General features: G+C 51.3%; 114 protein-coding genes, 1 other RNA gene, 3 pseudogenes and 1 other annotated feature (2 of these 119 running past the window's edge). Of the genes and pseudogenes, 66 read left to right on the top strand and 52 right to left on the bottom strand.

Annotated features, from left to right (window positions below; genetic code table 11):
- Positions 1-252: the 3' end of a Vmh family MBL fold metallo-hydrolase gene (locus OGV65_RS05420; protein ID WP_286454697.1), read on the top strand. Its footprint begins 600 nt before the window's first position; the window shows 252 of its 852 coding nt (coding positions 601-852); the start codon falls outside the window, past its left edge; the stop codon is at positions 250-252.
- Between the two features lie 67 nt (positions 253-319).
- Here the strand turns inward: OGV65_RS05420 and OGV65_RS05425 are convergent, their stop codons facing one another.
- The 3 genes from OGV65_RS05425 to ydiJ all read right to left on the bottom strand — a co-directional run bounded on the left by OGV65_RS05425 (position 320) and on the right by ydiJ (position 4,049).
- Positions 320-508 (bottom strand): YdiH family protein, encoded by a 189-nt coding sequence (locus OGV65_RS05425; RefSeq protein WP_286454698.1) that lies wholly within the window; start codon positions 506-508, stop codon positions 320-322.
- A 77-nt stretch (positions 509-585) separates the two neighbouring features.
- Positions 586-996 carry a 1,4-dihydroxy-2-naphthoyl-CoA hydrolase gene (menI, locus tag OGV65_RS05430; RefSeq protein WP_016152900.1) on the bottom strand — a complete coding sequence of 137 codons (411 nt, stop codon included), beginning with the start codon at positions 994-996 and terminating at the stop codon, positions 586-588.
- The gene (gene ydiJ / locus OGV65_RS05435; protein ID WP_049281888.1) at positions 993-4,049 is read right to left on the bottom strand and encodes a D-2-hydroxyglutarate dehydrogenase YdiJ; all 3,057 of its coding nucleotides are present in this window, start codon (positions 4,047-4,049) and stop codon (positions 993-995) included. Before ydiJ ends, menI begins: the two co-directional genes overlap by 4 nt.
- Before the next feature lie 213 nt (positions 4,050-4,262).
- On the opposite strand from ydiJ, the gene ydiK reads away from it, so the two are divergent.
- From ydiK to OGV65_RS05480, 9 genes are all read left to right on the top strand, one after another.
- A complete protein-coding gene (ydiK, locus tag OGV65_RS05440; protein ID WP_016156362.1) occupies positions 4,263-5,372 on the top strand; it encodes an AI-2E family transporter YdiK in 1,110 nt (369 codons plus the stop codon).
- Positions 5,373-5,556: 184 nt separating this feature from the next.
- Positions 5,557-5,664: antisense sRNA RprA (gene rprA, locus OGV65_RS05445), an RNA gene on the top strand.
- Between the two features lie 158 nt (positions 5,665-5,822).
- Positions 5,823-6,179: a YdiL family protein gene (locus tag OGV65_RS05450; protein WP_019076677.1), complete on the top strand. Its 357-nt coding sequence runs from the start codon at positions 5,823-5,825 to the stop codon at positions 6,177-6,179.
- 48 nt (positions 6,180-6,227) lie between these two features.
- The gene (locus tag OGV65_RS05455) at positions 6,228-7,448 is read left to right on the top strand and encodes an MFS transporter (protein WP_094168895.1); all 1,221 of its coding nucleotides are present in this window, start codon (positions 6,228-6,230) and stop codon (positions 7,446-7,448) included.
- Between the two features lie 240 nt (positions 7,449-7,688).
- Positions 7,689-8,924, top strand: a complete 1,236-nt coding sequence (locus OGV65_RS05460; protein WP_137380454.1) for an MFS transporter — start codon at positions 7,689-7,691, stop codon at positions 8,922-8,924.
- A 21-nt stretch (positions 8,925-8,945) separates the two neighbouring features.
- On the top strand, positions 8,946-9,812 hold the full coding sequence (ydiB, locus tag OGV65_RS05465) for a quinate/shikimate dehydrogenase (protein ID WP_016156358.1): 867 nt from the start codon (positions 8,946-8,948) through the stop codon (positions 9,810-9,812).
- Between the two features lie 36 nt (positions 9,813-9,848).
- Entirely contained in the window at positions 9,849-10,607 is a 759-nt protein-coding gene (gene aroD / locus OGV65_RS05470; protein ID WP_047500321.1) for a type I 3-dehydroquinate dehydratase, read from the top strand.
- A gap of 156 nt (positions 10,608-10,763) precedes the next feature.
- Positions 10,764-12,359, top strand: coding sequence for an acyl CoA:acetate/3-ketoacid CoA transferase (locus OGV65_RS05475; protein ID WP_286454699.1), 1,596 nt, complete (start codon positions 10,764-10,766; stop codon positions 12,357-12,359).
- 13 nt (positions 12,360-12,372) lie between these two features.
- Complete coding sequence (locus tag OGV65_RS05480; protein WP_003836610.1) at positions 12,373-13,524, top strand: acyl-CoA dehydrogenase; 1,152 nt, start codon at positions 12,373-12,375, stop codon at positions 13,522-13,524.
- A 54-nt stretch (positions 13,525-13,578) separates the two neighbouring features.
- Here OGV65_RS05480 and OGV65_RS05485 read toward each other — a convergent pair whose 3' ends face one another.
- A complete protein-coding gene (locus OGV65_RS05485; protein ID WP_286454700.1) occupies positions 13,579-14,469 on the bottom strand; it encodes an AraC family transcriptional regulator in 891 nt (296 codons plus the stop codon).
- 505 nt (positions 14,470-14,974) lie between these two features.
- Between OGV65_RS05485 and OGV65_RS05490 the strand changes: the two genes are divergently transcribed.
- The 5 genes from OGV65_RS05490 (at position 14,975) to fadK (ending at position 20,059) form a co-directional block, all read left to right on the top strand.
- On the top strand, positions 14,975-15,739 hold the full coding sequence (locus OGV65_RS05490) for an electron transfer flavoprotein (protein ID WP_047500317.1): 765 nt from the start codon (positions 14,975-14,977) through the stop codon (positions 15,737-15,739).
- A 21-nt stretch (positions 15,740-15,760) separates the two neighbouring features.
- Complete coding sequence (locus OGV65_RS05495; protein WP_286454701.1) at positions 15,761-16,696, top strand: electron transfer flavoprotein subunit alpha; 936 nt, start codon at positions 15,761-15,763, stop codon at positions 16,694-16,696.
- Positions 16,697-16,749: 53 nt separating this feature from the next.
- Positions 16,750-18,039, top strand: a complete 1,290-nt coding sequence (locus OGV65_RS05500; RefSeq protein ID WP_286454702.1) for an FAD-dependent oxidoreductase — start codon at positions 16,750-16,752, stop codon at positions 18,037-18,039.
- Entirely contained in the window at positions 18,036-18,329 is a 294-nt protein-coding gene (locus OGV65_RS05505) for a ferredoxin family protein (RefSeq protein WP_016152887.1), read from the top strand. The genes OGV65_RS05500 and OGV65_RS05505 overlap by 4 nt, the downstream gene beginning before the upstream one ends.
- A gap of 83 nt (positions 18,330-18,412) precedes the next feature.
- A complete protein-coding gene (gene fadK, locus OGV65_RS05510; protein WP_286454703.1) occupies positions 18,413-20,059 on the top strand; it encodes a medium-chain fatty-acid--CoA ligase in 1,647 nt (548 codons plus the stop codon).
- Between the two features lie 95 nt (positions 20,060-20,154).
- Here fadK and ppsA read toward each other — a convergent pair whose 3' ends face one another.
- Positions 20,155-22,533: a phosphoenolpyruvate synthase gene (gene ppsA / locus OGV65_RS05515; RefSeq protein ID WP_200046525.1), complete on the bottom strand. Its 2,379-nt coding sequence runs from the start codon at positions 22,531-22,533 to the stop codon at positions 20,155-20,157.
- A gap of 328 nt (positions 22,534-22,861) precedes the next feature.
- Between ppsA and ppsR the strand changes: the two genes are divergently transcribed.
- The 8 genes from ppsR to OGV65_RS05555 all read left to right on the top strand — a co-directional run bounded on the left by ppsR (position 22,862) and on the right by OGV65_RS05555 (position 30,944).
- Positions 22,862-23,695: a posphoenolpyruvate synthetase regulatory kinase/phosphorylase PpsR gene (gene ppsR, locus OGV65_RS05520; RefSeq protein ID WP_016152884.1), complete on the top strand. Its 834-nt coding sequence runs from the start codon at positions 22,862-22,864 to the stop codon at positions 23,693-23,695.
- A gap of 126 nt (positions 23,696-23,821) precedes the next feature.
- Complete coding sequence (gene aroH, locus OGV65_RS05525) at positions 23,822-24,868, top strand: 3-deoxy-7-phosphoheptulonate synthase AroH (protein WP_016152883.1); 1,047 nt, start codon at positions 23,822-23,824, stop codon at positions 24,866-24,868.
- 124 nt (positions 24,869-24,992) lie between these two features.
- Positions 24,993-25,223 carry a hemin uptake protein HemP gene (gene hemP / locus OGV65_RS05530; RefSeq protein ID WP_016156349.1) on the top strand — a complete coding sequence of 77 codons (231 nt, stop codon included), beginning with the start codon at positions 24,993-24,995 and terminating at the stop codon, positions 25,221-25,223.
- A 74-nt stretch (positions 25,224-25,297) separates the two neighbouring features.
- Positions 25,298-27,283, top strand: a complete 1,986-nt coding sequence (locus OGV65_RS05535; RefSeq protein ID WP_286454704.1) for a TonB-dependent hemoglobin/transferrin/lactoferrin family receptor — start codon at positions 25,298-25,300, stop codon at positions 27,281-27,283.
- 47 nt (positions 27,284-27,330) lie between these two features.
- Positions 27,331-28,362, top strand: a complete 1,032-nt coding sequence (gene chuS, locus OGV65_RS05540) for a hematinate-forming heme oxygenase ChuS (RefSeq protein WP_049040466.1) — start codon at positions 27,331-27,333, stop codon at positions 28,360-28,362.
- Positions 28,359-29,180, top strand: a complete 822-nt coding sequence (locus tag OGV65_RS05545; RefSeq protein WP_286454705.1) for a heme/hemin ABC transporter substrate-binding protein — start codon at positions 28,359-28,361, stop codon at positions 29,178-29,180. The genes chuS and OGV65_RS05545 overlap by 4 nt, the downstream gene beginning before the upstream one ends.
- Positions 29,180-30,172, top strand: a complete 993-nt coding sequence (locus OGV65_RS05550) for a FecCD family ABC transporter permease (protein WP_032947022.1) — start codon at positions 29,180-29,182, stop codon at positions 30,170-30,172. The genes OGV65_RS05545 and OGV65_RS05550 overlap by 1 nt, the downstream gene beginning before the upstream one ends.
- Positions 30,165-30,944 (top strand): heme ABC transporter ATP-binding protein, encoded by a 780-nt coding sequence (locus OGV65_RS05555; RefSeq protein WP_181220500.1) that lies wholly within the window; start codon positions 30,165-30,167, stop codon positions 30,942-30,944. Before OGV65_RS05550 ends, OGV65_RS05555 begins: the two co-directional genes overlap by 8 nt.
- On the opposite strand, the gene selO is transcribed toward OGV65_RS05555, so the two are convergent.
- The 6 genes from selO to btuC form a co-directional block, all read right to left on the bottom strand.
- Positions 30,941-32,383, bottom strand: coding sequence for a protein adenylyltransferase SelO (selO, locus tag OGV65_RS05560; RefSeq protein WP_286454706.1), 1,443 nt, complete (start codon positions 32,381-32,383; stop codon positions 30,941-30,943). The genes OGV65_RS05555 and selO overlap by 4 nt on opposite strands.
- Positions 32,384-32,444: 61 nt before the next feature.
- Positions 32,445-33,158, bottom strand: a complete 714-nt coding sequence (locus tag OGV65_RS05565) for an EAL domain-containing protein (protein WP_049281901.1) — start codon at positions 33,156-33,158, stop codon at positions 32,445-32,447.
- Between the two features lie 319 nt (positions 33,159-33,477).
- A complete protein-coding gene (locus OGV65_RS05570; RefSeq protein WP_047500302.1) occupies positions 33,478-33,942 on the bottom strand; it encodes an NlpC/P60 family protein in 465 nt (154 codons plus the stop codon).
- Between the two features lie 77 nt (positions 33,943-34,019).
- Positions 34,020-34,769, bottom strand: a complete 750-nt coding sequence (gene btuD / locus OGV65_RS05575) for a vitamin B12 ABC transporter ATP-binding protein BtuD (RefSeq protein ID WP_047500298.1) — start codon at positions 34,767-34,769, stop codon at positions 34,020-34,022.
- Complete coding sequence (locus OGV65_RS05580) at positions 34,769-35,320, bottom strand: glutathione peroxidase (protein ID WP_016156341.1); 552 nt, start codon at positions 35,318-35,320, stop codon at positions 34,769-34,771. Before OGV65_RS05580 ends, btuD begins: the two co-directional genes overlap by 1 nt.
- 59 nt (positions 35,321-35,379) lie before the next feature.
- Complete coding sequence (btuC, locus tag OGV65_RS05585) at positions 35,380-36,360, bottom strand: vitamin B12 ABC transporter permease BtuC (protein ID WP_032931198.1); 981 nt, start codon at positions 36,358-36,360, stop codon at positions 35,380-35,382.
- Between the two features lie 304 nt (positions 36,361-36,664).
- On the opposite strand from btuC, the gene OGV65_RS05590 reads away from it, so the two are divergent.
- The 5 genes from OGV65_RS05590 (at position 36,665) to OGV65_RS05610 (ending at position 41,103) form a co-directional block, all read left to right on the top strand.
- A complete protein-coding gene (locus OGV65_RS05590; RefSeq protein WP_049268801.1) occupies positions 36,665-36,823 on the top strand; it encodes a DUF1427 family protein in 159 nt (52 codons plus the stop codon).
- Between the two features lie 86 nt (positions 36,824-36,909).
- A complete protein-coding gene (locus OGV65_RS05595) occupies positions 36,910-38,124 on the top strand; it encodes a PfkB family carbohydrate kinase (RefSeq protein WP_286454707.1) in 1,215 nt (404 codons plus the stop codon).
- Between the two features lie 31 nt (positions 38,125-38,155).
- Positions 38,156-38,890: an outer membrane protein OmpK gene (locus OGV65_RS05600; protein WP_016152869.1), complete on the top strand. Its 735-nt coding sequence runs from the start codon at positions 38,156-38,158 to the stop codon at positions 38,888-38,890.
- 17 nt (positions 38,891-38,907) lie between these two features.
- Complete coding sequence (locus OGV65_RS05605; protein ID WP_286454708.1) at positions 38,908-39,870, top strand: nucleoside hydrolase; 963 nt, start codon at positions 38,908-38,910, stop codon at positions 39,868-39,870.
- 3 nt (positions 39,871-39,873) lie between these two features.
- The gene (locus tag OGV65_RS05610) at positions 39,874-41,103 is read left to right on the top strand and encodes a NupC/NupG family nucleoside CNT transporter (RefSeq protein WP_016152867.1); all 1,230 of its coding nucleotides are present in this window, start codon (positions 39,874-39,876) and stop codon (positions 41,101-41,103) included.
- Between the two features lie 40 nt (positions 41,104-41,143).
- Here OGV65_RS05610 and ihfA read toward each other — a convergent pair whose 3' ends face one another.
- From ihfA to thrS, 8 genes are all read right to left on the bottom strand, one after another.
- Positions 41,144-41,443 (bottom strand): integration host factor subunit alpha, encoded by a 300-nt coding sequence (ihfA, locus tag OGV65_RS05615; protein ID WP_003030571.1) that lies wholly within the window; start codon positions 41,441-41,443, stop codon positions 41,144-41,146.
- Between the two features lie 4 nt (positions 41,444-41,447).
- Positions 41,448-43,835: a phenylalanine--tRNA ligase subunit beta gene (gene pheT / locus OGV65_RS05620; RefSeq protein WP_286454709.1), complete on the bottom strand. Its 2,388-nt coding sequence runs from the start codon at positions 43,833-43,835 to the stop codon at positions 41,448-41,450.
- A 15-nt stretch (positions 43,836-43,850) separates the two neighbouring features.
- Entirely contained in the window at positions 43,851-44,834 is a 984-nt protein-coding gene (gene pheS, locus OGV65_RS05625; RefSeq protein WP_016152865.1) for a phenylalanine--tRNA ligase subunit alpha, read from the bottom strand.
- 167 nt (positions 44,835-45,001) lie between these two features.
- Positions 45,002-45,126, bottom strand: a sequence feature (Phe leader region).
- Positions 45,077-45,121 (bottom strand): pheST operon leader peptide PheM, encoded by a 45-nt coding sequence (gene pheM / locus OGV65_RS05630; protein WP_001386830.1) that lies wholly within the window; start codon positions 45,119-45,121, stop codon positions 45,077-45,079. Its footprint overlaps the feature before it by 45 nt.
- A 120-nt stretch (positions 45,127-45,246) precedes the next feature.
- Positions 45,247-45,603: a 50S ribosomal protein L20 gene (rplT, locus tag OGV65_RS05635; RefSeq protein WP_003030578.1), complete on the bottom strand. Its 357-nt coding sequence runs from the start codon at positions 45,601-45,603 to the stop codon at positions 45,247-45,249.
- Positions 45,604-45,658: 55 nt separating this feature from the next.
- Positions 45,659-45,856, bottom strand: a complete 198-nt coding sequence (gene rpmI, locus OGV65_RS05640) for a 50S ribosomal protein L35 (RefSeq protein WP_003030583.1) — start codon at positions 45,854-45,856, stop codon at positions 45,659-45,661.
- Positions 45,857-45,952: 96 nt separating this feature from the next.
- On the bottom strand, positions 45,953-46,495 hold the full coding sequence (gene infC / locus OGV65_RS05645; protein WP_048997935.1) for a translation initiation factor IF-3: 543 nt from the start codon (positions 46,493-46,495) through the stop codon (positions 45,953-45,955).
- Positions 46,496-46,498: 3 nt separating this feature from the next.
- A complete protein-coding gene (thrS, locus tag OGV65_RS05650; RefSeq protein WP_047500283.1) occupies positions 46,499-48,427 on the bottom strand; it encodes a threonine--tRNA ligase in 1,929 nt (642 codons plus the stop codon).
- Between the two features lie 448 nt (positions 48,428-48,875).
- Here thrS and OGV65_RS05655 point away from each other — a divergent pair, with 448 nt between their 5' ends.
- The 5 genes from OGV65_RS05655 (at position 48,876) to OGV65_RS05675 (ending at position 54,076) form a co-directional block, all read left to right on the top strand.
- Entirely contained in the window at positions 48,876-50,858 is a 1,983-nt protein-coding gene (locus tag OGV65_RS05655) for an acyltransferase family protein (RefSeq protein WP_286454710.1), read from the top strand.
- A 293-nt stretch (positions 50,859-51,151) separates the two neighbouring features.
- On the top strand, positions 51,152-51,514 hold the full coding sequence (locus tag OGV65_RS05660) for a GtrA family protein (RefSeq protein WP_286454711.1): 363 nt from the start codon (positions 51,152-51,154) through the stop codon (positions 51,512-51,514).
- Positions 51,511-52,431: a glycosyltransferase family 2 protein gene (locus tag OGV65_RS05665; protein WP_286454712.1), complete on the top strand. Its 921-nt coding sequence runs from the start codon at positions 51,511-51,513 to the stop codon at positions 52,429-52,431. Before OGV65_RS05660 ends, OGV65_RS05665 begins: the two co-directional genes overlap by 4 nt.
- Positions 52,428-52,886, top strand: a complete 459-nt coding sequence (locus OGV65_RS05670) for a hypothetical protein (RefSeq protein ID WP_286454713.1) — start codon at positions 52,428-52,430, stop codon at positions 52,884-52,886. The genes OGV65_RS05665 and OGV65_RS05670 overlap by 4 nt, the downstream gene beginning before the upstream one ends.
- A 2-nt stretch (positions 52,887-52,888) precedes the next feature.
- Complete coding sequence (locus OGV65_RS05675; protein WP_286454714.1) at positions 52,889-54,076, top strand: DUF6056 family protein; 1,188 nt, start codon at positions 52,889-52,891, stop codon at positions 54,074-54,076.
- Between the two features lie 26 nt (positions 54,077-54,102).
- On the opposite strand, the gene OGV65_RS05680 is transcribed toward OGV65_RS05675, so the two are convergent.
- The 4 genes and pseudogenes from OGV65_RS05680 to OGV65_RS05695 form a co-directional block, all read right to left on the bottom strand.
- Complete coding sequence (locus tag OGV65_RS05680) at positions 54,103-56,571, bottom strand: tail fiber/spike domain-containing protein (protein WP_286454715.1); 2,469 nt, start codon at positions 56,569-56,571, stop codon at positions 54,103-54,105.
- A 56-nt stretch (positions 56,572-56,627) separates the two neighbouring features.
- Positions 56,628-59,105, bottom strand: a complete 2,478-nt coding sequence (locus tag OGV65_RS05685) for a host specificity factor TipJ family phage tail protein (protein WP_286454716.1) — start codon at positions 59,103-59,105, stop codon at positions 56,628-56,630.
- Positions 59,092-59,247, bottom strand: a pseudogene (locus OGV65_RS05690) (NlpC/P60 family protein); the annotation flags it as partial. The gene OGV65_RS05685 and the pseudogene OGV65_RS05690, both read right to left, overlap by 14 nt.
- A gap of 137 nt (positions 59,248-59,384) precedes the next feature.
- Positions 59,385-60,038: pseudogene (locus OGV65_RS05695) on the bottom strand (terminase); the annotation flags it as partial.
- Positions 60,039-60,249: 211 nt separating this feature from the next.
- Here OGV65_RS05695 and OGV65_RS05700 point away from each other — a divergent pair.
- The 11 genes from OGV65_RS05700 (at position 60,250) to OGV65_RS05750 (ending at position 64,680) form a co-directional block, all read left to right on the top strand.
- Entirely contained in the window at positions 60,250-60,666 is a 417-nt protein-coding gene (locus OGV65_RS05700; protein ID WP_286454717.1) for an ATP-binding protein, read from the top strand.
- An 11-nt stretch (positions 60,667-60,677) separates the two neighbouring features.
- Complete coding sequence (locus OGV65_RS05705; RefSeq protein WP_275377423.1) at positions 60,678-61,391, top strand: hypothetical protein; 714 nt, start codon at positions 60,678-60,680, stop codon at positions 61,389-61,391.
- A 12-nt stretch (positions 61,392-61,403) separates the two neighbouring features.
- Positions 61,404-61,556, top strand: coding sequence for a DUF1317 family protein (locus OGV65_RS05710; RefSeq protein WP_006809793.1), 153 nt, complete (start codon positions 61,404-61,406; stop codon positions 61,554-61,556).
- Complete coding sequence (locus OGV65_RS05715) at positions 61,553-62,314, top strand: phosphoadenosine phosphosulfate reductase domain-containing protein (protein ID WP_286454720.1); 762 nt, start codon at positions 61,553-61,555, stop codon at positions 62,312-62,314. Before OGV65_RS05710 ends, OGV65_RS05715 begins: the two co-directional genes overlap by 4 nt.
- Entirely contained in the window at positions 62,311-62,970 is a 660-nt protein-coding gene (locus tag OGV65_RS05720; RefSeq protein ID WP_286454721.1) for an MT-A70 family methyltransferase, read from the top strand. Before OGV65_RS05715 ends, OGV65_RS05720 begins: the two co-directional genes overlap by 4 nt.
- Before the next feature lie 94 nt (positions 62,971-63,064).
- Positions 63,065-63,247 carry a hypothetical protein gene (locus tag OGV65_RS05725; protein WP_097290177.1) on the top strand — a complete coding sequence of 61 codons (183 nt, stop codon included), beginning with the start codon at positions 63,065-63,067 and terminating at the stop codon, positions 63,245-63,247.
- The gene (locus tag OGV65_RS05730) at positions 63,244-63,465 is read left to right on the top strand and encodes a TraR/DksA C4-type zinc finger protein (protein ID WP_286454722.1); all 222 of its coding nucleotides are present in this window, start codon (positions 63,244-63,246) and stop codon (positions 63,463-63,465) included. Before OGV65_RS05725 ends, OGV65_RS05730 begins: the two co-directional genes overlap by 4 nt.
- A 78-nt stretch (positions 63,466-63,543) precedes the next feature.
- Entirely contained in the window at positions 63,544-63,960 is a 417-nt protein-coding gene (locus tag OGV65_RS05735; protein WP_286454724.1) for a phage protein NinX family protein, read from the top strand.
- Positions 63,923-64,162, top strand: a complete 240-nt coding sequence (locus tag OGV65_RS05740) for a DUF4222 domain-containing protein (protein WP_101700001.1) — start codon at positions 63,923-63,925, stop codon at positions 64,160-64,162. The genes OGV65_RS05735 and OGV65_RS05740 overlap by 38 nt, the downstream gene beginning before the upstream one ends.
- Positions 64,163-64,171: 9 nt before the next feature.
- Positions 64,172-64,336 carry a hypothetical protein gene (locus OGV65_RS05745; RefSeq protein WP_286454725.1) on the top strand — a complete coding sequence of 55 codons (165 nt, stop codon included), beginning with the start codon at positions 64,172-64,174 and terminating at the stop codon, positions 64,334-64,336.
- A 107-nt stretch (positions 64,337-64,443) separates the two neighbouring features.
- Positions 64,444-64,680, top strand: coding sequence for a hypothetical protein (locus OGV65_RS05750; RefSeq protein WP_032936075.1), 237 nt, complete (start codon positions 64,444-64,446; stop codon positions 64,678-64,680).
- Here OGV65_RS05750 and OGV65_RS05755 read toward each other — a convergent pair.
- Positions 64,638-65,846 carry a tyrosine-type recombinase/integrase gene (locus tag OGV65_RS05755; RefSeq protein ID WP_286454727.1) on the bottom strand — a complete coding sequence of 403 codons (1,209 nt, stop codon included), beginning with the start codon at positions 65,844-65,846 and terminating at the stop codon, positions 64,638-64,640. The genes OGV65_RS05750 and OGV65_RS05755 overlap by 43 nt on opposite strands.
- Positions 65,847-66,302: 456 nt before the next feature.
- On the opposite strand from OGV65_RS05755, the gene yniD reads away from it, so the two are divergent.
- Positions 66,303-66,410, top strand: coding sequence for a small membrane protein YniD (gene yniD / locus OGV65_RS05760; RefSeq protein ID WP_003030590.1), 108 nt, complete (start codon positions 66,303-66,305; stop codon positions 66,408-66,410).
- 167 nt (positions 66,411-66,577) lie between these two features.
- Here the strand turns inward: yniD and OGV65_RS05765 are convergent, their stop codons facing one another.
- A complete protein-coding gene (locus OGV65_RS05765) occupies positions 66,578-67,336 on the bottom strand; it encodes a DUF481 domain-containing protein (protein WP_016152863.1) in 759 nt (252 codons plus the stop codon).
- Between the two features lie 287 nt (positions 67,337-67,623).
- On the opposite strand from OGV65_RS05765, the gene pfkB reads away from it, so the two are divergent.
- Together pfkB and OGV65_RS05775 are read left to right on the top strand one after the other, a co-directional pair.
- A complete protein-coding gene (gene pfkB / locus OGV65_RS05770; RefSeq protein WP_016156336.1) occupies positions 67,624-68,553 on the top strand; it encodes a 6-phosphofructokinase II in 930 nt (309 codons plus the stop codon).
- A gap of 269 nt (positions 68,554-68,822) precedes the next feature.
- A complete protein-coding gene (locus OGV65_RS05775; RefSeq protein ID WP_286454728.1) occupies positions 68,823-69,683 on the top strand; it encodes a fructosamine kinase family protein in 861 nt (286 codons plus the stop codon).
- Positions 69,684-69,747: 64 nt separating this feature from the next.
- Here the strand turns inward: OGV65_RS05775 and OGV65_RS05780 are convergent, their stop codons facing one another.
- Complete coding sequence (locus tag OGV65_RS05780) at positions 69,748-70,284, bottom strand: YniB family protein (RefSeq protein ID WP_019076635.1); 537 nt, start codon at positions 70,282-70,284, stop codon at positions 69,748-69,750.
- 168 nt (positions 70,285-70,452) lie between these two features.
- Here OGV65_RS05780 and hxpB point away from each other — a divergent pair, with 168 nt between their 5' ends.
- The 4 genes and pseudogenes from hxpB to tcyP all read left to right on the top strand — a co-directional run bounded on the left by hxpB (position 70,453) and on the right by tcyP (position 73,484).
- Positions 70,453-71,121: a hexitol phosphatase HxpB gene (gene hxpB, locus OGV65_RS05785; protein ID WP_016156335.1), complete on the top strand. Its 669-nt coding sequence runs from the start codon at positions 70,453-70,455 to the stop codon at positions 71,119-71,121.
- Between the two features lie 30 nt (positions 71,122-71,151).
- Positions 71,152-71,274, top strand: a pseudogene (locus tag OGV65_RS05790) (SDR family oxidoreductase); the annotation flags it as partial.
- An 83-nt stretch (positions 71,275-71,357) separates the two neighbouring features.
- On the top strand, positions 71,358-71,957 hold the full coding sequence (locus OGV65_RS05795) for a metal-dependent hydrolase (protein ID WP_087121839.1): 600 nt from the start codon (positions 71,358-71,360) through the stop codon (positions 71,955-71,957).
- Positions 71,958-72,092: 135 nt separating this feature from the next.
- On the top strand, positions 72,093-73,484 hold the full coding sequence (gene tcyP / locus OGV65_RS05800) for a cystine/sulfocysteine:cation symporter (RefSeq protein WP_019078417.1): 1,392 nt from the start codon (positions 72,093-72,095) through the stop codon (positions 73,482-73,484).
- 65 nt (positions 73,485-73,549) lie between these two features.
- Here tcyP and cedA read toward each other — a convergent pair whose 3' ends face one another.
- Positions 73,550-73,795, bottom strand: a complete 246-nt coding sequence (gene cedA / locus OGV65_RS05805) for a cell division activator CedA (protein WP_369707928.1) — start codon at positions 73,793-73,795, stop codon at positions 73,550-73,552.
- Positions 73,796-74,004: 209 nt separating this feature from the next.
- Between cedA and katE the strand changes: the two genes are divergently transcribed.
- Positions 74,005-76,263: a catalase HPII gene (gene katE / locus OGV65_RS05810; RefSeq protein WP_286454729.1), complete on the top strand. Its 2,259-nt coding sequence runs from the start codon at positions 74,005-74,007 to the stop codon at positions 76,261-76,263.
- 36 nt (positions 76,264-76,299) lie between these two features.
- Here the strand turns inward: katE and chbG are convergent, their stop codons facing one another.
- From chbG to osmE, 7 genes are all read right to left on the bottom strand, one after another.
- Positions 76,300-77,058 (bottom strand): chitin disaccharide deacetylase, encoded by a 759-nt coding sequence (chbG, locus tag OGV65_RS05815; RefSeq protein ID WP_019076632.1) that lies wholly within the window; start codon positions 77,056-77,058, stop codon positions 76,300-76,302.
- A gap of 12 nt (positions 77,059-77,070) precedes the next feature.
- Positions 77,071-78,426, bottom strand: coding sequence for a 6-phospho-beta-glucosidase (locus tag OGV65_RS05820; RefSeq protein ID WP_016152854.1), 1,356 nt, complete (start codon positions 78,424-78,426; stop codon positions 77,071-77,073).
- 124 nt (positions 78,427-78,550) lie between these two features.
- On the bottom strand, positions 78,551-79,393 hold the full coding sequence (chbR, locus tag OGV65_RS05825; protein WP_085951046.1) for a transcriptional regulator ChbR: 843 nt from the start codon (positions 79,391-79,393) through the stop codon (positions 78,551-78,553).
- Positions 79,394-79,403: 10 nt separating this feature from the next.
- A complete protein-coding gene (gene chbA, locus OGV65_RS05830) occupies positions 79,404-79,751 on the bottom strand; it encodes a PTS N,N'-diacetylchitobiose transporter subunit IIA (RefSeq protein ID WP_003030618.1) in 348 nt (115 codons plus the stop codon).
- 54 nt (positions 79,752-79,805) lie between these two features.
- Positions 79,806-81,164, bottom strand: a complete 1,359-nt coding sequence (gene chbC / locus OGV65_RS05835; RefSeq protein ID WP_286454731.1) for a PTS N,N'-diacetylchitobiose transporter subunit IIC — start codon at positions 81,162-81,164, stop codon at positions 79,806-79,808.
- 87 nt (positions 81,165-81,251) lie between these two features.
- Positions 81,252-81,572 carry a PTS N,N'-diacetylchitobiose transporter subunit IIB gene (gene chbB / locus OGV65_RS05840; protein WP_003832547.1) on the bottom strand — a complete coding sequence of 107 codons (321 nt, stop codon included), beginning with the start codon at positions 81,570-81,572 and terminating at the stop codon, positions 81,252-81,254.
- 297 nt (positions 81,573-81,869) lie between these two features.
- Positions 81,870-82,211 carry an osmotically-inducible lipoprotein OsmE gene (gene osmE / locus OGV65_RS05845; protein WP_003030621.1) on the bottom strand — a complete coding sequence of 114 codons (342 nt, stop codon included), beginning with the start codon at positions 82,209-82,211 and terminating at the stop codon, positions 81,870-81,872.
- 210 nt (positions 82,212-82,421) lie between these two features.
- Between osmE and nadE the strand changes: the two genes are divergently transcribed.
- Both nadE and cho read left to right on the top strand, forming a co-directional pair.
- Positions 82,422-83,252 (top strand): NAD(+) synthase, encoded by an 831-nt coding sequence (gene nadE / locus OGV65_RS05850; protein WP_047498859.1) that lies wholly within the window; start codon positions 82,422-82,424, stop codon positions 83,250-83,252.
- A 106-nt stretch (positions 83,253-83,358) separates the two neighbouring features.
- The gene (gene cho / locus OGV65_RS05855; protein ID WP_131348439.1) at positions 83,359-84,273 is read left to right on the top strand and encodes an excinuclease Cho; all 915 of its coding nucleotides are present in this window, start codon (positions 83,359-83,361) and stop codon (positions 84,271-84,273) included.
- Here the strand turns inward: cho and ves are convergent.
- From ves to astC, 7 genes are all read right to left on the bottom strand, one after another.
- Positions 84,233-84,808, bottom strand: coding sequence for an environmental stress-induced protein Ves (gene ves / locus OGV65_RS05860; RefSeq protein WP_016152850.1), 576 nt, complete (start codon positions 84,806-84,808; stop codon positions 84,233-84,235). The genes cho and ves overlap by 41 nt on opposite strands.
- Positions 84,809-85,159: 351 nt before the next feature.
- Positions 85,160-85,645, bottom strand: coding sequence for an ATP-independent periplasmic protein-refolding chaperone Spy (gene spy, locus OGV65_RS05865; protein WP_003030629.1), 486 nt, complete (start codon positions 85,643-85,645; stop codon positions 85,160-85,162).
- 349 nt (positions 85,646-85,994) lie between these two features.
- A complete protein-coding gene (gene astE / locus OGV65_RS05870; protein ID WP_141875105.1) occupies positions 85,995-86,960 on the bottom strand; it encodes a succinylglutamate desuccinylase in 966 nt (321 codons plus the stop codon).
- Complete coding sequence (astB, locus tag OGV65_RS05875) at positions 86,953-88,296, bottom strand: N-succinylarginine dihydrolase (RefSeq protein ID WP_286454732.1); 1,344 nt, start codon at positions 88,294-88,296, stop codon at positions 86,953-86,955. Before astB ends, astE begins: the two co-directional genes overlap by 8 nt.
- A complete protein-coding gene (gene astD / locus OGV65_RS05880) occupies positions 88,293-89,771 on the bottom strand; it encodes a succinylglutamate-semialdehyde dehydrogenase (protein WP_286454733.1) in 1,479 nt (492 codons plus the stop codon). Before astD ends, astB begins: the two co-directional genes overlap by 4 nt.
- A complete protein-coding gene (astA, locus tag OGV65_RS05885; protein ID WP_016152846.1) occupies positions 89,768-90,802 on the bottom strand; it encodes an arginine N-succinyltransferase in 1,035 nt (344 codons plus the stop codon). Before astA ends, astD begins: the two co-directional genes overlap by 4 nt.
- Positions 90,799-92,019, bottom strand: coding sequence for a succinylornithine/acetylornithine transaminase (gene astC, locus OGV65_RS05890; protein ID WP_169330182.1), 1,221 nt, complete (start codon positions 92,017-92,019; stop codon positions 90,799-90,801). The genes astA and astC overlap by 4 nt, the downstream gene beginning before the upstream one ends.
- Before the next feature lie 444 nt (positions 92,020-92,463).
- Between astC and xthA the strand changes: the two genes are divergently transcribed.
- From xthA to OGV65_RS05925, 7 genes are all read left to right on the top strand, one after another.
- Entirely contained in the window at positions 92,464-93,270 is an 807-nt protein-coding gene (gene xthA / locus OGV65_RS05895; protein WP_016156323.1) for an exodeoxyribonuclease III, read from the top strand.
- A 223-nt stretch (positions 93,271-93,493) separates the two neighbouring features.
- Positions 93,494-94,150: a TVP38/TMEM64 family protein gene (locus tag OGV65_RS05900; RefSeq protein WP_286454734.1), complete on the top strand. Its 657-nt coding sequence runs from the start codon at positions 93,494-93,496 to the stop codon at positions 94,148-94,150.
- Positions 94,147-94,857: a TVP38/TMEM64 family protein gene (locus OGV65_RS05905; RefSeq protein WP_191220085.1), complete on the top strand. Its 711-nt coding sequence runs from the start codon at positions 94,147-94,149 to the stop codon at positions 94,855-94,857. Before OGV65_RS05900 ends, OGV65_RS05905 begins: the two co-directional genes overlap by 4 nt.
- A 32-nt stretch (positions 94,858-94,889) precedes the next feature.
- Positions 94,890-96,059, top strand: a complete 1,170-nt coding sequence (locus OGV65_RS05910; protein WP_286454735.1) for an ABC transporter substrate-binding protein — start codon at positions 94,890-94,892, stop codon at positions 96,057-96,059.
- Complete coding sequence (locus OGV65_RS05915; RefSeq protein ID WP_181628764.1) at positions 96,032-97,567, top strand: ABC transporter permease family protein; 1,536 nt, start codon at positions 96,032-96,034, stop codon at positions 97,565-97,567. The genes OGV65_RS05910 and OGV65_RS05915 overlap by 28 nt, the downstream gene beginning before the upstream one ends.
- Complete coding sequence (locus tag OGV65_RS05920) at positions 97,567-98,199, top strand: ATP-binding cassette domain-containing protein (RefSeq protein WP_279265040.1); 633 nt, start codon at positions 97,567-97,569, stop codon at positions 98,197-98,199. Before OGV65_RS05915 ends, OGV65_RS05920 begins: the two co-directional genes overlap by 1 nt.
- Before the next feature lie 86 nt (positions 98,200-98,285).
- Positions 98,286-99,593 carry a sulfurtransferase gene (locus OGV65_RS05925; RefSeq protein ID WP_094761843.1) on the top strand — a complete coding sequence of 436 codons (1,308 nt, stop codon included), beginning with the start codon at positions 98,286-98,288 and terminating at the stop codon, positions 99,591-99,593.
- Positions 99,594-99,693: 100 nt separating this feature from the next.
- Here OGV65_RS05925 and OGV65_RS05930 read toward each other — a convergent pair whose 3' ends face one another.
- Both OGV65_RS05930 and OGV65_RS05935 read right to left on the bottom strand, forming a co-directional pair.
- Positions 99,694-100,317 carry a CDP-alcohol phosphatidyltransferase family protein gene (locus tag OGV65_RS05930; protein WP_279265041.1) on the bottom strand — a complete coding sequence of 208 codons (624 nt, stop codon included), beginning with the start codon at positions 100,315-100,317 and terminating at the stop codon, positions 99,694-99,696.
- A complete protein-coding gene (locus OGV65_RS05935; protein ID WP_181626070.1) occupies positions 100,310-100,879 on the bottom strand; it encodes a carboxymuconolactone decarboxylase family protein in 570 nt (189 codons plus the stop codon). Before OGV65_RS05935 ends, OGV65_RS05930 begins: the two co-directional genes overlap by 8 nt.
- A 79-nt stretch (positions 100,880-100,958) precedes the next feature.
- On the opposite strand from OGV65_RS05935, the gene OGV65_RS05940 reads away from it, so the two are divergent.
- The gene (locus tag OGV65_RS05940; protein ID WP_181220522.1) at positions 100,959-101,372 is read left to right on the top strand and encodes a pyrimidine (deoxy)nucleoside triphosphate diphosphatase; all 414 of its coding nucleotides are present in this window, start codon (positions 100,959-100,961) and stop codon (positions 101,370-101,372) included.
- Here the strand turns inward: OGV65_RS05940 and OGV65_RS05945 are convergent.
- A complete protein-coding gene (locus OGV65_RS05945) occupies positions 101,332-101,607 on the bottom strand; it encodes a YnjH family protein (RefSeq protein ID WP_016152834.1) in 276 nt (91 codons plus the stop codon). The two genes, OGV65_RS05940 and OGV65_RS05945, sit on opposite strands and share 41 nt — an antisense overlap.
- Before the next feature lie 237 nt (positions 101,608-101,844).
- Here OGV65_RS05945 and gdhA point away from each other — a divergent pair, with 237 nt between their 5' ends.
- On the top strand, positions 101,845-103,188 hold the full coding sequence (gdhA, locus tag OGV65_RS05950; RefSeq protein ID WP_047498892.1) for an NADP-specific glutamate dehydrogenase: 1,344 nt from the start codon (positions 101,845-101,847) through the stop codon (positions 103,186-103,188).
- 63 nt (positions 103,189-103,251) lie between these two features.
- Here the strand turns inward: gdhA and topB are convergent, their stop codons facing one another.
- The 3 genes from topB to OGV65_RS05965 form a co-directional block, all read right to left on the bottom strand.
- Complete coding sequence (gene topB, locus OGV65_RS05955; RefSeq protein WP_019076618.1) at positions 103,252-105,198, bottom strand: DNA topoisomerase III; 1,947 nt, start codon at positions 105,196-105,198, stop codon at positions 103,252-103,254.
- 4 nt (positions 105,199-105,202) lie between these two features.
- Positions 105,203-106,246 carry a selenide, water dikinase SelD gene (gene selD, locus OGV65_RS05960; RefSeq protein WP_103766207.1) on the bottom strand — a complete coding sequence of 348 codons (1,044 nt, stop codon included), beginning with the start codon at positions 106,244-106,246 and terminating at the stop codon, positions 105,203-105,205.
- 116 nt (positions 106,247-106,362) lie between these two features.
- The gene (locus OGV65_RS05965; RefSeq protein WP_016152830.1) at positions 106,363-106,914 is read right to left on the bottom strand and encodes an NAD(P)H nitroreductase; all 552 of its coding nucleotides are present in this window, start codon (positions 106,912-106,914) and stop codon (positions 106,363-106,365) included.
- Positions 106,915-107,089: 175 nt separating this feature from the next.
- Here OGV65_RS05965 and sppA point away from each other — a divergent pair, with 175 nt between their 5' ends.
- From sppA to pncA, 3 genes are read left to right on the top strand one after another with little or no spacing between them, the layout of a single operon-like run.
- Positions 107,090-108,946, top strand: coding sequence for a signal peptide peptidase SppA (sppA, locus tag OGV65_RS05970; RefSeq protein ID WP_016156312.1), 1,857 nt, complete (start codon positions 107,090-107,092; stop codon positions 108,944-108,946).
- Between the two features lie 55 nt (positions 108,947-109,001).
- Positions 109,002-110,018, top strand: a complete 1,017-nt coding sequence (gene ansA, locus OGV65_RS05975; protein WP_047498899.1) for an asparaginase — start codon at positions 109,002-109,004, stop codon at positions 110,016-110,018.
- A gap of 14 nt (positions 110,019-110,032) precedes the next feature.
- Positions 110,033-110,671, top strand: coding sequence for a bifunctional nicotinamidase/pyrazinamidase (gene pncA / locus OGV65_RS05980; protein WP_016152827.1), 639 nt, complete (start codon positions 110,033-110,035; stop codon positions 110,669-110,671).
- 37 nt (positions 110,672-110,708) lie between these two features.
- On the opposite strand, the gene OGV65_RS05985 is transcribed toward pncA, so the two are convergent.
- From OGV65_RS05985 to OGV65_RS06005, 5 genes are all read right to left on the bottom strand, one after another.
- Positions 110,709-112,067, bottom strand: coding sequence for an MFS transporter (locus OGV65_RS05985; RefSeq protein WP_047498903.1), 1,359 nt, complete (start codon positions 112,065-112,067; stop codon positions 110,709-110,711).
- 140 nt (positions 112,068-112,207) lie between these two features.
- Entirely contained in the window at positions 112,208-112,966 is a 759-nt protein-coding gene (locus tag OGV65_RS05990; protein WP_016152825.1) for a DeoR/GlpR family DNA-binding transcription regulator, read from the bottom strand.
- Positions 112,967-113,102: 136 nt separating this feature from the next.
- Positions 113,103-114,086, bottom strand: a complete 984-nt coding sequence (gene ydjG, locus OGV65_RS05995; RefSeq protein ID WP_016152824.1) for an NADH-dependent methylglyoxal reductase — start codon at positions 114,084-114,086, stop codon at positions 113,103-113,105.
- 9 nt (positions 114,087-114,095) lie between these two features.
- Positions 114,096-115,043, bottom strand: a complete 948-nt coding sequence (locus OGV65_RS06000) for a carbohydrate kinase family protein (protein ID WP_047358601.1) — start codon at positions 115,041-115,043, stop codon at positions 114,096-114,098.
- 4 nt (positions 115,044-115,047) lie between these two features.
- A protein-coding gene (locus tag OGV65_RS06005; protein WP_016152822.1) for a ketose-bisphosphate aldolase crosses the window boundary here: on the bottom strand, positions 115,048-115,095 show its 3' portion. Its footprint extends 789 nt past the window's final position; 48 of the gene's 837 nt are visible here — the last part of the coding sequence; the start codon falls outside the window, past its right edge; it ends in the stop codon at positions 115,048-115,050.

Below are 115,095 nucleotides of genomic sequence, written 5' to 3' on the forward strand. Positions count from 1 at the left end.
AGCGTACTGAGCGAAATGCAGAAGTTACAACCCACCCAGGTGGTCCCGGGGCATTACATCGGCGAACGCCCTGCGGGCGATAAAGCGATTCGCTTCACACAGGACTATCTGCAATCGTTTGAGCAGGCGTTAGGGGCGAAGAAAGGTTCGGATTATGTGATTAAAACCATCACCGCGGCATGGCCAGGTCTTGCAGACGCAAGTTCTCTGGAGCTAAGTGCAAAGGTTAATACTGGTGAGATGAAGTGGTGATTGAGATTTAACGCAAAAAATAACCCCGAACGCGTGTCGGGGTTTCATTACGATAAGCATACCGGAATCAATGAACGCCCATGCGCCAGGCAAAATAGATCTCTTCTTTTAGTTCAGTCGAAGAAAGCGTCAATAAATCCGCGAACTCCAGCTCTAACTGCTTCAGTCTTTTCAGGTACTGAGCTGGTGAAAGATCGGTTTTATCACGACGTAAAAACTCTATTGCCAGTTGGGCCGAGTCTAATTGGGTAGACATATCATCCTCGCTTGTGTTCAAAACCTGCACAGTATAACACCATTCCCTGTGCAGATAATGACCAAAAGCAATATGCATCACAAAATTGCTGTCGTCAGACGCGACGTGCAGCACAATCGTCCCTGCTCATCGAAGATTTCGATTTGCCATACCTGATGACGAGAGCCGGTATGCACCGCGCGACATACCCCTCTGACGCGCCCTTCCCGCGCCGAGCGAATATGGTTGGCGTTAACCTCCAGGCCCACCACTTTCTGCTCACCCTGAGTACACAGGTAGCCAGCCACCGAACCAATGCTCTCAGCCAGCACTACGGACGCGCCGCCGTGCAGCAAACCAAAAGGTTGTTTAGTACGGTGGTCTACCGGCATTGTGGCTTCCAGCGTGTCATCGCCAATGTGCACAAAACGAATATCAAGCAGCCCAACCATATTTCCTTCCCCCATGGCGTTGAGCGCTTCGAGTGTGACTTCACGTTTCCAGATCATCCTATAATCTCCAGCAGTGCCTGTAATGGATGGCGAACGCCCGTGCCTTCAACGCGTTTAACCTGACTGCGACAGGAGTATCCGGTAGCCAGACAACGGTTACGCGGCAATCGTTGCATTGCCTGGTGCCATGATAGCTCATAGATCCCCAGTGAGTTCTGATGATTCTTCACTTCGTGGCCATAGGTGCCCGCCATGCCACAGCACCCTACGCTGATGTTCTCCAGCTTTGCACCAAAGCGGGCAAAAATAGCCGCCCACTGAGCAGGCGCGCCCGGCAGGGCCGTCACTTCGGTACAGTGTCCAAAGAAGTACCACGGTTCACCGCCCACAGCGACTGGCGGCTGTGACTCCACAACTGTCGATAACCATTCGTTGGCGAGTAACACATGGAAATCGCCCCGCTGTTCCCCGAGCGCCAGTTTGTATTCATCGCGATAGCAAAGCACCAGCGCCGGATCGACACCCACCATCGGAATATTCAGCTTCGCCACCCGATTGAGAAACTCAGATGTTTTCTTTGCGGTTTTAGCAAAACGGTTTAAAAAGCCCTTAATATGCTGGGCCTTGCCGTTTGGCGAGAACGGCAGCAGTACCGGCTGCAAACCCAGCTTTTCAACCAGACGTATAAAATCAGCCACCACCTGTGCATCGTAATAGCTGGTGAACGGATCCTGCACCACCAGCACCGTACGGGCTTTTTGCTCAAGGCTGAGTAATTCGAGCTGTTCCAGCGTCATATTGGCGGAACGATGGCCAACCAACTGACGTTGAAGCGACGGCGCAGACAGCAGCGGTAAGTCGACCATGCCGATGTGCTTTTTAGCCAGATTACGCACCAGCGGCTGGTTGATGAAGAAGTTAAACGCGTTGGGCGCCCGCGCCATTAACGGCGCATAACTCTCAACGGTCGCCACCATGTGATCGCGCAACGGCCGCAGATAACGCGTGTGATACAACTGCAGGAAGCGTGAGCGGAACTCCGGCACATCGATTTTAATCGGGCACTGTGTGGAACAGGCTTTACACGCCAGACAACCCGACATTGCCTCTTTCACTTCGTGCGAGAAATCGTATTCGCCTTTGCGCGCATGCCAGCTATTGCGGGTACGGGCAATCAGCGTACGTAAACTGGCACGTTTTTCCGGTAGCTCTTTTTCCAGCTGTAGCGGGTCAATCCCGCGATCTGCCAACAGACGCAGCCATTCACGCACCAGTGTAGCTCGCCCTTTCGGTGAATGGATGCGGTTGAGGCTGATTTTCATCGACGGACACATCGGGCTTTTCGCATCAAAGTTAAAGCATAACCCGTTGCCGTTACACTCCATCGCCCCACGCCACTCCTGGCGGACGGCCAGCGGGATCTGACGGTCATACGTTCCGCGCTTCACCGCGTCCACTTTCATCATCGGCGCATCAACATCTTCCGGTGGACAGATTTTGCCAGGATTGAGCCGGTTTTGCGGATCAAACACCGATTTCACTTTACGCAGTTCACGATACAGTTCCTCACCGAAGAACGCCGGGCTATATTCTGCACGAAAACCTTTCCCGTGCTCGCCCCACAGCAGACCGCCATATTTTGCCGTCAGCGCGACAACATCGTCAGAAATGCGTTTCATCAGCACTTCCTGCTGCGGGTCGCACATATCCAGCGCCGGTCTGACGTGCAGCACGCCTGCATCCACGTGACCAAACATGCCGTAACTCAGGCCGTGGCTATCGAGCAGCGCACGGAACTCGGCAATATAGTCAGCCAGATGTTCCGGCGGAACGCAGGTATCTTCAGCAAACGGAATCGGCTTCGCGGCCCCTTTTGCATTCCCCAGCAGACCGACGGCTTTTTTACGCATCGCGTAAATGCGTTCGACGCCTGCCAGCTCGGTACATAGCTGCCAGCCTATAACGCCCGCTTCCTGACGCGCAATTAAGCCATCCAGCCGTTCGCACAGTGCGCTGACTTGCGAATCAATCAATGCTTCATCGTCACCGGCAAACTCCACAATATTCAGACCCAGCATCTCTTTATCCGCCACATCGGTAATCAATTCACTTACCGAGTGCCAGACAATATCTTCCCGTGCCAGGTTAAGCACTTTGGAGTCGACGGTTTCTACCGACAGCGCGCGCGCTTCCACCATCACCGGGGCATTACGCAATGCCGAGTCGAAAGAGTCGTACTTAACGTTAACCAGTTGTCTGACTTTGGGTAGCGGCGTGATATCGAGACGGGCTTCGGTGATAAACGCCAGCGTACCTTCAGAGCCAGTAAGAATGCGGGTTAAATCAAATTCGGTCATCTCATCGTTAAAGACGTGCCGCAGATCGTAACCGGTCAGGAAGCGATTAAGTTTCGGGAATTTATCAATGATCAGCTGTCGGTTGTCGCGGCAACGCTCATAAACCGTCTTGTAAATGCGGCCAATAGTGGTGTTGCTATTACCCAGCGTTTGGGCAAGTTCGACCGGCATTGGCTGGGTATCAAGAATATCGCCGCCCATCAGCACCGCACGGATACCCAGCACGTGATCGGAGGTTTTACCGTAAACCAACGAGCCTTGTCCGGATGCGTCGGTATTGATCATCCCACCCAGCGTTGCCCGGTTACTGGTGGATAACTCGGGGGCAAAGAAATAGCCGTAAGGCTTCAGAAACTGGTTGAGCTGGTCTTTTATCACCCCGGCTTCGACCCGCACCCAACCTTCCTGCGCATTGATTTCAATGATGCGGCTCATATAGCGGGACATATCAACAATAATGCCCTGATTCAGCGCCTGACCGTTGGTCCCGGTGCCGCCGCCGCGTGGGGTAAAAATCAACGAAGAGAAAAGAGGTTCCGCCGCCAGACGAGCAATGAGCGCCACATCTGCGGTTGAACGAGGGAATACGACAGCATCAGGAAGCAGCTGATAAATACTGTTATCCGTCGACATTGTCAGACGATCGGCATAGCTCGTTGCCGTATCGCCCGTAAATCCTTGCTGCTCCAGTGCCTGCAAAAAATTGAGCACCAGTTGAACGACACCTGGCGCCTGAGAAATTTGTGGAATCATTATAGTGACCCTTTCCTGCGGTCTGTGTTGTGAATTTAATCGTTTGCGTGTTGCTTTGTTTGTTGTATCACATTTTTTTCTAATACGCTCAGCAGATTTACAGGCAGAATCCGCCTGTTAAAAACCGCTGAAATTGCTCATCATTACAGGGTGTCATTTAAGTGTTCACGTCGCGTCAACGTTCTGGCGCAAAGACAAAGGTGAAAAGTATTTATGGTAAATTTCCGCCAGCCCAAGGATATTGCACAAGTGCTGCTATCGGCGCTGTTTTTAGCCGTCATGATTGTGGCCTGTCTTTGGATTGTTCAGCCCTTTATCCTCGGTTTTGCATGGGCGGGGACGGTGGTCATTGCGACCTGGCCGATCCTGCTACGCTTACAAAAATTGCTCTGGGGCCGTCGCTCGCTGGCCGTGCTGGTGATGACCCTGCTGCTGGTGCTGTTGTTCATCATTCCTATCGCGCTACTGGTCAATAGCATTGTTGATGGCAGCGGGCCATTGATCCATGCCGTAACCGCAGGCGATATGACCCTGCCGGATCTGGCGTGGCTGAACAGTATTCCGTTGGTCGGCGCAAAATTGTATGCCGCGTGGCACAGTCTGCTGGATATGGGCGGCGCGGCCATCATGGCCAAGGTTCGTCCTTATATCGGCACGACGACGACCTGGTTTGTTGGCCAGGCTGCACATCTTGGCCGCTTTATGATGCACTGTGGTCTGATGCTGCTGTTCAGCGCCCTGCTGTACTGGCGCGGTGAACAGGTGGCGTTAGGTATTCGCCACTTCGCTTGTCGCCTGGCATCCAAACGTGGCGATGCCGCCATTCTGCTGGCAGCACAAGCCATTCGCGCCGTCGCATTAGGCGTTGTGGTCACCGCGCTGGTGCAGGCAGTGCTCGGTGGCATTGGTCTGGCGGTAACCGGCGTGCCGTACGCCACGCTGCTGGCGGTATTGATGATCCTGTCTTGTCTGGTGCAACTGGGGCCATTGCCGGTGCTGGTCCCGGCCATTATCTGGCTGTACTGGACGGGCGATTCAACCTGGGGCACGGTGCTGCTGGTGTGGAGCGGCGTGGTCGGAACGCTGGATAACGTTATTCGCCCGATGCTGATTCGCATGGGGGCCGATTTGCCGCTGATCCTGATTCTCTCAGGGGTCATCGGCGGACTGATTGCCTTCGGCATGATTGGTCTGTTTATCGGCCCGGTGGTACTGGCCGTGTCCTGGCGTCTGTTCTCCGCCTGGGTAAACGAAGCCCCTGCGCCAGGTAGCGATCCCGACGAAATCCTCGAAGAAATTGCTGAAATCGAACGCAATAAGTAATCCCACGTCAGGCGGCACCGCCGCCTGATTGTTTAACATTGCTAATCAATTCCGCCCACTTACTGAATAAGACCCAACGTTATCCTTCTTTAAATACTCATTTTCTTCGCAAATTATTTACAGTTTTTAAACTATTGAGATGAATCTGATCGACGTAAAAAATCAGTATGCCTACTATTAGCCCATGGCTTTAGATCAACACATTGATTTATAAGCATGGAAATCCCCTGAGTGAAACAACGAATTGCTGTGTGTAGTCTTTGCCCATCTCCCACGATGGGCTTTTTTTTGTCCTTCGCGCGCCTCGCCACCAGCCTTACCGCACCACAGCTCCGCTCTTCCCCGTTGATAAACAAATAATATTGCACAAGATACTGTGACTCTCTTCAAGCCGAAATATCCACAGCAATGTTATTACTATTCCACCGTCTTTTATGAGGTGATCAAATAATGAACGCATTAGAACTCCAGGCTATCCGCCATATTTTTGCTATGACGGTAGAAGAAAGCGCTATGTATATCTCGCGGGATCACAATGTTGCCGCCTGGCAACAATGGGAGAATGGCGAAAGGGAAATCCCGGAAGACATCACGCGCATTTGTGCAGAAATGAAAGCCAGACGAAAGTTAAGAATTAACGCCATTATCGAAAAAATAAATAACCGTATCGGTAATAACACCATGCGTTTCTTTCCCGATCTGAACTCTTTTCAGGCGGTTTATCAGCACGATGATTTTCTCGACTGGAAAATCTATCAATCGGCCGCTGTTGAACTGTATGCCCACGATCTTGAGCGTTTGTGTTAAGAGACCGCAGCGCCACACTCATTTAGCCTCTTCGCTGAGTAACATATTATGAAAAACACCTATTTCTCCACTGCGATAGGGCTGTACTTTAATTACCTGGTACACGGCATGGGGGTCATTCTGATGAGCCTCAATATGTCTTCACTGGAACAACAGTGGCACACCGATGCCGCAGGCGTCTCAATTGTTATTTCCTCACTCGGCATTGGCCGTTTAAGCGTGTTATTGGTGGCGGGCATGCTTTCCGATCGCTATGGCCGCAGACCGTTTATTATTTTCGGTATGGTCTGCTACCTGCTGTTCTTTGTAGGCATCATCAATACTCACAGCATTTATATTGCCTATGCTTTTGGATTTTTAGCCGGAATGGCAAACAGTTTTCTTGACGCCGGAACCTACCCCAGCCTGATGGAGGCGTTTCCCCGCTCTCCCGGCACGGCTAATATCTTAATTAAAGCGTTTGTTTCCATCGGTCAGTTTCTGCTGCCGATGATTATCAGTCTGCTGGTGTGGGCAGAACTTTGGTTTGGCTGGTCCTTCCTTGTGGCGGCCGCGGTAATGCTAATTAATGGCGTATTTTTGTTTCGCTGTCGATTCCCGGCCCATCCTGGGCATCAAGCCCCCCTCAAGGCATTACCCGTTGAACAGAAAAGCATACAATCTGAACATCGTTGTTCTCTTCTCGATCTCACCAGTTACACTCTGTACGGCTACATCGCCATGGCGACATTTTATCTGATAAGCCAGTGGTTGGCACAGTACGGACAGTTTGTCGCCGGGATGTCCTACACCTTATCGATCAAGCTGTTAAGCATATATACCTGCGGTTCTCTACTGTGTGTGTTGATCACCGCGCCACTGGCACGAAAGACGGGGCGCGCAACCTCTCTGTTAATGCTGTACACCTTTATCTCATTTATCGCCTTGCTGATGGTTTGCCTGCATCCGTCGATCTACATGGTGATCGTCTTCGCGTTTGTCATCGGTTTCTCTTCAGCCGGAGGCGTTGTACAAATCGGTTTAACGCTGATGGCCGCACGCTTTCCCGATGCGAAGGGCAAAGCTACCGGGATTTACTACAGCGCGGGCAGCATTGCGACCTTCACCATCCCACTGATAACGGCAAGACTCTCGCAGACCAGCATTGCTCACATCATGTGGTTTGATACCGGCATAGCCGCGGTAGGCTTCCTGTTAGCATTGTTTATTGGCTATCGCAGCCGTATCGCGACAAAGCAGCAACTAAACATGGCGACGGTCGTAAAATAATGCGGATGCAATATTGTTCTCCCCCGCTGCAAAATAATTGGTCGCGGTTTTAAAACTTCAGCAAAATGTTGGTTGAAAGAATTAAGTTTCACAGTTGAGCATGCAACATACCTGGTAACTTAAACGCCATGCTATGTAGGCACAATATCAGCGCCCCGGTATATTAATCACAAGGTCGCCGCAATTTAAACAAAATCGACGAGCACAGAACAATTTTAAAATCCGCAAGGAGTTGTGAACATGTCTCAAAATAAGACCTTTAATACGCCATTTCTTTTGGCGATAACCTGTATTTATTTAAGTTATTTTTTACACGGCATTAGCGTCATTACACTGGCGCAAAATATGAGCTCTCTCGCAGAAAAATTCTCCACTGACAATGCTGGGATAGCCTATTTAATTTCCGGCATTGGTCTTGGTCGCCTGGTGAGTATTTTATTCTTTGGCGTGCTCTCAGATAAATTTGGTAGACGGGCTATCATTCTGTTAGGGGCAATTCTGTACATGCTGTTTTTCTTCGGCATTCCCGCCAGCCCGAATCTGATGATTGCCTTTATTCTCGCTGTTTGTGTCGGCGTCGCTAACTCGGCCCTGGATACAGGTGGCTATCCGGCTTTGATGGAATGCTTCCCTAAGGCATCTGGGTCAGCTGTTATCCTGGTTAAAGCGATGGTCTCATTCGGGCAGATGATCTACCCCATCGTCGTCAGCACCATGCTGCTCAACCATATCTGGTATGGCTATGCGGTCATTATCCCGGGGGTACTGTTCGTCGTCATAACGTTGATGCTGCTCAAAAGCCGTTTCCCCAGCCAGATGGTGGATGCGGGCATTGCAAAAGAGCTACCGCAGATGAACAGTAAACCGCTGGTCTGGCTGGAAGGCGTAGCCTCCGTTATGTTTGGGGTGGCCGCATTCTCGACCTTTTACGTCATCGTAGTCTGGATGCCGAAATACGCGATGGCATTTGCCGGCATGGCAGAAGCCGACGCGCTGAAAACCATCTCTTACTACAGTATGGGATCGCTGGTCTGCGTGTTTATTTTTGCTGTACTGCTCAAGAAAATGGTTCGACCCATTTGGGCGAATGTGTTTAACGCCGGGCTGGCAACCCTCACCGCAGCGGTTATCTATTTATATCCATCCCCATTGGTGTGTAACGCCGGTTCATTTCTTATCGGGTTTTCTGCCGCAGGCGGTATTTTACAGCTCGGCGTTTCGGTGATGTCAGAGTTTTTCCCCAGGAGCAAAGCCAAGGTCACCAGTATTTATATGATGATGGGGGGCGTAGCCAACTTTATTATCCCATTAATCACCGGATACCTTTCAAACATTGGCCTGCAGTACATCATTTTGCTGGACCTCGCATTTGCTTTGCTGGCCTTCATCACCGCCATCATCGTCTTTATTCGTTACTACCGCGTATTTGATATTCCCAAAAATGATGTGCGGTTGGGCGAACGTTATTTTCAATAAATTGCTTAGAAGGAGTATCAAATGGACGTAACTGCAAAATATGAACTGATTGGTCTGATGGCCTATCCTATCAGACACAGCTTGTCGCCTGAAATGCAAAATAAGGCATTAGAAAAAGCGGGATTACCTTTTACCTACATGGCATTTGAAGTCGATAACTCCACGTTTGCTAATGCGATTGCCGGGCTGAAGGCCTTAAAAATGCGCGGTACCGGAGTCTCAATGCCCAACAAGCAACTGGCATGTGAATATGTTGATGAATTAACGCCTGCAGCCAAACTGGTCGGCGCGATTAATACTATCGTCAATGATGATGGTTACCTGCGCGGCTACAATACTGATGGCACGGGGCATATTCGCGCCATCAAGGAAAGCGGTTTCGATATCAGGGGTAAAACCATGGTACTGTTGGGCGCAGGCGGCGCGTCAACGGCCATTGGCGCCCAGGCGGCGATTGAAGGCATCAAAGAAATCAAACTCTTTAACCGTCAAGATGAGTTCTTTGCCAAAGCGCAAGAATTCGCCAAACGTGTTAATGAAAATACCGACTGCGTGGTCACCGTTATCGATCTCGACGATCGACAGGCTTTTGCGGACGCACTGGCCAGCGCGGATATTCTGACCAACGGTACGAAAGTGGGAATGAAGCCGCTGGAGAACGAATCTCTGGTGACCGACGTTTCCCTGCTACGCCCGGACCTGCTGGTGACTGAATGCGTCTACAACCCGCATATGACCAAATTATTGCAACAGGCACAACTTGCCGGTTGCAAAACGATTGATGGTTACGGCATGTTGTTATGGCAAGGGGCTGAACAGTTCAAACTCTGGACCGGGAAAGATTTCCCTCTTGAGTATGTGAAACAGGTTATGGGTTTTGCAGCCTGATGGGCAAGCATTTGTAAAATATTTAAAGGGTAATCGATGAAAACCGTAACCGTAAAAAACCTCGTCATTGGCGAGGGTGCGCCGAAGATCATTGTCTCACTGATGGGTAAAGACATCGCAACGGTAAAAAGCGAAGCGCTGGCCTATCGCGAGGCGGATTTCGACATTCTGGAATGGCGCGTTGACCATTTCACCGAGGTGTCCTCCGTTGATGCCGTACTGGAAGCTGCACGCGCCATCCGCGATGTGATGGCTGACAAACCGCTGCTGTTCACCTTCCGTAGTGCCAAAGAAGGTGGTGAACAGGCGCTGGCTGTCGAAAACTATATTGCGCTAAACCGTGCGGCGGTAGATAGCGGTCTGGTCGATATGATTGACCTGGAGCTTTTCACCGGAGACGAACTGATTAAAGCCACCGTCGAATATGCACATGCAAAAAATGTCGCCGTCATTATGTCGAATCATGATTTCCATAAGACGCCAGCGGCACAAGAGATTGTCCTGCGCCTGCGTAAAATGCAGGAGCTTGGCGCTGATATCCCGAAAATCGCCCTGATGCCGCAAAACAAAACGGATGTATTGACCCTGCTTGGCGCCACGCTGGAAATGCAGGAACGCTATGCCGATCGCCCGATCATTACTATGTCGATGGCCAAAACAGGGGTGATTTCACGTCTGTCCGGTGAGGTTTTCGGTTCAGCGGCAACCTTTGGTGCGGTGAAAAAAGCCTCTGCCCCTGGGCAAATTTCGGTCACCGACCTACGTACCGTTTTGACCATATTGCATCAGGCGTAATAGTACCGTTTATCCATATTAATATCAGTAATGCCCTGCCCCAGATATTCGCTTAATCACGAATATCGGGCAGATGGCCGGACATTATTAAATAACTCACATTATTATTGTCGAATATAGCGACAGGTAGTCGCACGCATATAATCTGGAGTTCACATGAAATTATCAAGACCAAAACGCATTGATGGTCGGGTCCCCGTATTATCCGCAGCGGATGCCATTAATTATATTCCTGATGAGGCAACGCTCTGTGTATTAGGCGCAGGTGGCGGTATTCTCGAAGCAACAACATTAATTAATGCGCTGGCTGAAAAATATAAAAACGCACATTCACCCCGAAACTTATCATTGATTAGCCCAACGGGATTAGGTGACCGTGCTGACCGTGGAATTAGCCCGTTAGCACAAGAAGGTTTAGTCAAATGGGCATTATGCGGCCACTGGGGACAATCACCACGAATTTCCGACCTCGCTGAGCAGAATAAAATTGCCGCCTATAACTATCCTCAGGGCGTATTAACCCAGACCCTGCGTGCCTCGGCAGCCCACCAGCCGGGTATTCTGAGTGAGATCGGTATCGGAACATTTGTCGATCCCCGCCAACAGGGCGGAAAGCTGAATGAAGTGACCACCGAAGATCTGATCAAGCTGGTGGAAATTGATAACAAAGAGTACCTCTACTACAAAGCCATTGCGCCAAACATCGCCTTTATTCGCGCCACCACCTGCGACAGCGAAGGTTACGCCACGTTTGAAGATGAAGTTATGTATCTTGACGCGCTGGTGATTGCTCAGGCCGTTCACAACAACGGCGGTATCGTCATGATGCAGGTGCAAAAAATGGTGAAGAAAGCCACACTGCACCCAAAAGCCGTGCGTATTCCGGGCTATCTGGTCGATATTGTGGTCATCGATCCCGATCAAACTCAATTGTACGGCGGCGCGCCGGTTAACCGCTTTATCTCGGGCGATTTTGTCCTTGATGACAGCCAGCAGACTGCCCTGCCGCTCAATCAGCGTAAACTGGTGGCCCGACGCGCCCTGTTCGAAATGCGTAAAGGCGCGGTCGGCAACGTTGGCGTGGGTATCGCCGATGGTATTGGTCTCGTTGCACGCGAAGAAGGCTGCGCTGACGACTTTATTCTGACGGTCGAGACCGGCCCGATTGGCGGAATTACCTCCCAGGGCATCGCTTTTGGCGCCAACGTCAACACCCGCGCGATTCTGGATATGACCTCCCAGTTTGACTTCTACCACGGCGGTGGGCTGGATGTATGCTATTTAAGCTTCGCCGAAGTGGATCGCCACGGCAACGTCGGCGTACATAAATTCAATGGCAAAATTATGGGGACCGGCGGTTTTATCGATATTAGCGCCACCTCGAAGAAAATAATATTTTGCGGCACCTTAACTGCCGGAAGCCTGAAAACGGAAGTTGCCAATGGCAAATTAAATATCGTGCAGGAAGGCCGGGTGAAAAAATTCGTCAACGAATTACCTGAAGTCACTTTCAGCGGAAAAATTGCACTCGAGCGCGGACTGGATGTGCGTTACATCACCGAGCGTGCTGTATTTACGTTAAAAGAAGATGGTCTTCATTTAGTCGAAATTGCGCCAGGAGTCTCTTTACAGGAAGACATTCTGGACAAAATGGATTTCCCTCCGGTTATTTCTTCGGAACTGAAACTGATGGACGAAAGATTATTTATCGATGCTTCGATGGGTTTTATATTGCCCGATGCCGCCAATTAAAAGGAGTACCCTGATGGATTTTTCATTAACTGAAGAACAAGAGCTGCTGCTTGCCAGCATTCGCGAACTGATTACCAGCAATTTCCCGGAGGAATATTTCCGTACCTGCGATCAGACGGCTACCTATCCGAAAGAGTTTATGCGCGCCCTTGCGGACAACGGTATTTCAATGCTGGGCGTTCCGGAAGAGTTCGGCGGTATCCCGGCAGATTACGTCACGCAGATGCTGGCACTGATGGAAGTTTCCAAATGCGGCGCACCCGCTTTTTTAATCACGAACGGTCAGTGCATTCACAGTATGCGTCGTTTTGGCTCCGCCGAGCAGTTACGTAAAACAGCAGAAAGCACCATGGAAACGGGCGATCCGGCTTATGCGCTGGCATTAACCGAACCGGGAGCAGGTTCAGACAATAACAGCGCCACCACCAGCTACACCCGCAAAAACGGCAAGGTATATCTCAACGGGCAAAAAACCTTTATCACTGGCGCTAAAGAGTATCCTTATATGCTGGTACTGGCTCGCGACCCGGAGCCGAAAGATCCGAAGAAAGCCTTTACACTGTGGTGGGTGGATTCGAAGAAACCCGGCATTAAGGTGAACCCGTTGCATAAAATCGGCTGGCACATGCTCAGCACCTGCGAAGTTTATCTTGATGATGTTGAAGTAGACGAAAGCGATATGGTCGGCGAAGAAGGCATGGGCTTCCTCAACGTCATGTACAACTTTGAGATGGAACGGTTGATCAACGCCGCGCGTAGTACCGGTTTCGCCGAGTGCGCCTTCGAAGATGCCGCCCGTTACGCTAACCAGCGCATCGCATTTGGTAAACCGATTGGCCATAACCAGATGATCCAGGAAAAACTGGCGCTGATGGCGATTAAAATTGAAAACATGCGCAATATGGTGTTGAAAGTGGCCTGGCAGGCCGATCAGGAACAGTCGCTGCGGACCAGCGCGGCGTTGGCAAAACTGTATTGCGCCCGCACGGCAATGGAAGTGATTGATGACGCCATTCAGATCATGGGCGGGCTGGGTTACACCGATGAAGCGCGCGTTTCCCGATTCTGGCGCGATGTTCGCTGCGAGCGCATTGGCGGCGGCACCGACGAAATTATGATTTACGTCGCCGGACGCCAAATCCTGAAAGATTATCAGAATAAGTAAGCGGTAAATCGTGCCGGATAGCGCACAAGCGTTTTCCGGCACGAGCCAGGATAATCAGACCTCTGGCATTAAGCATTCCTGCTCAACCAGATTATTTTTAAACTGCTTGCGATAATCACTGGGGGTACAACCCACATGCCGCTGAAAGAGTTTGGCAAAGTGATCGACATTTTCATACCCTACCCGCCAGGAGATTTCCGCTAACGAAGCTTCCGTATTCGTCAGGGCAAATTTCGCCTCGGTCATTCGTCGCTGAATCACATAATTGATCGGCGAAATTCGATACTCCTTAGTAAATTCATGGCAGATATAACTCACGCTGGCCCGGAATTTTTTGGATAACTGATCGAGAGTAATTTTTTCACGGAAGTTATTATTTAAATAAACCAGCACATCTTTAATTAAGACATCTTTTTTAATATAACCTTGCTCAGAACGATAGGCATTTTTAAAGTTTTCGTAAAATAAAACGGTTAGAGCATATGCAAAAGCGTCGAAGGCTGAAGATGTCAGGTTATTTTTGCTCTGGGGGAGCATAACCCCCAACTCATTAAAGATACTCTTAATAACCTCCTTCCCCTGAGTAACGCTAATCACGGGACACGAGTGCATCTGCAATAGCTGATTATCCTGCCAGCCGTTGAAACGAAAACCGTAGAGCGCGCAGGTGTAAGTCGTTGCAGGCGCGCTACTATCCGAAGCAACCGCATGAAGTCGCCCTTGCTCTATCACCACGATATCCCCGGCATGCGCGACATACAGCGACGAATCGATAATTAATCTTGCGACCCCTTTTTTGACATAAATAAGCTCTGTTTCATTATCGTGAACGTGATGACCCGACTCCCAGTTAGGGTCATCACTGATGACGAATCGCGAGAATCTCGGGGTTTTTCCCTGTTCAAAAAGGGTCTCCACGGCATTATCAAAGCAGCGTTGATACATGACAACCTCCACCTAAAGGCAGCAATTTTGGGATTATTAATATCAGAAAATAAAAACGATAATGACGTTATACAACGTTATTCCTTCCCGGCGAAACAAAATTATTTGCGCCGTCTGCAAGATGACACCTTTTGCTTTGGTACATTGCTGCCATTGATTATTTGCGTTTTATAATAATCAAAAAGAATAAATGTTATTAAGTCTGCATTAATAATTTACATATAAGAAACAAATTCAGCGCAGAGGCGATTAAAAACATGACGCATTTCGCAATTATTTTCACTGTCTTTGTGTTCCCGTTTTTTCCTCTGGTACGCACCGTCTGATTATTGCTGATAAACCAGGCATTCCCGGGACGTTTTTTTTGCAAGATTGTTGGCAATGAAAACAGATTTCCCCGTCGAAAACAGCCCTCCCTCTGTCGCACACTATTTTCAGTCAATTTTCCCTACTGTCGATAATGACGCACCACGTCATCATCCACACGAGAATCACTGGAGATGCCATGAAAATAATAACCTGCTTTAAGTTGGTGCCTGAAGAACAGGACATTGTTGTTACCCCACAGCGCTCGCTTAACTTTGACCGGGCCGATGCCAAAATCAGCCAGTTTGACTTAAATGCGATAGAGGCCGCAGCGCAACTTAGCGCGGAGGGTGATGAAATCGTCGCCTTAACGGTGGGCGGGTCGCTACTACAAAACTCCAAAGTGCGTAAAGACGTGCTGTCCCGCGGGCCGGACAGTTTGTATATGGTGCAGGATCCACAACTGGAGCATTCATTACCCCGGGATACCGCTCAGGCGCTGGCCTGTGCGGCCAACAATATGGATTTCGACCTGATGCTGTTCGGTGAAGGATCGGGGGATATCTACGCGCAGCAGGTCGGCTTACTGGTTGGGGAACTATTACAGCTCCCAGTGATTAATGCCGTCAGCAGCATCCAACGTAATGGCGACCGCCTTGTGGTTGAGCGCACGCTTGAAGATGAAGTCGAAGTAATTGATCTGCCGCTCCCCGCCGTACTGTGCGTGACGTCGGATATCAACACACCGCGTATTCCCTCGATGAAGGCGATTCTGGGCGCGGGTAAAAAACCGGTCACCCCGTGGCAAGCCAGCGATATTGGTTGGATACCTGCGTCACCGTTAGCGGAGCTGGTGAGCCTCACCGTGCCGCCGCAAACCGAACGTCAGCACATCATTCTGGAAAATGACTCAGCAGAAGCCATTGCCGAACTGGCTGAACACCTGAAAAAAGCCCTGAACTAAGCCCAACGGAGAGAAATCATCATGAGTAAATTAGCCAACGTCTGGGTGTTCAGCGATAACGTAGAACGCTATGCAGAATTAATGGCCGGCGCTCGCCTGTGGGGTGAGCAGGTACACCTTATCGTACAAGGCAGCGACCAGGCCAATCAGTTGCAAGCCCTGGGCGCCGATAAGATAGTCGTGCTCGACGCAACCTCCGGTTTACAGCGTGTTGAAAATTACGCTGAGACCATCGCCGCCCTGATGCAGGAACACGCCGGGCTGCTGCTAATGTCCGCGACTAAACGAGCCAAATCCCTTGGCGCACGCTTAAGCATTCAGCTCAACGCAGCGATGGTGAACGACGCCACATCGGTAACGCTGGATGCAGGCATTTTGTTCGCCGAACACCGGATGTATGGTGGTCTGGCATTTGGCAAAGAAAAAATCAAAAGTACGCTGGCGATTATCACGCTTGCCCCAGGCCAGCTTGAACCGGTCGCGGAAAACGCCTCACACAACTGCCCGGTTGTCTCAGCAACGTACATCGCACCGCACCATGAAGTGATGTACCTGGAGCGTCGTGCCAAATCCGTGAGCAGCGTGGATCTCAGCAAAGCCAGGCGCGTGGTGGGTGTGGGTCGCGGCCTGGTGGCGCAAAACGATCTGGAAATGGTGCGCCAACTGGCATCGGTGCTGGGTGCTGAAGTGGGTTGTTCACGACCGATTGCCGAAGGCGAAAACTGGATGGAACGCGAACGCTACATTGGCGTTTCTGGCGTGTTATTGAAATCAGACCTGTATCTCACGCTGGGCATCTCAGGACAAATTCAGCATATGGTCGGCGGTAACGGCGCGAAAGTCATTGTCGCCATCAACAAAGATAAAAAAGCCCCTATTTTCAATTACGCCGATTACGGTCTGGTGGGCGACATCTACAAAGTGGTTCCGGCCCTTATCGACCATCTCAGCCGCTAATCCCGTTAACGCACATCTCCCGCTGCCCTCGCGGCGGGAAAGGAGCATAAAGCATGTCAGATGAAAAATTTGATGCCATTGTGGTCGGTGCTGGTGTAGCGGGTACAATGGCAGGCTACGTTATGGCCCGGGCCGGACTGGACGTACTGGTCATTGAGCGCGGCAACAGTGCGGGCAGTAAAAATATGACCGGCGGGAGACTCTACGCGCATAGCCTTGAGCGCATCATGCCCGGATTCGCGCAGGAAGCGCCTCTCGAACGTAAAGTCACTCGCGAAAAAATCTCCTTCCTGACCGAAGAGAGCGCCGTTACCCTCGACTTCCATCGTGAAAAAGACAACGCGCCAGCGCAGGACTCTTATACCGTTTTGCGCAACCGGCTTGACCCATGGCTAATGGAAAAAGCGGAACAGGCTGGCGTGCAGTTCATCCCCGGCGTGCGCGTCGACGCGCTAATTCGCGAAGGCAATAAGGTCACCGGAGTGCAAGCCGGGGACGATATCCTTGAAGCCAATATTGTCATCCTAGCCGATGGCGTTAATTCTATGCTGGGACGGTCGCTGGGAATGGTTCCCCCCTCTTCTGCGCAGCACTATGCCGTTGGCGTAAAAGAGCTGATCGGCTTACCGTCGGCGGTGATTGCGGATCGGTTCAATCTGTCAGGCAACGAAGGTGCAGCCTGGCTGTTCGCAGGCTCACCGTCTGATGGACTGATGGGAGGCGGATTTCTGTATACCAACCAGGATTCCATCTCTCTGGGCCTGGTGTGTGGTCTGGGGGATATTGCCCATGCCACGAAAAGCATTCCGCAAATGCTGGAAGACTTTAAGCGACACCCGACTATTCGTCCGCTGATTGCCGGCGGTGAACTGCTGGAGTATTCCGCACATATGGTACCGGAAGGCGGTCTGGCAATGGTTCCGAAGCTGGTTGATGACGGGGTAATGATCGTCGGCGATGCCGCTGGTTTCTGTCTGAATCTGGGTTATACCGTGCGCGGCATGGATTTGGCGATAGCTTCCGCAGAAGCCGCCGCCCAAACAGCCATTGCAGCAAAAGAACGCCAGGATTACTCGGCCAGTAGCCTGATGGATTACAAACGCGCCCTCGAACAAGGCTGTGTGATGCGTGATTTACAGCATTTTCGCAAGATCCCGGCGCTGATGGAAAACCCGCGCCTGTTCACCCAGTATCCCCGCATGGTGGTCGATATCATGAACGATATGTTTACCGTCGACGGAAGCCCAAATCAGCCCGTTCGCAAGATGATCATGTCCCATGCCAGGCAAATTGGGCTGATAAACTTACTGAAAGACGGCATCAAGGGGGCCACCGCACTATGAATCAGGACACTAACGTTAACGTCGACGTCAAACTGGGCGTCAATAAATTTAATGTTGATGAAGGCCACCCGCACATCATTCTGGCTGAACATCCCGACCTTAATGAATTTCGCAAGTTGCTGAAAGCCTGCCCCGCCGGACTGTATAAACAGGATGAGAGTGGAAATATTCATTTTGATTCCGCAGGCTGCCTGGAGTGCGGCACCTGCCGGGTGCTGTGCGGTGACACGATCCTCACACAATGGGAATACCCGCTCGGAACATTTGGCGTTGATTTCCGCTACGGCTAACGGATTTTGCATGTTGTACGCCGGATTGGCCCCGCCTGGCCATCCGGTCAGATGTATGCCGAAATAATCCTGGGAATAACTTCATGAGTATCACACTTACGTTTAACGCCGAACATCGCCAGGTCTGGCGACAACTGGGTTTATGGGGAGATGCTTCGCTTGGCGATTACTGGCACCAAACCGCCAGAGCCATGCCGGATAAAATCGCCGTGGTTGATAATCATGGTGCTTCATATACCTACGCTGCACTCGACGATGCTGCCAGCAGTCTGGCAACCTGGTTTGTAGCCTGCGGGATCCAACCCGGCGATCGCATTGCCTTTCAGTTGCCTGGCTGGTGCGAGTTCACCATTATCTACCTGGCCTGCCTGAAAACCGGGGCCGTTTCCGTACCACTGCTGCCTGCCTGGCGCGAAGCGGAACTGGTGTGGGTACTGAACAAATGCAAAGCGAAGATTTTTTTCGCACCGACGTTGTTTAAACAGACCCGACCGGTCGATCTGATCCTCCCCTTGCAAAACCAGTTGCCGCATCTGCAACAGATTGTCGCCGTAGATAAACTGGCACCGGCCACCGCTTCGCTGGCGTTCAGCCAACTGCTTCTGGCTCCGCCATTAACCCAGGTTATTAACGTTCACGCCGATGAACTGGCTGCCGTGCTGTTTACCTCCGGGACTGAGGGAATGCCGAAAGGCGTAATGTTAACCCACAACAATATCCTTGCCAGCGAACGCGCCTACTGTGCCCGACTCAATCTTACCTGGCAGGATGTGTTTTTGATGCCTGCCCCACTGGGACACGCTACCGGTTTTTTGCATGGCGTTACCGCGCCGTTTTTAATCGGCGCACGCAGCGTATTGTTGGATATATTCACCCCAACCGCCTGTCTTGAACTGCTCGAGCAACAACGCTGTACCTGCGTGCTCGGTGCAACCCCCTTCGTCTACGACATGTTGTGTAGCCTGGAAAAACGGCCCTGTGATCTCACATCACTACGTTTTTTCTTATGCGGTGGCACCACTATTCCGCAAAAGATTGCCCGTGACTGCCAACAGCGCGGCATTAAATTGTTAAGCATCTATGGTTCGACGGAGAGCTCGCCGCATGCGCTAGTCAATCTCGACGATTCACTTTCACGCATGATGAACACCGATGGATATGCCGCCGCAGGCGTGGAAATTAAAGTCGTCGATGAAGCGCGCAATACGTTGCCTGCAGGGATCGAAGGTGAAGAAGCCTCGCGTGGCCCCAATGTTTTTATGGGCTACCTCGATGAGCCTGAACTGACCGCCCGCGCGCTGGACAAAGATGGCTGGTATTACAGTGGCGACTTATGCCGCATGGACGAAGCGGGATACATCAAAATTACCGGGCGTAAAAAAGATATTATTGTGCGCGGAGGGGAAAACATCAGCAGCCGCGAAGTGGAGGATATTTTATTGCAGCATCCGCGCATTCATGATGCCTGCGTTGTCGCGATGCCAGACGATCGGTTAGGTGAACGGTCATGCGCTTATGTGGTGCTGAAACCGCCGCATCATTCGCTGTCGCTGGAATCAGTGGTGGCCTTTTTTAGTCGCAAACGGGTGGCAAAGTATAAATATCCGGAACACATCGTCATTGTCGAAACGTTACCGCGCACGGCGTCAGGTAAGGTACAAAAATACCTGCTGCGTCAGGATATCATTCAGCGTTTAAGCGTGGAGAGTGTGGAAAGCGTTGAAGGGTAAAGTACCGGATGGCGACGCTAACACCTCTAATCCGGCCTACGTTGCATACTAACCGTAGGCCGGATAAGGCATTTACGCCACCATCCGGCATGATGTTACTTCTTCAGTTCAGCCAGGCTCAGCCAGGTCTGCACGACGGTGTCCGGGTTCAGCGACAGACTGTCGATCCCCTCTTCCATGAGCCAGGCGGCGAAGTCTTCGTGATCGGATGGACCCTGACCGCAGATACCCACGTATTTGCCCTGCTTCTTGGCTGCACGAATCGCCATCGACAGCAGCGCTTTCACCGCGTCGTTACGCTCGTCAAACAGTTCAGAAACCACACCAGAGTCACGGTCCAGTCCCAGCGCCAGCTGCGTCATGTCGTTTGAACCGATGGAGAAACCGTCAAAGTACTCAAGGAACTGTTCGGCCAGCAAGGCGTTGGACGGGATCTCGCACATCATGATGATCTTCAGTCCGTTCTCACCGCGTTTCAGCCCCTGACGCGCCAGCTCTTCCACTACCGCTTTCGCCTGGGCAACGGTACGTACAAACGGGACCATCACTTCAACGTTAGTCAGGCCCATATCGTTACGGACACGTTTCACTGCGTCACATTCCAGCGCGAAACAGTCGCGGAAGCTATCAGCAATGTAACGGCCCGCCCCGCGGAAGCCCAGCATCGGGTTCTCTTCATGCGGCTCATAACGCTCACCGCCGACGAGGTTGGCATATTCGTTGGACTTAAAGTCTGACAAACGCACGATAACGCGTTTTGGATAGAACGCTGCACCCAGCGTGGCGATCCCTTCCGTCAGACGACCAACGTAGAATTCACGCGGGGAATCAAAACCTTTCATCATGCCGCGGATTTCGTTTTGCAGCTCAGGCGTCTGGTCATCGAACTCCAGCAACGCACGCGGGTGTACGCCAATCATGCGGTTGATGATAAATTCCAGACGCGCCAGGCCGACACCTTCGTTTGGCAGACAGGCGAAGTCGAAAGCCCGGTCCGGGTTACCCACGTTCATCATCACCTTCAACGGCAGATCCGGCATGGTCTCCACGCTGGAACTCTTCACGCTGAAGTCGAGCATCTCAGCATAAACATAACCGGTATCACCCTCGGCGCAGGAGACTGTGACTTTCTCACCGTCCTTCATACGCTCGGTGGCGTCACCACAGCCAACCACGGCCGGGATCCCCAGTTCACGGGCAATGATCGCCGCGTGACAGGTACGACCGCCACGGTTGGTGACAATCGCCGCCGCTTTCTTCATGATCGGTTCCCAGTCCGGGTCGGTCATGTCGGTAACCAGGACGTCGCCAGGTTCGATACGGTTCATTTCGCTGATGTCCTGAATGACTTTGACCGGACCCGCGCCAATGCGGTGACCGATAGCACGACCTTCAGCAATAATTTTACCCTGAGCATGCAGCGTATAACGCTCCATCACCTGGCCGCGCGAGCGCACGGTTTCCGGACGCGCCTGCACAATGAACAGCTTGCCGGTATGACCGTCTTTCGCCCATTCGATGTCCATCGGACGACCGTAGTGCTTCTCGATCTGTACCGCCTGCTTCGCCAGCTCCTGCACTTCTTCGTTGGTCAGGGAGAAAATGTCGCGCTGCTCCTGCGGTACATCTTCAATCGTCACCTGCTTGCCATGTTCCTGGGTTGGCGCGTAGACCATACGGATTTTTTTCGAACCCATTGTGCGACGGACGATCGCCGGACGGTTTGCCGCCAGAGTCGGTTTGTGCACGTAGAACTCATCCGGGTTAACGGCACCCTGCACGACCATCTCGCCGAGGCCCCATGCGGAAGTGATGAACACCACCTGATCGAAACCGGATTCGGTATCGATGGAGAACATTACGCCGGAAGACGCGAGGTCTGAGCGCACCATCCGCTGAACGCCAGCAGAGAGCGCCACGCCACGATGGTCATAACCCTGGTGAACGCGATAAGAGATTGCACGGTCGTTAAACAGCGAGGCAAAGACGTGTTTGATAGCAACCAGTACGGCATCAAATCCCTGGACGTTGAGGAAGGTTTCCTGCTGACCGGCAAATGACGCATCTGGCATATCTTCTGCGGTGGCGGAAGAGCGCACGGCAAAAGAGGCATGGGCATCGTCTGCTGACAGCTGCGCGTAGGCATCGCGGACGGCATTTTCCAGCTCCGGCTGGAAAGGAGTGTCGATAATCCACTGGCGGATCTGTGCGCCGGCTTTCGCAAGCTCGGTGACATCGTCAATATCCGTTTTATCCAGCAGCTCATAAATGCGCTGGTTTACACCGCTCTGGTCCAGAAACTGGTTAAACGCATCGGCGGTCGTTGCAAAACCATTCGGTACGGAAACACCCATACCGGAAAGGTTAGTAATCATTTCACCCAGGGAGGCATTTTTGCCCCCAACTCTGTCTACATCATTCATGCCGAGTTGGTTATACCAAAGCACCAGCGGTGACGAGCCATTGTTGGACATCGAACAATCCTTATATATGAACGAGGTTAGGAAACTCAATTTTGCGTAATTATCTTTGCATATTTACTTCAGCGAAAAAAACGGTGAATCGTTCAAGCAACTTTATTTTTTATTTTTTCAGATTGTTTCCGCATTTGCGCAAACCCGCGAGCCACAGGGGATCACCACAAAAACTACCGGTATAAACATTTGTTCCGAAAAATGAAATGTACTTTTCAGTAAATATAAAAATACCGTTTCATTTTACAAAATAGATGCAGCAATATTCGCTTCTGGCGAATTTTAATTTATGCTTTCAGAGAATTATGTCAGCCCCAGGATGAGCAAAATGGATAATGCTGTTGATCGTCACGTATTTTATATTTCTGATGGTACGGCCATCACCGCCGAGGTATTGGGCCACGCGGTAATGTCGCAATTTCCGGTTACGATCAGCAGCATTACGCTGCCGTTTGTGGAAAATGAGAGTCGTGCGCGAGCGGTCAAAGACCAGATTGACGCGATCTATCAACAAACTGGCGTGCGCCCTTTGGTGTTTTACTCTATCGTTTTGCCGGAAATTCGCTCGATCATTTTGCAAAGCGAAGGATTTTGTCAGGATATCGTGCAGGCGTTGGTTGCCCCACTACAGCAAGAGATGAAGCTCGATCCTACGCCGATCGCCCATCGTACCCACGGCCTGAACCCCGGCAACCTTAACAAGTACGACGCGCGCATTGCCGCCATTGATTATACCCTCGCCCATGACGACGGCATTTCGTTGCGCAACCTCGATCAGGCGCAGGTGATCCTGCTTGGCGTTTCCCGTTGCGGTAAAACCCCGACCAGTTTGTATCTGGCCATGCAGTTTGGCATTCGCGCGGCCAACTACCCCTTTATTGCCGATGATATGGATAATCTGGTGCTGCCAGCGTCCCTGAAGCCGTTACAGCATAAATTGTTCGGCCTGACCATTGACCCTGAGCGCCTGGCGGCCATCCGCGAAGAGCGCCGGGAAAACAGCCGTTACGCCTCGATGCGCCAGTGCCGGATGGAGGTTGCTGAGGTGGAAGCGCTATACCGGAAAAACCAGATCCCATGGCTGAACAGTACCAATTATTCGGTAGAAGAGATTGCTACCAAGATCCTCGACATCATGGGGCTGAATCGCCGCATGTACTAGAATGCTAGTGCATTGGTTCGATTTTTTGTTATTATGCTCGCCACCAGGCAGGATGAGTATGATATTGTGATATACATCACTTCCCGGTAGTCCTGCCGTTGAAGCAACAAATTTCTGAGACAAGTAATGAACAGAACCGATGAACTCCGTACTGCGCGTATTGACAACCTGGTCACTCCAGCAGAGCTTGCGCAACGGCATCCTGTTTCGTCCTCCGTCGCCCGTCATGTTACGGACTCCCGACGCCGGATAGAAAAAATATTAAATGGTGAAGACGCTCGTTTACTGGTGATCGTAGGTCCCTGCTCGATTCACGATCTTGATGCCGCCATGGAATACGCGACGCGTTTACAGGCGCTGCGCGAAAAACATCAGGCGCGTCTGGAAATCGTGATGCGCACTTATTTTGAAAAACCGCGCACCGTAGTGGGCTGGAAAGGCTTAATTTCCGACCCAGATTTAAACGGCAGCTACCGCGTGAACCACGGCATTGAACTGGCGCGTAAACTGCTGTTGCAGGTCAATGAACTGGGCGTACCCACGGCAACAGAATTCCTCGACATGGTGACCGGTCAGTTTATTGCTGATTTAATCAGTTGGGGAGCCATTGGCGCACGCACCACCGAAAGCCAGATCCACCGTGAAATGGCCTCTGCGCTTTCCTGCCCGGTCGGCTTTAAAAACGGTACGGATGGCAATACGCGTATTGCCGTCGATGCGATTCGCGCCTCCCGTGCCAGCCATATGTTCCTCTCTCCGGATAAAACCGGCCAGATGACCATTTATCAGACCAGCGGTAATCCTTACGGGCATATCATCATGCGCGGCGGTAAAAAACCGAATTATTATGCTGAAGATATTGCCGCCGCCTGCGATACCCTGCACGAATTTTCCCTGCCTGAACATCTGGTGGTCGATTTTAGCCATGGCAATTGCCAGAAGCAGCATCGTCGTCAGTTAGACGTTTGTGATGATGTGTGCCAGCAAATTCGCAATGGTTCGACGGCGATTGCCGGGATTATGGCGGAGAGTTTCCTGCGTGAAGGTACGCAAAAAATCGTTAGCGGCCAGCCGCTGGTTTACGGCCAGTCCATTACCGACCCGTGCCTGAACTGGGAAGATACTGAACTACTGGTTGAAAAACTCGCCTCTGCGGTTGATAGCCGTTTTTAATGCTGTTCGCCGGGTAACATCACGTTGCCCGGTGCTAATCCTTTGTTTTCCCCCTCCTTATTGTACAAAATCTATTCTCGTCACAATTATTTCACAAAAAGGCTTGCCGCAATTTTGCAGTTTGATGATAATGATTATCATTGTTAAATTGATTGTTATTTTTAAAAACTATTCACGTATGGATAACACAACAACGCCCGCAAAAGAAAAAACACCGCCAGCCGTCGCGCCAAACGAGCGTCGAATTGACAGTAAAAGTCTGCTGGGCAAAGAGGGGCGCGTGATCATAGAACACGATGGTCAGCTCTATTTACTGCGCCAGACACAAGCCGGAAAACTCATTCTGACCAAATAAACACCACTTTTCGCCAGCCACCCAGGTAATACCCAGGCAGCCAGCGCTTTTCGATTTCCTAATGGAGAGTTGCTATGCCACACCTGCACACTGCATCCCTGCGCCCTTCGCTCTTGGCGCTGGCGATTATCAGTAACCTGCCCGCCGTCGCGTATGCGGCGGTAGAAGATATGACCGTCACCGCTACCGGCAATGCCCGTAGTGCTTTTGAAGCACCGATGATGGTTAGCGTGATTGATGCCACCGCGCCGGAAAACCAGACCGCCAGCTCAGCAGCCGACCTGTTGCGTACGGTTCCGGGCCTGACCCTTGACGGCACCGGTCGCACTAACGGCCAGGACGTGAATCTGCGCGGCTACGATCGACGTGGCGTTCTGGTGCTGGTTGATGGCGTTCGTCAGGGAACCGACACCGGACACCTGAACAGTACCTTCCTCGATCCGGCGCTGATCAAACGCATCGAGGTCGTCCGTGGCCCTTCTGCACTGCTGTACGGTAGCGGCGCGTTAGGTGGTGTGATCGCCTATGACACTGCGGATGCCAAAGATCTGCTGGAAGCCGGACAAAACAGCGGTTATCTCGTGTTCGGTACCGCGGCAACTGGCGATCACAGCCTCGGTATGGGCGCCAGCGCGTTTGGTCGCACCGATACGCTGGACGGACTGCTTGCCTGGTCCAGTCGCGATCGCGGTGATTTGCGCCAGAGCAACGGTACTACGGCACCAAACGACGAAGCGATTAACAATATGCTGGCGAAAGGCAGCTGGAAAATTGACAGCGCCCAGACGCTGGCCGGCTCGCTGCGTTACTACAACAATGACGCCCGTGAACCTAAAAACCCGCAAACCAGCGCGGCGGATGCCACCAGCAACCCGATGACCGATCGCTCAACCATCCAGCGCGACGCGCAACTGACCTACTCGATTGCTCCAGCCGACAATGACTGGTTGAACGCGGATGCCCGCGTCTACTGGTCCGAAGCACGCATTAATGCGCAAAACACGGATAACACCGGCGAGTTTCGCAAACAAACCACCAAAGGCGGCAAAATCGACAACCGCAGCCGCCTGTTTACCGACTCTTTTGCATCTCATTTGCTGACCTACGGCGGGGAATACTATCGTCAGGAACAACAGCCAGGCGGCGCAACCACCGGTTTCCCGGAGGCAAAAATCGATTTCAGCTCCGGTTGGTTACAAGATGAAATCACCCTGCGCGACCTGCCGGTTACGCTGCTGGGCGGTACCCGTTATGACTCTTATCGCGGCAGCAGCGACGGCTATGAAGATGTCGATGCCGATAAATGGTCGTCCCGCGCCGGGCTCACCGTTGCGCCAACCGACTGGCTGATGCTGTTCGGTTCATACGCTCAGGCCTTCCGTGCGCCGACCATGGGCGAGATGTATAACGATGCGAAACACTTCTCGATTGGCCGTTTTTACACCAACTACTGGGTGCCGAACCCTAACCTACGCCCGGAAACCAACGAAACCCAGGAATACGGATTTGGCCTGCGCTTTGACGATCTGTTGATGGCGAGCGATGCGCTCGAATTTAAAGCCAGCTATTTCGACACCAAAGCGAAAGATTACATCTCCACCAGCGTCGACTTTGCCGCCGCGACAACCATGTCCTATAACGTACCCAACGCCAAAATCTGGGGCTGGGACGTGATGGCGAAATATTCCGCCGATCTGTTCAGCCTCGACATGGCCTATAACCGTACGCGCGGCAAAGATACAGACACCGGCGAATACATTTCCAGCATTAACCCGGATACCGTCACCAGCAAACTGAACGTACCGGTTGCGCACAGCGGTTTCTCCGTTGGCTGGATAGGTACATTTGCTGACCGTTCAACGCATATCAGTAGCAGCTACACGAAACAGCCCGGTTATGCGGTAAATGATTTCTACGTGAGCTATCAGGGCCAACAAGCGCTGAAAGGCATGACCACCACGCTGGTACTGGGCAACGCCTTCGACAAAGAGTACTGGTCGCCGCAGGGCATTCCGCAGGATGGTCGTAATGGCAAAATTTTCGTGAGTTATCAGTGGTAATCACTTTCCCCCGGTTCGCCGGGGCAGCAATCTGGAAGGAAGAGACAATGAATCATTACACTCGCTGGCTGGAACTGAAGAAAGAAAATCCTGGCAAATACGCACGTGATATTGCGGGATTGATGAATATTAGCGAAGCCGAACTGACCTTCGCGCGCGTCGGTCATGACGCCTGGCGCTTACGTGGCGAAGTGCGTGAAATCCTCGGCGCACTGGAAGCCGTCGGCGAAACCAAATGTATATGCCGCAACGAATATGCTGTGCATGAGCAGGTTGGTGCGTTTACCAATCAGCACCTGAACGGTCATGCCGGACTGGTACTCAATCCGCGCGCCCTCGACCTGCGCCTGTTCCTCAATCAGTGGGCAAGCGTGTTCCATATCAGCGAAACAACCGCCCACGGTGAGCGTCAGAGCATTCAGTTCTTTGACCATCAGGGGGATGCGCTGCTGAAGGTCTATGCCACACAGAATACCCTCATTGAGGAATGGGCTGCGTTGCTGACCCGTTTCATCTTCGCGGAAAACCCGCCTCTGGCGCTGCAACCCGCCACCCCTTCTGCTCCAGCTACCGTCACGGTCGATGCGCAGACCGTGGATCAAGAGTGGCGAGCCATGACCGATGTACACCAGTTCTTCGGTCTGCTGAAACGCCACGATCTCACCCGCCAACAGGCGTTTAACCTGGTGGGCGACGATCTGGCCTGTAAAGTCGCAAATAGCGCATTGGCGCAGTTACTCGACACCGCGCGCCAGGATGGCAATGAAATTATGGTCTTTGTGGGTAATCGTGGCTGCGTACAGATTTTCACCGGTGTGATAGAAAAACTGGTGCCGATGAAAGGCTGGCTGAATATATTCAACCCGACATTTACCTTACACCTGCTGGAAGAGAGCGTGGCAGAAACATGGGTAACGCGCAAACCGACCGCCGATGGCCACGTCACCAGCCTGGAACTGTTTGCTGCCGACGGCACGCAAATCGCCCAGTTGTATGGTCAACGAACGGAAGGCGAACCGGAGCAGACGCAATGGCGCGCGCAAATTGACGCACTGACGCCGAAAGGGCTGGCCGCATGAAAAAACTACTGGTCCTGATTGCGCTACTGCCCATCGTCGCGATGGCTGCGTCCAGGGAACGGGTTGTTGCTCTCGGTGGCGATGTCACCGAGATTGTATACGCACTGGGAGCACAGTCTTCCCTTGTGGCGCGAGACAGCACCAGCCAGTGGCCTGAAGCAGCAAACGCCCTACCTGATGTCGGTTATTTGCGCCAACTCAACGCCGAAGGGATCCTTGCCACCCATCCTACGCTGGTCCTTGCCAGCGCGCAGGCGCAGCCCTCTCTGGCGCTAAAACAGCTCGAACAGAGCAACGTCAGGGTTGTGACGATCCCGGCAAGCAACGCGCTTAATGTAATTGATGAAAAAATTCGCGTCATCGCCGAAGCCACCCATAGGGAGGCCGATGGCGAAACGCTGCGCACCCGCTTCCGTCAGGAACTGGCGGCGCTGCCGTCATCTGAACTTAACAAACGAGTGTTGTTTATTCTCAATCATGGCGGGATGACCGCGATGGCAGCGGGCCAGCAAACCGCAGCCGATGCGGCTATTCGTGCCGCCGGTTTGCGCAACGCAGTGCAGGGTGTTAACCGCTATCAGCCGCTGTCGCAGGAAGGTGTCATTGCCAGCCAACCCGATCTGGTGGTGATTTCACAGGACGGCGTTAAGGCGATGGGTGGCGAAGATAACCTGTGGGCGCTGCCGGGCCTGGCGCAGACGCCTGCCGGACGGAATAAACAGGTATTGCAGGTTGACGATATGGCGCTGCTCGGCTTTAGCGTACGCACCCCGCAGGCCATTTTGCAGCTTCGCGCTAAAGCAGAGCAATTGCCCTGATGTCGCGACGTATCCGTTGTTCTTTATGGACACTCGCACTCATGTTGGTCGTGATGACAATCATGGCTACCGGTTTTGGCGCGTTGCGCCTGCCGGTAAGTTTGCTGTGGCGTGATGGCGATGAGGCACTGCGTCAAATCTGGCTCACCATTCGCTTGCCCCGCGTCCTGCTGGCGCTGGTGATTGGCGGTTCTCTGGCGCTCGCGGGCTGCGTGATGCAGGGCCTGTTTCGCAACCCGCTTGCCGATCCGGGATTACTGGGGATAAGCAGCGGAGCCGCCTGCGCCGTCGCCCTGTGGGTAGTGCTGCCGGTCTCTTTGCCCGCGCTGTTGATGCTGTACGCCCCCATGCTGGCCGCTTTTCTCGGTGCGCTGGCGGCAACGGTGGTTATTTTTATCCTTAGCCAACAGCGCGACGCTTCACTCTCACGTCTGCTGTTGGTCGGTATTGCCATCAACGCGCTGTGCGGGGCGGCGGTTGGCGTTCTGTCGTGGGTCAGTAATGACGCGCAACTGCGCCAGCTGTCGCTATGGGGGATGGGCAGTCTGGGGGCCGCGCAATGGTCCACGCTGCTGGCTGTCACTTCATTGACTGTCCCGACGGTGCTGATCATTTGGCGTCTGGCACCGGCGCTGAACCTGCTGCAGTTAGGTGAGGAAGAGGCGCATTACCTCGGCGTAGATGTGCGTACCGTTCAGCGTGTTTTGCTACTTTGTAGCGCATTGCTGGTTGCCGCAGCCGTGGCGGTAAGCGGCGTAATAGGCTTCATCGGGCTGGTTATCCCGCATCTGATGCGCATGTGGCTCGGCTCAGACCATCGGGCCGTTATCCCAGGTTCAGTGCTGGCGGGCGCATTTTTATTGCTGATAGCCGACACGCTGGCCCGTACGGCGGTTGCGCCTGCGGAAATGCCGGTCGGTTTGCTAACCAGTCTTCTCGGCGCACCGTGGTTTTTATGGCTTATTTTTCGTCAGCGAGGACCGCATGGCTGAACATTTCATCGCTGAAGGGCTTCACTATCGCGTCGCGGGCAGAGCGGTGATTGACGACGTCTCTCTTGCTCTCGAAAAAGGTGAACTGGTGGCGCTCATCGGCCCAAACGGTGCGGGGAAATCCACCCTGCTGCGCCTGCTGACCGGTTTTCTGAAACCGGCTACAGGGCGCTGCGTGCTGGCGGGTAAACCGCTGGATGAATGGCATACCCAAACACTGTCGCGGCATCGGGCGGTGATGCGCCAGCAAACGCAACTGGGATTTGACTGGCCGGTAGAGGCCGTCATCGCGATGGGGCGTGCGCCCTGGACCTCGCGGTCGGAACCTCGACTTATCGCTCAGGTGATGGAAATGACCGGATGTACACCGCTGGCGGGCCGGCAATACGCCGCGCTTTCCGGCGGCGAGCAACAGCGAGTACAGTTAGCCCGTGCATTGGCGCAACTTTGGTGCGACGGCGCGCCTCGCGGCTGGTTATTCCTTGATGAACCGACCTCTGCGCTGGATCTTTACCACCAGCAGCATCTGTTGCGCTTGCTGAAGACGCTTACCGCTTCACAAGAGCTGCATGTGTGCATTGTGCTTCACGATCTGAATCTCGCCGCACTGTGGGCAGACAGAATAGTGTTGCTGCACAACGGCAGGCTGGTGTCGCAGGGAACGCCTGAAGCCGTGTTACAGGCCGATGACCTGAAGCGCTGGTATGGCGCGCAGGTACACGTTGGCCAGCATCCGGCCAACGGATCCCCGCAGGTGTTTCTGGCCCCTTAGCTTGAACAGCTCACTTCCAGCCGTTTGCCCCAGTCAGGTGGACGGCTGACATAGTCATCATCACGATCGACAAATGGGGTACACAACGCTTCGTGTAACCGATGCAGCTCAGCGTAATCCCCCTGCTCTGCCTGATTAATCGCCCGTTGCGCCAACCAGTTACGTAATACCATCGCCGGATTAGCCGCCTTCATCTGCGTTTGTCTGACTGCGTCGGCAATGTTGTCTTGCTGCAGGCGTGAGCGATACCGTGTGAACCAGTCATCAAACGCTGCGCGGTCGATAAACTCATCGCGCAGCGGGGATTGCGCGCTGTGTTGTTCCGTCTGACTGAGCATGCGAAACGTTCGCGTATAGTCGCTTCTTTCCCGCGCCATCAGGTTAAACAGTTCACTAAGCAGTTCGTTATCGTTTTTTTGCTCGCTAAAGAAGCCAAGCTTTTGTCGCATCCGCTGACCGTAGCGTGTTAACAGCGCCAGTTGATAACTGTCCAGCGCATCATTAAGCGCCTCGACCGGGATAAATGGCGACAGAGTTTGCGCCAGACGTTGCAGGTTCCAAAGCGCCGCGGCCGGTTGATTATCGAAACTGTATCGCCCCTGATTGTCTGAGTGGTTGCAGATAAAATCGGGCACGTAGTCATCAAGGAAACCGAATGGACCGTAATCCATCGTCAGTCCCAGAATCGACATGTTGTCGGTGTTCATGACACCATGCGCAAATCCCACCGCCTGCCAGTCCGCGATTAACGTCGCAGTACGCGTGACAACATCGTTAAACCACAGCTGATACTTATCGGCTTCTTCCTGCCATTGTGGCCAATAATAGCGAATCGCAAAGTCAGCCAACTGGCGCACTTTTTCCGGCTCGCGGCGATAGTAAAAATGCTCAAAATGGCCAAAGCGCAGATGGCTTTGCGCCACGCGAATGAGCATCGCCCCTGATTCTACCGTTTCGCGATACACCGGCGTGTCGCTGGTAACAATCGACAATGCCCGCGTGGTCGGTATTCCCAGGTAATGCATCGCTTCGCTGGCCAGGCTTTCGCGAATTGTCGAGCGCAGTACGGCGCGACCATCCCCCATACGGGAATAAGGCGTAAGTCCGGCGCCTTTCAGGTGCCAGTCACACGTTGAGCCGTCAGCGAGCTGTTGTTCGCCCAACAGGATCCCGCGTCCATCGCCAAGCTGGCCCGCCCAGACGCCAAATTGATGTCCGCTATAAACTTGCGCTAAAGGCGACATCCCGGGAAGCAACGATTCACCGCCCCAAACACCGGCTCCGGTTGGAATATCAAATAGTGTCTCTGGAATAGCTAATTGCTCCGCCAGCGCATCGTTATGCCAGATCAGGCGCGCGTTTTTCAGGGGAGTGGGTGAAAGTGCTGTATAGGTTGCTGGTAATTCATCACGCCAGCGGGTGGTAAAAGACAGGGTCATAGGGCCTCCTGTCTCTAGTGTAGACTGTTAAAAGCCTGTTAAACACCAGCAAATATGAGGGTTATATCTTCGCGAGCGAAATTATCTGCGCGGGGGGCACAGCAGGCCACAGCGCGCCCTGCATGGCGCTGAATCCCAGAGGCAGTACGCGCGCTAACATCTCGGGTGTATCAATACCGCTAATGATAATTGACTCACTGCTGGGAAATAGCTGTGCCAGGATAGCCCGCATAAATGGCTCAAACGAAATATGTGTAATCCTTTGTTGAACAAAGTTTTTATCGAGCACGACGCGTTTGAACAGCCCATCAAAAATTGCCCGGTTTGATATGCCGCCAGCACCATAGTTTGTCAGTACTAATGGAAATCGCGCCGCCAGTGCAGCCAGCGTTGGATTCGCTTTTCCATTATTTAACTCTGGATAGTTTTCATTAATAGCCAGTTCCAGAAATGACAATCGTTCAACTTGTGAAGCAAATTTAGCATCTGATAATAAAGTATTAGCAATTGCCGGCGTTAAATTAATCCAGGCAGAAACCTTTCGTTGAATAAAAAAATGTTGGCACGTTTCGATTAATTCAAGCTTTTCGGTAAATAAGCGACATTGCTCTTCGCCCGACATCCGAGGTAGGACCAGCTCGGTGGGTATACGCACATCCCCCTGCGCACTGGCAAAACTGGTAATGATATCTACGTATTCAAGATCGCCTTTTTCGTTTCTCGCAGGGAGAAAAGAGAACTCTGAATGGTAAAGAGTATCCATTGAAACAATCATCGTGCCAGCCCCTCTGCATAGGTGTTATCCGGCATCCTGTAGCAAAGGATGGAGAAATACGTTATTGCTGATGCAAGTAGAGGCCCTTTCATTTTTCCCTTTATAGCCAGTAAATCGAATCCCTTTTTTTTAGCTTATCCTGATTATAAGCGAATATCCAGCTTTGCACTTTTTAATATCTCGGAATAAATCATATTTTTAGCAAGATACGCTCTTAATGTTCAGGGGTATTGTCCGGCTGGCGGCAGAAATAAGAAGTTACTAACAAATGGAAATGTCGAGGCTGCTCAGCCGTAGGCAGCCTCGTGACTGATGAGGATTAAATACGTCGCGCCTGCCAAAAGTTTTTGCGCCAGTAAACGTTGTCCAGTGATGAGCGCATCACACCACGGCTGGTTGAGGCATGAATAAATTGATTATTGGTATCGTAAATTCCGACATGCAGACCGCTTTCCCCAGACCCGGTTTTAAAGAACACCAGATCGCCGGGCAGCAAATCATCTTTATCAATTTCGGTACCAATCTTTGATTGCGTGCGGGTATCACGCGGGAGTTGCAGATCGAATTTATCGCGCATTGTCATCAATACAAATCCAGAACAATCCACTCCGTTACGGCTCATGCCGCCATAACGATAGGGTGTGCCATGCCAGGTTTGTAACTGGTCATTAAGCCCGGCGATAACGGCGATAGAATCCGACAAGCGGGCATTTGGCGCAGGAGCACGATGGCTGCTGCAGCCCGCCAAAAACAATGCTGTGATGAAAAGAAGCCAAAAGCGCATTCAGGACGAATCCTCTGAATTATATTTTTATGTCAATTTAGCGTGGAAATTATATGATTTTCAAGAACCCATTTAACTTAAGTGGTTGATATGAGCATTCTGTGGCCTTCAATATCCAAACGACGGAAGTTCACACCATAAGCCGCAGACAGATTGGCCGGCGTTAGTACCGCATCACGAGCACCACTGGCAAGCAGCTTCCCGCGTTTGAGGAGCCAGGCCTTGTGCGCATGACGTAAGGTGTGATTAAGGTCATGGCTGCTCATTACAATCGCGATGCCCTGCAAACACAACTGACCCAGCATCCGGTCCAGTGCATTTTGTTGCGCCACGTCCAGGCTGTTCATCGGCTCATCCAGCAGCAAAAGCTGGCCGAATGGATTCGCTTGTGGGCAAATCTGCAGGATAACCGCAGCCAGGCGCACGCGCTGCCACTCACCGCCAGAGAGCTGATTCACGCTGCGTCCCAGCTTATCCCCAAGCCCAAGCGCATCGGCGACTTCCTGTAACAGATCGGTGCGTGTTTTATCGGGTTGATGCAGCGTCAGAAAATGCCAGACCGGCATCGCAAACGGCGGGTTTTGCTGTTGCGCAAGATAAGCGCGATATTGCGCCAGCTTTGCTGCCGGCCATTCATCCAATGACACATCACCAAAGGTGATGCTGCCCTTGCCGGTCGTCAGCCCCGCCATTCGCGCCAACAGTGTGCTCTTTCCTGCGCCGTTAGGTCCCACTAAATGCAGGATCTCCCCTGCTTTTATCTCACCAGAAAGTGGGCCGAGTCGGGTCGATTCTGCTACGTCCTGTAGCTGCATCAATCGAGACATTAGTTTGCCAGCGCCGTCTTGATGGATTGCACCAGAACAGGATCCTCAGGCGTCATATCGGGTGAAAATCGTTGCAGTACCTGACCATCCCGACCCACTAAAAACTTCTCGAAATTCCACAGAATATCGTCCGGGTAGAGCGGCGCCCGACCTTTACTCGCCATACGCTCATAGAATCCACTATCCGCAGGCGCAACGGCGGTTGGCGCGGCATCAATCAGTTTCTGATACAGCGGATGGCGTCCCTCGCCGTTGACCTCAATTTTGCTGAACATCGGGAAGGTAACGCCCCAGGTGGTACTGCAGTACGTTTTTATTTCCTCTTCACTGCCCGGCTCCTGGCCCAGAAACTGGTTGCAGGGGAACCCAAGAACGGTAAAGCCCTGCTGATGCCAGGCTTTCTGCAGATTCTCCAGTTGCTCATATTGCGGCGTTAGCCCACATTTTGAAGCAACGTTGACGATTAACAGCACATTTCCGGCATACGGCTGCAGTGAGGTCACCTCGCCGTCGATGGTCGTCACGTCTGTATCGAGGATAGTGTTTTGCATAGCATCTCCAGAACAACAGGTGGATTTTAGTTTTTAATCATAGACCGAATCAACGCGTTCTAGCGCGCGGCTTTTAACAATAGCCAGATAAATACCGGTGCGCCCATGGTGGCCGTCACCACGCCAATTGGCAGCTCAGCCGAGGCCAGCACCAGACGCGCGACAACATCAGCCAACAGTAATACGATAGCGCCAGCCAACGCGCAGCCCGGCAGTAACACGCGATGATCGGTTAAGCCGCACAGCCGCAGAATATGTGGGATCACAAGCCCAATAAAGCCAATCGCTCCCGCCAGAGCCACGCTTACGCCAACCATCCAGCCCGTGGCGACCACCAGCAGGTTGCGCCAGAACCATAATGGCAATCCCAACTGACGTGCAGAAGTCTCCCCCAGCGCCAGCATATTCATCGGCTGCGACTGACAGCAGATCCACACCAGCACTGGAATCAACGCCACCATGAGCCAGGCCTGATGCCAGTCAACGCCACCAAAGCCCCCCATCATCCAGTACATTAGCTGTCGCAAATCAAAAGAAGTGGAGAAGTAGATGGCCCATGTCATCAGCGCGCTACAGATAATGCCCAGCGCCACCCCCGCCAACAGCAGACGGCTGGTAGACAAATGACGGCGGGCAAAACGGAGCAGAATAAGCGTGATAATCAGCGCCCCAGCGATGGCGCATAAGCCCAACGCCCAGCCGGGGAGCTGCCCCTGCCCCAGCAGCACCGCGGCGATGAGCCCGACGCCCGCGCCATTAGACACGCCCAGTAATCCAGGCTCTGCGAGCGGGTTTTCAAAGAGAGCTTGCATCACTGCGCCAGATAAGGCCAACGCAGCACCTACCAGCAAAACGGCGAGGGTACGGGGAAATCGGATTTGCCAGACGAACAGATCGCCGCGGGCGCTGAACCAGTCGCCGGGGGCGATCCACTGTTCTCCTGCGCATAAGCTAATCACGAGCATGACCAATAGCAACAGCGATAAAGTGCCTAACCAGTATCGGTCTCGCCGACGTTGTAATTGTGCAAAAGGTTGCATGTTTATACTTTTTTTATGGGTTATCTCATTAATTTTACGATGAAAGCAAAAAACATGGAAGGAAGGTCTACCGCAAATGAGGCAATGGCCCAAAACAGCATGAACCTTAGACTTTTGCCTAATGCAATGCTGGCAGCAATACCAGGTAGTCGCTGTCATTATTAATATCGTTCCTGAGATTAAATAAATAACCACAACCGGACAGAATGTCCGGTTGCAGAAGTTTTGTGTGATTGTCTTCTCATCAATACGTAAATATATTGTGTAGTCTTCGTATCATCATAACACCCTCAGGAATTATCTTATGGATATAATTCTTTCGCTTATTGCCGGTGCAATTATTGGTTTCATATTTACATTAATAAAACTACCCATTCCAGCCCCTACTGTCTGGCCTGGTGTATTTGGTATCATCGGTGTACTTAGTGGTAATCAGATCTTTAACTATTTATTCAACAAATAAATTCATTCACCAAAAAAAATTAACGTATAGACAAAATAAACTTATTACATGGACCTCTCATCACATTCATGAAAAGTGAGGATTAGATGCCCTGTCGTTACAAAAAACAGCGTCTTCGCTATATTTTAACACTACTCAAAAAACAAGGAAGTGTAAAAATATCATCTCTTGTTAAGGTACTTGATGTTACGGAAAGAACACTCCGCCGCGACATCAATGACCTTGTAAAAACAGGACATGTCCGCTCATGCTATGGAGGTGCTGTATATAATCACGACAATGCATTCCCATTATATGAGAACAACTCTCTTTATTTGCACCAAAACATCATCATTAACCAATCAAAGATCGAACGAGAAATATCAATGAACGAAAACAATGGTAAAGTTTACATTCTGGGTTCATTTAACACCGACTTAGTCTATCGGCTTCACCGCTTTCCTATTTCAGGGGAAACCACGCGCGCGCTTTTTTCCTGTTGTTTACCCGGAGGGAAAGGCAGCAACCAGGCGATAGCATCCGCACAAGCCAATGCTCGCACTTATTTTACAGTCAAATTAGGTGAAGATGAGTTTTCAACCAAAGCCCAGCATTTTTTAAATGGCGTAGGATTAGAAAAACTAACCATCTTTACCAAAAATGATGCACCAACCGGCAGTGCCGTAGTGATGATATCCGAAGAGGCTGGCGATAATATAATCGTTATTAATCCAGGGGCTAATCAGGAAATAACGAGTGAAGAAATTATATCCTGTTATGACGAGATAGGCACCGCCAATGTTTTTTTGACGCAGATGGAAAACAATCCTGACGCTACAGCTCAAGCTATTAAGTTCGCACATGCCGCCGGGGTGATGACAATCCTGAATCCAGCGCCATGGCGCAAGGAGGTGACAGACCTTCTCCGCTGGACACACATCCTAACCCCAAACCTCACAGAAGCAGAGGCGATAATTGGCAAGGCTATTCGTACGCCAGACGATATTCGTCAGGCCGCCGAAACCATGCACCAAATGGGACCACAATATATTCTAATTACGTTAGGCAAAGATGGGTGCTGGTTATTTGATGGATCTACACACCAACAGTTCCCGGCATATCCCGCCGTTAATATTGATACATCCGGCGCCGGTGATGCATTTAATGGTGCACTCGCGGCACGACTTGCCTGTGGAGAAAATATTGCCAACGCAATTCATTACGCCTGTGTATTTGCAGCACTGGCCGTAGAGCGTGAAGGTGCAGCCAACATGCCATCCCATGAACTCGTATTAAAACGATTAGTTTGTACTAAATACTGATATTAATCCACCACCAAAATAGGGATATAAAATGAAAAAAATCGCCTTCGGGGCTTTATTATCGTGCGTAGCTTTTTCCTCATTAGCTGAACAACAATACGGCTGGGGAAATATACATTTTGACTATCAATCCTGGGATGCCGGTGTTAAAGACCTCGAATATGAACAAGCCTTAATTGGTATTGAGGGAGGTATTGGTTTTGATTGGGGTGAAATGTACGGTTTTTATGATTTTGAAAATATCCTAGACGACGAGGGAAATCAGGGGCAGACTGCGAATGGTGAAATCCATACCTACCTCTGGAAAACGGGTGCCAGCCTATTTACAAAAGTCTATAATTCGCAAAGTCCCAATTTTAAAGAGACGAATCAATTTATTGGGCTTGGCTATACCGACCTGAAAGGCGATGGATGGTGGTTTAAACCCTGGATTGCTCGTCAGTACATTACCGCACACAGTAATTTTGGCCCAGCTTATGATATTAATGGACTCAATGGTTTCTCAATTGGATGGAACGCTGGTTATGCTTTCAATCTTCTCAATCAGGACTTCTTACTGTCCAATTGGAATGAAATAGAACTTGACCGTAATGATGACTATACCGCTAACAATCATGGTAGCAATGGTTTAAACGGCGGTCTGAATATTACCTGGAAAATCATGCCTCATATATCCACCACATTAATGTATCGATACTTCTATAACAAACTTGGTGCGGATGGATATGGCGATATTCTCATTTATCGACTGGCCTACGACTTCTAACTTAAGGAACATTAACGATGTTAAGTATCCACTGGCCTGAATTAACTTCAGCGCAGCGTATTGCCTTAATTACGCCACCTAAGCATGGAAAAGTGCCTATCATTATTGACAGCGATACCTACAATGAAATTGACGATCAGATGGCCATTGCCTGGGCATTCTTACACCCGGAGCGCCTCGATCTGCAAGCTGTTTACGCCGCTCCGTTTACCAACCACTATTTTGGTAAAGAGGGCTCGCACACATATGTTGACGATCCCGCAGTAGGCATGCAACTGAGCGTCGATGAGATCTATCGCGTATTTAACAAACTCCCCCGCCGCGAAAACATACCGCAAATATTCCAGGGTTCAACACGCTATCTGAAAGATAGCAATCAGCCGGAGATGTCAGCTGCAGTAAAGGATTTGATTAACCGGGCAAGAACGGCTGAGCAAACATTACATGTACTCGCAATCGCCGCGCCGACCAATATCGCTAACGCACTGCTCCTCGCGCCGGACATCGTCACAAAGATTCATGTCATCTGGCTTGGGGGTAACAGTTATGCCTGGAAAGATAATCATGAATTCAACCTGATGCAGGACATTGCGGCGAGTCGGGTACTTTTTGATAGCGGCGTAGCGCTCACCCAAATCCCCTGCTTTGGCGTGGCTAACACTATGGCCTCATCGGTCCCAGAGATGCAGCACTATTTTGCAGAGACCAGCCGCATTGGTAGCTACTTTGCTGAAATTGCCCCGCGATGCCCCTGGATTGGTTTTGCATCCCGCAAAGTCATTTGGGATATCACTACGGTTGGCTATGTCCTGAATCCTGACTGGTTCACCTGTGAATACCGTACATCCCCTTTGATCAATGACAATCTGAGCTGGAGTTTTGATAACCGCCGTCACGTCATTCAGGTCGCAAAATTTATTGAGCGGGATGCTCTCTTTAAAGATCTTTTCCGTAGCATCATTGATGCCGATGAGGGATAAACCATGCAGATACTCATCGTCATACTTGGCATTGTTGTCCTGTTACTCGTTGCCTGGCTATGTTCAGAAAATCGCAAAGCTATCCGGTTTCGCACCGTTGGCGGCGCCTTTGCAATCCAGGCTCTTTTTGCTGCATTTATCCTGTATGTCCCCTTAGGGGAAAAAATCTTACTCGCCATATCAAACAGTCTGTCAGGCATGCTGAACTATTCGTCGGAAGGGATTAACTTTCTCTTCGGTAATCTCGGACAGTTCAAAATGGGGTTTGTATTTGCCGTGCATGTTCTGCCGATTATCATTTTTATGTCGGCATTGTTCTCCGTGCTGTACTACCTGGGCATCATGCAGTGGATTATCCGTCTCATCGGTACGGGTATCCATAAACTGCTGCGCACCAGCCCCGCAGAATCCATGGCTGCAACGGCCAATATTTTTGCGGGCAATACTGACGTCTTCGTCCTGATGAAGCCTTATGCGCCACGCATGACGCGCTCAGAACTGTTTGCCCTCATGACAGGTGGTGTGGCCTCTATCGCAGGCTCAGTGCTGGTTGGCTATGCCAGTATGGGGATCGAAATTCGCTATCTGGTAGCCGCCTCTTTTATGTCAGCACCAGGCGGTCTGTTAATGGCGAAAATGCTGTTTCCAGAAACGGAACCCGAAAACACTGCCGACGTGTCAGGCGATATGCTTGGTCAAGATGAAAAGCCTATCAACATCGTTGAAGCGGCGACAAATGGCGCGACTATCGGGCTGAAGCTCGCCGCTAACGTGGGGGCAATGCTTCTGGCACTGATTGCATTAATTGCTATGGTGAACGGCTTGTTGGGCTGGTTTTGTAGCTTTTTCGGCTATGGTAACGTCACGCTACAATTTATCTTTAGTTACCTCTTTGCTCCGGTTGCCTGGCTGTTGGGCATTCCCGCTAACGAAGTCTTGCAAATTGGCAGCCTGTTAGGTCAAAAATTGGTGTTGAATGAGTTCGTCGCGTATACCAGCTTTATTCCAATGAAAGACCAACTGTCGGAATATTCGCAGATAATAACGATCATGGCGCTGGCTGGGTTTGCCAATTTGTCCTCTCCTGCCGCATTGATTGGCGTACTGGGGGGGATTGTGCCGGGGAAAAAAAGTTTCATTGCTAAAATGGGGCTTAAAGTGATCCTGGCGGGCACGTTGTCTAACCTGCTGAGCGCAGCACTGACCGGGCTGTTTTTCCTTCTGGCCCACTAAGAAAAAAGGCCGCATTCGCGGCCTTTTTAGTTAGTTCAGATTACTCTTCTTTCGGCGTTGCGTTTTCAACCCGGCTTTTTAACTTCTGTCCGGGTCTGAAGGTCACCACGCGCCGTGCTGTAATGGGAATATCTTCGCCCGTTTTCGGATTACGGCCCGGACGTTGATTCTTATCACGCAGATCGAAGTTACCAAAACCAGAGAGTTTTACCTGCTCACCATTTTCCAGAGCACGACGGATCTCTTCGAAAAACAGCTCGACCAGTTCTTTGGCATCCCGCTTGCTAAGCCCAAGCTTATCAAACAGATATTCTGACATTTCAGCTTTTGTAAGCGCCATAGGTTCAATCCCTCAATGATGCCTGGAATCGCTCTTTTAATGCCTCTACACATTTGGCGACGGTAGCGGCAATCTCCTCTTCTTCAAGTGTACGGCTGGTATCCTGAAGGATCAGGCTGATAGCGAGGCTCTTATAACCCTCCGCAACACCCTTACCGCGGTACACGTCAAACAAGTTTACGCCAACTACCTGATTTACGCCAACTTTCTTACATTCGGATAAAATATCCGCAGCGGGAACGTTTTCTGCCACAACGACCGCGATGTCGCGACGGTTCGCCGGGAAGCGAGAAACTTCACGCGCCTGAGGCACCACGCGGTCTGCGAGCTTGTTCCACTCCAGTTCAAACACCAGAGTGCGACCGTTCAGATCCAGTTTACGTTCAAGTTCAGGATGAACAACCCCAATGAAACCAATGCGTTCACCTTTCAGATAAATCGCCGCAGACTGCCCCGGATGCAGTGCTGGATTCGCTTCAGCTTTGAATTGAATATCCGCCAGCTTGCCGGTCAGGTCGAGAACCGCTTCCAGATCGCCTTTCAGATCATAGAAATCAACGGTCTCTTTTGCCAGATTCCAGTGTTCATCATGACGGTTACCGCAGATCGCGCCCGCCAGCATCAGATCCTGACGGATCCCGAGATTAGCCTGCGTGTCCGGTACGAAACGTAAACCCGTTTCGAAAATACGCACGCGGTTTTGCTGACGATTCTGGTTGTACACTACCGTAGACAGCAAGCCGGTCCACAGGGATAAACGCATTGCCGACATATCAATCGAGATTGGGCTTGGCAGCAACAGCGCTTCTTCACCCGGGTGCAGCAGCGCCTGGACTTTCGGGTCGACAAAGCTGTAGGTAATAACTTCCTGGTAGCCTTTGTCATTCAGCATGGTTTTTACGCGTTTCAGCGACAAATCCGCTTCACGATGCGTACCCATGATAAGACCCGCCTGAATTGGCGTATTCGGGATATTGTCATAACCGTATACACGGGCGACTTCTTCGACCAGGTCTTCTTCGATCTCCATATCGAAACGCCAGCTCGGCGCTACCGCTTTCCACTCATCTTGCCCTTCCGTGACATCACAACCCAGACGGCGCAGAATATCGCTCACCTGCTCATCTGCAATATGGTGTCCGATCAGACGATCCAGTTTGCTACGGCGAAGCGTAATGGTTGCGCGTTTTGGCAGCGAGGCTTCGTTCGTCACGTCAATGATTGGACCCGCTTCGCCGCCGCAGATATCAATCAGCAGGCGCGTAGCACGTTCCATGGCTTTATGTTGCAGCGCCGGATCGACACCACGCTCATAGCGGTGAGAGGCATCGGTGTGCAGACCGTGACGACGCGCGCGACCGGTAATAGACAGCGGGCTGAAGAACGCGCATTCCAGCAGGACGTTTTGCGTTTCATCATTCACACCGGAGTGCTCGCCACCAAAGATGCCGCCCATTGCCAGCGCTTTGTTATGGTCCGCAATCACCAGCGTATCCGCATTCAGCTTCGCTTCACTGCCGTCCAGCAATACCAGGGTTTCACCTTCTTTTGCCATGCGGACAACAATCCCGCCTTCAATGCGGTCTTTGTCGAATGCGTGCATCGGCTGGCCCAATTCGAGCAGCACATAGTTAGTCACGTCAACCACGGCATCGATCGAGCGGATGCCGCAACGACGCAGTTTTTCTTTCATCCACAGCGGGGTTGGCGCTTTAACGTTAATGCCTTTCACCACGCGGCCCAAATAGCGTGGGCAGGCTTCCACCGCGTCGACCTGAATCGGCAGGACGTCGTTAATGGTTGCGGCTACTGGCGCTATTTCCGGCTCAACCAGAGGGGCTTTGTTCAGTACAGCAACGTCACGTGCTACACCGATAATGCCTAAGCAGTCGGCGCGGTTCGGAGTGACGCTGATTTCGATAGTATTATCGTCAAGTTTCAGGTATTCACGGATATCGGTACCAATTGGTGCATCGACAGGCAGTTCGATAATACCGTTGTGATCGTCGGAAATACCCAGCTCGGAGAACGAGCACAGCATGCCTTCAGACGGTTCACCGCGCAGTTTCGCGGCTTTGATTTTGAAATCGCCCGGCAGAACGGCACCAACGGTTGCTACAGCCACCTTCAGCCCTTGACGGCAGTTTGGCGCACCGCAGACGATATCCAGCAGGCGGTCGCCGCAGACATTCACCTTGGTGACGCGCAGTTTGTCAGCGTTAGGATGCTGAGCGCACTCAACCACTTCACCCACTACAACGCCGTTGAACGCGCCAGAAACAGGATCCACACCGTCAACTTCCAGACCCGCCATCGTGATTTGGTTTGACAACGCATCGCTATCAATAGCCGGGTTTACCCATTCGCGTAACCACAGTTCACTGAATTTCATTGTTTTATCCTGCCTTTATTTAAACTGTTTGAGGAAACGCAGATCGTTTTCGAAGAAAGAACGCAGATCGGTTACGCCGTAACGCAGCATGGTCAGACGCTCCATACCCATACCGAATGCAAAGCCAGAGTAGATTTCCGGATCGATACCGACGTTACGCAGCACATTCGGATGAACCATTCCGCAACCCAATACTTCCAGCCATTTGCCATTTTTACCCATCACATCGACTTCCGCAGAAGGTTCGGTGAACGGGAAGTAGGAAGGACGGAAACGAACCTGCAGGTCTTCTTCAAAGAAGTTGCGCAGGAAATCGTGCAGCGTGCCTTTCAGGTTGGTGAAGTTGATGTTGGTATCAACAATCAGCCCTTCCATCTGATGGAACATTGGGGTGTGCGTCTGATCGTAGTCGTTACGATATACGCGGCCCGGAGCGATAATACGGATCGGCGGCTGTTTTTCTTTCATGGTGCGGATCTGCACGCCGGAAGTCTGCGTGCGCAGCAGACGCGTCGCATCAAACCAGAAAGTGTCGTGGTCAGCGCGCGCCGGGTGATGGCCAGGAATGTTCAGCGCATCGAAGTTATGATAATCATCTTCGATTTCCGGACCGGTCGCCACGGTAAAGCCCAGCTCACCAAAGAAACTTTCAATGCGATCGATAGTCCGCGTTACCGGATGCAAACCGCCGTTTTCGATACGACGCCCAGGCAAGGAGATATCGATCGTTTCTTCAGCCAGACGAGCATTCAGCGCGGCATTTTCTAATTCGGCTTTACGCGCGTTCAGCGCTTGCTGAACCTGCTCTTTGGCTTCGTTTATCACCGCACCTGCTGCCGGGCGCTCTTCTGCCGGCAGTTCACGCAGGGTAGTCATCTGAAGGGTCAGGTGCCCTTTCTTGCCCAAATATTCGACGCGGACATTGTCTAACGCGGCAACATCTGAAGCCTGGTTAATGGCGGCCGTTGCACTGGCAACCAGCTCTGCGAGATGTGACATGGTTTTCCTCGTTATGTTGCGATATTCACTAGTCGCTCGTATATACACAAAATCATTCTGGCTGAGTCAAGGCAGCAGTAAAGCGCTAATCCTCAGGAGCGTACACAAGTACGAGACTGGGGGAAGCGACTGCAGCCAACGCAGAGGCAGCCTGAAGGATAACGTGTATAAAAAAAGCCTCCACCAGGGAGGCTTTTAGGCGCTGTTTTCCGTTTCTTCTTTCACGCGCAAGCCTCCTGAGTTCAGGTGCTAAAGTAAAAGAAGAAGCGGAAAATAGCAGCATTCATGCTTGCGTTACCTTGTGTGGTAAAAACCGGACAACCTTTATTGAAAAGGCTTACGGATAAATTGTCAACCAATTGATTGCACTACAAATAAAAGAGAGGGAGCCAGGCTCCCTCTTTTCACCGGCTTATGCCAGAGCTGCTTTCGCTTTTTCGACCAGAGCGGTGAACGCTACTTTGTCGAATACTGCGATGTCAGCCAGGATCTTACGGTCGATTTCAACAGAGGCTTTTTTCAGGCCGTTGATGAATTTGCTGTAAGAAATACCGTTCTGACGTGCTGCTGCGTTGATACGCGCAATCCACAGTTGACGGAACTGACGCTTTTTCTGACGACGGTCACGATAAGCGTACTGACCAGCTTTGATAACAGCCTGGAAGGCAACGCGGTATACGCGAGAACGCGCACCGTAGTAGCCTTTAGCTTGTTTCAAAATTTTCTTGTGACGTGCACGGGCAACTACACCACGTTTTACGCGAGCCATATGTGCTCTCCTGTATCTATATTCTTAGTAAAAAAATTAATTAAACGTTAACGGCTTATGCGTACGGCAGGCACGCGATAACCAGACCCAGATCGCCTTTAGAAACGAGGCCTTTTGGACGCAGGTGACGTTTACGCTTAGTAGATTTTTTGGTCAGAATATGACGCAGGTTTGCGTGCTTACGCTTAAATCCACCACCACCGGTTTTTTTGAAGCGCTTAGCAGCACCGCGTACGGTCTTAATTTTTGGCATTTTAATAACTTCCACTTCGCATTGTTAATAAACGAAACGTAGGCGAACAACGGCTGTGGAACCCGTAGGCTCCACAGACATTGCTTCTTGAAGGCCTTACTGTTTCTTCTTAGGAGCGAGCACCATGATCATCTGGCGGCCTTCGATCTTCGTAGGGAAGGATTCGACTACTGCCAGTTCACTCAGATCGTCACGGACGCGGTTGAGCACTTCCATACCGATCTGTTGGTGGGCCATCTCACGACCGCGAAAACGCAGCGTGATCTTAGCCTTATCGCCATCTTCCAGAAAGCGTACCAGGCTGCGGAGTTTTACCTGGTAATCGCCATCGTCGGTGCCAGGACGGAATTTAATTTCCTTAACCTGGATAACTTTTTGCTTTTTCTTCTGTTCCTTAGAAGACTTACTCTTTTCATAAAGGAACTTGCCGTAGTCCATAATACGACAAACTGGCGGTTCGGCGTTAGGGCTGATTTCAACTAAATCTACTCCAGCTTCTTCAGCTTTTTCGATCGCTTCTCTCAGACTCACAATACCCAAAGCTTCGCCTTCCAGACCTGTTAAGCGAACTTCCAGGGCGCGAATCTCGCCATTGATACGATTCGGACGTGCCGTTTGAACTCGTTTTCCGCCTTTAATACCTTATTCCTCCAGTTGTTGAAGACTGCGGCTGCGAATCTCTTGTTGCAGCTTCTCAATCACTTCATTTACGTCCAGGCTGCCCAAGTCTTTGCCACGACGGGTGCGCACGGCAACTTTGCCTGCTTCTACCTCTTTGTCGCCACAGACCAACATATAAGGGACACGACGTAAAGTGTGCTCGCGGATTTTAAAGCCAATCTTCTCATTTCTCAAGTCTGCTTTTACACGAATACCCGCATTTTGTAGTTTCTGCGTTAATTCGTTGACGTATTCAGACTGTGAATCGGTGATGTTCATGACGACAACCTGAACTGGCGCAAGCCAGGTCGGGAAGAAGCCAGCGAACTCTTCGGTCAGGATACCGATGAAACGTTCCATCGACCCAAGAATTGCGCGGTGAATCATAACCGGCACCTGACGCTCGTTGTTTTCGCCAACATAAGAGGCGCTTAAACGGGACGGCAGAGAGAAGTCCAGCTGTACAGTACCGCACTGCCATGCACGATCGAGGCAGTCATACAGGGTAAATTCAATTTTCGGACCGTAGAATGCGCCCTCACCCAGTTGGTACTCAAACGGGATGTTGTTTTCTTCCAGCGCAACGGCCAGGTCAGCTTCAGCACGGTCCCACATTTCATCGCTACCGATACGTTTTTCGGGGCGAGTGGACAGTTTGACGACGATTTTCTCGAAGCCAAAGGTGCTATACATATCGTAGACCATACGAATGCAAGCGTTAACTTCATCACGGATCTGCTCTTCTGTACAGAAGATATGTGCATCATCCTGAGTGAAGCCACGAACACGCATCAGGCCATGCAGCGCGCCTGACGGCTCATTACGGTGGCAGCTACCAAACTCGGCCATACGCAACGGCAGATCACGATAGGATTTCAGACCCTGATTGAAGATCTGCACGTGACCCGGGCAGTTCATGGGCTTAATGCAGTATTCACGGTTCTCAGAAGAGGTCGTGAACATCGCATCTTTGTAGTTATCCCAGTGACCTGTTTTTTCCCACAGCACGCGGTCCATCATGAACGGACCTTTAACTTCCTGATACTGGTATTCTTTCAGTTTTGAGCGAACAAAGACTTCCAGTTCACGGAAGATTGTCCAGCCATCATTGTGCCAGAACACCATACCCGGCGCTTCTTCCTGCATATGATACAGGTCAAGCTGCTTACCGATTTTACGGTGGTCGCGTTTGGCCGCTTCTTCCAGACGTTGCAGGTAGGCATTCAGGGCTTTTTTATCGGCCCATGCAGTACCATAAATACGCTGCAGCATCTTGTTATTGCTGTCGCCACGCCAGTATGCCCCAGCGGTCTTCATCAGTTTGAAGTGATGACAGAAACGCATGTTCGGCACGTGCGGGCCACGGCACATATCGACATATTCTTCATGATGGTACAAGCCAGGCTTGTCATCATGGGCAATGTTTTCATCAAGAATGGAGACTTTATAGGTCTCGCCACGCTTCACGAAGGTTTCACGCGCTTCGTACCAGCTGACTTTCTTCTTAATGACATCGTAGTTTTTCTCAGCGAGCTCGTGCATCCGCTTCTCGAGCGCGTCGACATCTTCCTGGGTTAGCGTACGGTCAAGATCGATATCGTAGTAAAAACCGTTATCAACAACCGGTCCGATCGCCATTTTGGTGTGCGGCCAGAGTTGTTTGATCGCGTGCCCTAACAGGTGCGCACAGGAGTGACGAATGATCTCCAGACCTTCTTCATCCTTCGCGGTGATGATGGAGAGCTTCGCATCATGCTCAATCAGATCGGAAGCATCTACCAGCTCACCGTCAACACGGCCAGCAATAGTGGCTTTCGCCAGACCTGGACCGATGTCCAGCGCAACATCCATGGGGCTTACAGCGTGGTCGTAATGGCGTTGGCTGCCATCAGGAAGAGTAATAACAGGCATGTTATATCCTTATTTGCAGTGGTGACCCACACGTAAGATCACATACAAAGAGAAAATTTATTTGTTTACAGTAAGTTGTGCAACCATCTAACCAACAATCGCTAAATTGGTACACAATCTGGTACACAAATGAAAAACTGACATCCTCAGTCCCTCACCCGGTAAAATGATGGTAACACTAAAAAAGTGGTGATTGCACCACTCTGTTTCACATCGCTTCAAATTGTCTTGCAACAGTGGATGTAATCGACTAGATAAGGGCAGCACAAACACTTGCAAACCGATGCAAAGCTTTGTGTGTCCCGCTTTTGTCTCACTTCACCTTACATATCAAAAAGCCAACCTGATTGGGCTTCTCTTCCATGCTATGTCGATCATCCAGATGTATGATGGTAGAATATTGCCCAAGATTGCAGTGACTTAGTCAACATCTAGAATTCTGCCAAGCATGGCAAAAATGGATAAAACAGAGAACAGTATGAATTCTGCTAAATACAGACCTGATATTGATGGCTTACGCACATTGGCCGTATTAATGGTGATTTTATATCATGTTGGAGTGCAAGGGATAAGTGGTGGTTTTGTTGGTGTTGATGTTTTTTTTGTGATTTCTGGATATCTCATTACTGGAATCATATATCCTAAATTGCAAGCTGGGACCTTTAGCTATCAAGACTTTTATCTGCGAAGGATAAAAAGAATTTATCCAACTCTATTATTAGTAGTCGCGGTGACATTCATTGCATCATATTTCTTTATGATGCAAACAGATTTTAAAGAATTCATAAATAGTGCTCTTGCATCGTTGCTTTCTTTAAGCAATTTCTTTTTCATGTTGAACACTGGTGGTTATTTTGATCAGTCTACAGACAATCTCCCGCTTTTACACACATGGTCATTATCAGTTGAAGAGCAGTTTTACATTCTTTGGCCGATAATATTAACATTAGCATTTAGATTTAAGAAGGGGATGTTTATATTCATAACTTCCCTTTTATTATCCATTGGATATTCTCAATATCTAACATTAACCAACCCTTCGTTTGCTTACTACATGATACCATCTAGAGCTTTCGAGTTGTTAATCGGTGGTATGTGTTCCATTTATCTAAAAAATACATTTCCTACAATCAAGATCAGAACTTTACTTGCATCGTTAGGTGCAATAATCATTATTGCTTCATCATTAATATTGTCAAAGCATTCAAATTTCCCAGGCTTGAATGCGCTTCCTGTATGTCTTGGAACTGCAATGATAATAATTGCTGGTAATGGCAATATTTATCCATCAGTTAACAAAATCCTTAGTTTTAAGCCGATTGTTTACATAGGGAAAATATCCTATGCCGCTTACTTGTGGCATTGGCCATTAATTGCCTTTTATAATTATAGGGGCCTGCCTCTAACACCGTTAAATCAATTAACCATTATCATTACCACACTATTGTTATCAAGCATAACATTTCATTTTATTGAAAATAAGACTAGGTATCTGAATTTTTCATTTCAAAAAACAGTCCTGCTATTTTTCATTTTACCTGTCATTGCGTTTACAGGAATCACTATTGCCTCATATAAAACAGATGGGTTCTCATATAGATTCAAGGGCTATTTAGATGAATTAAGTGCTAGCAACGACCCAAGTAAAATGAGAAGCACTTGTCATACAAGTTATTACAAAAATAATTGGGATATCAAAAGAATAATTCCAGAATGTAACATTGGTGACACATCAAAATCTGTTGATGGATATTTATGGGGAGACTCTTACGCTAATGCAAGTACAGGATTTTTTGATGCATGGGCAAAGGCCAATGGTTTAAATTTTCAAGAAAGAACAATCAGTTGGACTTTACCAATACCAGGAACGTCTTATGGCCGACCTACTTTTGGCTTGGCAGACAAAATAAATACCGCAAAATTTACATCATGGATATTTAACGAATCACTTAAATATAAATATGTAATACTAGCAGCAGACTGGAGACAGTATGATAAATGTTTCAATGATGAACTTCGCGGCGTGCCTCATGAATGTGAGTTATATGATCAATATGGTAATAAAATAACAAACCAATATAGAACCAGAATTGAGGATATGATCTCTAAATACATTAGTCACGGCGTAATAATCATCCTTTTTAACTCGGTTAATGGTATTGATTACAATAAGATAAAAGCGGGGAAAATTAGCGGGGAAGATATTTCCACGAACAAATACAAAAAAGAAGAGATTAAGGGTGCAGATGAATTTATAAATTACTTGGTAAAGAAATACCCACAAATTAAATACATAGACCCTAACAAGGCGATTTGTAATGATAGCCTATGCTCAGGGGAAATAAACGGGGTTATACTTTATAGAGATGGCGGACACTTAAACTGGTTGGGTTCTAAATTATTAGGTGAGAAATATCTAAAAATGAAATAACATACACATCGCCTGCAGATGCAGGCGATGTAACATATTCCTCATTGAAAACAGAAGCCATAATATTAGTAATGAGTTGTTTCAGTTAACTTAAAAAACCAATATAATTTCTTACAAAAACTATTAGCAACAAACAGAAATTAATTCATGAGCGCCCCACATATCTATCACTAAAATGCTACTATTTCTCACATTATTCATACCTAGGATTCGTCAATTTAGCACAATAGTGTCGATCAATCTCTAAAGTAATGATAAACTACACCTATTTGCTAAGTAGCTGAATTTTATATATGTTAAAGATTTTCACTAGATATGTTTCTATCGGTGTTGTCAATACCATTATTCATTGGATGTGCTTCGGTTTTTTGTTGTATTACTTTGAGGAAAGTCAGGCTATCTCTAACTTAGTCGCATTCGCTGTCGCGGTAACATTCAGTTTCTTCGCAAATGCTATATGGACATTCAAAACCCGGGCGACCTCTGGTCGCTATGTGGCTTTTGTTTTGTTTATGGGTATGATGGCGACATTTACTGGCTATTTGGCTGATAGTCTAGGCCTGCCGCCGGTTGTTACGCTGGTTGTATTTTCTGCATTCAGCCTCACGGCAGGATTCTTATACTCAAAATTCATTGTTTTTAGGAATGCGAAATGAAAATTTCTCTGGTCGTCCCAGTCTTCAATGAAGAAGCCACGATACCTATTTTCTATAAAACTGTGCGGGAATTTAAAGACCTTCAACTACATGAAGTAGAGATAGTCTTTATCAATGATGGAAGCAAAGACGCAACAGAATCAATAATTGATGCACTTTCCATGTCCGATCATCTTGTTAAGTCTCTTTCATTCACCAGAAATTTCGGGAAAGAGCCTGCGCTGTTTGCCGGTCTTGAGCATGCCACTGGAGATGCAGTAATTCCAATAGATGTTGACCTGCAAGACCCTATTGAAGTTATCCCACATCTGATTCAGAAGTGGCAAGATGGAGCAGATATGGTTCTGGCAAAGCGTGCTGACCGATCAACTGATAGCCGCTTAAAGCGAAAGTCTGCTGAATGGTTTTACAAGCTACACAATAAAATTAGCAATCCGCAAATTGAAGAAAACGTCGGTGATTTCCGCTTGATGTCACGTGAAGTTGTGGAAAATATCAAGCTTATGCCCGAACGAAACCTATTTATGAAAGGTGTGCTTAGTTGGGTTGGTGGTAATACTGACGTTGTCGAGTATGTGCGAGCGGAGCGGATAGCAGGTAGCACTAAGTTTAATGGTTGGAAGCTCTGGAACTTGGCCTTAGAGGGTATTACTAGTTTTTCAACATTTCCTCTACGAATGTGGACATACATTGGTCTTATAGTTGCAGGACTTTCTTTTATTTATGGCGCTTGGTTGATAGTCGATAAGCTACTATTCGGTAATAATGTCCCAGGCTATCCATCGCTACTGGTTTCAATACTGTTTCTTGGCGGCGTACAGCTGATTGGGATTGGTGTCCTTGGTGAGTATATTGGAAGAATCTACCTAGAAACCAAGAAAAGACCAAAATACCTATTAAAGAGAAAACTAAAATGAATAAAAAATTAATATTAATAATTGTATTATTGTTGATGAGTTCTGTTTTCATCTGCTCATCAGTGTATTTTTTTCTTGGCAAGGTTATCCCTAAAGAATATACAGGGACCCAAGCTGAAAATCAGCTATTTTACAAAATTGAAGAATGTCGCTTTGGAGAGTATTTTTTAACCATTAGTGGATGGGCAATAAGAAAAGGAGTAGCAATGGATGAAAAAACCATTACCATCTTAGTGCCTACAACTAATGGAGTTAGTGAGTATAAATCTATCCTCACTGTTCGTGGAGATGCTTCTAGAACAGCAAATAAAGCATTTTCTGATAACCTTAATTATACAAACTCTGGTTTTAAATCATTTGCAATGATAGATAAAAATAAAATCACGGGAAAGGTTGCTATTAAAGTTAATAGTAAAGGTGAATCGTGGATGTCAGTAACAGATTGCGGTATTTAATCATGAGATATAATCTTAACAATAAAATAACAGCATCTATCATATCGTGTTTTATTTTCATATTAGCGTTGACATTTTTTCACACTAATAAAATGAACTTTGCTGACGATATGTATTACACAACCATTAGTAATAATGGTGATTATTTTTCTTTCATTTGGAAAAGATATTTCACATGGTCATCACGCATTCCTATTGATTTATCAACGTTAATTTTCATAAACCACATAAATTTGGTTAGAGTAATAAACTCGACACTAATTCTAACTATTGTTATGGCGTCTGTTTTATATGCGCGGTTAGGCGTAAATCGAGAAACCAAGTACTATGACTTCATTATTTGTTCAGTTTTATTTTTTCTTTTCACCAATGAAATCCTAAAGGATTCAGTGTGGTGGGTTACAGGTTCATTTAACTATCTATGGCCTTCAGCTTTTTCTTTATTGGGTTTTCTCTCTTATATAAAAGATATAAAAAGCAAATACATCAGAATTATTTTGATATTATGCACAGCTTTTTCTGTTTTTAATGAACAAATAGCTGTGTTTTCCATAATGGTCATGGGTGTTTTGATTGGTGTAAAAATACATAAAAAAAACCTCGATAAACTTCATGTAATTCAATACATTACTGTATTAATTTGTGCATCCATTGTATTCCTTGCGCCCGGCAACTCCGTAAGATTTGCTCAAGAGATGGGTATTGGATTTAACGATTTCTTCGACATTGGATTGTTAGGGAAAATATACTACGGAACAACCGCAGTATCATCTTTCATTGCTGGAAAATATAATTTCATTCTGTATATCGCTATGTTTTTGGCAATTATAAATGCTGTAAGAAAACGTAAGTTTACAACTGCAACTATTACCTCAATATCACTATCAATTATATGCTTGACCAGCATGAAATATATCTATGCTTTTACAGGAATTGAAGGTTGGCATATTCAATTAATGCTTTTAATTTCAGTATGTTGGAGTATTTATATTTTAACAATCAATTTCAGCACTGATGATTCAGAAGTGAATTTGGTGCTGGCATTTATTTTCCTTTCTTCAATACTGATAGTTTTTGCATTAGGTTTCTCCCCATCAATATTTTATGACAGACCAAGAACATTCTTTTTCTCAGAAGTAATTATGACAGTTTTCGTTTTCAGAGAAATGATAAAGACATTTAAATTATAAAAAAGGCGGGCAAGGCCCGCCCCAATTTATATATTCGTGCTCTGTACTATATCGGTGTTTGCTTTGTTAGTTGCCGGATAACTGCATACAACAGTTGTGTTTACTGTGGCGTTCTCCCCAAACCAGAATTTATTTGTCGTACTCAGACCAGTTTGCGCCGTTCCTGTTGCATTGATGGTCGCCAATGCTGACTTAAAACTATTTTTAGTGCACCGGATAGTCTCGTAGTGTGCGACCCAACTTTGGGCACCCGTATCGTTATAGAGAGTTACTACTTCTGGGGCAGTCGGTGATGCCGACATGCAAAGGTTATTCATTATCTCCATATAATTTCCGGCGCTGGATAATTGTACTCCAGCAGCTAAAGGTGCGAGCAAAGTCCCACCGCCCACCATCGTATTTCCATTTATACGCATTCTCGTAGGGGTGTATCCGGACGTATGCAACTCTAGGAACGGCGCACTCGTTGTATTGAACTCGTTGCCAGTGCATTGCATTGTCGCCTGACTACCGAACTTAAGCTGACAACGCCCTACTCCTCCTGTAAACACGTTGTTGATGATTTTTACACGGGTTAAACCGCCGCCGCCCCCTGAATACATGAGCGCAAAGTTCCGAGAAGACAAGGACACTGTGTAGTCCACCTCGTTGTCTTTAAATATCACTTCAGTAGAGTAACTACCTACCTGGAAGTAGATATTACGTAGAGCATTTCCTGATACAGTGACTTTTTGGAAATTGCTGATTGCAGCGTTGCCCTGAACATCTGTCCGGAGGACGCCCATGACATTATTTTTGAGGTGTAGTTTCGAGTTGTTAACAGTAGCCTGATCGACACCAGTAATCATCGCGGTGCCAGTAATCTCAATAATATTGTTAGCCAGCATCCATTCTGTATTTGTCATGTACGTGTACATGGACATGAATGACGGGGCATAGAACCGATTACCGGTGACTTGGACGGAGTAGCTATCCATAACATACGCCGAAGAACCACTGACCCCAAGAAGGAAGATACGATCCAGCGATTTAGCGACGTTGTTCGCGATAACGATAGAGCTAATCCAGCCCGTATTAAACCATTTTGTTCCCGTATCGTTACCAATTTGCATAAACAACCCGTCAGAATTGCAGACGTTACTAGTAACTGTAATTTCGCCCCACGGTTGCTGAGCTGGGGCATTCCCCGTCTCGAATGCCATGCAGTAATCGTTAATATCAAACGAGTTCCCAGTTACCGCATATCTGGTGAAACCGAACCGTCCTTTAACAGCCCCATTACCACGCGAATTAATTCTGTTACGGAATACGTTCCCTGTTACAACAATATCACCACAAAGAATGCCATCGCCTGCATTGGCAAAACTACTCCCTGCGATGTATACCGCATGGTCATACCATCCCATAAAGTGGTTGCCATACACGCGAATATTCTGACCGTTACCAACAACAGCTCCGCCCGGTTGGTCTTTGAAGACCATGTTAAAAATGCTTAAACCGGACTCTTTCTTATCGTGATTATCCCATGAAGTTCCAGATACAGGCGTCTGACCGTCAGGACCAAAGATATAAGGGCCGACATCTGCTGGCTCTACATCGCCATAGTAGGTTTGATTTGGAAGTGACTGATCGGTATCTGTATGTTTCGGCACCGTAAATCGACGCGCACCGCCGTCAATGATCAGGCTATGAATGGACTGACTACCAACAGCACCACCCAGCATTCGAAATAGCTTGCGCGTATCATTGACTGGGTCAATGTTGGTGGTTCCCGATATAAACCTACTTCCGTACCTACGAGTTATAATTGCACTACCATCCCCCCACACAGAACGGACATAAGACCAGACGTTAACAGCGGTATCAAAGCAGTATGTACCAGGCGGAAAGTAAACCGAGCACTTCAGACCATGCGCCTCGTCCATAACCTGCTGTATTTTAGGCTGATGGTTAACGGACAAATCACCGGACGCAAGTGCAGCCATCTCAGTTTCATCCATATACTTTGTTGCCAGAAGGCTTGGCGTTTTCTCAACATACTCGGCCAGCGTACCATACCGTGTATTCACGAGAGATCCGTCACCGTTCTGCAGCTCAGAACGCAATGCCGTATCACCGACGTTAATCCACGCCCCTGGTCCAATGCCACCTGTAGACTCAGGTGTTGAATTAGCCGGAACCACTTTAGGTCCACCGGCGAATGAACCTGTCCACTTGTAATATGAGTTATCAGTTGGGTTGAACAGAACTTCGTTTGGAGTGGATACCGTGGCCCCCGTGGTAAATGTCACCCCAGTAAGCGTGACATATCCAAAGGCGTTCATAACTTGTTGAGCGAGGTAATTGATACCTTCAATCGTGTAATGCTTATTGCCAAAGCGATCGGTGTATGTCCATCCCATCGACGTGACAAATTCATCAATCTTCCCGGCGTTAAATTTCAGATCGCGCGGAGACTCACTCGGCACTGGCAGACTGGTTGGTTGAGTAGCCATATTTTTTCCATAAAAAAACCCGGCGCAGTGGCCGGGTTGTGTTGATTGAGATGGGGTTATGGGTAAATGTTTTCGCTATACTCTGCGACGGTCAGAGATACTGTGTTGTCGCCATTTGGCTTTATGCTGTTAACTGTCCATAGTTGGCTGTCCAACTCTTCCACGGTCGCGATGAGATAGCGCGATGGAAGCTGCACAGTGTCTCCGTTCCATATGTTGAGCTGAATATCTGGCATTGCCGATGTGAAACCGTATTTTGTGTCACTTCGGGCCGTTGCCGGATAACGCAGGGTCGGGTTTCCCATGCTGTCAGTTACCAGCACATACATAGAACCGGTAAACATGATCGGCTCACTGGTATCGAAATCATTCCCAGAACGCCCGGTGATGTAACCCTGCTGCTGGTTGCTGTCGTAGATATCCGGCATCTGAATGACGCTGCCGACCTGAATGATCCCGTCCTCGAACACCTTGGCGTTCATCTTCACCCGCGAGTAAATCAGACGTTTTGTTTCGCGTAGCGCTCGCTCCCGAGCCTGGTACTCGTTACGGAAGCCTACTATCTCGAGCTTGTTCGGGTTCTCCGCTTCCTGCTCGACGATAACTCCGTTCAGAACGCGGTAGTTGATGTACGTCTTGTTGTTCGTAGTCGGGTGAACGTATGACACCTGCACGCCATCATAACCACCTGGAAGCGTGGCTTCGTACGTAATTTTGTACTCGTCTGTCTTCATGTTGGCCCGGTTGAATACAGCAGCCGGATAATCAACCTTCTGGTCGCGGGTGAAGGTCAGTACACCGTCATCCCAGTACGCCATGACAGACGCTGCATTGCAGATAGCCTGCACGCGGTCGCCGAGAGAATCGTTCTCATCGTCAAACGTGTAGTCGAAGTAACCCAGGCGCTCATCTGTCAGGCTTTCAGCAATTGAGTACAGCCCGTACAGGTCAATGCTGCTAACAGGTTGCTCGCCCATAATCAGCCAGGTATGCGTCACTGCATCAGCGAATGAGCGTGAGGCCCGCAGGGTGTAATCCACCGCTTGCGTCGCCAGGTTGTAACTGATGGTCTGACGCGTCACCAGAGCGTTGTATTTTCGGTCACGGCTGCCCAGGGCGTTCTCCGTCGCCCTTACCTTCACGCGCACCAGCGTATCGGTTGGATGCACGACGTTGTTTCTGACGTTGACCGAGTGGATCTCCTCAACCTTCAGGATAGAGGCATCACTAGAGTTATCTGTGCGCTGGAAGTTAATGGCGTACTTGCCGAAACCGCCGGTCGGCGTCAGCTTATCGGTGCGATAAAACACTTCGCTGGATGATTTGTGCGGCGTCCCCTGGTGATACGTGAACGTCTGCTGAGTACCCGGCACCTGGTTGTAGTCATCGTCAATCTTCCAGATCGTGACCTTCCAGTCAGCGGACTTTTTGCCGCCCAGCTGTACCTGAGTGTGTAGCCACAACTGAGAGGACTCTACCGGCGAGAAGAACGGGCCAACGACGAGCGCTTCGTTATCGTTGAGGATGAACTTCGTCGTGTTAATTGTCGCCGTTGCCGGGACGTCAGGAGGGCCGATCAGATCCCCCATCGTGAATGTGTACCATCGGACCGGGTTAACCACCGCGCCGTCGTTAGTTTCGACAGCTGAAATCAGCGTGCCGGAGAAATCGACATCCTGCGTTACGTTGCCGGTTGGCGTGCTGTAGGTGACGTTAATCGTAAAGGTAACGGCGTGCGGCAGGACCAGCCCCATGAAGTAATCAAAATCAGCCTGCTTGATGATTTTTACTGCAATCTGCCCGCCGGAGTAAGTTCCGCTTACAACCGTGGTGGCCGTAGCAGTCTCGATCGGGAAATTGTCCGATTCGTTTTGCCCGGGCACCTCCTGGCCGTCTACGTCGTCGAAACCGTACCCTTCGTTGATGGTGGGTATCACCTCGCCCGGCTGGTAAAACTGAAACTCTGCACCGGCCATGCTTCCGAGGCTGGACTCTGAATAACGCACGGACTCGTAATTGTATTTGCCGATCCCGATGCACATCCACTCAGTAACGTACTTCAGGCCGCCATCCGTGTCGCTCTGGCGCACGTATTCGAACAGCGACTCCTGAATCAGATCCGGGAACGAACGGATTTGTCCGTAGATGTCCGGTTTTGCTTTGTAGACGCGCGCCGTATTCGTCTGGCCGGTCAGGCTATTGTTTGGCGAGTCAATCGTGTTGCCGCCGGTATTGGCGATCGCCGGCTTTGGCGCAAGGAAAGAGAATACCGCGCCGACAACTTTGAAGATCGGGCTGAGAATGTCGCCAATGATACCCTTCGGCTGGTCGAAAATCTGGACGGTGTCCAGTTCGCATAGCTCAAACGCCAGCTCATCATCTTCGCCAAACTTTACGCCATTGCGAACGATCAGCAGATCGCGGTGAAAGGTAGCGTCATTGGCTGCAAGCCAGTCATAAAAAAGGGTGCCGTTTGGCACCCTGTAGCGTTCTTTTGGCGTTCCCGGGAAACGCTGGAGTTCAATCAACGCCATATTCGAAAAACTCCACTTTAGTGAATGCCCGCTGAATGACCAGCAATGAATCCATGCGTACGCTTCCATTCTCGCCGCGCGAGTGCAGCGCCTGCCTGTTCAGTACCAGGCCAACATGTGCCGGCTGCGCGCCGCGGTAGCCGAACTCATCCCACAACTTCGTGCGTTTGGTGTTTCCCGGCTGGCCTGCGTACAGCATGCGCTGCCGCCCGATAGCATCAGCAAGGGCATTAACGAGGAATGAAACCTCGCCTTGTTGTTCACTCACTGATGAGCTCCTTAGAAGAATACTGCGCCGACCTGCTTGTGGTTGTTCTTCGCTACTGCAAAGTAACGGAAGCCGTCAGCACCGTGTGATGTGAAGTCATGAAGCGGTTTGTCTTTCCAGCACCCGCGCTTGTCGTCCCACTCTTTGCGATAACCTTCGAGGTGAGATATGCCCTCGGCACACTTCTCTTCATCGAAGACGCAGAATGGGAGAATTTCACGCACCGACTCAATGCCGGTATCGACACCAGTTTTAGGCACAACGTTGAATGTCATCGAGTAGACCTGTCCGTCAATTTCATAGCCTTCCTGCGCAAGTTCTTTGCGCGATTTAGCGTCAGCGCCGAACTCGCGATTCTCGATGTCGTGCGGACCCCAGTGCTCACCGTACTCATAGCCGCGGTCTTTCAGCACCTTCATGTAGTGCCTCAGGCCTTCGCCGGAATTTTCGTAGTAGTCGATGATGTGGAACTCATTGCCTACCTCGCGAACGAACCAGATGGCCGTGGAGTCGCCCACGCCAATATCCCAGAACGTATGAACCGGGAGGTGCGAGTTGTCCGGGATTTGCCCGATCCGCTTGTTGGTGTAAAGCCAGCGGAACTGTTTGGCGTAGTACGCGCCCTCGACAGACTGCTGGAACGCCTCAGCCGGAATGGTCGGGTATGGCAAGACGTACAGCATCCGTAACGTGAACCCGGAAAACGCCATTCTCGCTCGCTGTATTCGTAAGGCCCTCCCGTTCCGCAATACCGGCTGGAAACTCCACGGGAAACGCCTGCCAGATAACACTGTGCAGCGCGGAAACGTCGTAGATATCCGCAACGCACGCCACTTGTTCGAGGTTATCCAGAACGCTGCGCGAAGCGGTCGCCGAATGCTCATCATTGATGACTTCCAGGCCATCATGCAGCACGAGAACATGGATCGGGCCTATGAGACTGGCTACACCAAGTTCACCGAAATGGCAGAACACGCCTGGCGCATCATTGAAGCAGCCACCCAATTACCTGACGACTTCCGCGTCTATTTCCTCGCTCACACCGAAGAGAGCGAAGGAAAAATCAGGATGAAGACAGTCGGCAAGATGCTTAACGAAAAGCTCACACCCGAAGGCTACTTCCCTATCGTTCTGCGCATCATCAAGCGAGACGGCAAACACCTTTTCCTGTTGAAAGGCGACGACAACGACACCGTGAAATGTCCACCTGACCTGTTCGGGGCGGAAGTGACTGACATGGATAACGACCTGGCGGCGTTCGACAACGCAATTTCTGAATTCACTGATTTATAAGAGAGATAACGATGAACCAACCAATCAGCTTTACCTGGAACCAGCAGTCTGCAGAAGCGGCACTCAAAGCAGGATCCTCCGCTGGCATTTCTGAAACAGGCGCATATGAGGGTGTAATTACGTCTGCAGTGTATGAATTCGGCAAGGACGGATCACAATCTCAGGCGCTGGTTCTTTCACTCGACGCTGACGGCCAGAAAGCAAACTTCCTGCGCATCAACTTCCTCGGTCGCGATGGCAGCCAGACGTTCGGCATGGGCCTGATCGCCGCCATCATGTGGGCCGCGCAGGTTAAAGACGCACAGGCACAACAGCGTCAGGGACAAGGTGGCCCTGAATGGTGCCTACCTGCTCTTGAAGGTAAGCGGGTCGGACTCTTTCTGCAGAAGATCCTCACCACCAAGCAGGATGGGAGTGGTGACAGCTACAAATTTGAGGTTCGCCACGTTTTCCAGCCAGGAACACGACTGACCTATAAAGAGTTCAATGAGAAAGCTCCAGCAGAAGCGATTGCCACGCTCGAGCGCACCATGAAGGACAAAGATGACCGCAAGCCTCACGATTCTTCCCGAGGTGGTTGGGGTGCGCCATCATATAGCGGCGGCGGATGGGGTGGTAATCAGGTGGACCCAAACGCTGTACCTGACTCTCGCCTGCAACAGGCCAATCGGCAGGTATCGCAGAACAATCAACATCCTCAGTTCGACGATGACATTCCTTTCTAAAAAGGCATCGCTATGACTCACGCTCACGACGACATCAGGGTTGGCACACTGTGCCTTCCCTTCATTGGTAACGGCTGGCTAATGCCATGGGGGGAAGTGGTCAGCAATCCATTAAAAGCGCAGCGACTAGCTGAGGAATATCGGGAAAGACAGGAGGCGGCATGAATACCATCCCCCACCAAGACATCAACTCCCTCATAAAGTCAGGCGCCCTATTCGTGTCCAACCACTCTGGTGGCAAAGACAGCCAGGCGATGCTCATCAAGCTGCTTGAGGTCGTACCGCCGCGACAGCTCGTCGTAGTGCATGCATCGCTGGGTGCCATGGAATGGCCTGGCGCGCTGGAGCTGGCCGAGAAGCAGGCTGGGGATTCCGGACTGCCTTTCATCGTCGCCAGGGCGCGCAAGACTCTGCTGGAGATGGTTGAGCGACGCTTTGCGAACCGCCCGGAGGTGCCGAGCTGGCCGTCAGCTAGCACCAGGCAATGCACCAGTGATCTGAAGCGCGGTCCTATCCAGCGTGAGGTGAGAGCCTACGCAAAGGCGAACGGTTTCAAGGTGATCGTCAATTGCCTTGGTCTGCGTGCTCAGGAGTCTCCTGGCCGTGCAAAGCGCCAGGCGTTCCGCAAGAACGAGACGGATTCCAACTCGGTGCTGACCTGGTACGAGTGGTTGCCTATTCATGAGATGAAGAAAGACGAGGTGTTTGCCTCCATCCGCGAGGCTGGTCAGGAACCACATTACGCTTATGCGCTTGGAAATGAGCGACTTAGCTGCGTGTTCTGCATCATGGCTAGCCGTAACGACCTGAAGAACGGAGGGGCGCACCACCCTGAGCTGCTGGAGCAGTACGCGACACTGGAGGGCAAGACTGGATACACGATGCACATGAACCGCATCCCGATTAAGGAGCTGGCGGCATGACCGGAAAATACTCTCTTATCTACGCTGATCCGCCCTGGTCTTACGGCAACACCATCAGCAACGGCGCTGCCGCCGATCACTACTCAACCATGAAGCTAATCGACATCAAGCGCCTGCCGGTGTGGGAGCTTGCCGCCGAAAACGCGGTGCTGGCGATGTGGTACACCGGAACGCATAACCAGGAGGCCATCGAACTTGCCGAGTCCTGGGGCTTCACAGTTCGCACGATGAAAGGCTTTACCTGGGTAAAGCTGAATCAAAATGCCGAGCTGAGAATCAACAAAGCGCTGTCTGAGGGTGAAGTCACCGACTTTTACGACTTTCTCGATCTGCTTAACGCCGAGACGCGCATGAACGGCGGCAACCACACCCGGGCCAATACCGAAGACCTGTTGATTGCCACCCGCGGCGCCGGGCTGGAAAGAAAGCACGCCGGGATTAAGCAGGTGGTATACAGCCCGCTCGGCGCGCACAGCGAAAAGCCGTGGGAAGTGCGCAACCGGTTGGAACTGCTTTACGGCGATGTGCCGCGCATTGAGCTGTTTAGCCGCAGCGCGGCGCCAGGCTGGGCTCACTGGGGAAATCAGTGCGCCACCGCCTCGGTTGAATTGCTGCCCGGCTGCGCCATTGATGTTGTGAAAACGGAGGCCGCATGACGCTAACCAAACGAATCACAAGGTCGCTATGTCGGCCTTTTTATTTTTTCGCGTTCACCTTCAACCGAATTAACCGACAGTTCATGGAGCACTGATGAAGCATTTAACAAACACAATAGCTCTTATCGGCGCGTCAATGGCGTCAATAAAATCGTGGAGTTTCTCTGAAATATCTCCTGCTTTACGTATGGATGCCAGTTATCCAGTTGGTGGCGGGAAGACGGGTATTGCAGCAGCACGCCGGGCAGCCAAAAAACGCAGGAGAAGTCGCAAATGACATCAGAAATCATCGTTCAGGCCAGCGCTCTCGAAGAGATGATGCGCGAACATGCTATTCAGGCACACAGACTCAACCACTCAGCAGTATCAGCAACGCACTGTGAGGAATGCGGTGACAAGTTACTTGATGCTCGCCGGAAAGCGTATCCGGGATGCACGATGTGTGTCAGTTGTCAGGGTGAGATGGAATTGCGTAAGAAGATTGGGAGGATGTGATGTGGCCTATATGCAAACACTGCGGACGTAAATGCTTTAGTGGTTGGTGCGTTAAATGTGATAAGCGAGGGTGATGTGATGGATTACAGCAAGCTGAGCGACGAAGAAATCAATGAATTAGTTACCAAGCAACTCATTTTATCAGGCTTTTATACCGACGACGCGCAGGAGGTAAGTCATCGTCAATATGTAAGCAAAGGGTGGTGCTGGGGGCGTGGAACAGAAACAGGACTCAGGAACAGAGATGGCTCTGTTTTCGTCACGCACCAGAATGGATTCCAACTTAACTACTGCAATGACGCCTCGGTTGCATGGCCGATTATTATCAGAAACAGGATATCCATTCTTGACCAATTAACAGAGTGGTGTGTTGACGCTAATGGAGTATGTCCAGTTTTCGATAAAAACCCTCTTCGCGCCGCAATGATTGTATTCCTCATGATGCAGGACTCAGCCAATGTTCCAGCTAATTCAACGGGGTCAGATATACGCTGACAATGCCGGGTGGCCGGTAATAATTCACTCCGTCACATCACAGATAGTCCGCTACTGGCGACAGGGACGGATCAACACCGCTTCAATCGACCGCTTTAACAATGACTTTGAGCACCTCGACCCACACGAGGCTGCACAGATACGCGCCGAACTTGAAACAGCAGAACACTTAAAACGCCTCCGCGCTATGCGGGCGGCATGAGGAGAGATTATGTCAGCACACGAAGAAATTATGAATGCTCTCGCCTTTTACTTCGGAGACGGAGAAGGACTAAATCCAAGCGAGGAAAGCATCCGTGAAATTATCAGCCAGGAGCATGACCCCATTTCGACGATTGCTACAGCTTTAGATGATTACCGCGCATCAAAACCATGACACAACTGATAGCCAGTTATGAGCTGGCTATTGGGTGCGAATGCACTGCCACGTTATCCCCCATTTGCCCTCCAGTGTGAGGGCATTCTTTTTGCCTGGAGAAAAACATGCAAACAACAATCAGCATTCAGCCGGTTCTGGTTAACCGTGAGCGAGTTCAGGAGATGCTTGGTGGTATCTCCAGAACCACGTTTTATCGCAAGCGCAAGCAGTGGGAAGAATCTGGCACACCATTTCCGCAGGAAGTGGAAGAAATCCACCCTCCGAAAGGTGGCGCTCTCTTCCGCTACGTAGAAGTCATTCAGTTCTGCAAAGATAAAGGGCTGTTGGCTGCACACGCCTGAATCTTATCAGCCCACAATTCCGCTGCTGCCTGCTGCTCGGGGATGTAATCATACTGGTCATAAACAGCCAGCATCCCCGTTAGCTTATGCCCGAGTATCTTCTCTGATACGTGAGGCGCAACGCCAAGCTCAGCCATCTTTGTTTTACACGTTCTTCGTAGGTCATGCAGAGACCAGTGTTCCCCACCCATGACATCTTCCACCTGCCCCGCGATGGAAATCAATGTACTGGCTGACATAGGCCTGTCCACCTGCAGCTTAGCCGGTGGAAACGCGATTGACTGATCGGGGTACACATCAAAAACCTTCTGCAGATAATCAGCTGCCAGCTGAGAAATCCCACGCACAAAGCGTTTACGCGTTTTCGAGTTCTCTTTCGGTATTACCCACTCCCTCGCCTTCAGGTCAAAATCACCCTTCCTTGCCAGCCTCAACTCAACACCGCGGCATCCGGTAAGCGCCACAAGGCGGATCAGCATTTTGTTTTGCCATGACATCTTGGTTTTATCTATGGCATTCCAGAACACGCCTATCTCTTCGTCGTTCAGGAATCTTTCCCCGTCATCAGGACGGCTACCAACATCGTTAATCTCAAGCAACATTAGCGAATTTGAAGTTATACGTTTTCGGCGCAGCGCATAGCGGATCACCTGCTTCATCTTCACCAGAACGTTACCTGCCTGAACCGGCGAACCACCTTTCGTTATGCGCAGGAATATCTGCTCCCACTCAACGGGGCTCATCTCATCTGCTATCAGTCGGCCGTAATTGTCGGTAACGTGAAGCTTCAGCATCCGCTTCCAGTATTCATACTTCACCATCTCTTTCACTGATGGTGTTTCCAGCCACTCATCAACGAGAGTGCTGATGCTCGGCGAGCTGGATACGATGTCCCTGGCTTTCTTCCGCTGCATTGCCGGATCGCGACCCTCTTCCAGCCATCCCTTGCATTCCTCCATCGCGTCACGCGCTTCTTTGATAGACATCTTGCCGTAGGTGCCAAGTTTTAGTCTGGCCGGTTTCCCGTTGAAGCGATAGCGGTACTGAAAGGTGATAAGTCCCTTTGGGCTGATCCTGGCAGAAAGTCCACCACCATCTGCTATCTCCTCTGGTCCATCATATGGCTTGCCAGCTATACGCCTGAGCTTGGTATCGTTGAGAGGCATGCTTGTCCCTGTTCAGCTTTGTCGGAATTGGTACACGATTTGGTACACAGATTCTACGACACGAACTAGGATAAGATGAACTAAATTGAAACGGGTAAATTAAAGAAAGTTAGGTGTGATGCGGAATTGGTGAAACAGGTAGGAACAGACGGGAATGAAGTGAAATTCTGGATGGTACTTACACGTAAGATCACATACAAAGATTCAATATTTAAAATCATCAAAAAGGTGTGGGCTGATTCCCGCTTCACTCTGCGAAATATGTCACTGGTCGCCTTAATGGCTACACTGGACCTACACCCGCTTTTTGATAACACCGTTTGACAGTGTACACGGCATTACGAGCCGATCAAAGCAACAATCAACGCGCACTCTATGATGTAAATCAATTCACTGACACCCTGACGTTTTTGTTACACTTGTATAAAGTCATCTAACCTGAGCAGGAAAAGGACAATGCCAACAAATCGCTTTGCGAAGAAACACTGGAAGATGGTTGTGATACTGCTCGTTATTTGTGCGGCAATGCTGATGCTACGTTGGGCTGCGATGATCTGGGGTTAAAATACTGGCACACGCTGTTCCGGTTCCGTTGTATTTATCAATTAAATCGAATTCGTCTGAAAATAGCGCGTTATTGATAAGTATTAAAAATAAAACACAGATTTAATATTAAATAAATTTAACGTTAATTGAGAAAAGCCGGGCCAATTATTTGACCCGGCTTGTCATTACATACGATAGCCGAGTGACACAGTTGTACGACGATCGGTATGCTCCGGCGCTGTTGCCGGTGGTTCAGAGTTCCAGGTAACGTTGTAAGCCACCTTTAACCCAAAGTGTTCGTTGATGGCAACGTTCAAGGCTGTTTCAGAATTGAGCGTTGTATCGTCAGCACCAAATACCGACACACCTTGCGTAAACTTAGTATTGTCCGTCATCTGCCACGCATAGGCCCCGGACGCATAGCCCAGCGGCTGTGTTTCGGTGGTGCCATCCGTGTGCTCGTCATAGCGCACACCAGGACCGAATTCAAAACGGAAGCTGTGCACTGGTCCGTTGAGGAACTGACGACCATAACCTGCGGTCAGCACGTCACGCTCGCGATAGCCGTTGTAACGGTCGGTCAGCCAGCTTGCCTGCCCAAAGAGATAATCATAGTCGGTCATGTTGTAACGACTACGACCACCTACGGCATATTTCTCCGATGAACGCTCATCATTTGAGGAGGTATTGCTGGCATTTCCCCACAAAGACCACGCCGTAGTTTGACCGTACCAGGTCATGGTGGTGTCTGCAGTTAAAGAAGAACTTTTTGTGTTGCCTGACTGGGCGAGATATCCCGCGTTCAGGTTACCTTCAAAGGGTTTTTTCGCGCTGGAAGGGTCATCCATGACAGTAAAAACGGAATCATCGGCGGCAGCCTGCATTGACGCAAGCAGGCCACCCGTCAGCAGTAACGCTGCGGGCACTGTCTTCAAAAGCTTCATTTATTAAGAGTCCGTACAACAAAAAAAGAGACCATAACGGTCTCGGAAACTTTCATATGGATCAATGACAAAAGACCCTTGAAAGGTAACAAATTATAAAAAGACTCGAATAACATAGCAATAAATTCTTATTTCATTTTTTGAATAAGAGCGTTCCTAAACCGTTTTTTTATTTATATATCTTTAACGCGATTATTTTAAATAAAGATATGAAAAATCATGTTGTTAATTACTTCACTTTCGGGGGGTTAAGTGCCAGACTGAGGACAGCCTAACAGGAGGTAAAGATGGTACGTATCTATACGTTAACACTTGCGCCCTCTCTCGATAGCGCAACAATCACGCCGCAAATCTACCCGGAAGGTAAGCTTCGCTGTACCTCGCCGGTTTTTGAACCCGGCGGCGGCGGTATCAACGTCGCTCGCGCGATTGCCCATCTTGGCGGCACCGCTACGGCCATCTTCCCTGCGGGTGGCGCCACCGGAGAGCATCTTGTTGCTTTGCTCGCCGACGAAAATGTTCCCGTGTCCACCGTCGAAGCTAAAGACTGGACCCGACAAAATCTCCATGTCCACGTTGAGTCCAGCGGCGAACAGTATCGCTTCGTCATGCCAGGCGCTGCGCTCACCGATGATGAGTTTTACCAACTTCAGGATCAGGTGCTGGAAATTGAGTCTGGCGCACTGCTGGTTATTAGCGGCAGTTTGCCGCCTGGCGTACAGCTTGAGAAGCTGACCCGGCTCATTACCACAGCACAAAAACAAGGGATTCGCTGTATCGTCGATAGTTCTGGCGAAGCGCTGGCGGCAGCATTAACCATCGGCAATATCGAACTGGTCAAACCCAACCTCAAAGAACTGAGCGCGCTGGTGAATCGCGAACTCACGCAGCCCGATGATGTGCGCAACGCCGCGCAGGAAATCGTGCAAAGCGGAAAAGCGCATCGCGTAGTGGTCTCGCTTGGACCACAAGGAGCGCTGGGCGTTGATCGTGAAACCTGTGTCCAGGTGGTTCCGCCACCAGTGAAGAGTCAAAGTACCGTAGGCGCGGGCGACAGTATGGTCGGGGCCATGACGCTTAAACTGGCTGAGAGCGCACCTTTTGCAGATATTGTTCGTTACGGTGTCGCCGCAGGTAGCGCCGCCACCCTGAATCAGGGTACGCGTCTGTGCGCTTTAGACGATACGCAAAAAATATACGCGTATCTGGCTCAGTAATAACGGCTTCCCCTTGTTTAGCTACAAGGGGATTTCCCCGTAAAACTGTCGGCATAGGTGTTATACGTCTATGATGAAAAATCACGTGATTACAAAGCAGTGAATCATGTGCGACCAGGCGTCTTCACAACTATGCGAGGTGAAGAAGAACGACACACATTAAGTGCCTTTCCAGCGATGACGCGTCCGTGGTGTGCGTCAGTTCGTGTTTTTTAACCGCATTCTTGCGCTAACCTTATGATCTGGCAGACAACATGGGGAGAGACATCATGTGGCAGGCTATCAGTCGTCTTTTAAGCGAGCAATTAGGTGAAGGCGAAATCGAACTGCGTAACGAACTGCCCGGCGGAGAGATCCACGCCGCATGGCATTTACGCTATGCGGGGCGCGATTTTTTCGTTAAATGCGATGAAAGAGAGCTGTTAACCGGCTTTACGGCGGAAGCCGATCAGCTGGAGCTACTTTCTCGCAGTCAAACCGTGTCTGTACCGAAAGTCTGGGCGGTAGGCGCAGACAGAGATTACAGCTTTCTGGTGATGGATTTCCTCCCTCCCCGTCCGCTTGATGCGCACAACGCGTTTATCCTCGGCCAACAGTTGGCGCATTTGCATGAATGGAGCGATCAGCCGCAGTTTGGGCTCGACTTCGATAATGCGCTCTCTACCACGCCGCAGCCCAACACCTGGCAACGTCGCTGGTCAACCTTTTTTGCCGAGCAGCGTATTGGCTGGCAGCTGGAACTCGCCGCTGAAAAAGGCATTGCGTTTGGCAATATCGACGCCATCGTCGAGCATGTTCAGCAGCGTCTCTCTTCTCATCAGCCGCAGCCGTCTCTTCTGCATGGTGATTTGTGGTCCGGGAACTGCGCTCTCGGCCCGAACGGCCCGTACATCTTTGACCCTGCCTGCTACTGGGGGGACAGAGAGTGTGACCTGGCAATGCTGCCGTTACATACCGATCAGCCGCCGCAACTCTATAACGGTTATCAGTCTGTTTCTCCGCTACCATTGGATTTTCTCGACAGACAGCCTGTCTACCAGCTCTATACGCTGCTGAACAGGGCTATTCTGTTCGGGGGACAGCATCTGGTCGTGGCGCAGAAAGCGCTGGACAGGTTACTGGCGGCTTAGCAAAGTCGCACGTTGCTTATCTGGCCTGGCGTTTCGCAACGCGTCAGGCCTGATAGTGCAGCAGTTACAAAAAACCCAGTAATGAAAAGAAGAAGTAGCCAATCACGATAACGATCACCGGCAAAATATAGAGCGGGAAAATTTGTAAAAAGATCGTATGGTGCGGTACCACAATACGCGACTCAAGTTGCTCGCGTGATAACCCTTCACTGCCCTTTGCCTGTTCCAGAATCAACTGATCCTCAACGCCCTCGCGTAAATAACGCGCCTGACGGCTCATTCTGGCGCCTGAATCCTGCAATGCCAGACCGATAAAAATCAGAATGAAAATCAGCCAAAAAACGAGATTCAGTCCACTTTGAAAATCGGGCGTCGGCGAGTTATACCAAAACACGTTAAGAAAAGGTGTGTTCACACGCATCATGTCGATCATCACGTGTGCAAAATCGAGCATGACCGCGTTAATCCCTTCCTGCTTTTCGCTGTGCGCATACATAAACTTCAGTACTGAAACCAGGGTTGAAATCAGCGCGGGAATGAAAATCACCCATCCCACCAGCCTTTTCAAGATGGCAATGCGTCCAGCTTGTTGATACGTCATGAGTTCCCCTTGATTAAGACGTGTCATTTTGGCCTAAGTTTACCCGTTGATTATCGTTTTCGCCTGATCTTTAAAGGCGGTATACTGCTGAATTAGCCATAATGAACGCTCAGAGCCCGTCCAGGCTGGCTCTTAATCCCTTTTATCACCCGTAAAGGAGAGGTTGTGATGTCAACCCCGCGTCAAATTCTTGCTGCAATTTTCGATATGGATGGATTACTGGTCGATTCTGAACCGCTTTGGGATCAGGCCGAACTGGATGTGATAGCAAGTTTAGGCGTTGATATCTCCCGCCGCCATGAACTTCCCGATACACTTGGCTTACGCATCGACATGGTGGTTGATTTGTGGTTTGCACAACAACCGTGGAACGGTCCCTCACGTCAGGAAGTAACCGAGCGCATCATTACCCGGGCAATTGCGTTAGTTGAAGAAACAAAACCACTGCTGCCGGGCGTGCGTGAGGCCGTGGCATTGTGCAAATCTCAGGGGTTGAAAGTAGGACTGGCATCCGCCTCGCCGCTGCATATGCTGGAAAAAGTGCTAACCATGTTTGATCTGCGCAGCAGCTTCGATGCACTGGCTTCTGCGGAAAAACTGCCCTACAGCAAACCGCACCCGCAGGTTTATCTCGATTGCGCGGCAAAACTGGGCATTGACCCTATAAACTGCGTAGCACTGGAAGACTCGGTGAACGGCATGATTGCTTCGAAAGCCGCCCGTATGCGTTCCATCGTAGTACCTGCTCATGAAAATCAGGACGATCCTCGCTTCGTTCTGGCCGACGTCAAACTGGCCTCGCTCACCGAACTCACTGCCGCTCACCTGCGCGGCTAATCCTGCGACGGGCAATGATCGCATTGCCCGCCTGCCGGACGCTGGGGCACGCCTGATGACCTGAAAGGCCCGGTCGTGTTCCTCGCAAGTGCAGCCTCGGACTATATACATGGCTATACGCTGGTCGTGGATGGCGGTTGGCTGGCGCGGTAAAGGCGCACTTGTGACAAAGGGTTACAACGTCACCTCTTCCGCCTACTGTATAAAACCCCTATACTGTATGAATCGACAGTTTATTGGGTTTTATCATGACGGCGGAAGGTCACCTTCTTTTTTCTATTGCCTGTGCGGTATTTGCCAAGAATGCCGAGCTAACGCCCGTTCTTGCGCAGGGTGACTGGTGGCATATTGTTCCTTCAGCCATTTTAACGTGCCTGCTGCCGGATATCGATCATCCCAAATCCCTGCTGGGGCAGCGTCTGAAGTGGGTATCAAAGCCCATTGCCCGGGCATTTGGTCATCGCGGGTTTACGCATAGCCTGCTGGCGGTTTTTGCCCTGCTGGCCACGTTTTACCTGAAAGTCCCTGATACCTGGATAATTCCAGCGGATGCCTTACAAGGTATGGTTCTCGGTTATCTCAGCCACATTCTGGCCGACATGTTGACCCCGGCGGGCGTCCCCCTGCTTTGGCCCTGCCGCTGGCGTTTTCGTCTGCCTATCCTCGTGCCGCAAAAAGGCAATCAACTGGAGCGGTTTCTGTGCATGGCGCTGTTCGCGTGGGCAATCTGGATGCCGCAGACCGTACAAGAGAACAGTGCGGTGCGCTGGTCATCACAGATGATAAATACGCTGCAAATGCAGTTTAATCGTTTTATAACGCACCAGGTTGACTAATAAATCAGCCAAAAAGTTATTTTTGGCATAAACAATTCCATTTGAATATAAGAGGCAAGTCACAGTTCTGCTAATCTTGCGCCAACAGAATCACCGTCACACGGTGATACGCATAATAAGATCAGGAGAACGGGGATGAACTATCCATTAATCGCGAACATTATCGTGTTCGTAGTGCTGCTGTTCGTGCTGGCGCAAGCCCGACACAAGCAGTGGAGTCTGGCAAAAAAAGTACTGGTCGGTCTGGTCATGGGTGTGGTGTTTGGCCTCGCCCTGCACACCATTTATGGTTCCGACAGCCAGGTTCTTAAAGATTCCGTACAGTGGTTCAACATTGTCGGCAACGGTTACGTCCAACTGCTGCAGATGATTGTCATGCCGCTGGTGTTTGCGTCTATTCTCAGCGCCGTTGCGCGTCTGCACAACGCCTCTCAGTTAGGTAAAATCAGCTTCCTGACCATCGGTACGCTGCTGTTTACTACGCTGATTGCCGCGCTGGTAGGGGTTCTGGTGACCAACCTGTTCGGCCTGACCGCGGAAGGTCTGGTGCAAGGTGGGGCCGAAACCGCTCGTCTGAACGCGATTGAAACCAACTATGTTGGCAAAGTAGCTGACCTCAGCGTTCCACAACTGGTGTTGTCGTTTATCCCGAAAAACCCGTTTGCCGATCTGACCGGAGCTAACCCGACGTCGATTATCAGCGTGGTTATCTTCGCGGCATTCCTCGGTGTTGCCGCACTGAAGCTGCTGAAAGATGATGCGCCGAAAGGCGAGCGCGTGCTGGTCGCTATCGATACCCTGCAAAGCTGGGTGATGAAGCTGGTTCGTTTGGTGATGCAGTTGACACCGTACGGTGTTCTGGCGCTGATGACCAAAGTGGTTGCGGGCTCCAACCTGCAGGACATCATCAAGCTGGGTAGCTTCGTCGTGGCCTCTTATCTCGGTCTGGGCATTATGTTCGTGGTACACGGGATCCTGTTGGGTGTTAACGGCGTTAGCCCGCTGAAATACTTCCGCAAGGTGTGGCCGGTGCTGACTTTCGCCTTCACCAGCCGTTCCAGCGCAGCCTCAATTCCGCTGAACGTTGAAGCGCAAACCCGTCGTCTGGGCGTGCCTGAATCCATCGCCTCTTTTGCCGCCTCCTTTGGCGCCACCATTGGCCAGAACGGTTGTGCAGGGCTGTACCCGGCAATGCTGGCAGTAATGGTCGCCCCGACCGTCGGGATCAACCCGCTGGACCCGATGTGGATTGCCACGCTGGTCGGTATCGTCACCGTCAGTTCCGCAGGGGTTGCGGGTGTGGGTGGCGGTGCAACGTTTGCCGCGCTGATCGTCCTGCCAGCTATGGGTCTGCCGGTCACGCTGGTTGCGCTGCTGATTTCCGTTGAGCCGCTGATCGATATGGGCCGTACCGCGCTGAACGTGAGCGGTTCTATGACAGCCGGTACGCTGACCAGCCAATGGCTGAAACAGACCGATAAAACAATTCTGGACAGCGACGATAACGCCGAACTGGCGCATCGCTAAGTCTGTTCGACTGAAAAACAAAAAAACCGCCGGAGTGTCATGCTCCGGCGGTTTTTTTATATCCATTAATCGCTCAGTTCATTTTCCTGGCGAACCTGATTAGCCCAGCGTTGCGCTGATTCCGGGACCGTAAATGCAGGTGAACGCTGAAACGCCTCCCCTATTAAGACAAAAGCGACATATTTTCCGCGCAGTATCCATACGTCACGAAACGCATCCATTTTAACTGCATGCTCTGGTGGGGCTGGCTCCACGCGAGGAACATAGCTAATTACCGGACGATTTTGTTGGCGAAGAGGTTTCATAATCAGTTGCTTCACTAAAGACTAATTCTAAAAATCAGAAAACGGCTATCTTAGCCGATTTTGCCTCCTGACGTCCTGCCTTGCGTGCGCTGTTTGCCTGGTTCATCGCGCTTTACGCCCTCGGTCAGTTCCTGCACCACTGAGCAAGTGGTCTATAGTTAAAGCTTTTGACGGCAACAACGACCTTTAAGCGATGAAAACAGGAGACGAGTTTAATGTCACAGAATGATAAGCACCCACTCCATCACTCAGCGCCGGTTCATGATGCCAGCGAATCCCAGCCAGGACTTGACTCACTGGCGCCAGCAGACGGTTCACATCGGCCAACACCTGAACCCACGCCACCAGGCATGCAGCCCACTACGTCCGGCAGCTTAAAAGCGCCTGACACCAAAAGTGACAAACTCAACGCGCTGGATAGTTTTCGTAAAGGCAGCGAAGATTTTGCTCTGACAACCAATCAGGGAGTGCGCATCGCAGACGATCAGAACTCTCTGCGCGCAGGAAACCGTGGGCCAACTCTACTGGAAGACTTTATCCTGCGGGAAAAAATCACCCATTTTGATCACGAACGCATCCCGGAGCGGATCGTACATGCCCGAGGTTCGGCCGCTCATGGTTACTTTCAGCCCTATGCCAGCCTCAGCGCGACAACGAAAGCGGACTTTCTGAGTGATGAAAATAAAATCACCCCAGTTTTTGTCCGTTTCTCTACGGTTCAGGGCGGCGCAGGCTCAGCGGATACGGTCAGAGATATTCGAGGATTTGCGACCAAATTTTATACTGAGGAGGGCATTTTCGATCTGGTGGGAAACAACACACCAGTCTTCTTCATTCAGGATGCCCATAAATTCCCGGATTTCGTTCATGCGGTAAAACCGGAACCGCATTGGGCTATCCCACAGGGTCAAAGCGCCCACGATACCTTTTGGGATTATGTTTCATTACAGCCAGAAACGTTGCACAACGTTATATGGGCGATGTCCGACCGGGGTATTCCACGCAGCTATCGCACGATGGAAGGCTTTGGCATTCACACGTTCCGGTTGATAAATGCGCAAGGGAAAGCCACCTTTGTCCGTTTTCACTGGAAACCGCTGGCGGGCAAAGCTTCGCTGGTATGGGATGAAGCGCAAAAACTTACCGGTCGTGATCCCGATTTTCATCGCCGCGATCTGTGGGAAGCTATCGAAGCAGGCGATTATCCGGAATACGAACTGGGGCTGCAGCTCATTCCTGAAGAAGACGAATTCAAGTTCGATTTTGACCTGCTCGACCCGACCAAGCTGATCCCGGAAGAGCTGGTTCCGGTGCAACGCGTTGGTAAAATGGTGCTGAACCGTAATCCGGATAATTTCTTCGCCGAAAATGAACAAGTCGCTTTTCATCCCGGACACATCGTCCCTGGTATTGATTTTACCAACGATCCCTTGCTGCAAGGCCGCTTGTTTTCTTATACCGATACCCAAATCAGCCGCCTGGGCGGGCCCAACTTCCATGAAATACCGATTAATCGCCCGACCTGCCCGTACCATAATTTCCAGCGTGACGGCATGCATCGTATGGACATCGATACCAACCCTGCCAACTATGAACCTAATTCCATCAATGATAACTGGCCGCGTGAAACGCCGCCGGGGCCAAAACGCGGTGGATTTGAGTCATATCAGGAACGGATTGAAGGAAACAAAATCCGCGAACGTAGTCCCTCTTTTGGCGAATACTATGCGCACCCTCGCCTGTTCTGGCTAAGTCAGACGCCAATTGAACAGCAGCATATTATCGGCGGATTCAGCTTCGAACTCAGCAAAGTTACGCGCCCCTATATTCGGGAAAGAGTGGTCGAACAGTTAGCCCATATTGATACAGCCCTCGCCGAGGCGGTTGCCGATAATCTCGGTTTTGAGCTAACCGAGGAACAGGCCAAAATCGCCCCACCGGCTAACGTGAATGGTTTGAAAAGTGCGCCGTCACTCAGTTTATATGCGGGTGCGCAAGGTGAGATTAAGGGCCGCGTGGTCGCCATTCTACTTAATGACCAGGTGAAATCGGGCGACCTGCTTGCCATCATGCAAGCCTTACAGGCCAAAGGCGTTCACGCCAAACTGCTCTATTCCCGAATGGGTAATGTGGTTGCCGATGATGGTTCCGTCCTGACAATCGCCGGTACCTTTGCGGGTTCACCATCGCTGACCGTCGATGCGGTTATCGTTCCGTGTGGCAATATCGCAGATATCGCTATGAACGGTGATGCCCGATATTACTTACTCGAAGCGTATAAGCACTTAAAACCTATCGCACTGGCTGGCGATGCGCGTCAGTTTAAAGCAACGTTGAATATCAAAAATGAAGGAGAAGAAGGCGTGGTGGAGGCAGACAGTGCAGACTCACAGTTTATGGATACCTTGCTGACGCTAATGACTGCGCACCGCGTCTGGTCACGCGCCGGAAAAATCGACACGATCTCTGCCTAAAAAAATGCGGCGCATTATGCGCCGCAAACTCAGGAGTTACACGTTCAGAAAACTGCCAAGACGATAACCGCGCTCCGCAATAGCATATTTCAGTGACGGAGACGTCAGCACGTCGAGCTCAGTTAAGCGGGGGTAACAGTAGGCACTTTGACGAATAATGTCATCGATAAAGGCCGGATGACACATCACTTCCAGCGAGGACTCTCCCCGGTCTGCTGACGCGTCAAGCGTTTGCAAAAACAGGGCTTCAGAAATCGCTTCGCCATAAAACTCGCTGCTGAATCCCTGGGAAGTCCGTAACGTCTGCGGAAAGTCAGACGCCTGGAATACCGTCTGACGATCGATCCGTAACGCAATCCCCCGTTGGGCAGCAAACCCGGCAACGATAGGGAAAATCTGCGGGAACATATGCACATGGTGATGGCTATCCAGATGCGTTGGCTCCCGCCCGAACAGGTCAATAAAACGCTGATACTGCGCGGCCAGTTCCTGAGAAATTTCATCCAACGGCAAGGTGTCTTCTTCAGCCATCTGCCAGATCCATTTTCCCAGTAACCCGTCACGAGTAAGGCCTGGCATTGCCGTCAACGGCCTGCCCAGCGTCAGAACAAAATGCATCCCAACGGCAAGTTCAGGTATATCGCGACTCAGCTGTACAGCATGGTCAATGGCTGCGCCATTAACCAGTGCGGTTGTCGAGGTGACCACGCCATTGCGACAGGCTTCAACAATGCCGTAGTTTTGTCCTTTACTCAGGCCAAAATCATCCGCATTTACAATCAGTACGCGTTCCATAGCCGACCTCAGTTAGTGTTGTTCGCTTTTGAGTTTCTCGATACACCCGGCGAAGTTTGGCAGCCATTTTTCATGCGCCAGAATTAGCTCACGCGCCAGAATCTCGGCATCGCTGTCAGAATGCACCAGCGGACTCAGGTTCAACGCCAGCAGCACATCATTCAGCTCACCGCTCAGTGCCGCATTGCTCGCCGCGACTTCAAAGCCTTTAATGGTATAGATAAGGCCGAGCACTTTCTCATCAAAATGGGTAATACGTGGGTGCGGCGTGGCGCCGTTGCGTCCCAGTGTACAGGTCATCTCAACCGCCCAGTCCGCCGGGATATTGTCAACATGCCCGTGGTGCGGAACGTTGACATAGTGCTCGGTCTGTTTGTCGTTGTAGATGGCGTTGATCACTTCACAGGCCGCATCGGAGTAATAGGCTCCACCGCGCTGTTCCAGCTCTTTCGGTTTCACGTTCAAATCCGGGTTTTTGTAGAGATCAAACAGTTGTTTCTCCACTTTCTGTACCACCTGAGCGCGAGCGCCGCCCTTATAGTATTCACCCATTTCAATCGCCAGCATCTCTTTTGGCTTGAAGTAATAGAGCAAATATGAGCACGGCAGCAGTTTCAGCGAGCGAATCAACCCTTCACTGAACGGCAGATCGAAGATGTTCTTCACGGTGGAGGCTTTCAGTTGACCTGAAGCCACGCCATCCAACAGTTCATCAAAGCGTGATTTACCATTCACCAGTACGTCTTTAATAAAGACCATATGGTTCAGACCGAACAGATCGATGGATAAGTCATCGCTCTCTTTCAGCGCCAGCACATCGCTAATGAACATTTTCATGCCGACAGGAATATTACATACACCGATGAATTTCTTAAAATTCGTATGGCGATAGACCGCTTCCGTCACCATCCCGGCCGGGTTAGTAAAGTTAATCACCCACGCATTCGGGCACAGTTCTTCCACATCTTTGACAATATCAAAGATAACCGGAATAGTACGCAGACCTTTGAACAGCCCACCAGCGCCGTTGGTTTCCTGCCCCAGATACCCGTGACTCAGCGGAATGCGTTCATCCTTTTCGCGGGCTTTCAGTTGCCCTACGCGCAGCTGGGTAGTAACGAAATCAGCATCTTTCAGCGCTTCACGGCGGTCCAGCGTTTTAAACAACTTCATCGGCACGCCAGCTTTATCGATCATGCGCTGGCAAAGGTCAAAAATAATGTCCAGCTTCTCTTTTCCATCGTCGACATCAACCAGCCACAATTCAGAAACCGGTAATTCATGATAGCGCTTAATAAAGCCTTCAAGTAACTCAGGGGTGTAGCTGCTCCCGCCACCGATAGTGACGACTTTTAATTTCTGGCTCATACTTTCTCCCTTCAGTGTCAAAACACTGACGTGTATTATGCTCAACCCGTTTGTCAGATATAGCGTGGCTGTCCCGACGCTATTTTGGGCAAGCTATAAAAAATGGGTTATTGGCAAATAATATCTACTGATTAAATTCAGTTAATTTCTTACGATAGCTATTAGGTGTAAATGACGTCAGCTTTTTAAACGTTTTAATAAACAGACTTGGACTACTGTAGCCAGATTCGTAAGCAATATCCGTTACAGAATAGTTAGTCATTTCCAGCTGTTTTTTAGCAAAGTTAATGCGGATTTCATTAATGATCTGCATCGGTGTTTTGCTGTAATAACGCTGGGTTGCGCGGGTCAGATACTCCTGGGATTTCGCGGACAGGTGTACCATGTTTTCCAGCGCATTCTCGCTAAACTGCCGTTTGTCATGCATGGTCTCCACGGTGGTTTTAAGCCACTGCGGAATATCATCCAACACCTGCTCTTCGCGATGATGGCGCAACCGGTTAATAATATAGAAGGTGACCACTTCTACAAATTCATCCAGTCCACTCTCGCGAAAGTTCAATGATGCAATAACCGTTTCAATGTAAGTGAGAAACGAATTATTCGCCCGATAGACCTGCGATGCAACGAAACAAAATGGCAGCAGCGGGTGGTAGTGCTGTTCAAAAAAGCGTTTACTGATACCGACGTTCAGGATCCTTGTCGCCCCAAAATCATAAAAACTCTGGTGGTGCGATCCCAATGGAATAAAAACAAAGTCCCCGCGTTCGAGCAATACGCGTTTACCGTTGATTTCCTGATAATAGCGCCCGGTTAAAACCAGGGTAAATTCGTAGTAGTCATGCTGATGCAGCCCGCTGATGCTCTCAGTTTTGTTATAGATGAACACATGGAAATTTTTGCCATTAAACAGCTGCTGTTCATAGACGGTTTTGATTTCCGGTGCGTTAATCTGTAGCTGCATTATGCACTCCTCGCTATTTCAGCTTTTCGTGAAGCTCAATCAGTTCAGTCACCAGCTCACGCGCCAGCATTGATGTCATCAGGTGGTCCTGAGCATGAACCAGCACCAGGCTAACTTTCATTTTACCTTCGCCCTGATCGCCTTCAATCAGTTTCGTTTGCACGAGGTGCGCTTCATTCAGCGCCAGACGGGACTGGTCCATCATAGCCTTAGCTGACTCGAAATCGCCTTGCTTGGCCATTTTGAGCGCGCCGTACGCCAGGCTACGCGCCTGACCGGAGTTGATGATGAGACCCATCACCACTTCTTCAAGTTCTTCTGCTTCTGACTGCGTGTCGACGATGTTTTCGATATCCAACATACTTTTTTCCTCTGGTTCAGTCCGGCATGACCGTGAAGCCATGCCGGATTAAATTTAGAATTTCAATGCGTTAGCGATATCTTCTTCGCTTTCTTCTTGATCAATAACGTTCTGCGCTTTGTTGGCTACCACCACGAACGGCAGGTAAACCAGCGTGGCGATACCAAGGTTGAACAGCGCGACCAGCAGAGCAGCGACGCTACCGTTGGTGTTAAAGAACGCGCTCAAACCGGTTGGCATGGTCCACGGTGCGATGTTGGTAATCGGTGGAATAATGCCGGAGTAATAAGCTGCCAGCGTAATCGCCGCCAGAATCGGTTGCACCAGAATGAACGGGATAAACATCACCGGGTTCATGATGATCGGCAGACCGAACAGGATAGGTTCGTTAATCTGGAACAGGCCTGACGGCAGTGCCAGTTTAGCAACCTGACGATAATCCGGACGACGCGATGCCAGGAAGATAGCGATAATCAGACCCAGCGTAGCCCCGCTACCCCCGAGGAAAATATAGGAGTCGAGCATCGGTTTCGCCCAGACGTGGAAGGTCTTTCCGGCTTCCAACGCGGCGTCTACGGAACCAAACTGTTGGTAGATGGAGATGTTTTCCAGCGCCCATGGCGTCATGATACCGCTGTCCAGCGCGGTCAGCGCCAGTGAACCATGAATACCGAAGAACCACAGCAGCGGAACAAAAATCACGTAGGCCCAACCCACCACGCTGCCCAGCGATGCCAGCGGAGTTGAAATGGAATCCATGATGATCTGGTGGAAGTTCGTACCCCAGGTGTTCAATGCCCAGGCGATGATCCCCATAATGGAGAGGATAAGGAAGCCAGGAATCAGCGCAGAGAAAGAGCGCGACACGGATGTCGGTACGCTATCGGGTAATTTAATTACCCAATTACGACGGACCACAAAGGTGAACATTTCCGCGACCGCGAGGCCGATAATAATACCGGAAATAATATTGGCACCGCCGAGCCAGTTCGCGCCAACGGCATAGGCTTCACCCACGCTATATGGCGTTACGGTCATAAACGCGGCGACGGATAACAGCCCGGCAGCCAGAGAGTCGACTTTGCGTTCTTCTGCCAGCGCCATACCGATAAAGAACGGCGCCATCAATGACATGATACCCAGCGTACCGTTATAGACGTTTCCACCAATGCCTTTCAAACTATTCAGCGTTTCAATAGTTGAAGCATCAAGTCGAATGCCCATTGAATAAAAAAACGACCCCACCCCAAAGCTCAGGAAAACGTTATTGATTAATACAAACATGGCCCCTGCGAGGGTTAACGGCATTAAACGAATAAAACCGTTTTTGATTGCATTAACGTGTGGCTGCTTTCCAATTTTTACAGCAAAAGGAAGGAGTACCTTTTCAAGTGAAGCAATAGCGTTACTCATAGAAAAATACCCTTAAATACCGCAATTAATAATTGCGGTGAATGTTAATGAAATAACTCTTTGACGGGAAAAATTAAAATAAAATAATTAATTTGCTGCGGCTTTTTTAATTGCTGCAACCGCAGCCTTAAGCACGCCTAAACCATCGACTTTGCCATACAGCAGCGAGTCAATCACTTCCACAGGCTTGTTGGGTAACAAACGCTGAATTTCGGGCAACATATAAGCAATTTGTGGACCTAATAATACAACATCGGCCACTGGACCTTTTTCTCCGGCCAGCGTTTCAGGAAACGCTTCAATAATAACCGGTACTTCGTATTTTTCGGCCTGAGCACGCATCTTCGAAACCAACAATGAAGTCGACATGCCCGCAGAACAAAACAGATAAATGTGTTTCTTTTCCATTAAAACGATCCTCATGTGCGATTATCTGTCACCAGACACTCCGCAAGCCCTAACCTGCATCCATGCTCTGGGTAACTTGCGTCAGCTAAATTACTTTTTTAGGTGGCTGAAATGAGTATACGGGATTGCACCGGCGGATGGTATTTCCTTGACCAACTAAATTGTCTCTCCTTGACCTGGCGTTATGACCACCCTCACACTTCAGGCAAATAATTCGCGTCAATAATTAAGATCGTGTGACATAAAAAAACCGGCGCAGTGGCCGGTTTTCCCGAGTGCTCAGGCAATAAACAGTTGTTACTTCTTCGCTGCCTGCGGGTCGGTGTCGTACTCTGCGCAGGTCTGGTAGCCAGAGTTAATCACGTGTCCGGTGTCATCTAAAGCAACAAAATAGGTCTCAGCTTTACCATCTCGTTGACCCAGGATGTAGGTCTGACACGTCCCACGCGCATGGATCATACTGACTTCGGAAGACGGTTTACCGGCAATCTGCGCTACCTGCGCCCGGCTCATCCCTTTCTTCACATCTTTCACCACGGGCTGAACAAATTGGTCTTTCGTACGATCGTAGGCCGTACACCCTGCCAGCATAGTCAAAACAGCCGCTGCGCTCAGAATTCCTGTTAGATTCTTGTTCATATTCCGTCCTCTTGTATTTCAGCGTGTTATATAAGCCTGGAGCACAACAACGCATTTTTCAAGCAATCAGAGGATACTTAGGTGGTTTCGGAAAATTCTATTAAAACAAAATGATGCTATATCAGGCTCGCATCCCTTGTCGTTTGGGCCTCAACGCGTTAGCTTTAACACATCATTTTTTTGATCATTTTATTTTTCGGAGGGGGTTAAATGACTCTGCAGCAAGAGATAATCCAGGCGCTTGGCGCAAAACCGCACATCGATGCAGAAGAAGAAATTCGCCGCAGCGTGGATTTCCTGAAATCGTATCTGCAGACCTACCCCTTTCTGAAATCGTTGGTGTTGGGAATTAGCGGCGGACAGGACTCAACGCTCGCGGGAAAACTGTGCCAGATGGCGATCACCGAGCTGCGAAAAGAAACGGGTAATGACGCACTGCAGTTTATTGCCGTACGCCTACCGTATGGCGTTCAGGCCGATGAGCAGGACTGCCAGGATGCCATCGCCTTTATTCAACCGGACCGCGTACTGACCGTCAATATTAAGGGCGCGGTGCTGGCCAGCGAGCAGGCCCTGCGTGAAGCGGGTATTGAACTGAGCGATTTTGTGCGTGGCAATGAAAAAGCCCGTGAACGTATGAAGGCACAATACAGTATCGCCGGCATGACCAGCGGCGTTGTCGTGGGTACCGATCATGCTGCAGAAGCCATCACCGGATTTTTCACTAAGTACGGCGATGGCGGTACCGACATTAACCCACTATTTCGTCTGAACAAGCGCCAGGGCAAACAACTGCTTGCCGCGCTGGGGTGCCCGGAGCACTTATATAAGAAAGCACCAACTGCCGATCTCGAGGACGATCGCCCTTCTCTGCCGGATGAAGCCGCACTGGGAGTCACTTACGACAACATCGACGACTATCTGGAAGGAAAAACGCTGGATGCCGACGTCGCGAAAAAAATTGAAGGCTGGTACGTGAAAACTGAGCATAAACGTCGCACACCGATCACCGTGTTTGATGATTTCTGGAAAAAAGCGTAATCCTTTTCCCTTCAAAATGCCGGGTAGCGCCAGGATTGGCCCTATCTGGCATTAGCCTGCTGAATCTCATGCCGCTTTTTTAATCACCCTCAAACTGCTACACTGGATGAATAACCAGCATCTGGAGTCAACAGTGGTACAGCGTCAATCAGCCCCTCGTCTGACATTTGAGGCAGCGGCAATCTATGAATATCCCGAGCACCTGCGCCCGTTTTTGAGTGCGCTTCCCACCGCGCCAGGCGTCTATCTGTTTCACAGTGATAGCGACACCATGCCGCTTTATATTGGTAAAAGTGTCAATATTCGCAGCCGTGTGCTGGCGCATCTGCGTACCGCAGACGAAGCGAGTATGCTGCGTCAGGCCAGGCGCATTAGCTGGATTTGTACGGCCGGAGAAATTGGCGCCCTGCTGCTGGAAGCGCGGCTTATCAAAGAACAGCAGCCCCTGTTTAACAAACGGCTGCGACGCAATCGCCAGCTGTGTGCCTTGCAGCTTACCGATCGAACGGTTCAGGTGGTTTACGCACGAGATATTGATTTCTCCCACGCCCCCAATCTGTTTGGCCTGTTTGCCAACCGCCGCGCAGCGCTACAGACGCTGCAAAGCCTCGCCGATGAACAACAGCTGTGCTACGGCCTGTTGGGGCTGGAACCCCTGAGCCACGGGCGCGCCTGTTTTCGCTCCGCGCTTAAACGCTGCGCCGGAGCCTGCTGCGGGAAAGAAAGCCCTGAAGCACATCATTTGCGTCTGGTAGAAGCCCTGGAAAGAGTGCGCGTAATCTGCTGGCCGTGGAGCAATGCCATTGCGCTGCAGGAAACCCGCGCTGAAATGACGCAGTACCATATCATCAATAACTGGCTGTGGCTGGGAGCCGTTTCAACGCTGGATGAGGCAGCTACACTCGCGCGAATGCCGGCCGGCTTTGATCAAGATGGCTACAAAATTCTCTGCCGGCCTATTCTGTCTGGTCAATATGACATTATTGAACTGAGTCCGGAGAATGCCCCGGCATCCAGTTAATCTCGCTGAACAGCAGTTTCCCCTCGCGTTCCAGCAGTCGTAACGTGTGTTTACCGTCGTGCCAGCTTGCACCCTGATCGACGGTCAACAACTTATCACCCAGTTGCCAGGCTCCGCTGATAACAAACACTACGCCGCCGCGCGAACCAAAGGTCGTAAAGGTGCGATCGGCAACTCTGACTTTTGCCTGGCAGACATCCCGTCGGGTCATGATATTAAAATCCATCGACATCTGCCCTTCCGTCAGCTTCGCTTTTACCACCTTGTCACCGGCAAAGGTAAAAGGCTGATGCTGTTTCAGGGTATGCGTGAAGGTGTTCGGCTCTTCCAGCGTCACTTCTCCACCTTCCAGCAGGGTAATCACGCGTTCTACGCCGGGAAAAAGAGAAAACTCCCCATTCGCTGCGATGGAGGCGATACTCGCCCGCCAGTGAAAATCTCGTGTTGCTGGCGGAAAACAGCAAATCTCACGCGTTTCTCCCGCACCATTTCGCCACAGATTGACCGGCATTTTGCGGATATCAAAGTATTCCATCATCCCTCCAGAAAGGCGCAGCACGGCAGCCCACCGTAAACAGGCAGCCATAAATCATCATTGTTATGTTCACCCTGCAGATTATTGTTATCGGCAGCAGAGTTGATTTTCCTTAGCGATGAACCCGGTGTTTTGCAAAAAAGAACAACGCGCCCTCCAGGTGGAATTTTCGCGGGCTTCAGGAGAATAACGTGTCACAAGCGCGGTGCAAGGGGCAGCAAAGAAAAAACCGCCGATCCTGCCCACCTCGTTAAACGTGTTGTGGACAAGAGCGGCGGTCTTGAGTTTGGTTTCACACTGTGCGGCAATCAGCACACACAGCGTGAATGATATAGTGTAGACGCTGAACGATTACTCAGCAGCTTGCGGCATTTTACCCTTCTGCGCGGCACGTTCTGTCAGACGCTTCTCAAAATTGGCATTAAACTGCTTTTTCTGTTCCGGGGTCAGAATGTTGTAAATCTTGTTCTGGGTTTCCATATGCGCCAGCATGTTGGCTTTGCGCTGTTCTTCCATCTTCGCAATCTGCGCTTCCGCTTTCGCTTTATCAAAGCTATCGCTGGCGATGATGTCGTGCATTGCGCGGCGCTCTTCCAGCGGCGGACGTTTCATCTGATCGCGCTGACCTTTCATGATCTCGCGAATCTGCTGTTTCTGCGCATCGGTCAGGTTCAGGTCTTTAAACATCATGTCATGATGCGGGGCAAACTTACCGTTGTGGTGCATCATTGGTTTGGCATCAGCTGGCGCAGCTGTTGTCGTGTCAGCGGCGTGGGCCAGGTTAGCAGCGCCCAGCGCCAGGGTAGAGGCAACAAACAGAGCAGTCAGTTTACGCATAATTTCTATCCTTTCTTTCAGTTATTTTTACGACACTCATGCGACTCTTATGCAATGTGATGTCGTGTTGACGAGATTAACTTTACCGGCTTAAGCGTCAATTAATCAGAGCAACGGTAAAACAATGAAAGTGTAAAAAACAAACTTTCATCAATTATGGAGAAAAAAAGAATAAATTGCGCAGAGTTGCAATAAAAAATTACAACAGGATGATTTTGAAGGGATTATGAAGAACTATACCTCATCCCTGATTATTAAGAAAGCAATTCACCAGGAATAATCCGTAATAAATAAAAACAGCACGTAAAAATAAGCCCTTAGGGATAAACCAAAAGGGCATATATATTTGTCACAATTTTTCGAGCATCAATCCGGCACGTAAACCACAGGCCACGTTTGGATTTGGAAAGAGAACGTATTCAACATCATGGGTGACGGTAAAACGTTCATCACCGTCCTGCGCCAGCAAGGTGCCCTCTGTAAAAGGGGTAAAGTTGAGCGTCTGGTTATCCATGTGAAGAATGAAATCGTCGCTACGCCGCGTGATTTGCGACACCACGCGGTAACGCAGCGGAGATGTTTCTCCCGGTGACATTCGCTCGCCCTGCAGCAGCTTCGCCAGCGCATCTGCCGTCTGCGCAAACTGAGTCAGATCATTTTGTCCAAACGGCAGCGCTTTACCCAGTTCCAGCGTGCAGGCCAGCGCGCCAAAATGTTCAGCGCTAAAATGGGTGAACGTGCCGCCAGGTGTCTGATGGAAAACCAGCGCCTCCAGCCCTGCCTCTCCCAGCCATCCCAAAAAATCTTCGTCCCAGGCAACGTTGCGTTGTGGCAACACGCCAAAGCGCAGATGCTGCGAGCCGCGAATCGCGGTGTGCAGATCCAGATGCCAGCGGACTGGCTCTTTCGCCCGCGAATAAAAATCCTCCAGACACAGCTCAAGCTGATGGGCTCGGTGCGTTTCTTCACTCGCGGCAAAAATCTGCCAACGGCCGCCAAACATACGGTTCAGGTCGCTATGACAATAACGTTGTCCCGCCGCCAGCGCCTGCGGGTTCCCCAGAATCACTAGCAGCCGCCATGTCAGCGTTAGTTCACCGCTAAACAGCCTGGAGAGAATTGAATCAAGTATCTCTACCGGGGCCGTTTCATTGCCGTGGATCCCCGCAGACAGCACCAGCGAATATTCCGCCGGAGCGACCGGCGTCAGCTCCAGAACTCCGTGACCAATCCACTGCCAGGAAAAGCCGCGAGCTGTGCCCTCGGTTGTCTCGGGGGTTATCCCTGCCAGCGTCTGGGCCAGAAAATTATCCATGGCTGGTCCTCTCCTGCTGGAAGGGATACACAGAGCCGAGGTTGAGCAATTGCGTCAACGTATCCAGCGCTTCACGCCCCTCACGCAACAGCTGCGGGTCGGCAAGGTCGGCGGCGGTAAGACGATCGCGATAGTAACGGTCGATCCAATTATTCAGCGTGTTAAACAGATTATCGTTCATGATAACCGCCGGATTTACGGCCTGCAGATCCTGTGGCGTAAGCACCACTCTCAGGCGCAGACATGCCGGACCGCCGCCATTGGACATACTTTCACGCAGATCGAATACCTGCAGGTCATCGATCGGATTGTCTTCCTCGAGCAGACGGTTCAAATACCGCCACACGCCCGCATGCTCCCGACACTCCTGCGGCAGGACCAGCATCATCGAACCGTCATCACGGCTCAGTAACTGGCTGTTAAACAGATAGGTAGTCACCGCATCCTGCACCGACACTTCCGCAGCAGGGACTTCCAGCGGGGTAAAACCTGCCACCTGACTGCGCAACAGCTCGAACAACGCCTGCTGTCTGGCAAACGCCAACTGATGACAAAACAGTACCTGGCGATTCGACACCGCAATCACATCGTTATGAAACACGCCAAGATCGATAACGTCCGGGTTTTGCTGGGCAAAAATGCGCTGATGCGGGTTAACCTGATTCAGTCGGGCGACCGCCTCGCTGGCCTCACGGGATTGCCTCGCCGGATAGCGCTTCGGATGGGACGCATTCCCTTCTTCACGACCGTAAACAAACAGCTGTACGCCAGGGTCGCCGTAATCCCCGCCGAGGCGGTTATGGTTTGCCGCACCTTCATCACCGAATAGCGCAACCTGGGGTAACGCACCGTGGACCGTAAAACTATTCTCATCACGGAAAATCGCCCGTAGCAACGCTTCGGTGGTCGGCGCTTCCAGCGAACGGTGAAACTTATTATTCAGATTCGCCACCGTCAGATGCACTTTCCCGTCCAGCGCATCGGCTGAAGGGCAGACCGTTGCCGCATTCGCCACCCACATAGACGATGCGGAGCTGGCGCTGGAGAGCCAGTGAGGCGCCTGACGCGCCACGTTCTCCAGTATCTGTTCGTCGCGGCCGGTAAAGCCCAACTGACGCAGCACCGGAATATACGGCCGCTCATGAGGCGGGATCACCGCCTGGGGAAATCCCGCATCCGCCAGCGCTTTCATCTTTAGCAGACCCTGCTTCGCCGCCAGACGCGGGTTCGATACCTGAAAACGATGTTTGGTTGAGGCCTCATTACCAAATGACAGCCCCGCATAGTGGTGGGTCAGCCCCACCAGACCATCAAAATTTACCTCACGGGCTTTCATAGCTTATCCTCGCGAGAAAAATCCAGGCCGGGGCTAAGCGTCGTTGGCAGCGTTAGGGCCGGTGATTCCAGACTTGCCATCGGCCAGGCGCAATAATCTGCGGCATACCACGCGCTGGCGCGATGGTTCCCGGAAGCGCCAACGCCGCCAAACGGCGCTGTACTCGCCGCGCCGGTTAACGGCTTATTCCAGTTGACGATCCCGGCCCGCGCCTCAAGCAGCAGTTGATCAAACTGGCTGCGATCGGGGGAAACCAACCCACACGACAATCCAAAGCGGGTGTTGTTCGCCATACGAATTGCGTCATCAAAGCTGTCATAACGCCAGACGCCAAGCAGCGGTCCAAATACCTCTTCATCGGGTACGTTCGCCGCCCCGGTCAGTTCGATGATCCCAGGGGTGAGCAGTGACGTTCCGGCTTGCACCAGACGTGGCGCTAATAGCGTTCGGCCCCCTAACGATTCCAGACGCTGCCAGGCATCATAGACATGCCGCGCGGCCTGTTCGGAAATCAGCCCGCCAATAAATGGCTGCGGTTCTGCGTCCCAGTTGCCGGGCATTAAACGCTGGCTGACGTCCACCAGGCGCGTCAGGAACGCATCCCCCTGCGCGCCTTTTTTAACTAACAGGCGACGGGCGCAGGTACAACGCTGTCCGGCGGTGACAAACGCGGACTGAATAGTCAGATGCACTGCGGCATCAATATCTTCCGGGTTCTCAATAATCAGCGGGTTGTTGCCCCCCATCTCCAGAGCGAGGATTTTTTCCGGCTGGCCGGATAGCTGTCGATGCAGTTGATAACCCGTATTGGCACTGCCGGTAAACAGCAGGCCATCGAGATCGTCCTGCCCGCTCAGCGCCTGCCCCGTCTCGCGACCGCCCTGCACCAGGTTCAGCACGCCCGGCGGCAATCCCGCCTGCTCCCACAGCTTTGTCACGGTTTCACCGGTCCACGGCGTCAGCTCGCTGGGTTTGAAAATCAATGTGTTGCCTGCCAGCAGTGCCGGAACAATATGACCATTGGGTAAATGGCCAGGGAAGTTATACGGACCAAAAACCGCCAGCACGCCGTGCGGGCGATGGCGCAACGTCGCTGCGCCATCCGGTAATTCGCTGTGATGCTCTCCGGTACGCGCATGCCAGGCTTTCACGGAGATGGCAATTTTATTGATCATCGCCGTCAGTTCTGTAGCAGCTTCCCAACGGGGTTTGCCGGTTTCCCGGGCGATAATCTGTGTGAGTTCGGCTTTATTGCTTTCCAGCAATGAGGCAAATTTTTCAACAATGGCCTGGCGTGCACCAAAGGGCTGTTTAGCCCAACCGGCAAAGGCTGCGCGCGCTGCCCGGCACGCCTGCGCTACCTGGGCTGCATCGGCATCATTCCCCTGCCACAGCACATCACCGCTTACGGGATTGGTTTTCACCCGACGCTCGCCCAGCCCCGTCACCCAGTCGCCGTTTATCCATAATGTCATGCTGTTTTCTCCTCTGCACAAAGACGCACAAAACGTACATGATCGCCCGCGTGACATTTCAGGGCGTCCAGTTGCGCCGCCGTCAGTACCAGACGCTGAGTATCCGGGTCGGCACGAACCAACATGACGCGGAAGTTTTGATAATTTTCATTGGCAACCAGACAAGCAGGATAGTCGCCTGGCGCAGGCTGCCCTTCAGCCACCTCCACCAGCCTGCTTTTACGGATAGCCCGTACCCGGTCAATATCGCACTCCAGGGTCGGTCCACCGTCGAAAATATCGACGTAGTTGCGGTAGCGAAATCCTTCTTTCTCCAGCACCGCCCGCGCAGGAGCCGTTTGCGGATGCACCTGACCAATCACGCTCTGCGCTTCGTCAGACAGGAAATGGGTATAAATCGGATGCTTAGGCATCAGTTCAGCAATAAAGGCTTTTTGCCCGGTTCCGCAGAGAAAATCCGCCCGGCTGAACTCCATTGAGAAAAAACGTTTGCCGAGGCTTTGCCAAAACGGAGAGTAGCCGTGTTCATCGATCACGCCGCGCATCTCGGCCACGACCTTCTCATTGAACCGGTCACGAAAGGCCGCCATAAACATAAAGCGCGACTTCGACAACAAATAGCCGTTGCCTTCTTTACGCCAGTCCGGATCGAGAAACAGAGAACAAAGTTCGCTACTGCCCGTGTGATCGTTACTCAGAAACAGCGTCGGCAGCGCGTTATACACGTTCAGCTCTTTCGAAGCATGCACCAGTGTACCGACCCGGTAGTTGTACCAGGGATCGTTAAGCCCTACCGCCACCTCAATGGCGCAAATCCCCGCCACGGTTCCGCTGGCGCTGTCTTCAAGCACAAACACATATCCCTGCTCACTTTTGGGCAACTCACCGCGCCAGGTTTGTAGCGAACGTTCGATACGCGCCATCAGCGTAGCTTCATTCGCCGGTAGCGAGGTCAACCCGCCGCCGGTCTTACTGGCAAGCTGCATCAGCGCGGTGATATCAGCGCGTTCAATGGGACGAATCACCATCATGATGAACCTCCTGCTTTAATGCGTTCGCAGGCCAGCGCAAAGCGATCCAGTCCGGTGGCGATTTCTTCTTCGCTGACGTTTAACGCTGGCGCAAACCGCACCACATTAGCGCCAGCAATCAGCACCATCACTCCGGCAACCGCCGCTTCTTGCGAGATGAGTTTTGCTTTCCCGGCAAATTCCGCGTTCAGCACACAGCCAATCAGCAGTCCGAGTCCACGAATTTCACTAAACAGTCCAAAACGTTCGTTAATGGCGTTAATACGCTCCACAAACCAGTCGTGGCGCTGTTTCACTCCGTTAAGCATTTCCGGCGTGTTAACAATTTCCAGCAGTTTTCCCGCCACCGCAGTGGCCAGCGGGTTTCCGCCGTAGGTTGTACCGTGCGTACCGACCGTCATCACACTGGCGCAACGCTCTGTCGCCAGCAGTGCGCCGATAGGGAAACCACCGCCCAGCGCTTTTGCTGTCGTCAGCAGGTCCGGCGTAACGCCGTAGTGCATGTAGGCATACAGTTCGCCGGTACGGCCAACCCCGGTCTGAACTTCATCAAAAATCAACAGCGCATTATGGCGATCGCATAATTCACGCAGCCCCTGCAAAAAGGCGTTTGTTGCCGGCACTACGCCGCCTTCCCCCTGCACCGGCTCCACAATAACCGCACAGGTGTTGTCATCAATCAGTTGGCTGGCAGAGTCGAGATCGTTATACACGGCATGGCGGATATCCGGCGGCAGCGGCGCGAAGTCCTGTGAATAGGCGGGCTGTCCTCCGGCGCTGACGGTAAACAGCGTGCGACCATGGAAAGCATTTTTAAAAGCCACAATGCCGCTCTTCTGGCTACCAAAACGATCGTGGGCATATTTACGTGCCAGTTTTAATGCCGCTTCGTTAGCTTCTGCGCCAGAGTTACAGAAGAAAATGCGCTCGGCAAAAGTGGCATCAATCAGCTTTTTCGCCAGGCGCAGCACCGGCTCGTTGGTGTAGCCATTTCCCGTATGCCAGAATTTGCTCGCCTGGTCGTTTAATGCCTCGCGCAATGCCGGATGTGCATGACCCAGCGCGTTAACCGCAATGCCTCCCGCGAAATCGATATACTCTTTACCCTGCTGATCCCACAGACGTGAACCTTCGCCACGCACCGGAATAAAAGGGGCCGGAGCGTATACGGGCATCATCCATTCATCAAAATTTTCACGCGTAATTGACAGAGACATAGCGACCTCAACGGTAAATAAAAGGTTATTTATATGTTAATAAATATAGTGTTTGCGGTGTAAATGTAGATTGCAGGCTTCGTGCCAGCCAGCGAAAAAAGTGCATAAACGGAGGGCGGTGACGGAATATCAACGAGTTACAACCTGACGATATTCACTGTATGTGCATATAAAGTGAATATGTTTGCGTACCAGATGACTAAACAGAGGAAAAAACGCAATTTTATTCAGTCGCCAAATATAATTCTGGAATTGTGATCGTATACGAAATTTATCGGAAATTATTGCTCTCTTCCGACGCGCTACGCGCCAAAACGGTGCAGTTTTTGCTCCATCGTTAACACCATTAGCAATCATTGTTGGAATCAGGTGACAAGAAGCAGTCAGCCTGCAGAAATTCTGCTACCATCCTTGCACTATTCATCTTGCAAAGTGACAGCGACTATGAAATTTGTCTCTTTTAATATCAACGGCCTGCGTGCCCGTCCCCATCAACTGGCAGCCATTGTCGAAAAACACCAACCGGATGTTATTGGCTTACAGGAGACAAAAGTCCACGACGATATGTTCCCTCTCGAAGAGGTAGCAAAGCTGGGTTATAACGTCTTTTATCACGGTCAGAAAGGCCACTACGGCGTAGCACTATTAACGAAAGAAACGCCGATTGCGGTGCGTCGTGGCTTCCCGGGTGATGGCGAAGAAGCGCAGCGTCGTATCATCATGGCGGAAATTCCGTCGCCTCTGGGCAGCATCACTGTGATCAACGGCTATTTCCCGCAGGGCGAAAGCCGTGACCATGAAACCAAGTTCCCGGCCAAAGCCGCGTTTTATCAGAACCTACAAAACTACCTGGAGACTGAACTGAAGCGCGACAATCCGGTATTGATCATGGGTGATATGAATATCAGCCCAACCGACCTCGATATCGGTATTGGCGAAGAGAACCGTAAACGCTGGCTGCGTACCGGCAAATGTTCCTTCCTGCCAGAAGAGCGCGAGTGGATGGAACGTCTGCTGGGCTGGGGCCTGGTAGATACCTACCGTCACGCCTGGCCTGAAAAGAACGACCAGTTCTCGTGGTTTGATTACCGCTCAAAAGGCTTTGACGATAACCGTGGCCTGCGTATCGATCTGCTGCTGGCGAGCAAACCGCTGGCGGAGCGCTGCGAAGAAACCGGCATCGACTATGAAATCCGCAGCATGGAAAAGCCGTCCGACCATGCGCCTGTATGGGCTAAATTCCGCGTCTGATCGTCTGCGTATTTTCACTCTCCGGGCCAGGCCTGGAGAGTCTGTTTATTCTGTGCAAAATCAATAAAGCCACGGTAATACATTGTTGCGGCCGGAAATTTATTATATCTTCGCGCGCACTTTTCGCTGACGAAAACGCTACATTGCATTCGGTTTTACAGGAGAACCCCCATGAAAAAGAAGTTCGCATAACGCAGAATATCGGCTGCTAATTGTTGCGGTATTGTTCTGCGTTCTGGCGGGAGTTTTCCATCATTACGGTCTGACCGATCTGATCACCAATTTCCATCATTTACAAGATGTCATCCGCCAAAGCGGCCTGTTCGGCTATACCCTTTATATCCTGCTGTTTATAGTTGCCGCGCTGTGTCTGATCCCTGGCAGCATTCTGGTGATCGTCGGCGGTGTGCTGTTTGGCCCGGTGACAGGGACGCTTATCTCGTTAGTGGCGGCAACCATGGCTTCGGCGCTGTCGTTTATGCTGGCTCGCTGGCTTGGCCGGGAATTACTGCTGAAATACGTTGGCCATACGGCAACGTTTCAGGCTATCGAAAAAGGCATTGCCCATAGTGGAGTAGACTTTCTGATCCTGACCCGGCTCGTGCCACTGTTCCCCTATAACATTCAAAACTATGCCTATGGGCTGACGGCCATTCCGTTCTGGTCATTTACCGTGATATCTGCGCTAACCACCTTGCCCGGCATCTTTATCTATACGCTGATGTCGCACGAACTGGCCAGCGAAGGGATTAGCTGGGCATTTATCGGTAAGCTCAGCGTTGCGGGGCTGACGCTATTCGTCCTCGTTCAGGCAGCCAAAGCCTGGGCGCGACATAAACATGTCGATCCGGCGCCCGGTCACGAGTACGCGGGTAAATGATCAAGATGAATAAAGCGCGGCGGACACGCTATTACCGTTTAAGCTTGCTTGCCCTGCTGCTGCTCGCCCTGATGGCGTGGGCGTGGATACCTGGCGTGAGTGATTTTCTTCACGCCAGCCTGGCGGCATTTACCACGCTCGATCAGCATGCTCTTGAGAACTTCATTCGTTCTTACGGAACCCAGGCGGCGGTCGTGTCGTTCTTCCTGATGATCTTACAGGCCATCGTCGCACCGCTTCCCGCCTTTGTGATCACCTTTGCCAATGCCTCGCTGTTTGGCGCATTTTGGGGCGGCGTTCTGTCCTGGAGCAGCGCGATGGCTGGCGCGGCGCTGTGCTTTTTTATTGCCCGTGTTTTAGGTCGCAGCGCGGTGGAAAAACTGACCGGAAAAACGGTGCTGAACAACATGGACACTTTTTTCGAGCGCTATGGCAAGCACACAATTCTTGTCTGTCGCCTGTTACCTTTTGTGCCGTTCGACCCGGTAAGCTACGCAGCAGGCCTGACCTCGATTCGTTTTCGCCATTTCTTCATCGCCACCGGCATCGGTCAGTTACCGGCCACTATCGTCTATTCATGGGCTGGTAGCCTGTTAACCGGCGGCACATTTTGGTTTGTTACCGGCCTGTTCATCCTGTTCGCTCTGAGCGTGGTGATTGCCGTGGCCAGAAGCCTTTATCTTGAGCATCAACGGAAAAAGACCTGAGTCTTTCCCCCATTTTTAGCAATGGAGATATTATGCGTTACTGCTTATTGTGCCTGAGTTTGCTGCTCTCTCCGCTGGCGGCTTTCGCCGAGGACGCCAGTTGGCAGCAAATCAAAAATGACGCCCGCGGTCAGACGGTGTGGTTCAACGCCTGGGGTGGCGACAACGCAGTTAACCAGTATCTCGACTGGGTTAGCGGCGAGATGAAATCGCACTATGCCATTAACCTGAAAATCGTACGCCTGGCGGATGCCGCCGACGCCGTAAAACGTATCCAGACGGAAGCGGCATCTGGGCGAAAAACCGGTGGCTCGGTCGATTTACTGTGGGTGAACGGCGAAAATTTCCGCACGCTGAAAGAAGCCGGGCTGCTACAGACCCAGTGGGCACAAACGCTGCCTAACTGGCGCTATGTTGATACCCAGAAACCGGTGAACGAAGACTTTTCCATTCCAACGGAGGGGGCTGAATCACCGTGGGGCGGCGCACAGCTTACCTTTATTGCCAGGCACGATCTCACCGCGCAGCCGCCGCAATCCCCGCAGGCACTGCTTGAGTTTGCCCAGGCGCACCCTGGCACGGTGACCTATCCGCGTCCGCCAGACTTTACCGGAACGGCTTTTCTTGAGCAGTTGTTAATTTCGCTCACCAACAAGCCGCAGGCGCTGAAAATAGCGCCAGATACGTCCACATTCGCCGACGTTACCGCTCCATTGTGGCATTACCTTGATGCTTTGCATCCTGCCCTGTGGCGCGAAGGTAAAGATTTTCCGCCCACGCCCGCGCGAATGGATGCGCTGCTCAACGGTGGCACCCTGCGTTTATCAATGACCTTTAATCCTGCCCACGCGCAGCAAAAAGTGGCCAGCGGTGAATTACCCAAAAGCAGCTATAGTTTTGGTTTCTCACAGGGCATGCTCGGCAACGTGCATTTTGTCACCATTCCAGCGAATGCGCGTGCCAGCGCCGGAGCGAAAGTCGTGGCAAATTTCCTGCTTTCACCCGAAGCGCAGCTGCGTAAGGCCGACCCGTCAGTCTGGGGAGATCCTTCGGTGCTTGATCCACAAAAATTGCCTGTCGACCAGCGTAATGCGCTGCTGGCGCGGATCCCACAAGGGCTCCCTGCCGTACTGCCAGAACCGCATGCTGCATGGGTAAACGCTCTGGAACAAGAATGGCTACGCCGCTACGGTACACATTAATTCTGCTACTCTGGGCCATCATGGCGGGCGTTTATCTGCCGCTGGCGCCAGCGGCTTTTTCTCTGATAACGCCGGCGCTGAGCACCAGACACTGGCTGGCGCTATTTAGCGATCCTCAACTCCCGCAGGCGTTACTGGCAACGCTGGTTTCCGTAAGCCTCGCGGCTGGCGGCGCGCTGATCATCGCCCTGCTGGCGATCCTCGCCTTATGGCCCGGCGCGGGCTGGGCGCGTCTGTGCACGCGTCTTCCGTGGCTGCTGGCGATTCCGCACGTTGCCTTCGCCACCAGCGTGCTGTTGGTTTTTGCCGAAGGCGGCATGCTCTGGCAATGGCTCCCGTTTCTCAGCTCCCAGCCTGACCGCTACGGCATTGGGCTTGGCGTTACGCTGGCGGTAAAAGAGAGTGCCTTTTTGTTATGGATCCTCTCAGCTCTGCTGAGTGAAAAACAGCTTTCGCAGCAGGTTATCGTCCTGGATTCGCTGGGTTACAGCCGACTGCAATGCCTGAACTGGCTGGTTCTGCCCTCTCTCGCCCCCGCGTTAGGCAAAGCCATGCTGGCGATCGTCGCCTGGTCGCTCTCGGTAGTGGATGTAGCAATCGTCCTTGGTCCCGGAAACCCACCAACGCTTGCCGTGTTGAGCTGGCAATGGCTCAGTCAGGGCGATGCCGAGCAACAGGCTAAAGGAGCACTCGCCAGCCTGCTGCTGGTACTGCTGCTACTCATCATCGCGCTGGCGGGGTATCTGCTCTGGCGCGCCTGGCAACGCACTATTCCCGCAGTAAACGGGGAACGCCTGCGTTTTTCATCCTGTACAATCGGCCGTTCGCTGGTACAACTTTTGCCCTTTGGCGGTGTGGTGTGCGCGCTGGTTCTGGCGCTGATCGCCAGCTATTCGTCGCTAAATAGCGAGGCGCTCAGCAATAGCCTGCAACTGGGGCTTCTCTCCAGCGTGCTGGCGCTGCTGATACTTTTTGCCTGGCTGGAATGGGGTCCACAAACCGGACACCGTTGGGTCTGGCTACCGCTCATTTTGCCTGCGCTGCCGCTGGTAACTGGACAGTATCTGTTGGCGTTATATGCCGGACAGGATGGGCTGATGATAACCATTGTCTGGGGACACCTGCTGTGGGTGATGCCATGGATGCTGTTTGTGCTCAAACCGGCGTGGCAACGCATTGACCCACGATTGATTTTGATTGCGCAAACGCTGGGTTGGACCCGGGGGCGCATATTCTGGCAAGTAAAATGTCCGCAGCTGGCGCGCCCGGCGCTGGTTGCCTTCGCGGTAGGGTTCTCAGTCAGTATCGCCCAGTATATGCCGACGCTGTGGTTAGGCGCCGGGCGCTATCCCACGCTGACCACCGAAGCGGTGGCATTAAGCAGCGGCGGTAGCACCGCCATTCTGGCAACCCAGGCGCTATGGCAGCTTCTGTTACCGCTTATAATTTTCGCACTGGCGGCGTTTCTCGCTGCGTGGATTGGCCGCTTTCGACAAGGACTCCGCTAATGCTCATTGTACAAGGCGTTTCGTTGTACCAGGGTACGACAGCGCTACTGAAGAACGTTAATTTCCAGGTTAATAAAAGTGACATTGTCACCATTATGGGACCTTCCGGCAGCGGTAAGTCTTCGTTATTTTCGTGGATGATCGGGGCGTTGTCTCCTCAGTTTCAGGCGTCAGGCGAACTGTGGCTCAACGAACAGCGCGTAGACACAATGCCTACCGCGCAGCGCCAGATTGGCATTCTGTTTCAGGATGCGCTGCTGTTTGACCATTTCAGCGTTGGGCAGAATTTACTGCTGGCCTTACCCGCCAGCGTGCAAGGTCCCGCCAGACGCCATGCGGTGGAAAGCGCCCTCGCACGCGCGGGCCTGGCAGGATTTTATTCACGCGATCCGGCTTCGCTCTCCGGCGGGCAACGCTCGCGTGTCGCCCTGCTTCGCGCGCTGCTGGCGCAACCCCAGGCGCTGTTACTCGATGAACCCTTTAGCAGGCTGGATGCGTCGCTGCGCGATACCTTTCGCCAGTGGGTCTTCACCGAAGTACGTAAACTGGGTATTCCGGTGGTCCAGGTTACCCACGATGCGCAGGACGTTCCGCCAGCAGGTCGCGTATTACAGATGGAAAACTGGGCGTGAATGTGGCGATATGCTGCGTTAACGCAAGGTTTTTACTTAACTGGCGGCACAGAATGTCGTCCTCTTTTTCAACGTCGGGCTATTCGATGAAACGTGTTTCTCAAATGACCGCGCTGGCACTGGCTTTAGGGCTCGCTTGCGCTTCTTCCTGGGCTGCTGAAACAGCACAGACGCTCACCCTCAACCAGTTACAGCAAAAGCAAGGCGCGGCGATCGATACCCGTCAGAGCGCTTTTTACAACGGCTGGCCGCAATCGCTTAATGGTCCTTCAGGACACGAGCCTTCCGCACTGAACCTGTCTGCCGCCTGGCTCGACAAGATGAATGATGAACAACTCAGCGCCTGGGTTAAGGCACATCACCTGAAAACCGACGCGCCGGTGGCATTGTATGGCAGCGATACTGACATGCAGGCCGTCAAATCCCGCCTGCAGAAAGTCGGCTTTAACGCTATCTCAACCCTCAGCGATGCGCTTACGGACCCTGCCCGCCTGCAACGTCTGCCGCACTTCGAACAGTTGGTTTACCCGCAGTGGCTGCACGACCTTCAGCAGGGTAAAGAGGTGACCGCCAAACCGGCCGGTGACTGGAAAGTGATTGAAGCCGCCTGGGGCGCGCCGAAGTTGTATCTGCTCAGCCATATCCCTGGCGCGGGCTACATTGATACCAACGAAGTCGAAAGCGAACCGCTGTGGAATAAAGTGTCCGACGCGCAGCTCAAAGCGATGCTGGCGAAACACGGCATCCGCCACGACACCACGGTGATTTTATACGGCCGCGATGTCTACGCCGCCGCGCGCGTGGCGCAAATTATGCTGTATGCAGGTGTGAAAGATGTTCGTCTGCTCGACGGCGGCTGGCAGACCTGGTCTGACTCAGGTTTACCGGTCGAACGCGGTACTGCACCAACGGTGAAGCCTGAACCTGATTTCGGCGTGACGATCCCTGCCCAACCGCAGCTGATGCTGGATATGGAACAGGCTCGCGGTCTGCTGCATCGCCAGGATGCGTCTTTGGTGAGCATTCGTTCATGGCCGGAATTTATCGGTACGACCAGCGGCTATAGCTACATTAAGCCAAAAGGTGAGATCGCAGGGGCGCGTTGGGGCCATGCAGGCAGCGACTCCACCCACATGGAAGATTTCCATAATCCGGATGGCACCATGCGCAGCGCCGATGACATCGCCGCCATGTGGAAGCAATGGAACATCCTGCCAGAGCAACAGGTCTCATTCTATTGTGGTACCGGCTGGCGTGCTTCGGAAACGTTTATGTATGCCCGCGCAATGGGCTGGAAAAACGTCTCCGTCTACGACGGCGGCTGGTATGAGTGGAGCAGCTCTCCAAAAAACCCGGTCACCAGCGGTGAACGGGGTCCGGACGCCAGCAAGTAAGATTGTCATTGTTGCCGGATGCAGCGAGAACGCTTTACCCAGCCTACATAAACCATCGTTGTAGGCCGAATAAGCGAAGCGCATCCGGCAACGCACTACGTTACGCCTGACACTGGATCGCCTTCAGCGTCAGATATCCGCTCCAGATCCGGGTGAACGTCGTCATCCAGCACAGCGCGCCAAAGACCCACGCCATTACGGCAAAATATTCCGGGAACAGACATCCCAACACAAACAGCAAAATCGTCTCGGTTCCTTCGGTCAGTCCGCCCAGATAATAAAACGATTTATGCGCATAACCGGGGTTATCAATCTGATGCTTTGCCGCCAGCGCGGCGAAGGCCAGAAAGCTGCTGCCGGTGCCAATAAACGCGAACAACAGCCAACCGCCTGCCAGCGCATTTTGCGCCGGCACAGCAAGAATAAAACCAAACGGCACTAAGGCGTAAAACAGAAAATCGAGCGAGATATCGAGAAATCCTCCCGCGTCCGTTAGCCCTCTGCGCCGTGCCAGCGCCCCATCCAGCCCGTCAAACAGCCGATTGAGTACAATGGCCACCAGCGCCGCCATATACCAGCCTAACGCCAGAAATGGCAACGCCAGCACGCCAATAGCAAAACCGACCAGCGTAAGTCCGTCCGGGGTAATCGCCGGTTGATCAATGATGCCCACGCAGCGATGCAAAAGCGGTTTTAATCGCGGATGAAGATGACGGTCAAGCATGCGGGCGTCCTTTAAAACTGTCGCACAGTCCCTGGGAGGGAATATCGAGAGCGGCATTAAAACGCGCCGAGAGATTTTGAAACGCAATCAGCGCGGTCATTTCAGTAATGGCGTCATCGGTAAAATACTGCTTCATCTGCGCTTTCAGCGCATCGTCAACCTGTGGTGGCGTTGCGGTGACCGCATCAGCATAGGCCAGCCCTACACGTTCTTCTGCGCTAAATAGCGTTGATTCTTGCCAGCTGGCAACCTGTAAGACTTTATCCAGCGCGCCGCAGCGTTCAGCCAGCCGTAAACTGTTGGCGTCAACGCAGAAAGCGCAATGGCACACCTGAGAAACGCGGGTCATCAACAGCGCGCGCATCACCGGTGACAGGCGCGCCTTTTTACGCTCCAGAAACCCGACAAACAGCGCCACCAGCCAGAACAGGAACGGCATCCGCCCCCACCAGCGCGTGGGATGCAGCACATCACCATAATGTTTTTTCTGCGTAGCAACGAGCGGTTGCAAACTGGAAGGGATACGCGTTAACGGTTTTACCCACGACTGAGGATCGTTCAACGGTGGCTCCTGAATACTTTAGATAAAACAAAGATAACGATAGTATGTCATTTTCTACCGTTAGATCTTGATGAATATAATGAAAACCCTCGACGTGGTCGCCGCTATCATTGAACGGGATGGCAAAATTTTACTGGCTCAACGCCCGCAGCATGCGGATCAGTCAGGTATGTGGGAGTTTGCTGGCGGTAAGGTTGAGCCGGGGGAAAGTCAGCCAGAGGCGCTGGTCCGTGAACTGCGTGAAGAGTTGGGCATCGAGGCGGTCGTTGGGCGCTACATTGCCAGCCATCAACGCGAGGTTTCAGGCCGACTCATTCACTTACATGCCTGGCATGTACCGTCATATCAGGGGGAGCTGAGAGCGTATGAGCATCAGGATATCGTCTGGTGTTCACCCGAAGAGGCGCTGCGTTATCCGCTGGCGCCTGCCGATATCCCGCTATTAGAAGCGTTTATCCTTTTACGCGACGCCAGACCAGCGGATTCGTGCTGATCGTTTTATCATCACGCTGGCACTGAAGCAAAACGCCATCCGCTTTAATCACCGCCCCTTCTGAGTAGTTTTGATCCTGATAAATACAGCACTGACTACAGGGTTGCGCCCGCTGACCGCTGGAACTGAACACTTCCGGCGGGACATTCACCTGCACGTCCGGGCGATAGAGCTGATTTGCCAGCGTCGCGCTGGACACCAGTGCCAACGCTCCTGCCATGATTATACGGCGCATATTCTTTCCTTTTTGACTGACAGTTATGCTCAGTATAACGGTATAAACCGGCAGAAACTTTAGCCCTTGCCATCATCGCTTTTGGTTATGACCCACGCCGCAATATTAATTTACTTAGCGCGGTTAATTTTTTCTTGCGTCCCGTCACACTGCTGATGTTATAGTCAAAAACTGCAAAACACTTAACACAAAAATCAAAAATATAACCATATCAATACATAAGAGGTACTTATATCTATGGATCAGACATGTTCTCTGGAGTCATTCCTTAACCATGTGCAAAAGCGCGACCCGAATCAGACCGAGTTCGCGCAAGCCGTTCGTGAGGTAATGACGACACTGTGGCCCTTCCTCGAACAAAACCCGCGTTATCGTCAGATGTCGTTGCTGGAACGTCTGGTTGAACCGGAGCGCGTGATCCAGTTCCGCGTCGTCTGGCTGGACGATCGCAATCAGGTGCAGGTCAACCGCGCGTGGCGCGTGCAGTTTAGCTCCGCCATTGGCCCATACAAAGGCGGGATGCGTTTCCACCCTTCCGTGAACCTGTCGATCCTGAAATTCCTTGGCTTCGAGCAAACATTTAAAAACGCCCTCACCACGCTGCCAATGGGCGGGGGTAAAGGCGGGAGCGATTTCGATCCGAAAGGTAAAAGCGAAGGCGAAATCATGCGTTTCTGCCAGGCGCTGATGACCGAACTGTTCCGCCATTTAGGGCCCGATACCGATGTTCCGGCGGGCGATATCGGTGTGGGCGGTCGTGAAGTCGGCTTTATGGCCGGGATGATGAAAAAACTGTCCAACAACAGCGCCTGCGTCTTTACCGGTAAAGGTCTCTCTTTCGGCGGCAGCCTGATTCGCCCGGAAGCTACCGGCTACGGTCTGGTGTACTTCACCGAAGCGATGCTCAAACGCCATGGTCTGGGCTTTGAAGGCATGCGCGTGGCCGTCTCTGGTTCCGGTAACGTGGCGCAATTCGCCATTGAGAAAGCCATGGAGTTTGGCGCGCGAGTAGTCACCGCCTCCGATTCCAGCGGTACCGTGGTCGACGAAAGCGGATTTACCAAAGAAAAACTGGCGCGTCTGTGCGCGATCAAAGACAGCCGCGACGGCCGCGTGGCGGATTACGCCCGCGAATTTGGCCTGACCTATCTGGAGGGCCAACAGCCGTGGTCGGTTCCGGTTGATATCGCCCTGCCGTGCGCCACCCAGAACGAACTTGATGTCGATGCGGCACGCGTGCTGATCGCCAACGGCGTGAAGGCTGTCGCCGAAGGGGCAAACATGCCTACCACCATCGAGGCCACCGATCTGTTCCTGGAAGCCGGTGTATTGTTCGCGCCGGGTAAAGCGGCCAACGCAGGAGGCGTAGCGACATCCGGTCTGGAAATGGCGCAGAACGCCGCGCGTCTGGGCTGGAAAGCGGAGAAAGTGGATGCGCGCCTGCACCACATCATGCTGGATATTCACCATGCCTGCGTCGAGTACGGCGGCGAAAGCAAGCAAACCAACTACGTACGTGGCGCCAACATCGCGGGATTCGTGAAAGTTGCCGACGCGATGTTGGGCCAGGGTGTGATTTAATTCAGATCTGTTGTTCCCGTAGGCTTGATGTGGCACACATGCCTTATCCAGCCTAAGAGCGCATTACAGGCCCGCCTCTTCAGATGGCGGGCTTTTTTTCGCCGTGCGTTTACGCGGCGCGCTCTTTTTCTTGTCACCACCACTACTACCCGGTGCGGCAATACCACGGAAGCGTCGTACCGGCGTGCTGCGCGCCTGATCGATTAGCTGATACAGCGTCCCCACCAGCGGCTGCATGAAATCCTGATATCGACACTGTTTTTCGCTGATTTGGGTCAGGATAGATTCCCAGTGCGCAGTCATATCCGGACGCGTCGCCATTTCAGGCAGCGAATGAAACAGCGCTTTTCCGGCATCGGTAGAATGGATATAGCGCCCCTTCTTCACCAGGAAACCACGCTTAAACAGCAGCTCGATAATCCCGGCGCGCGTCGCTTCCGTTCCCAGTCCGTCCGTTGCGCGCAGGATCTTTTTCAGATCTTTATCCTGCACAAAGCGCGCGATTCCGGTCATCGCTGACAGCAGCGTGGCATCGGTAAAGTGCCGCGGAGGTTGGGTCTGTCGTTCAACCACTTCGCCTTTTTCGCACAGCAGTTCGTCGTCTTTTGCCACCACCGGCAGCGGCGTCCCGTCGTTATCTTCGTCGCGCTCTTTGTTGCCAAGCAGCGTACGCCATCCGGCCTCAGCCAGAAAACGGGCTTTGGCGACAAACTTACCTTTCGCGATGTCCAGCTCAATAACGCACTTCCTGAATACCGCATCCGCGCAAAATTGCATCAGATATTGACGGGCAATCAGATTGTATATCTTCGCTTCATTATCGTTCAGGTTGATGGACGAACTGCGCGCGGTTGGAATGATGGCGTGGTGGGCATCCACTTTTTTATCATCCCAACAGCGGTTTCGCGTATCGGGATTGACCGCCGGTTGCGGAAGCAGATCCGGCGCATGGACGCTAATCGCGTTCAGCACCGCGTGACGTCCGGCAAAGTGTTCTTCCGGCAGATAACGGCTATCCGAACGCGGATAGGTGATCAGTTTATGGGTTTCATACAGCTTCTGGCAGATATCCAGAACGTTTTGCGCACTTAAGCCAAAGCGTTTCGCCGCTTCAATCTGCAACGCCGATAGCGAAAACGGCAGCGGCGCGGATTCTGATTCCCGTTTATCGTTATAGCTGGTGACGATCGCCGGCTGACCGTTAATGCGGTTTACCACGTGTTCAGCCAGCGTGCGGTTTAGCAAGCGCCCTTCTTCATCCTGATACGGCTCACACGCTTCGCTCGGCTGCCAGATAGCGGTAAACCGCTCATCGGCGGGCGTCACGATATGCGCCTTTACCTCGAAGAAGTCTTTGGCAACGAAGTTTTCAATCTCTTCATCGCGACGCACAACCAGTCCGAGCACCGGCGTCTGCACGCGCCCGACCGAAAGTACGCCCTGATAGCCCGCGTTACGCCCCAGAATGGTATAAGCGCGCGTCATGTTGATACCGTACAGCCAGTCCGCCCGCGCTCGCGCCAGTGCCGACACGCAAAGGGGGATGAACTCACTGTTGGCGCGCAGACGCTCAATCGCCCGCTCGACGGCCTGCGGGTTGAGGTCGTTAATCAGGCAGCGTTGCACCTGCTGGCGCTTTTCAGGGGCCAGTTGCAGGTAATCCAGCACTTCATCCACCAGCAGCTGTCCTTCACGATCGGGGTCACCTGCGTGAATGACTTCACTGGCCTCATGCAAAAATCGCTTAATAACGTTGAGCTGTTTGGTCACCGAGGGACGCGGCTGCAGTTGCCACTTTTCCGGGACAATCGGCAGATCAACCAGACTCCAGCGAGCATAACGACTGTCATAGGCATCTGGCTGCGCCTGCTCAAGCAGGTGACCAATACACCAGGTCACCACTTGCCCGTTTCCGCATTCGATAAAACCGTCACCTTTGCGATGTGGCTTCGGCAGCACATCGGCGATAGCGCGCGCCAGACTCGGTTTTTCGGCAATAAACAACCGCATCGAGTTAACGGATCTCAACCATGGCGCGACCGCCACGAGCTTCCACTAACTCACCAATCGCGGTGAGGTCGATGCCAAACTGCGCCGCTGACGCTTTAACTTCGGCTTCAGCTTCCGGCGTTACCGCTAACAGCAGACCACCGGAAGTTTGCGGATCGCAGAGCAGATCGCGAACCGACTGCGGCATTTCACCCATCAGGTGTCCGTAGCTGGCAAAGTTACGCTGGGTACCGCCCGGCACCGCGCCCTGCGCGATGTATTCTTCAACACCTGGCAGCTTAGGAATAGCCTGGTAGACGATCTGCGCCTGAACGCCGGCCCCCTGACACATCTCGCTCAGATGCCCCAGCAGCCCAAAACCGGTAACGTCGGTCATGGCTTTCACGCCGTCAATATCGGCAAATGCCGCCCCGGCAATGTTCATCCGGCACATCACTTCCGTCGCCAGCCCTTTGTGCTCGTCCTTCAGCAGCGATTTTTTTTCTGCGGTGGTCAGGACACCAATACCCAGAGGCTTGGTCAAAAACAGCTTGCATCCCGCCTCGGCGGTGCTGTTTTTCTTCACGCGTTCAGTTGGAACAACGCCGGTTACCGCAAGACCAAAGATAGGCTCAGGGGCATCAATAGAGTGCCCCCCCGCCAGCGCGATACCCGCCTGACGGCAGGCAAAGCGTCCGCCTTCGGTTACTTCGCGGGCGATTTCCGGCGCCAGCTTATCAAGCGGCCAGCCCAGGATAGCAATTGCCATAATCGGTTTGCCGCCCATGGCGAAAATATCGCTGATGGCGTTGGTGGCGGCGATGCGGCCAAAATCAAACGGATTATCGACAATCGGCATAAAGAAATCGGTGGTGCTGATTACGCTGGTGCCGTTTCCCAGATCGTATACAGCCGCGTCGTCGCGGGTTTCATTACCCACCAGTAAGTTTGGATCAACAAACTTCGCCTGCTCGCTGTGCAGGATGGTTTCCAGCACTTTCGGGGAAATTTTACAACCGCAACCGGCTCCGTGGCTGTATTGCGTTAAACGAATAGCTTGCTCGCTCATGGACATCTCCTGTCATTGCAATCCGGATATGGTAGCGCTCATTCCATGATGTGGTAAGAGTGACTGTCTGAATTCGGGTGCCTTTGCTCATAATCCAGACAGTTTTGCCGTTGATATCAGAAATAACGGACGAATGCGCTCGGATCGGCAAGGGTAATCGTCGTGGAAGCTTTCAACTGTGGTGTGCCCAGATAGAGAAAACCGACGATTTTATCCTGTGGGCGACAGTCAAACGCTTCGCGGACGACCTCACTTTCAGTTAATGCGCCACTGCGCCAGATACCGCCAAAGCCCTGGGCAATGGCAGCCATCTGCATGGCCATCACCGCACAACCGGCAGACATTTCCTGTTCCCATAGCGGAACCTTGTCGTTTGCTTCACATTTCGCCACCACGGTAATAATCAGCGGTGCGCGAAACGGCGCGCTGCGCGCTTTTTCCTGGGCCTTCTCATCGCTGCCAGATGCAATAGCGCCTTTTTCAAGCACGGCGGCAAAGCGTTCACGCCCTTCGCCCTCAATGACAAAAAATTGCCACGGTTGCAGCGTTTTGTGGTCCGGCGCGCGCATTCCCGCACGCAGAATATTTTGCAGTTGTTCTCCTGCCGGGGCCGGTTCGACGAGACGAGAGGCGCTACGACGGGTCATAAGTAATTCGAGTGCATCCATTTGCTTAACTCCAACAATGAAATTTGTTCACAAAATTAACACGTGAGCGGATTTTGTTACAGCACAGGCGGTGATTCCTGCTGACAAGTGCCTGTCGGGTCATTACGATAGCCTCATCTTATCGCCTTTCTCCGGGATTTCGGGGTGGCGTGTTGTTAATTGGTAGGGAGAATACATGCGAACCCTGTGGCGATTTATTGCCGGATTTTTTAAATGGACATGGCGATTACTCAATTTCGTCCGTGAATTTGTGCTTAACCTGTTCTTCATCTTTTTGGTGCTGGTTGGCGTGGGCATCTGGATGCAGGTCAGCAGCAGCAACACCAGCGAACACGCTGAGCGAGGCGCGCTGCTGCTGGATATCTCCGGGGTGATTGTCGATAAGCCTTCGAGCACCAGTCGTTTAAGCGTTATTGGCCGTCAGCTGTTTGGCGCCAGTTCCGATCGTCTGCAGGAAAACTCCCTGTTCGATATCGTGAATACGATTCGCCAGGCAAAAGATGATCGCAACATCACCGGCATCGTGATGGATCTGAAAAATTTTGCCGGGGCAGACCAGCCTTCCATGCAGTATATCGGCAAAGCACTGCGGGAATTCCGCGACAGCGGTAAACCGGTCTTTGCCGTGGGCGATAACTTCAGCCAGGGGCAGTATTACCTCGCCAGTTTTGCTAACAAAATTTACCTCTCTCCGCAGGGTTCCGTTGATCTGCACGGCTTTGCCACCAACGGTCTGTACTACAAGTCCCTGCTCGATAAGCTGAAAGTTTCCACGCACGTGTTCCGCGTCGGGACCTATAAGTCTGCCGTAGAACCGTTTATCCGCGATGATATGTCTCCTGCCGCGCGTGAAGCCGACAGTCGCTGGATCGGCGAACTGTGGCAGAACTATCTCGACACGGTCGCCGCCAACCGCCAGATCCCAGCTCAGCAGGTGTTCCCTGGCGCACAGGCGATGCTGGACGGTTTGACGAAGGTCGATGGAGATACGGCGAAATATGCGCTCGACAACAAACTGGTGGATGCACTCGCCTCCAGCGCCGAAGTCGAAAAAATGCTGACCAAACAGTTTGGCTGGAGCAAAGCGGATAAAAACTATCGCGCCGTCAGCTATTACGATTATTCGCTGAAAACGCCGGCGGATACCGGAGACAGCATTGGCGTTATCTTCGCGAACGGCGCGATTATGGACGGTGAAGAAACCCCAGGAAATGTGGGGGGCGACACCACTGCCGCACAAATCCGCGAAGCGCGTCTCGATCCGAAAGTGAAAGCTATTGTACTGCGCGTGAACAGTCCTGGCGGCAGCGTCAGCGCCTCGGAAGTCATTCGTGCTGAGCTGGCTGCGGCAAAAGCGGCGGGTAAACCGGTTGTCGTGTCTATGGGCGGCATGGCGGCCTCCGGTGGCTACTGGATCTCCACCCCAGCCAGTTACATTGTGGCAAACCCCAGCACGTTAACCGGTTCAATCGGGATCTTTGGTGTGATCAACACCGTAGAAAACAGCCTGGATTCCATTGGTGTACATACCGATGGCGTGGCCACTTCCCCGCTGGCGGATATCTCCATCACCAAAGCGTTACCGCCTGAAGTGCAGCAAATGATGCAATTGAGCATTGAAAATGGCTATAAGCGCTTTATCACGCTGGTCGCGGATGCACGTAAGACAACCCCTGAGCAGATTGACAAAATCGCGCAGGGCCACGTCTGGACCGGTCAGGATGCGAAAGCCAACGGACTGGTAGACAGCCTCGGTGATTTTGACGACGCCATCGCGAAAGCGGCTGAGCTTGCCAAGCTGAAACAGTGGCACATTGCGTATTATCAGGATGAACCGACATTCGTCGATATGGTAATGGACAGCATGTCAGGCTCCGTTCGCGCCATGCTGCCCGAAGCTATTCAGGCCATGCTTCCGGCACCGCTTGCTTCTGCGGCCAGTGCAGTTAAAGCGGAAAGCGATAAGCTGGCCGCGTTTAACGATCCGCAAAACCGATATGCGTTTTGCCTGACCTGCGCCAACGTTCGCTAACAATTGCCCCCTCTTCGGGATGAAGAGGGGTTTTCATTGAGACAGAAGAAAAGTCATGCAAAAGAAATCGATTTACGTTGCCTATACCGGCGGTACCATTGGTATGCAGCGCTCAGAACAGGGTTATATTCCTGTTTCTGGTCATCTCCAGCGTCAACTGGCATTGATGCCTGAATTCCACCGCCCGGAGATGCCAGACTTCACCATCCACGAATACGTCCCGTTGATGGATTCCTCCGACATGACGCCGGAAGACTGGCAGCATATTGCGGAAGACATTAAAGCGCACTACGACGATTACGATGGTTTTGTCATTCTGCACGGCACCGACACTATGGCGTTTACGGCTTCGGCGCTCTCTTTTATGTTGGAGAATCTGGGTAAACCGGTAATTGTGACAGGGTCACAAATTCCGCTGGCAGAGCTACGTTCAGACGGGCAAATCAATCTGCTCAATGCGCTGTACGTTGCGGCAAATTACCCGATCAATGAAGTCACCCTGTTTTTCAACAATCGACTGTTTCGCGGCAACCGTACCACTAAAGCGCACGCCGATGGCTTTGACGCCTTTGCCTCACCCAACCTTGCGCCGCTACTGGAAGCCGGGATCCACATCCGTCGACTGGGAACTCCGCCAGCACCGCACGGCACAGGTGAACTGATTGTTCATCCTATTACTCCACAACCGATTGGCGTGGTCACCATTTACCCAGGTATCTCCGCTGATGTGGTGCGTAACTTCCTGCGCCAGCCGGTAAAAGCGTTAATTTTGCGCTCCTACGGCGTGGGCAATGCACCGCAAAATAAAGAGTTTCTGCAAGAACTTGAAGATGCGAGCTCGCGTGGCATTGTGGTGGTGAACCTAACCCAGTGTATGTCCGGCAAGGTAAACATGGGTGGCTACGCGACGGGTAATGCCCTCGCCCACGCTGGCGTGATTGGCGGCGCGGATATGACCGTCGAAGCCACGCTCACCAAATTGCACTATTTACTCAGTCAGGGACTGGATGTGCAGAGCATTCGTGAAGCTATGACGCAAAATCTGCGCGGCGAGCTCACCCCGGACGAATAAAGGAGTCTATGCCCATGGCCCGAGCCTTACTGTTGGTCGATTTACAAAATGACTTTTGTGCCGGCGGCGCTCTCGCTGTTCCGCAAGGCGACAGCACAATCGAGATTGCCAACCGTCTGATTGACTGGTGCGCCCTACGCGGCGACACGGTTGTTGCCAGTCTGGACTGGCATCCGGCTAATCACGGTAGTTTTGCCAGCCAGCATCAGGTCGCCCCCTACAGTCAGGGACAACTGGATGGTCTGGCGCAAACGTTCTGGCCCGATCATTGCGTGCAAAACAGCGAAGGGGCGGCCCTGCATCCGCTGCTGAACCAGCGTGCAATAGCGAAAACCTTCACCAAGGGCGAGAACCCGCTGGTCGACAGTTACAGTGCGTTTTTTGATAACGGTCGTCGTCAGGCAACCGCGCTGAACGCCTGGCTGCTCGAACACCGTATTGCTGAGCTTATTATCATGGGTCTGGCTAGCGACTATTGCGTTAAATTCACCGTTCTGGATGCGCTCGATCTTGGTTATACCGTCAGCGTTATTACCGACGGCTGCCGTGGCGTCAATATTCAACCCCAGGACAGTGCAGAGGCGTTTATGGAAATGGCCGCAGCGGGCGCGACGCTGTATACGCTTGATGACTGGCTGGAAACCCAGCGCTAATTGATGTCGACAGGATCCCCCCTGTCGGCACGTTATCTCAAGCCAGTGTCGAAATCTCTTCCAGCGAAACTTTGCGTGTTTCGATGCCAAAGCAAAAAAGAATCAGCGCGCACAGCACCAGCATTATGCCTAGCACGATAAAGACCGTAATCGAGCCGTAGCGGGTCAACAAGATAGCGACGCCATAGGGCGTAAATACTGCGACAATTCTTCCCACGGCATTCACAAAGCCCGATCCCCGCAATCTAAGGTGTGTGGGCCACAGTTCGGGGACATATACCGCAGAGGCAAAGCACACGTACATATACAAAAAAAAGATCATCACCAGCCCGTAGCTCAAAATAGCCCACTCTTCGGTTTGAATCGAATAGAAATATCCGAGCAGCGCGATAATAACCAACAAGAATGAACCAAACAATCGACGTGGAAAACGATCAATAATCAGTGTGGCAATAAATATCCCAACGGGTGCGCCAATCATAATTATCGCGGTCATAAAAATAGATTTCGTCACATCGATTCCCGAATTAACAAAAATCGTCGGGATCCATACCGTAATGGTATAGAGCGAAATATTCATCGCGATAAGCACGGTGATTGCCACCAGCGTACAACGCAACATCGGCCCTTTGAACAAGAGCCAAAATGAATCACTTTCCGTGCTTATATCCGCCGTCAGGCAATCGCTATGGCAGGGAGGTAAAGTGATGTTTTTTTCTTTCTGAATTTGCAGTTCCACCTGTAGAAGATGTTTTTCAGCTTCGTTTCTCTTTCCTTTGCCAGCCAGCCAACGAGGAGATTCAATATAATACTTTCCCGACAGATACCATGCTAAGAGCATCGCCATGCCACCGAGTAAAAACATCATCCGCCAGCTTAGAAAGGCGATAATCACAACGCCAATCGCCGCTGAAAGCATCGGCGACCAGTTGCCGACAAACGACAGGCGAGCAGACCACTTCCCACGCACCCCGGGCGGAATAAATTCAGTAAATGAGGCATAGCCCACCATAATCAGCGCTCCCATTCCGCTCCCCATTAGGAAGCGGAAAAAGATAAGCCAATACATGTTAGGCACAAACGTTGCCGCACAGGCAGAGACCCCGACGATCAGCAAATTGAAGCGGAACGCTTTGCGTCGACCAAGATAATCACCAATAAAGCCACCGGTTAGTGAGCCAATAAAATAGCCAAACATCAGAGCCGAGGTAAACGCGGCGTTGAGGTAATTATTTGACCAACCGGTACTGACTAATTTTGCCAACACCACATTCCCGGAATAGCTGAGAAAACCGGTGACTAATAAACTAAAACTGATAATGCCGAAAATACGAAAATGAAATCGAGATAAAGGTAAGCGATCTAATCTTGCACCGATAGGGTCACATTGTTCCATCTGGATGCCTCAAATTAAGCTAAATAGAAAGTATGGCGATCGCGGCAGAAAAAATCTCACCGCGCCATCCATCATCATTAGATTCTTCTGGCATTTTCCAGGTGCAAACTAAAATAATATCGATACGACCCACGTTAAAATTAATATACGAGTTGAATATTATTTTCTTTGCAAAATGCAATCCACTCTGCACCCGGTGCCTTATTGGTTATTAGGTAATTAATATGGCTAAAGTCCACGAGCTGGACGAACGCTTTACGATCGAACTTCGAATGATCAACCAACAGAGCCACCTCGGTCGCCTGGCGGATCATCGTCTTTTTGATTTCCGCTTCCGCTTCGTTAGAGTCAAGCGCTCCGCTCTGCATATCCAGACCTTTGCAGCTCATTACCAGGATATCAACATGATAGCGGCTGATAATCTCCTTGGTGATCCTTCCCTGAAGCGACAGCGTATTCTTATTTAATTCACCGCCAGTAGAAACAACGTTAATTTCTGACTGTGCAAGTTCATGAAAAGCTTCAGCCGAGTTGGTCAGTAGCGTCAGATCGTTTCTTTCCTTCAACAGTTTCAATAATTCCATCGCGGTACTGCTGGCGTCGGCAGCCATGGTGGTCTTATTTTTAATGAACGGTAATGCATTACGGGCAATGATCTGCTTTTCTTCAAAAAAAGATTTTGCACGCTTATAAAAATGGATATTGTCGGACAACGCGGTTGTATTGAGTACAGCACCGCCATATGTTCGGGTCAAAAACCCTTCATCTTCCAGTTTTTCCAGATCGCGGCGAATCGTTTCTTCAGTCACCTGAAAGATCGAACTTAAATTAGATACCGCTACTTTCTTATCATTCACCACCATTTGCTTAATGGCCTGAATCCTGTCTTTTGCCGCCACGATGACACCTCTGTTTGCTGCAAAGTAATAATAAGACCCAAGTATCTCACAGGCCATGTTTATTTTCAAAATAACATGTCTGAATCACAGATTTTAGTGCTATTTTACGCAGAAACAGAGGTGAACCCCATTTGGCTTATTTTGTATCCAACGCCTCAGCCATTCGCCTCATCAATAAAGAATCATCATCGGTCAGGGGAATCGTTAACGCCTGAACATTATCACGGACCTGTTCAGGTGCGGTTGCGCCGCTCAGCAAGGTGATTAAATCGCTTTGCTTTAAAATCCACGCCAGTGCCAGCGCGGGGATTGTGCAGCGGTATTTTTCGCACAACGGCCGCCATTGCTCAAGCATGTCAATCACCCGTAGCATATTGTCTCGTTGGAACCAGACTTTGTTGGCCCGCGCCCCGCCAGGGACATAATCGCGATCAATAGTTCCGGTCAGTAGACCCTGCTCAAGCGGTGAATATACCTGCACCACGATGCCATGCTGCTGACATAACGGCAGCAGTTCAGCTTCCAGTGCCCGGTCAAGGATGCTGTACTTGGCCTGGATGATATCCAGCTCACCGTGTTTGAGATACTCCCTGATATGTTCCGCATCGACGTTAGCCGCACCGATAGAACGAATTTTCCCCTCTTTCTTGAGTGCGTTTAGTGTATCGACGGTTTCCGCAATCGGCGTAAAACAGGGTTCGACCGACTGCCAGTGGGTCATGTAGATATCAATGCTCTCAATACCCAGTCTTTGCAGACTGGCATCCACCTCTTCGCGAATCGACTCGGGTGTGAGATTTTTATACAACTGCCGGTCGCCCACTTTGTTAAACAAACTTCCTGTTCGCTCCCAGACGATGCCGCATTTGGTTTCAACAACGATATCGTTACGCGGCAGTTTTTTCAGCGCCTGCCCGACAATCACTTCACTATTGCCGAAGTTGTAACCTGGCGCGGTATCAATCAAATTAATACCGCAGCGATGCGCCTCAACAATGGTATCAATACAGACCTGCAGATCGAGATCGCCGTTCCACGCCGGACCGCCGCCAATCGCCCATGTGCCTAATCCCATGCGGGAAAGCGTAATATCCGTACTGCCTAAAGGAATCATTTTCATCTGCCGCTATTATCCTTCATATTCATCGAGAAGTTGTTCAACCAGCTTTCTGTTCTTCACACCCGTCGTGGCCCCTACGCTCAAAACCGATATGGCCGCCGTTGCATTAGCAAACAGCGCGCACTCACGCAGTGTTTTGCCTTCAAGCAGCGCGGAAATAAATCCCGAGGCAAAATTGTCTCCCGCGCCGATAGTGTCGATGGCGGTAATTCCCGAAACGGCTGGAACCTCGATTTTCATATCGACACGTTTGATAAAGCAGCCTCTCTTGCCGGTCTTAATCACGACTGTTTTCACGCCGCAGTTCAGGAAACTGTCGGCAATGTCATCCAGCGTCTCTTTCCCGGTGAGCAGTTTGGCCTCCTCAAAATTAGGAAACAGATAATCCACGTAGCTCAATGCCTGTCGAATATCTTTCAGTGTTTCATTAAGCCGCGGTTTGATCATATCCGCACAGATAATTAACCGATGCGCTTTCGCCTGAGCGAAAATTGCCGTCAGTGCATCGCTATCCAGTAACGGACTATTAAAAATACTCGCCAGCGACAGCAGCTTTGCTTGAGAGAAGCGGTCAAAATCAACATCGCTGATATTCAGCTTCCACAGGCTGCCGTTACGGTTAGTCACGAAAGTACGCTCGCCATCGGCGGTGACTAATCCCACGTTAATAGAGGTATCAATTGCGGCATCCTGCTTCAGGCTCTGAATATCTATATTCTCCCGACGACAGTGGTCGAGAATAAAATGACCTGCTGCATCAGCACCTACCCGGCTCATTAACGCTGTACGATGGCCGAGACGAGAAATAATAGTCGCTTCATTAATTGCGTCGCCGCCGGTTGTCATCGCTATTCTTTCTAACGGATAAGAATCAACATCAAAAATATTTTTACTCACCGGCTGTAAGGGAATATCAACAATAGCTGCCCCTATACAAATAACCTCGATATTATCCATGTTGTCATTCCGCTTTACCGTCAGAACCAAACAATTTAATTTTCTCCAGCGC

It is taken from the genome of Citrobacter sp. Cb004 (genome assembly GCF_030337065.1).
GTDB lineage: Bacteria > Pseudomonadota > Gammaproteobacteria > Enterobacterales > Enterobacteriaceae > Citrobacter > Citrobacter braakii.

Bases quoted from the DNA above. Each gene is read 5' to 3' on its own strand.
- OGV65_RS05425 (WP_286454698.1), bottom strand. From the start codon at position 508: ATGTCTACCCAATTAGACTCGGCCCAACTGGCAATAGAGTTTTTACGT.
- menI (WP_016152900.1), bottom strand. From the start codon at position 996: ATGATCTGGAAACGTGAAGTCACACTCGAAGCGCTCAACGCCATGGGG.
- ydiJ (WP_049281888.1), bottom strand. From the start codon at position 4,049: ATGATTCCACAAATTTCTCAGGCGCCAGGTGTCGTTCAACTGGTGCTC.
- ydiK (WP_016156362.1), top strand. From the start codon at position 4,263: ATGGTAAATTTCCGCCAGCCCAAGGATATTGCACAAGTGCTGCTATCG.
- OGV65_RS05450 (WP_019076677.1), top strand. From the start codon at position 5,823: ATGAACGCATTAGAACTCCAGGCTATCCGCCATATTTTTGCTATGACG.
- OGV65_RS05455 (WP_094168895.1), top strand. From the start codon at position 6,228: ATGAAAAACACCTATTTCTCCACTGCGATAGGGCTGTACTTTAATTAC.
- OGV65_RS05460 (WP_137380454.1), top strand. From the start codon at position 7,689: ATGTCTCAAAATAAGACCTTTAATACGCCATTTCTTTTGGCGATAACC.
- ydiB (WP_016156358.1), top strand. From the start codon at position 8,946: ATGGACGTAACTGCAAAATATGAACTGATTGGTCTGATGGCCTATCCT.
- aroD (WP_047500321.1), top strand. From the start codon at position 9,849: ATGAAAACCGTAACCGTAAAAAACCTCGTCATTGGCGAGGGTGCGCCG.
- OGV65_RS05475 (WP_286454699.1), top strand. From the start codon at position 10,764: ATGAAATTATCAAGACCAAAACGCATTGATGGTCGGGTCCCCGTATTA.
- OGV65_RS05480 (WP_003836610.1), top strand. From the start codon at position 12,373: ATGGATTTTTCATTAACTGAAGAACAAGAGCTGCTGCTTGCCAGCATT.
- OGV65_RS05485 (WP_286454700.1), bottom strand. From the start codon at position 14,469: ATGTATCAACGCTGCTTTGATAATGCCGTGGAGACCCTTTTTGAACAG.
- OGV65_RS05490 (WP_047500317.1), top strand. From the start codon at position 14,975: ATGAAAATAATAACCTGCTTTAAGTTGGTGCCTGAAGAACAGGACATT.
- OGV65_RS05495 (WP_286454701.1), top strand. From the start codon at position 15,761: ATGAGTAAATTAGCCAACGTCTGGGTGTTCAGCGATAACGTAGAACGC.
- OGV65_RS05500 (WP_286454702.1), top strand. From the start codon at position 16,750: ATGTCAGATGAAAAATTTGATGCCATTGTGGTCGGTGCTGGTGTAGCG.
- OGV65_RS05505 (WP_016152887.1), top strand. From the start codon at position 18,036: ATGAATCAGGACACTAACGTTAACGTCGACGTCAAACTGGGCGTCAAT.
- fadK (WP_286454703.1), top strand. From the start codon at position 18,413: ATGAGTATCACACTTACGTTTAACGCCGAACATCGCCAGGTCTGGCGA.
- ppsA (WP_200046525.1), bottom strand. From the start codon at position 22,533: ATGTCCAACAATGGCTCGTCACCGCTGGTGCTTTGGTATAACCAACTC.
- ppsR (WP_016152884.1), top strand. From the start codon at position 22,862: ATGGATAATGCTGTTGATCGTCACGTATTTTATATTTCTGATGGTACG.
- aroH (WP_016152883.1), top strand. From the start codon at position 23,822: ATGAACAGAACCGATGAACTCCGTACTGCGCGTATTGACAACCTGGTC.
- hemP (WP_016156349.1), top strand. From the start codon at position 24,993: ATGATAATGATTATCATTGTTAAATTGATTGTTATTTTTAAAAACTAT.
- OGV65_RS05535 (WP_286454704.1), top strand. From the start codon at position 25,298: ATGCCACACCTGCACACTGCATCCCTGCGCCCTTCGCTCTTGGCGCTG.
- chuS (WP_049040466.1), top strand. From the start codon at position 27,331: ATGAATCATTACACTCGCTGGCTGGAACTGAAGAAAGAAAATCCTGGC.
- OGV65_RS05545 (WP_286454705.1), top strand. From the start codon at position 28,359: ATGAAAAAACTACTGGTCCTGATTGCGCTACTGCCCATCGTCGCGATG.
- OGV65_RS05550 (WP_032947022.1), top strand. From the start codon at position 29,180: ATGTCGCGACGTATCCGTTGTTCTTTATGGACACTCGCACTCATGTTG.
- OGV65_RS05555 (WP_181220500.1), top strand. From the start codon at position 30,165: ATGGCTGAACATTTCATCGCTGAAGGGCTTCACTATCGCGTCGCGGGC.
- selO (WP_286454706.1), bottom strand. From the start codon at position 32,383: ATGACCCTGTCTTTTACCACCCGCTGGCGTGATGAATTACCAGCAACC.
- OGV65_RS05565 (WP_049281901.1), bottom strand. From the start codon at position 33,158: ATGATTGTTTCAATGGATACTCTTTACCATTCAGAGTTCTCTTTTCTC.
- OGV65_RS05570 (WP_047500302.1), bottom strand. From the start codon at position 33,942: ATGCGCTTTTGGCTTCTTTTCATCACAGCATTGTTTTTGGCGGGCTGC.
- btuD (WP_047500298.1), bottom strand. From the start codon at position 34,769: ATGTCTCGATTGATGCAGCTACAGGACGTAGCAGAATCGACCCGACTC.
- OGV65_RS05580 (WP_016156341.1), bottom strand. From the start codon at position 35,320: ATGCAAAACACTATCCTCGATACAGACGTGACGACCATCGACGGCGAG.
- btuC (WP_032931198.1), bottom strand. From the start codon at position 36,360: ATGCAACCTTTTGCACAATTACAACGTCGGCGAGACCGATACTGGTTA.
- OGV65_RS05590 (WP_049268801.1), top strand. From the start codon at position 36,665: ATGGATATAATTCTTTCGCTTATTGCCGGTGCAATTATTGGTTTCATA.
- OGV65_RS05595 (WP_286454707.1), top strand. From the start codon at position 36,910: ATGCCCTGTCGTTACAAAAAACAGCGTCTTCGCTATATTTTAACACTA.
- OGV65_RS05600 (WP_016152869.1), top strand. From the start codon at position 38,156: ATGAAAAAAATCGCCTTCGGGGCTTTATTATCGTGCGTAGCTTTTTCC.
- OGV65_RS05605 (WP_286454708.1), top strand. From the start codon at position 38,908: ATGTTAAGTATCCACTGGCCTGAATTAACTTCAGCGCAGCGTATTGCC.
- OGV65_RS05610 (WP_016152867.1), top strand. From the start codon at position 39,874: ATGCAGATACTCATCGTCATACTTGGCATTGTTGTCCTGTTACTCGTT.
- ihfA (WP_003030571.1), bottom strand. From the start codon at position 41,443: ATGGCGCTTACAAAAGCTGAAATGTCAGAATATCTGTTTGATAAGCTT.
- pheT (WP_286454709.1), bottom strand. From the start codon at position 43,835: ATGAAATTCAGTGAACTGTGGTTACGCGAATGGGTAAACCCGGCTATT.
- pheS (WP_016152865.1), bottom strand. From the start codon at position 44,834: ATGTCACATCTCGCAGAGCTGGTTGCCAGTGCAACGGCCGCCATTAAC.
- rplT (WP_003030578.1), bottom strand. From the start codon at position 45,603: ATGGCTCGCGTAAAACGTGGTGTAGTTGCCCGTGCACGTCACAAGAAA.
- rpmI (WP_003030583.1), bottom strand. From the start codon at position 45,856: ATGCCAAAAATTAAGACCGTACGCGGTGCTGCTAAGCGCTTCAAAAAA.
- thrS (WP_047500283.1), bottom strand. From the start codon at position 48,427: ATGCCTGTTATTACTCTTCCTGATGGCAGCCAACGCCATTACGACCAC.
- OGV65_RS05655 (WP_286454710.1), top strand. From the start codon at position 48,876: ATGGCAAAAATGGATAAAACAGAGAACAGTATGAATTCTGCTAAATAC.
- OGV65_RS05660 (WP_286454711.1), top strand. From the start codon at position 51,152: ATGTTAAAGATTTTCACTAGATATGTTTCTATCGGTGTTGTCAATACC.
- OGV65_RS05665 (WP_286454712.1), top strand. From the start codon at position 51,511: ATGAAAATTTCTCTGGTCGTCCCAGTCTTCAATGAAGAAGCCACGATA.
- OGV65_RS05670 (WP_286454713.1), top strand. From the start codon at position 52,428: ATGAATAAAAAATTAATATTAATAATTGTATTATTGTTGATGAGTTCT.
- OGV65_RS05675 (WP_286454714.1), top strand. From the start codon at position 52,889: ATGAGATATAATCTTAACAATAAAATAACAGCATCTATCATATCGTGT.
- OGV65_RS05680 (WP_286454715.1), bottom strand. From the start codon at position 56,571: ATGGCTACTCAACCAACCAGTCTGCCAGTGCCGAGTGAGTCTCCGCGC.
- OGV65_RS05685 (WP_286454716.1), bottom strand. From the start codon at position 59,105: ATGGCGTTGATTGAACTCCAGCGTTTCCCGGGAACGCCAAAAGAACGC.
- OGV65_RS05700 (WP_286454717.1), top strand. From the start codon at position 60,250: ATGCTCATCATTGATGACTTCCAGGCCATCATGCAGCACGAGAACATG.
- OGV65_RS05705 (WP_275377423.1), top strand. From the start codon at position 60,678: ATGAACCAACCAATCAGCTTTACCTGGAACCAGCAGTCTGCAGAAGCG.
- OGV65_RS05710 (WP_006809793.1), top strand. From the start codon at position 61,404: ATGACTCACGCTCACGACGACATCAGGGTTGGCACACTGTGCCTTCCC.
- OGV65_RS05715 (WP_286454720.1), top strand. From the start codon at position 61,553: ATGAATACCATCCCCCACCAAGACATCAACTCCCTCATAAAGTCAGGC.
- OGV65_RS05720 (WP_286454721.1), top strand. From the start codon at position 62,311: ATGACCGGAAAATACTCTCTTATCTACGCTGATCCGCCCTGGTCTTAC.
- OGV65_RS05725 (WP_097290177.1), top strand. From the start codon at position 63,065: ATGAAGCATTTAACAAACACAATAGCTCTTATCGGCGCGTCAATGGCG.
- OGV65_RS05730 (WP_286454722.1), top strand. From the start codon at position 63,244: ATGACATCAGAAATCATCGTTCAGGCCAGCGCTCTCGAAGAGATGATG.
- OGV65_RS05735 (WP_286454724.1), top strand. From the start codon at position 63,544: ATGGATTACAGCAAGCTGAGCGACGAAGAAATCAATGAATTAGTTACC.
- OGV65_RS05740 (WP_101700001.1), top strand. From the start codon at position 63,923: ATGTTCCAGCTAATTCAACGGGGTCAGATATACGCTGACAATGCCGGG.
- OGV65_RS05745 (WP_286454725.1), top strand. From the start codon at position 64,172: ATGTCAGCACACGAAGAAATTATGAATGCTCTCGCCTTTTACTTCGGA.
- OGV65_RS05750 (WP_032936075.1), top strand. From the start codon at position 64,444: ATGCAAACAACAATCAGCATTCAGCCGGTTCTGGTTAACCGTGAGCGA.
- OGV65_RS05755 (WP_286454727.1), bottom strand. From the start codon at position 65,846: ATGCCTCTCAACGATACCAAGCTCAGGCGTATAGCTGGCAAGCCATAT.
- yniD (WP_003030590.1), top strand. From the start codon at position 66,303: ATGCCAACAAATCGCTTTGCGAAGAAACACTGGAAGATGGTTGTGATA.
- OGV65_RS05765 (WP_016152863.1), bottom strand. From the start codon at position 67,336: ATGAAGCTTTTGAAGACAGTGCCCGCAGCGTTACTGCTGACGGGTGGC.
- pfkB (WP_016156336.1), top strand. From the start codon at position 67,624: ATGGTACGTATCTATACGTTAACACTTGCGCCCTCTCTCGATAGCGCA.
- OGV65_RS05775 (WP_286454728.1), top strand. From the start codon at position 68,823: ATGTGGCAGGCTATCAGTCGTCTTTTAAGCGAGCAATTAGGTGAAGGC.
- OGV65_RS05780 (WP_019076635.1), bottom strand. From the start codon at position 70,284: ATGACGTATCAACAAGCTGGACGCATTGCCATCTTGAAAAGGCTGGTG.
- hxpB (WP_016156335.1), top strand. From the start codon at position 70,453: ATGTCAACCCCGCGTCAAATTCTTGCTGCAATTTTCGATATGGATGGA.
- tcyP (WP_019078417.1), top strand. From the start codon at position 72,093: ATGAACTATCCATTAATCGCGAACATTATCGTGTTCGTAGTGCTGCTG.
- katE (WP_286454729.1), top strand. From the start codon at position 74,005: ATGTCACAGAATGATAAGCACCCACTCCATCACTCAGCGCCGGTTCAT.
- chbG (WP_019076632.1), bottom strand. From the start codon at position 77,058: ATGGAACGCGTACTGATTGTAAATGCGGATGATTTTGGCCTGAGTAAA.
- OGV65_RS05820 (WP_016152854.1), bottom strand. From the start codon at position 78,426: ATGAGCCAGAAATTAAAAGTCGTCACTATCGGTGGCGGGAGCAGCTAC.
- chbA (WP_003030618.1), bottom strand. From the start codon at position 79,751: ATGTTGGATATCGAAAACATCGTCGACACGCAGTCAGAAGCAGAAGAA.
- chbC (WP_286454731.1), bottom strand. From the start codon at position 81,164: ATGAGTAACGCTATTGCTTCACTTGAAAAGGTACTCCTTCCTTTTGCT.
- chbB (WP_003832547.1), bottom strand. From the start codon at position 81,572: ATGGAAAAGAAACACATTTATCTGTTTTGTTCTGCGGGCATGTCGACT.
- osmE (WP_003030621.1), bottom strand. From the start codon at position 82,211: ATGAACAAGAATCTAACAGGAATTCTGAGCGCAGCGGCTGTTTTGACT.
- nadE (WP_047498859.1), top strand. From the start codon at position 82,422: ATGACTCTGCAGCAAGAGATAATCCAGGCGCTTGGCGCAAAACCGCAC.
- cho (WP_131348439.1), top strand. From the start codon at position 83,359: ATGAATAACCAGCATCTGGAGTCAACAGTGGTACAGCGTCAATCAGCC.
- ves (WP_016152850.1), bottom strand. From the start codon at position 84,808: ATGGAATACTTTGATATCCGCAAAATGCCGGTCAATCTGTGGCGAAAT.
- spy (WP_003030629.1), bottom strand. From the start codon at position 85,645: ATGCGTAAACTGACTGCTCTGTTTGTTGCCTCTACCCTGGCGCTGGGC.
- astE (WP_141875105.1), bottom strand. From the start codon at position 86,960: ATGGATAATTTTCTGGCCCAGACGCTGGCAGGGATAACCCCCGAGACA.
- astB (WP_286454732.1), bottom strand. From the start codon at position 88,296: ATGAAAGCCCGTGAGGTAAATTTTGATGGTCTGGTGGGGCTGACCCAC.
- astD (WP_286454733.1), bottom strand. From the start codon at position 89,771: ATGACATTATGGATAAACGGCGACTGGGTGACGGGGCTGGGCGAGCGT.
- astA (WP_016152846.1), bottom strand. From the start codon at position 90,802: ATGATGGTGATTCGTCCCATTGAACGCGCTGATATCACCGCGCTGATG.
- astC (WP_169330182.1), bottom strand. From the start codon at position 92,019: ATGTCTCTGTCAATTACGCGTGAAAATTTTGATGAATGGATGATGCCC.
- xthA (WP_016156323.1), top strand. From the start codon at position 92,464: ATGAAATTTGTCTCTTTTAATATCAACGGCCTGCGTGCCCGTCCCCAT.
- OGV65_RS05905 (WP_191220085.1), top strand. From the start codon at position 94,147: ATGATCAAGATGAATAAAGCGCGGCGGACACGCTATTACCGTTTAAGC.
- OGV65_RS05910 (WP_286454735.1), top strand. From the start codon at position 94,890: ATGCGTTACTGCTTATTGTGCCTGAGTTTGCTGCTCTCTCCGCTGGCG.
- OGV65_RS05915 (WP_181628764.1), top strand. From the start codon at position 96,032: ATGGCTACGCCGCTACGGTACACATTAATTCTGCTACTCTGGGCCATC.
- OGV65_RS05920 (WP_279265040.1), top strand. From the start codon at position 97,567: ATGCTCATTGTACAAGGCGTTTCGTTGTACCAGGGTACGACAGCGCTA.
- OGV65_RS05925 (WP_094761843.1), top strand. From the start codon at position 98,286: ATGAAACGTGTTTCTCAAATGACCGCGCTGGCACTGGCTTTAGGGCTC.
- OGV65_RS05930 (WP_279265041.1), bottom strand. From the start codon at position 100,317: ATGCTTGACCGTCATCTTCATCCGCGATTAAAACCGCTTTTGCATCGC.
- OGV65_RS05940 (WP_181220522.1), top strand. From the start codon at position 100,959: ATGAAAACCCTCGACGTGGTCGCCGCTATCATTGAACGGGATGGCAAA.
- OGV65_RS05945 (WP_016152834.1), bottom strand. From the start codon at position 101,607: ATGCGCCGTATAATCATGGCAGGAGCGTTGGCACTGGTGTCCAGCGCG.
- gdhA (WP_047498892.1), top strand. From the start codon at position 101,845: ATGGATCAGACATGTTCTCTGGAGTCATTCCTTAACCATGTGCAAAAG.
- topB (WP_019076618.1), bottom strand. From the start codon at position 105,198: ATGCGGTTGTTTATTGCCGAAAAACCGAGTCTGGCGCGCGCTATCGCC.
- selD (WP_103766207.1), bottom strand. From the start codon at position 106,246: ATGAGCGAGCAAGCTATTCGTTTAACGCAATACAGCCACGGAGCCGGT.
- OGV65_RS05965 (WP_016152830.1), bottom strand. From the start codon at position 106,914: ATGGATGCACTCGAATTACTTATGACCCGTCGTAGCGCCTCTCGTCTC.
- sppA (WP_016156312.1), top strand. From the start codon at position 107,090: ATGCGAACCCTGTGGCGATTTATTGCCGGATTTTTTAAATGGACATGG.
- ansA (WP_047498899.1), top strand. From the start codon at position 109,002: ATGCAAAAGAAATCGATTTACGTTGCCTATACCGGCGGTACCATTGGT.
- pncA (WP_016152827.1), top strand. From the start codon at position 110,033: ATGGCCCGAGCCTTACTGTTGGTCGATTTACAAAATGACTTTTGTGCC.
- OGV65_RS05985 (WP_047498903.1), bottom strand. From the start codon at position 112,067: ATGGAACAATGTGACCCTATCGGTGCAAGATTAGATCGCTTACCTTTA.
- ydjG (WP_016152824.1), bottom strand. From the start codon at position 114,086: ATGAAAATGATTCCTTTAGGCAGTACGGATATTACGCTTTCCCGCATG.
- OGV65_RS06000 (WP_047358601.1), bottom strand. From the start codon at position 115,043: ATGGATAATATCGAGGTTATTTGTATAGGGGCAGCTATTGTTGATATT.